The organism is Staphylococcus simiae, from assembly GCF_017357005.1.
Lineage (GTDB): Bacteria > Bacillota > Bacilli > Staphylococcales > Staphylococcaceae > Staphylococcus > Staphylococcus simiae_A.
The window spans coordinates 57,672-173,014 of sequence record NZ_CP071589.1; the positions used below are offsets into that span (position 1 = coordinate 57,672).

The following is a 115,343-nucleotide window of genomic DNA, read 5'->3' on the forward strand; positions in this document are numbered from 1 at the left end:
TGATGGCATTCAAAAAGGTGATTTTCCAACTGAGGGTGTAGTTACACATCAATTGCCATTAGAATCATTTGAAGAAGGCTTTGAACTGATGAAAAAAGGTGACAAATCATTAAAAGTAGTTCTTGTACCTTAAATGTTAAACCATCACTATTCCAAATATAAAGGAGCATAAGCACATGAAAAAGATGATTAATAATCCAGATGATGTCATCGATGAATTAGTCGATGGTTATGTGAGCGCATATCCTGACTATATTAGACGTACAGATTTACATCATCGTGCACTTATTGGTAAGAAACGTAATCCTAATCGTAAGGTCAGTATATTGATAGGTGGCGGTTCAGGTCACGAACCAGGATTCCTAGGATATGTTGGTTCAGGCATGGCAGATGGGGTTGCTGTAGGGAATATATTTGCCTCACCTTCGCCTATTCCGATACAGGCAGTGACTAAAGAGATTCATGATGGACATGGCGTGTTATATATTTATGGTAATTATGCAGGCGATTTAATGAATTTTGAAATGGCTAGTGAAATGACTGAAGTTGAAGATGATATTGAAACTGCAGTCGTCATTGGTAACGATGATGTCGCGTCATCTAAAGAGCTTGATGATCGTAGAGGAATTGCAGGAGAACTATTGTTATATAAAGTCGCAGGTGCTGCTGCAGATTTCGGCTATGATTTAGAAGAAGTGAGACGTATTACACAATTTGCCAGTGATCACACGCGTTCTATGGGTATTGGTTTAAGTCCGTGTTATTTGCCACAAACAGGTAAACCAAGTTTCGACCTAGCAGATAATGAAATGGAAATCGGTTTAGGACATCATGGTGAACCTGGTATTGAAAAGACAACCATAAGAACGGCAAAAGAAACAGTCAATGTGATTATGACAAACATTTTAAAAGAAGGTCTATACCAACAAGATGACGAAGTGGTAGTACTGATTAATGGTTTAGGTGCTACATCTCAAATGGAATTATATATTATCAATAAAGAAGTCGCAGCTATCTTAAATGATCGAGGTATTAAAACATATAAAAGTTATATTGGTAATTTTATTACATCTATGGAGATGGGTGGTTTTTCAGTTACATTAATGAAAGTAGATGACATGTTAAAACGTTGCATATCACACCCAGTTGACTGTCCAAATTTTAAAGAAGTATAAGGAGGGATAACAGTGGAAGTTTCAGGACAACAATTTAAACAATATATTATCAATTTAACTGAACTATTTGAACGTGAAAAAGACGCATTATGCGAGCTTGATAGAAAAATTGGAGACGGAGACCATGGCGTAACGATGAATATTGGCTATCAAGCAGTTAAACAAGAAATCATGAACGAACTGCAAGAGCAAAATGATATTGCCAAGATTAGTGTTGCTGTGGGCAAGACATTCTTAGATGCTGTGGGCTCATCAGTTGGACCACTTTATGCTTCTGGTTATTTAAAAGGCGCAGTAGCTGTGAAAAATAAAGAGTCATTGAACGATGATGACTTATATGATTTTTGGATAGCCTTTAGTAAAGGTATTAAAGCTAGAGGAAAAGCTGAAGTTGGCGATAAAACGATGATTGATACGTTGGAACCATTTTTTGACGTGTTAGAACATGCTAAAAGTAATGGCGAATCCTTTGACAGTGGCTTCAATCAAGCGTTGGAAGCTGCTAAAAAAGGTATGGAAAGTACGAAAGATATTATTTCCAATAAAGGTCGATCTAAGCGTTTAGGTCAACGTTCACAAGGACATGTAGATCCAGGTGCCATGTCGGCATACCTGATGTTAGAAACATTTAAGCCATTTGTTGACTAGAAGATATTCAAGGAGGAAGACATAATGAAAATAGCAATCGGAGCTGACCATAACGGTTATGATTTAAAAGAAGTAATCAAAGCACATGTTGAACAATTAGGACATGAAGTAGAAGACTTTGGTTGTCACAATTGTGCAGAAGTAGATTATCCAGATGTTGCTGTAGAAGTGGGTAAGAGTATTCAACAAGGTAATAATGAACGCGGTATTTTAATATGTGGAACAGGCATTGGCGTGGCAATTACGGCAAATAAATTAAACGGTATACGTGCAGCCATGGCACATGATTATTATTCTGCCGAACGTGCGCAACTAAGTAATAATGCACAAATTTTAACAATGGGTGCTCAAATTATAGGTCCAGAAGTTGCTAAGAAAAATGTAGAGGCGTATTTGAGTGTAGCATGGGAAGGCGGCTCACAACGTAAAGTCGATAAGATTGATGCCATTGATAATAGTGAAAAAAACAAGTAAACAAGAGGATTTATAAGAAGTCAGGCAGATTCATCGGAAAATGAAAATCGATGTTTATAGGAACAAAGGTAATAAGGGATTTTGTTTTTCTGCTTGCTTCGGTGTTATAATACCCTTAACGACGATAAATATGTAATTATTTATCGCGCTTACTAAGCCAATAAGTAAAATGCGCGATGGCACAGCCACTGATAACTGGTGTTATGATGTGAAGAAGATAGCAGATGAGTTTTGCATTCTTACCTACGATGGTGTTATAATTTAATTAACAAAGAGAGTTCCATAGGTACACCAATCCCCTCACTATTACGAGTAGTGAGGGGATTTTTGGTGGTGCGATATCGTCGCTTATTTAATTATTTGTCGCGTTTACTAAACCAATAAGTAAATAGCACGTTCATTATTTATTTTGAAAGTTCTTTTTTAATTTGTTTTGTTGCTATAACTTCTTTTTGATGTTCCATATATTTGTTAATTTCATTGGCAGAAGCATTAGGATGTTGCTTTTTATATTCAACCATTAAATGTTGCATTGTTTTTGCATTATTTTGCTGAGTATCTGACTTTTTATGTTTTTCTTGTAACCGTTGCAGTTTTTTACTTTGCTCAGCATTTAAAACAACCCATGTGTCTTTAGGAATGGTTAATGTTGTTGTAGACTTGATCAACTCTTGATTATTTTGTCCAAAACCCAACAATGCTTTATAAAAATTTGATTTCCAAACCCATATTTCTTTCTTCGTTTGAATTGTAGCTTTATTAGTATGTTTTAGCTGGTATACTGTTTGATGCTTTACAGAGTCAGCTATTTTATCTTTATCCATTTGCGGCTTAAAATGTACTTGAGCTTTTGAATCAGTCTTATGATTTCTATAAACCATTATATAATTATTTGTTTTTTTACCAATTTCATTAGCAATTAGTATATTAGTAGGGCTACTCTCGGGACCAGCACTGAAGATTTCTTTTTTGTCAGAGGTCACTAATTGTTTCTTCATACCCCAATGATGTGTCATGTTTGCAGTAACACCAATAACCATTAGTAATAGTGCCAAGATAGATAGACAACCCAAAATATAACGTGTTATTTTATGTGGAATTAGTAACCAACTAGCAAATACGCAAAAGGTTAAAATAATAGTTGTTATCATATTATTTGTCCTCACTTTCTAATGAAGTCATTTTCAAAAATGGTACGATGAGCACACCAACTAGTGCAAAGACAATACCTACTATAAATGCTGTATTAAAGCCATCAATTGATGCTTGTTGAGCTAGTTTTGCATACTCTAAAGGATTAACATTTTTTAAATTAGAAGATGGCATATTGTTATTGATAATATTTTGTGTAACTGAAGTTAATAATGCTACTGCTATAGATGAAGCAACTTGTCTAGCTGTATTATTGACAGCAGTACCATGTGTCCCTTGTTCAACCGATAATGCATCCATTGCGTTTGTAGTCAAAGGCATCATCAATATCGCTACACCAAACATACGAATAGCATAAAAAACAAGTATTAGTGTAGGAGATGTGTTATCAGTTAAGAATCCAAAAGGAATTGATGATAGAGTTAAAATAGAAAATCCTACAAATGCTAATCTTTTAATTCCTACTTTGTTATATAATGCACCTGAGATTGGTGAAATTAAACCTAACATTAAAGCACCAGCAAGAAGTGTTAGACCCGATTTGAATGGTGAAAACCCGTGAATATTTTGTAAATAAGTAGGTAACATCATTTCAACACCGTACATCGCCATAGTTACAACAATTAACCCTATGGTTGCTATAGTAAAACCTTTAGATTTGAAAACGCCTAAATCTAAAAATGGATCTTTAGATTTAAACTGTCTTAATACAAATAGTGATAAAACAATAACACTAATGATGATTGGTAAAATAACGTAATTTAAACTATCCCATCCTTCACTTGAAACATTAGAAAAGCCCCATAAAAAAAGTCCAAATCCGATACAAGAAAGTATCAATGAATAAACATCTAATTTTATTTTACGATTAGGTATAATATCTTTCATAAAAAAGAAGCTTAATACAAAGGCTATAGCTACGATAATAATAGGTAATACAAAAATATTACGCCATGAATCAGAAATGGTAATACCTAGCAAGGTATGATTTTTATCTAATATCCAACCTGCAAATGTAGGACCCATTGCAGGTGCTAATCCAACAGCTAAGCCACTTAACCCCATTGCAGTGCCTCGTTTATTAGACGGATACATATTTATTATAATGATTTGCATTAAAGGCATCATTAATCCAACTGCAATTGCTGTCACAATACGACCTATTAAGAAAATAATCCAAGCATCATGATGTGAGGGAGCAATAGCTGTAAGAACTAATCCTAGGAGTAGTACGCCATATGAGCAAACATGTAGCCACTTAGTAGATACTTTTGTTGCAAGAAATGCTGATAAGGGAACCATAATTCCATTAGCCAATAAAAACCAAGTCGTTGCTTGTTGAGCTGTACTAAAATCTATATTAAAGTCGCTCATTAAAGTTGGTAAGGCTGTTCCTAACGATGTTTGCATAAGTGCACCCGCAAATGTTGCTAAAAGAATGATACTCATAATCATTGTTGGTTTATATTGTTGCCCGTGTATGTCTATATTTAAATTTTTGCTGGTCATAGATATGCCTCCTAAAGTTTTGTTATTAAATACTTTGAAAATATAACACCCTAAATTAATTTTCTAAAGAACAAAATATGACAATATGTATGAAATGATACAAAGTGTTTTATTTTGTGCTATATTTAAACTGGGAGTGATTATATGGGATATCAAAGGAAAACTGCGTTAACAAAAAAGAACATAAAAAACAGTTTGATTACACTACTAGAAACAAATAAATTTGATTTAATAACGGTGAATCAAATTATAGAAGAAGCTGAAATCACGAGAAGTACATTTTATAGATATTATGAAGATAAATATAATTTACTTTCAGAAATAGAAGAGGAAATTTTACAACACATACACGAAGAACGAAATAAAATTGATGAAGTGTTTGAAAAAGAAGATATATTTAATGTTGAAATGTTTTTATTAATATTTAAAGGGTTAGAAAAATACTCTAAAACGATAGGAATTTTATTAGGGAACAATGGAGCTCCAAGCTTTGAAATGAAAATAAAAAATGAAATTAGCAAAAGATTTATGGATTTAAGTAATCTTTCTAATATTTCAACAGTACGTCAAGATTTAGTGAAAGAGTATATGCATGCTATTTTAATTAAAACTTTTCAATATTGGTCAGTTAATAAAGATAGTATTGATATTAAAGAAGTGGCATTGACCATGCGAGATATTCAATTAAAAGGTTTCAGGGATACGATAGGACTTTAAATGATTGAAAACCAAAATAAAATATTGAACGACAATAATCATGTAGAAATAATTAATTTTAATAAAGATATGTTTTTATTAATTTAGGTGTGACTATATGATTTATGACTGGTCTTGTTAAAATGAGTATTTATTATACAGATAATTTCTTTTTTGCAGCATGTTAGAGACTTAATAATAGCATGAAATTAACTGATGCTATTTTATCTTTAGATGGTTAAGATGCATGTAGGAACTATACACGGTAAACATGCTAAAACAGCATCAAATTATTCATAGAAGTATCATTATTAAAATCGGTTGGGAGTGGGACAGAAATAAATTTCATATAAAATTTATTTCGTAATCCCACCCCGGCAAGACTGACTAGGTTTTCAAAATGTTGATTTATCAACTTTTTGAAAATCAGACAGTTACTGCCAAGTACTTAATTTTAAGTGCAAAATACATTTTGTCCCAGGCTTAACCGATTTTTGCGTTTAATGCTGGATTCGTGGTTGACGCCATTTTAATTGAAGCGGCTCTTGCTCTCGATAAAAGTGTACATCCTTAAACAATCAAAAATGTACAATAGCATTACTATGGTTAGTGACTAGTGGCGTCTTTGAGTAGTTAAAATTTGAAAATATATATTTTTTGAATTGAGATACATTTTTAAATTTTTAATTAAAAATGAAAGCCTTAAAGACTGAATTCATAAACCAAATGATATTTGAAGATTTAAATCAATTAGAGACAGAGTTATTCGATTACGTACATTGGTACAATCATTTTAGACCGCATTCTTCACTACAATATTTAACACCAGTGACTTTTAAAAAACATCACATCAAAAATGTCTGAATTACTGTTGACATACCAACTGGTGTTATGATGTGAACGAAGATAGCAGATGAGTTTTGCATTCCTGTCTGCTTTGATGTTATAATGTACTTAACAAAGATATCTGCATTTGATGCACCAAACCCCTCACTACTCGCAATAGTGAGGGGTTTTTTAGTGTGGTTATGTCGCCGATTTATTTATCGTGACGCTTACGTAACCAATGCGTAAATAGCGCAACGATACAACCACTGATGACTGTGGTCGTGATGTGAACAAAGATATCTGTCACTTTTAGCACCTCCTCTCTGCGTCTGAATTGACGTCTGAGAGCTAGGCGACGATAATATTATACCATCAGTAATATATAGGTTACAGATAACTTCTGATTAGATTTCTTACGTTAATATTCTACCTAAAAATAAATAATAAAATGAGGTTGATGATATTATCTACTTTGATAAATATATTGATTTAAGACCTTTTTTGAAATATTTTTTAAAATAACGTTGTCTATGAATACCTCGTTTTGAACATTCGAATTCAAATTTTGACATGGGGTGTTCTAAACTTTGATTTAAAATATTTTTTCCTTCTAAACTATTAGGGACCATATCTTTAACTTTCAATGTATGTTTAATCCCTTCTTTAAGACCGACATACCAGTAAATGTGAACTTCTTGAGGAATCATACCCTGTTCTTTCATGTAATTCAAAAAATGAGGATACCATAAAGATGGCGAAATAAAAATATATTTTCCAAAGCAATTCGGCTTCTTATACAAGGCATACATTGAAACTAGGGCACCATAAGAGGCTCCTGATATACCTAAATCTTGATTATCTAAAGATATTCTATACTTTTGTCTTAAAGTAGGTATTAATTGTTGTGTAAGCCAATTTAAATATTGATCTGCCTGTCCCTTAATTTGTTGATGACCAATCGTTGCTTCCCATGGTGTAAAGTCATGTGCTCGTTGTTGAGATGCTACACCAATAAAAATAATGTTTTTCTCTATTTTTTTAAATAAATCATCGCCATCATGAACAATGAGCGCTGGATAGAGTTTATCCAACTTTTTAAAATAGTCTTTAGGTAACTTGATCGTAATATCGTAATGATTTATCTTGAACTTTTCTACGAACTGTCTCATTTTTACCTCCCATTTTTATCCAATAAATAGTTTAATATTTCAAAAAATAAATATATATCTTTTTATAATTATGTTATAATTGATAACGATTATCAATATCAAATAAAGAGGATTTTGAATGATGAAAAAATTAATCGTTTTGATATTTTGTTTACTTTTATTTTTAGCTGCCTGTAGCAATGGCAGTCAGAATAATGATTCTAAGAATAATAAAGATCAATCGGACAATTCAAAAAAAGAGACGACATTTACAACTGATGATGGTCAAAAAGTTAAAGTACCTCAGCATCCAAAAAGAATTGTCGTGCTACATCCTTCTTATGTTGGTGCACTCGTTAAATTTGGTCATAAGCCTGTTGCTGTTCCTAAATTTATTGAACAAAATAAAGTACTTAAAGATGCAACTCAAGATATTAAGAAAATAGATAATACCAGTGTTGAACAAGTTGTTAAAGAAAAACCGGACTTAATCATTACAACTTCTGAAGATAAAAATTTTAATAAATTAAAAAAAATAGCTCCTACAGTTACATTTAATGCAAATAAATCAAGTTATAAAGATACAACTCGAAAGTTGGCACAACTCGTTAATGAAAAAAGTAAAGCAAACGCATGGTTAAAAAAATGGGAGCAACAATTAGCTAGCGATAAAAAAGAACTACAGCCGTTAATTAAAGGAAAAACAGCTTCTGTTCTTCAACAAACACCAAAAGGTATTATGGCATTTAGTGATCATATGGGAAGAGGGACAGAAATTATCTATGATGGTTATGGCATGAAACAACCTAGTCCATTAGAAAAAGCAACTCAAACTAAATTTGCGACACGAATTAATGAAGAACAGTTTCAAGATTATATAGGTGATTTTGCAATTATTGCACAACAAGGAGATAAACAACCTCCATTTGAACAAACAAATTATTGGAAAAATTTAACTACAGTGAAGAAAAATCATGTTATTACATTTGATGTTTCAGAAACACAATATAATGACCCTATTTCGTTAGAAAAACAAAGAGAAATATTTTATAAAGCACTTAAAGATATGAAATAACAACATATTTGAAAAGAAATAAGACAATCTATAAAAATAATTATGATCGTACCTTGAGACATTTGAAAACTTTACCTAATAAACAAACTAAGATGAGCTGCGAAGGAAAGCTCTATAATAAATCGGACTGATAGGAAATAACTTAAAATTTTATACATCAGTTCAATTTGAAAGGAAATTTAAAAATAGACGACATTATCCATACCAATAAAAATCCCTTAACTACAGAAAATAGTGAGGGATTTTTTGTATAAGTAATACTTATTTTCGTTAGTCATAATATAACAGTGTGATAGCCGAGAATACACAACGTTATAGTGTGAATGATACATACTTTACTAATATAAATGAGAAAGTAATAAAATCATATGTACAACAATTAAATCATGAAATAGAAGACTTTAGTTGTCATAATGGTGTCGAAATGGATTATCTAGATGTTGCATTAGAGAATGGGTAATAGTGCTCAACTTTTTGTTCGATTTTTTGAGATATTTTTATAACTTTAAGTATATTAAGCGCTTACATAGCAGTGCTATAATAAGTTTAACAACATTGATAGAGGTGATAGAGTTGAATTTTTTTGATATACATAAAATACCTAATAAGGGTATTCCATTATCTGTACAACGTAAGTTATGGCTTAGAAACTTTATGAAAGCCTTTTTCGTTGTGTTCTTTGTTTATATGGCAATGTATTTGATTCGAAATAACTTCAAAGCAGCGCAACCATTATTAAAAGAAGATATTGGCTTATCTACACTAGAGTTAGGTTATATTGGTTTAGCGTTTAGTATTACTTACGGTTTAGGTAAGACATTGTTGGGCTACTTTGTTGATGGTCGTAACACGAAGCGGATTATTTCATTTTTACTAATTTTATCTGCAATCACAATATTAATTATGGGATTTGTCTTAAGTTACTTTGGTTCTGTGATGGGAATACTCATTGTCCTTTGGGGACTTAATGGTTTGTTTCAATCCGTGGGAGGTCCAGCGAGTTATTCCACGATTTCAAGATGGGCACCTCGAACGAAGCGAGGCCGATACTTAGGTTTTTGGAATACTTCTCATAATATTGGTGGTGCTATTGCAGGCGGTGTTGCACTTTGGGGTGCCAATGTCTTCTTCCATGGCAATGTCGTTGGTATGTTTATTTTTCCATCAATAGTAGCTTTACTTATTGGGGTAGTAACATTATTTATCGGTAAAGATGATCCTGAAGAACTTGGATGGAATCGAGCTGAGGATATATGGGAAGAACCCGTAGATAAAGAGAACATTGATTCACAGGGCATGACAAAATGGGAGATCTTTAAGAAATATATTCTGAGAAATCCTGTTATATGGATTTTATGTATTTCTAATGTCTTTGTCTATATTGTACGTATCGGTATTGATAACTGGGCCCCATTGTATGTGTCCGAACATTTACATTTTAATAAAGGTGACGCAGTCAATACTATTTTTTACTTTGAAATAGGAGCCTTAGTTGCAAGTTTATTATGGGGATACATATCGGATGTACTAAAAGGACGTCGAGCTATTGTCGCTATTGGTTGTATGTTTATGATTACATTCGTCGTCTTGTTTTATACGAATGCGACCAGTGTAATGATGGTTAATATTTCCTTGTTTGCTTTAGGTGCGTTAATCTTTGGTCCACAGCTATTAATTGGTGTATCACTGACAGGTTTTGTTCCCAAAAATGCGATTAGTGTTGCTAATGGAATGACAGGATCCTTTGCATATTTATTTGGTGACTCAATGGCCAAAGTAGGCTTGGCAGCCATTGCAGATCCTACAAGTAAAGGTTTAAATATCTTTGGATATACATTAAGTGGTTGGACTGATGTGTTTATCGTTTTCTATGTAGCTTTATTCTTAGGTATTATTTTATTGGGTATTGTTGCCTATTATGAAGAAAAGAAAATTAGAAGTCTAAAAATTTAATATTATAGATTTTATAGATGCTTATCACCTAAAATCAATTAGTGAAAAGACATCAATGAACAACAAAAATAATATCTATTGCTAATTAAGAAATTTCAATTATACACTTTTGACATTTTGTTATCGTTGTAATCTACCATTCAAAAATAAAAAGACCAATATTTTTGAATGGTGAATTTTAATATTATGTGCATCATTAATTTCATTTTATAAATGGTCTCCTGAAATTTTAGACTTTAATCTATTGGGCTACTTCGATACTATATATTTCAGAAAATGAGCAACCTAGAATATCGTGTTTTGATTAAAATCTCGCTTTAAGGGTTCAGTATCATTTGTTACTGTGGTATTAAAAGAGATGAAATTATCATCAGAAGAAAGTAAATTTATCTCGTATTGATTATCTTCATAATGGTTGTCCGAGTATTTCTACCGCTATTAATAAATATGCCTGCAATGATAAGAAGATATCTAAAATTAGCATTAGTATTTTTAATACCTATGTACTTCTTAGCACCTAGTAAAAAAGATTATAAGAACAATGGTAAAAATAGTTAAACCCATCAGATAAATCAATATGTATAGCAACAACACTAAAAAGCTACAAACCTAATTTATAGGCATGTAGCTTTTCTAACTTCTATAATTAAACTATAAACTCCAACATTTTCAACTTTACTCGTCTTTGCTTACACCATCGTCACCGACAGTCATTATGATGTCGTCGTCAGTCATTTTTCCTTCGAAGTCATCTAGTAATTGACGTGCTTCTGCGATCGATTGTGTACTCATTAATTGGTGACGTAGCTCACTTGCACCTCTAATGCCTCGTACATAAATTTTAAAGAATCTACGTAAGCTTTTGAATTGTCGTGATTCATCTTTACCATATTTTTCAAATAATGATAAATGTAATCTCAACAATCCTAATAATTCTTTGCTTGAATGTTCACGCGGTTCTTTTTCAAAAGCAAATGGATTATGGAAGATACCTCTACCAATCATGACCCCATCAATACCAAATTGATTAGCAAGTTCCATACCTGTTTGTCTATCAGGGATATCACCGTTAATCGTCAATAAAGTGTTCGGTGCCACTTCATCACGCAACTGTTTAATGGCTTCAATCAGTTCCCAATGGGCATCAACTTTACTCATCTCTTTGCGTGTACGAAGGTGGATCGATAAATTGGCAATATCTTGTTCGAAGACATGTCTTAACCAATCTTTCCATTCATCAATCTCATAATACCCAAGACGTGTTTTAACACTGACCGGTAGACCTCCCGCTTTAGCTGCTTGAATAATTTCAGCCGCTCTTTCAGGTCGTAGTATTAAACCTGAACCTTTACCTTTCTTAGCAACATTAGCTACAGGACATCCCATATTTAAATCAATGCCTTTAAAGCCCATCTCTGCTAATCCAACGCTCATTTCACGGAAGTGCTCTGGTTTATCTCCCCAAATATGCGCTACCATAGGTTGTTCGTCTTCACTAAAAGTTAAACGTCCACGAACGCTTTGAATGCCATCAGGGTGACAGAAACTTTCAGTATTAGTAAATTCAGTGAAAAAGACATCAGGTCTAGCTGCTTCACTGACAACGTGACGGAAGACGATATCTGTGACATCTTCCATTGGTGCCAAAATAAAAAATGGACGTGGTAATTCACTCCAAAAATTTTCTTTCATAGTATATTTAAACCTCTTTTTTAGTAGTATCTCGAATTTTTATGCATGATGATATTACCACACAACGCGAACTTATACAAAAGGAAGTTGCAGTGAGATTGGGATATCTCCTCAACAATTCCATTTATAAAATGATTCATTGATTTTTTAGATAGGTATTTTCTAAAGAAATCTTGTTGAAAGATTATTTCTTTGTCATATTCTTTTTCATAGAAAGTATTAAGGAAATAGAACATTAATCATCAATATTTGATATATTTAACTTAACTAATTGTTAGATGATGACGATTATAAAAGGAGATGCCATATGGATGATAGAAAGAAACAAAATTTATCTTTATTAATGATTATTTTAGCCAGTGTATTTTTCATTGCAGGATTACTATCATACGTTTTTAATATTACTAGTCCATTTGCTGATTTAACTAAAAATATAGGTATATTATTTTTCGGGTTATACTTCCTCATTAGGAAATGGAAATTCGCATATATTGTCATAGGATTTGCGATTATTGCAATTATTTTAAGTATAGTTAATATCATCATGAAATAGTGATTAGGTTATCCAATTGGTCATTTGAGATAGCTATTGATGTTTTGATGAACACGACAACATTGTAGGAAATCAATTGTAATGATGTTTTGTAAATGTTAGGCATATGAAGATTTACCCAGTTGTTAATATCATTTAAAATATATTAAAAAAATAATAGTATGCTGATATAATATATTATGAGCAAGTTGGATAGATGGTGGCTAATCTCTTAATAAAGGGGTGATGCCTATGATGATAGAAGTTACTCCTGGAAAGGAGCAGCATGACTGATTACGAAATGCTGATGGTTGTAATGACAATCATCGGTTTAGTACTGATTAGTAAAAATGATCATAAAAAATAACCATCTCTAACTTTGGAAGGTAATGAAATGGTTATAAACTAATTGTTTTAACTACAAGCCACCGTCTTTTTAACGGGCTCAAGGGCAACGTGTTACAGCACGTTGCCTTATTTATATGATAGCATGAGCACAAAAACTTGTCTATGAACTACGTTAACAAAACTGTTGTTACTCCTGGAAAGGGGCAGCATGACTGATTACGAAATGCTGATGGTTGTAATGACAATCATCGGTTTAGTACTTATCAGTAAAGAAAGTCATAAAAAATAATCATCTCTAAAACTTTGGAAAATTAGATGGTTATTTTAGAAAATAACATTTAAGCTACCGTCTTTTTAACGGGCTCAAGGACAATGTGTTGTAGCACGTTGCCTTATTTATATTTTATTATAAGTAAAATATCTGCGTATTTCAATAATATAAAAACTATGTCATAAAATAACAGTGTTTTCATATATAGTGTTTGTGGTAATTAATAATTAATTTTGAATATACAGATAGATATTGAATGTATTTTGAGAAATGGATGAATTTAGTAGCATGATTGTTAGTAAACTAAGTCATATATCTGATTAAGATATTCAAAAGGAGTGTATATTGTGGACAAAAAGAAAGTATATACGGTTCCCAGATTCTGTCTTATCATTTTAAGTTTTGTTTTCTTTATGACTATTTTGTCTTTTTCTTCTACGATAGGATTTAAAAATAATCTCTTAATTTCATTACCATTTCTATCTCTAATTTTTATCTATACTCTTAATTTTATTAACTATAGGAAAAATAATAAGTAGGCATTGATACTATTTCAATCGTAATAGCAATATACAAGAAGCATAGAACATTAACAATGTTGTTCTGTGCTTCTTTGAAATTTAGTAACATAGCCTCGTATGCATTTATATCTTGAATGACTATTTAATCTTTTTATCAAACCTATTTAAATTATCATAAACTAAAACAGCACCATCTGGTTCTACCTTAAATGTTAATCCACCACCAGCACCACCTTTATTGCTAGCTAAAATTTCCCAATTACCAGTAGTTGAATTAAAGACAGGTTCTTTATACTTGTACATATCTTTTTCATAACCATTATGGTCCATTGCTGCAAATAGATAATCGAATACATTATTACGATTTACTTCTACTTGAGTGGATTTATTATTAGTTGACGCTTCATTAGAGTCAATTGAAGTTTGTTCATTATTATTTTCATTTTGAGAACTAGAACTTTGATCATCAGAATTAGAATTGTTTTTACCAATATCTTCTTGTGTCTGCTGAGCTACTGCTTTTGTGTTGTCATTATTCTTAGTTATCATATCGTAGGCGATAAATGCACCTAAAACAATCATAGTAATTAATAAAGTGGTAATTATAATAGCAAAGATTATTCCTAATATTTTTTTCATTTCTATCAATTCCCAATCCCTTATGTTTTAAAATTAGTGTATACCTTCGGCAGGAACGCCACCTTGTCCTACATCACCTGCAGGTAAACCATTAATAGTTTCTGTCTTGCCATCTCCGTTTTCGTCTGTAAACTCTGTGACTTGAATTTCAGGCATTTTATTTTTGTTAGTTGTAGGTTGTGTAGTGGTTTTAGGTGACGGTGTCACAGGTTGTTGTGTATTAGCAGGATGTATATTATTTTGTTGTTGCTGATTGTAATCTTCTGTTACATTTTGTTCTTGTTGTGATGAATCTTCTTCATCTTTCTTTGTGTCATCATGTGTTTGCTTTTTTGAAGTTTGATTACTTTTCTTATGCTGGCTCGTATCATTTGAAGCGACATGTTGATATTTATTCCAAGCAATGAAGCCACCTAAAATGATGCTGACAACGAGTAATGTAGTAATAATTATCGACACAGCAATTGTGATTAATTTTTTCATAAATTTATATCTCCTTATTTATAGCGTTCCTCTGTTGCTCCACCACCAGATTGAGACATTACGTCATCTACATATTGTTGCAAACTTGTTCCTGCTGGCAGGTTATTAATATCAGTGTTTGCCATCAATTCTTCTCTAATTTGACCTTTTGTTTTACCAACGTCTTCATTATGAAGTGGGTTGCCTTTGATGACTTCATTATCATCTGGTCTAGGTTCAGGTGTCACTTCATTCGTTGTATTATTTTGATTACTTGTAACGTTATCTCCTGCATTTGTTGTATCCATATTTTGAGTGGATGTATTTGTTTGAGTAGGTTTCTCATCTTTGTCATTATTCGATGTCTTTTTATTTTCAGATGAATGTTTGTCAGAAGATGAAGTAACTTTGTCATTGTGTAATTCTTGATAAATTTTCCATTCATATATGATAAAAAGAGATAATAAGGAAATAATTAAAATTCCGCCAATACTTAAAAAAATTTTCTTCATTAACACAACCCTTTCTGTTTATTATTTATATTAATATTTTAATTGATTTTACTAGTCTTTTCTATGTTTATTTCAATTAATTAAAATACTTTTTATAAATCAACTAAAAATAGTTATGTATTAGTTAAATTAATGTTAGAAGTTGTTATTAATCATATTCATTGTTTGTCTTGAATCAAAGTTCGCTCACTTTAGCAATATCAATCTTTCATCATATTTATGCGTATTCAAAAGGCACGTAGCATAACAATATTTACCATTCCTGTCATGCAATGACACAGTATAGCTTCATTGTTCTTCTTAAGTCGCACAATAACGCGCATATCAAAATTGTACATCCTTAAACAATCAACCATCTCCATGACTAAATGGTCATTCCTCAATTACTTGCTTAATAGTCTTCTACTTTCTTAAAACATTCTTCCATCACTTGCTCCATAGTTCGATACTTCCTTAAACCATTCCGTTATCACTTATCAAATATTTTTCCACCACGCTAATAGGCCTTCACCTCTCTGCTCCTCTAATTCTCCAATCCTTTCCTTTTCTTTAATCATTTCTATTTTTTTACTTCACAAATCCTTCCCTGTACTCAAAACTTTTGCTAATTTAGCTAATACAAAATTCTTTGTCACTAGCAATATTTATTCTGTGTTTATTTCATTATTTTTTGATATAATAATTTTAATAAACATCACACTATTAAATTTATTAAATATTAAATATTTATACAAAACGATATGGAGTCACGTAGTACAGTAGATAAATAGAGAAAACTTTTCCTTCATGAACTTCACATCGAGTAGTCAATAGGGGGAGAAGATAAAGTTATGATTTATGCTGGTATATTAGCAGGTGGTATTGGCTCTAGAATGGGCAATGTCCCACTACCTAAACAGTTTTTAGATTTAGATGGTAAGCCCATACTGATACATACAATTGAAAAATTTATGTTAGTGAATGATTTCGATAAAATTTTCATCGCCACACCACAAAAATGGGTATCACATACGAAAGATATATTACGCAAACATTACATTAATGATGACAGAATCGAAGTGATACAAGGAGGCACTGACCGTAATGAAACCATTATGAACATCATTCATGAAATTGAACATAGACAACCAATTACTGATGATGATGTGATTATCACGCATGATGCTGTTAGACCATTTTTAACGCATAGAATCATTAAAGAAAATATCGACAATGTTTTGAAATATGGTGCAGTGGATACCGTCATATCTGCGACGGATACTATCGTGACATCAACTGATGGTGAATACGTACATACTATACCGGTTCGAAATGAGATGTACCAAGGGCAAACACCACAGTCATTTAATATTAAGTTATTAAGAAATAGCTATAAAGCATTGTCTGCAGAACAGAAGGACATATTGACTGATGCGTGTAAGATTCTTATAGTGGCTAATCAACAAGTGAGATTAGTACGTGGGGAATTATATAACATTAAAATAACAACACCCTATGACCTAAAGGTGGCTAATTCCATCTTAAAAGGCGGGATGTTAAATGATTAATCAAGTCTATCAGCTTGTTGCACCAAGACAATTCGAAGTCACTTACAATAATGAAACGATTAATAGTAACAAAGTGGTTGTTAGACCTCTTTATTTATCTATATGTGCAGCAGATCAACGATACTATACAGGTCAACGACATGAAGATGTCTTACGTCAAAAATTGCCAATGTCTTTAATTCATGAAGCAGTTGGAGAAGTCGTTTACGATAGTGCCAATGTCTATAAAACAGGAACTAAAGTGATGATGGTACCTAACACACCAGTCGAGACGCATCCTATGATTGCTGAAAATTACTTGCCTAGTAGTCACTTTAGATCTAGTGGGTTTGATGGCTTTATGCAGGATTATGTTTTTATAGCACATGATCGGGTGGTCGAAGTTGACCCTAGTATCACAGATTTAAGTACGATGTCATACACTGAATTGGTCACTGTTAGTTGGCATGCCATTCAACGTTTTGAGCGTAAAGCACATACGAATAGAATGCGTCTTGCAATATGGGGAGATGGCAATTTAGGTTATATTACGGCAGTGTTACTGAAGAAACGTTATCCGAATGCGTCTATCGCCATCTTTGGTAAGACGGATTATAAGTTGAGTCACTTTTCATTCGTTGATGATATTTATCATATCCATGACATACCACAAGGAGTGACGTTTGATCATGCTTTCGAATGTGTAGGAGGTAAAGGTAGCCAGTCAGCACTAAAACAAATCATTGATTTCATAACACCTGAGGGTACCGTGAGTCTACTCGGTGTTAGTGAATATCCAATTGAAGTGAACACTAGATTAGTCTTAGAAAAAGGATTAACGCTATTTGGTAGTAGTAGAAGTGGTGCTCAAGATTTTAAAGAAGTGATGGCTTTTTACGCTAAGTATCCAGATGTTGTGGAAAAGTTAGCTTTATTAAAAGGTAACGAATGTGATATTAGAACAATTAGTGATGCTATCAATGCATTTGAAACAGATTTATCAATGTCATGGGGGAAAACAGTATTAAAATGGACAATGTAGTACTTAACAATGTAAATAGTAGTGAAGCAAATGTATTTATAGATAATATTTATTGGGAACGCGTCCAAATGTATATTACTGGGCATTTAGGATTCAATATGAGTATTCAAGGTACTTTTCAACTTCAAAATGTCAATAGTGAAGAAGTGATACCGATTAAACATGTTCGCATGGAGGGAAATAAATTTACATGTCGCTTTAATGTTTCGGCAGTGGATGGTAGCTATTTATTGTCAGGCACATATCAGCTGGTATATACAACTAAAGAAGGGCAGCATCATGCGACAATAAGTCAAAAGTTATTAAAAGTAAATCAACAATTATTAACTTTATTCCAACAAAATGACTTAAATCAATTTAATCATGATGATAATTATGTATTGCAACTGTTGACTAAAGTATTTAGAAAAAATGGTAATTCAACAAAGCATTGTTACACTGTAACACCAGAAATTGACCCATATAACAATGATATGATGCTTAAAGTGAAGTATATCAATTACAAATCTAAAGGGCGTTCTAAAAAAAGAAAGTTCTCGTTAAACAAAACGCGACGTAGATGGTGGTTGAAAACGCGAGAAGGTATATTTAACGCTATTTTCAATACGTCTAAATTCATTCATAACAAGAAGACGAATACCGTATTATTTTCTTCGGAATCACGTGCTAACTTATCGGGAAATTTCAAATTTATCTATGATGAAATGATAAGACAACATATCGATGAGAAATATAAAATTCATCAAATTTATAAAGCTAATATTACTGATAGATATAAATTGACTGATAAATTCAAATTACCATACTTATATGGGAAAGCAGATATCATTTTCGTTGATGATTTCCATCCTACATTAAATAAAGTTAAATTCAGACCGTCACAAGACATTATTCAAGTATGGCATGCTGTAGGTGCATTTAAGACTGTAGGCTACAGTCGTGCTGGTAAACAGGGTGGTCTTTTCTTCGGTTCAAAAGCACATCGAAATTATACGAAAGTGTATGTTTCTTCAAAATCTGTAATACCAATGTATGCTGAAGCATTTGGCATGGATGAAAGCCAAGTGATTCCTACAGGTGTACCACGTACAGATATCTTATTTGATGACTCTTATGCACAACAAATTAGAGATAAGATGTCACAAGAATTACCAATCATCAAGGGTAAAAAGGTCGTACTATTTGCTCCAACCTTTAGGGGTAATGGTCATAAGTCAGCACATTATCCATTTGACAATATTGATTTTGATCGTTTAGCAACATATTGTCGCAATCATAATGCTGTCGTGTTGTTTAAAATGCATCCTTTTGTCAAAGAACGCGTACCTATTCCAACTGAATACCAAGCTTACTTCCAAGATATTGCCGATTATAGGGAAGTTAATGATTTATTATTTATTACTGATATTTTAATTACTGACTATTCATCTTTAATATATGAATTTGCTTGTTTTAAACGTCCAATGTTATTTTATGCCTTTGATTTGGAAGATTATATTGCCACACGTGATTTTTATGAACCGTATGTATCGTTTGTCCCAGGTAAAATTGTACGTCAGTTTGATGAAGTTATGCAGTCGTTGGAACATAACGATTTTGATATAGAAAAAGTTAAAACATTTTTAGATAAAAATTTTGATCATCAAGATGGTCTAGCAAGTCAACGTTTAGTCAATGATGTCTTTAACTCACAAACGACATAATTGATTTGTGCATCATTATCATAAATTCAATAAACACATAAGCTAAAATAACTGAATTTTCAAACAAATAAAATGTTTAATAATATCAATCACTAAAATAATTGTTGTGGTGATGTATTAAACGTCAACTATAACTGTTTCAAGATGATTGGAACATACGACGTGTTCTTGTTGTGAAGGAATTAGAAAGGTAATGGGAAATATGAGGAATAGAAAACTGTGGATATTTAATGCCACAAATGAATTTGCTGGTAATCCTAAATGGTTGTTTATTTACATCAATAAATTTCGCAAAGATATCGAAGCATATTGGATGTGTAATGATATTAATATCGTTAACAAAGTTAGAAAGTTAGGGTTCAAAGCTGAAACGTATCATTCTAACAAAGCTGAAAAGTTAAAAAGCGAAGCGGGTGTATTTGTCGTACATCAAGTTAAAGAACATATACCAGTTAAATTTAAGAATGAAGTGGTTATTCTGAATTTATGGCATGGTGTGGGTATTAAACCCATTGAACGCTTTGTTGACTCTCCAGGTATTAGACAACGTATTTACAAGAAATATATCAAATATAATGAAATTTATCGCAATAATCAATTATGTTTAGTAACGTCTCCGTTAATGGAACGTCACTTCTGTAAGATGTTCAATTTGAGCGAGGATCAAGTTGTGCGTTCAGGTTATCCAGCCAATATGTTTGATAAACAGATGTTCAGTTCATTCGATCATGACATTCGACAGCAAAAGGGATTGAATACGGATACTAAAATTGCGTTATATGCACCTACATTTAGAGACTATGACATGACTAACTTTTTCGGCCAAGCCATACCAAATATGCCAGAATTACTGACAACATTAAAGAACAACAACATATTATTAATTATTAAAATGCATTACTTAGTCAAAAAGGATATTAATTATCTTGCTTATAAAAAATTGTATGGCAACCATCCTAATATTCTGTTCTGGGATAATGATAAAGATATTTATGAAATTTTTGATCAAATAAATATCGGAATTGTAGATTATTCTTCTATTTATTACGATTTGTTAGCTTCAGGTGTACAACATTTTATTCGTTATATTTATGATTACGATAAATATACTGCCAATCGAACATTAGTACATGATTATCAAGAGATGACTTCCGGAACCATAGCATCAAACTTTGATGACTTGCTGGCAATGTTAAGTCATATAGAGTCATTGCCATTTGATGAACAGAAGAATGAGACGATTTTACAGCAGTTTTGGCAATATGATTTAGATACTGACAATGGTTTTGAAAAGATTATTGAAGCAACATTAAACTATCAGATTAAGACATTACAGTTACCTAAATTATACAGTTTTGATATTTTCGATACGATTATTCAACGTAAGACCTTAAAGCCTGAAGGGATTTTCCTCTATGTTAAAGATAAATTAATCACATTGAAGGCAGATTTACCAGCCTATGTCATTCATAACTATCCGCGCGTAAGAAGCCAAGCTGAAAGTTATATGAGAGATTATTATAAGAAATCTGAATTTGTGCGTGATGATAAGCGACTAGAAATAAAGTTTCAAGATATTATCGCTAGGATTCAGTCGGTATATGATTTAACGAGTGAGCAAGCACAACTACTATATGATTTGGAAATCGAAGCAGAATTGAATAACGTCGAAGCTAAAGAAGATAAATTGGCACTCCTATATGATTTATTAGATCACAATCAAGATGTCATTTTAATCAGTGATATGTACTTACCTAAAGACGTCATCATTCAAATGTTAACTAAAGTAGATCCCAAGTTGGCAGAATTACCTCTTTATGTATCTAGTGACAAGGGTAATCAGAAATCAACGAGTTTACTATACTTAGATGTCTTTGAGGATTTGAACTACGATTATGCAGAATGGATTCACTACGGTGATAATAAACATGCTGATTTTACAGTTCCTAAAAAGTTAAATATCAAACCGAAACATCATAAATTAACAAAATTCAATGCCTATGAGAATGCGATTCTAAAGCGTAACAAACAATACGATACATTTTTACTTACAACGCAACTAGCGAGATTTCGTCAAAAGGATTATGACAACTTAAACTATTATGTCTATGGCTATATTAGTAGTTATTTTGTACCATATGTAAGTTGGTCCATTAAAAAGGCACTCAAAGAAAATATTCAAACGTTATACTTTATTTCAAGAGATGGCGAACTACTTAAAAAAATTGCTGATGCGATTATTGCTGTCAAAGGTTATGACATTCAAACTAAATATATTTATGGATCGCGTAAAGCATGGCGTATTCCATCATTTATAGATCATATAGATCAAGAATTCTTTTCAGTATTTGGAAATTTAGCAGGCTTAACTAACTTTGATAGTGCTATCAAAGCATTACATATTAGTGAACAAGAGTTTGAGCAAGTATTTCCACAATTACAACATCTTAACAAGGTTAGTAAATTAACTAACAATGATAGAGAACTCATTAGAATAACAGCACAATATAATAAAGCGTATCACAAATTGTTGCTTGATAAAGCGCGTCAAGAAAGAGATATTGTTAATGATTATTTACGCCAAGAAATTGATTTCAATGAGAAGTTTGCTTTCGTAGAATATTGGGGTCGAGGCTATACACAAGATTGTCTGGATCGGCTGTTAAATAACATTAGTGAACAACCTATCGATACCATTTTCTTCTATGCGAGAAGTATTTATCCAACAATTGGTACAGCAGTTAGATATAATTACACAAGTAAGATGACATCACTTATTTTTATCGAGTCTATCTTTGCGAATATACCATACCAAAGTGTTCCAGGATATCGTCGAAATAATGATATGGTGGAACCTATCATTCAACCGAAAAATTATGACAAAGATTTATATCAAGCTATGGATAATATCTTACCAGAGTTTATTACATCATTTTATAGTAAACATTATATCAATGAAGATGAACTAAAACGAAACTTTTATGACTTTGGGGTGGATTATTTTAGAACGCAACCTGAAGATGATCGTATCGTGAAATACTTTGCACCTTTGAAAGACTCAGTAGTCTTATTTGAACCTGAGGTAGAGTATGCACCAGCAATCAGTTATAAGATGGCATCGCAGAAGTTATTAGGTAAAAAAGTCCAACTTAAAACTAAAAACAAACGTATGTCATTAAAACGTTCACCACAAGGTATTCAATTAGCGTATAAATTATATATGAAATATGTTAAAAAACGACAAGGCAAAGTAGTTAAACGACTACGTAAGCATAAAGTGATTAAAAAGGTCAAAAAATTAATAAAATATGTTAAATAGCAAATAATAACAAATGCGATTAGAGAATTTGATGGTCTCTAATCGCATTTTTGAGTTGTTTACATTACTAGCATTGTGTTGAAATAGCATGGTTAATTATGGAGAGATCCCTTAATTTAAATGATAAACGATTAGTGGCGCTAATCCCCTTTAGATAACTTTTCCGGTGGCAAATCATATTGATTAAATATTTCTAACATACGCTCTAGGAAACTATCGACATATGTTTGTGGTGCCAGAATTTGTGCACGTGGTGCTTTTTGGTAAGCGATATAGTATGCATCTAGTTTAGTACAGGCAATATAAAATATTAACCAGTCATCTTTATTATCTACATGTCTAGCTTCGTCATCATTTAATTGTCGATCATCTAACACAGCATATAATTGCTTCAATTCATTTGCTATATCTTTATGCACTCTCACAGTGACAATCTCATTGGCTTCTGATTTCGTTTTAGAGAAGTTTTCATTCATTTCAACATCAATGATGTCACGTACTTTAACATCAAAAAATTTATCACCAGTTTCATAGGTTAACCAATAATCGTAATTCATATACATTAAAGAATGTGGTGTCGCAAAAACATATTTCCCAGTACGTTTATGTTTAAAGCCAACCATTACGCCCTTTGCTAGCGCTGTTTGCAGTGTCATTAATTCATGTCCCGGGAAATTACAATCGTTTGGGTTCTTCCTAACAGAGAAGTGATTTAATACACTATTCAATGTATTTTTATCTTCAGGTTTACTATCATCAATAAGCGCTTTAAATAAAGCATGGACATTTTGATGAAGCTTAGGTGTTAAACTTTTAATACTAATCAACAAGCCTAATATGGCATAACTATCTTTACTAAATGAACTATTGATTAACTTATAAGTAGCATTATCATTTTTTCCTACTAATTGAATTTTGGTACTACTATTGCGCCATGGCGATTCTGGATCTTTAAAAAATTGATTAATCACATCAACATCTCGTCGTAACGTACGTGTCGTCACATCAGAGCGTTTTATTAATTCTGAACGGTTTATTTCTTTCCCACTAATCATTGAAAAGAAAAAATATAACAGTCTTTTCTCTTTCTCCATAACATTCACCTCAATGTATACATTACATTTTAAAACGGACATATTTTGTCTCTTAAAAATCTTATATTAAAAATGTGCAAATCACAGTTACTGTTAAATTAAGTGTAAACAACAAGTAAGACTGTATTTGTCCGTATTATAAAAAGTGATAGGAGAGAATATAATGACTGGAAAATTATGGAGTAAGTTTAAAAAATTTTGGGATGAAGAAAGAGATTTTAATTTGGTCTGAATAAAAGTACATAAATTATATAATATATAAGAGCACAATCATTCTATATTCATTAGGTGATTGTGCTTTTACATTAGGAATAAATGAATGTAGAGTTTATTTTTTAATCACATAAAGGTATTCATATTTGAAATTTGAAGTGATAACAAATCTCTTACTAAAAAATCTATTAGTGAGTCTACAAAATGAATGTCATTAGATAAATTGAATAAAATTGAAAAATAGTTAAAATACAAAATATTATAATTTTTAAATTAGTAAATTTTAAAATTTCATTAGTAGAATTAAAATAATACGCTAAGAAAAATCTAGAAGGAATCCCAAAAATATATAAGGAGAATTTTTGAATGAATTATCACTATTAGGTTTATAACTATAAGACTATACATGTTATAAAATAAGAGTATTTAGTAACCAAATATTTTTATTAAAGAAAACAAATCTAAATTTATATGTTGCAAAAGAACAAATTTCATTGACAATAATGTTTATATATAACATAATGTAATAGAAATGTTTGTTTGTAACAAAAAGGAGTTTATTTATGAAACAAAATAGCAGACATCAAATTATTTTAAATAATTTGAAAAATTATAACAAAGTTGAAGTTGAAGAACTTTCTAAAGAATTGGAAGTATCTGAAATGACAGTAAGAAGAGATCTTGAGAAATTAGAATCAGAAGGGAGTTTGGTGAGAGTATTTGGTGGTGCTATTCCTATACAAACAAACATTAGTGAAACACCATATTATGATAAAAAAGTTGAAAATATGGTAGCTAAAAAGGAAATAGCTAAAGAAGCAATAAAAATTATTCGAGATAATCAAACAATCATCTTAGATTCGGGAACTACTACTTATGAAATTGCTAATCAACTTATTCAATTAGACTTTAATTTAACTGTCATAACTAATGATATAACGATTTGTAATGTTTTAATGAATACAGATATTGATGTCATTGTATTAGGGGGATACATGCAAAATAGGACTGGTTCAATATTAGGAAGTTTAACATTTGACTTAGTAACTAAACTAAATGCAGATTTATTTTTCTTAGGCGCCCATGCTGTAGATAAAGAATATGGAGTAACTGCTCCTAGTATTGATAAAGCGAAATTGAAAACAGCCATGATGAATGCATCTAAGGAAACGATATTGGTTGCTGATCAAAGTAAATTTGAAAAGAGAAAATTATATAAAGTTACAGAGTTAGAACGCATCTCAAAAATAATTTCTTATTAACAACATTAGGGGTGGTATTTAATTATGAAGATTGGTGTTATTGCTGATGATTTAACAGGTGGAAACGGAACTGGAGTTAAATTAAATAATTTGGGATTTAATGTTGCTACGATGATTAACTATGATTCTATACCATCTAATGAGATTATTAACGCAACAGTAGTTAATACGGACTCAAGGTATAGTAGTGAAAGAGTTGCAAAAAATAGAATTAAAACAGCAGTTCATAATTTAAAAGAATGGAACACAGATATTTTTTGTAAAAGAATTGACAGTACTGTCAGAGGAAACATTGGAATTGAAATTGATGAAATGTTAAATCAATTAGATGAAGAAGCCATTGTCATTTTAGTTCCTACATATCCAGAATCAAATAGAACGATGGTAGGTGGTTATTTATTACTTCATAATGTTCCAATTGAATTATCTGATGTCAGTATGGATCCAGTTAAACCAATAACTAGTTCTTATGTGCCGGAATTAATAGGACAACAAACAGAAAATAAAGTATCTCATATTCCATTGTCTCAAGTATTAAAAGGCGAAAAAAACTTAAAACAACAAATGAATCATCATATTGATAACGGAAGTAAAATTATTGTTGTAGATGCAATTACATCTGAAAATATTGAAGTGATTGGTAAAGCAATGGTATTGATTGATCATAAACTATTGGTACCAGCAGATCCAGGGCCACTTACAGAAACATATGTAAAATCATATTCGATTAAGAACTTGAAGCAAAAGAAAATACTACTAACTGTTGGTAGCGTTACCCAAAATAGTCATAATCAATTGAAATATCTTCAAGAAAAAAGAGAAATAGGGAAGGTTTATGTAGATTCAAAGCAATTAGCAACAGATGATGAAAATAAGTGGGAGAAAACAATTAGAGAGTGTGTAGAACATGGAAAAGATATGTTACATGAAAATAATATTCTATTGATGACTACAGACCACCCTAATAATGAAATTATTAACTTAGATTATTTAGCAAAGCAAAATGGTAAATCACAGGATTTTTATGCAAAGAGGATTTCGGATGGATTAGCAAAAATAACCAGATTGATTATAGAAGAATCAGAGTATCATATAGGCGGTTGCTTCTCAAGTGGGGGTGATGTTACTGCTTCATTATGTGCTATTGGTAAAACTGAAGGTATTGAGTTAAAAGATGAAGTGCTACCTTTAATATCATATGGTGTATTTTTGGGAGGGTATTTTGAAGGTTTACCGATTATTACCAAAGGCGGTACAGCAGGAGAAGTTGATGCTGTTTATACTGCAGTTAAATATTTAGAAAATAAATTTTAAAGGAGTTTTTTAAATGAATAACAGACAAATTATTGCAATTCCAATGGGAGACGCAGCAGGTATAGGTCCAGAGATTTCTATTAAGTCACTAGTCAATAAAGAAATTTATGATGTATGTAAACCGTTAATGGTAGGTGATATGGAAGTACTACAGAAAGCAGCAAAAATAGTTAATGCTAATGTTAAGTTTAATAAGGTGAATAGTCCGGAAGATGGCATTTATGAATACGGTACAATAGATGTCATTGACTTAGATAATATAGATGCGGAAAATTTAGAATATGGTAAAGTTTCTGCAGAATGTGGCCAAGCAGCGTTCGAATATATTAAAAAATCTGTAGAGTTAGCAATGGACAAAAAGGTTAGCGCAATTGCAACGACTCCAATTAATAAAGAATCATTAAAGGCGGCTAAAGTACCTTATATTGGTCATACAGAAATGTTAGAGGAACTTTCAAATTCTAAAGATCCTTTAACTATGTTCCAAGTTAGAGGTATGAGAATATTCTTCCTTACACGCCATTTATCATTAAAAGATGCTATAGACCAAATGACAAAAGAAAGAGTGCACGACTACTTAATACGTTGTGACAAGGCTTTAGAAAGACTAGGTGTAAAGGAACGTAAATTTGCTGTTGCAGGTTTAAATCCTCATAGCGGCGAAGGTGGTTTATTTGGAATGGAAGAAGTAGATGAAATTAAACCTGGTATTGAGTTAGCAACTAATGATGGTATTAACGCAGTTGGACCAGTTCCAGCAGACTCTGTATTTTTCCAAGCTTTGAATGGAAAATATGATGCAGTATTATCCTTATATCATGATCAAGGACACATAGCAGCAAAAATGACAGATTTTCATATGACTGTATCGATTACAAATGGATTACCTTTCTTAAGAACATCAGTTGACCATGGTACTGCATTTGATATAGCTGGAAAAAATATTGCAGAAAGTATAAGTATGGAAGAATGTATTAAAGTAGCAGCTGAGTATGCCGAAAGCTTTGTAAACAGTCAATAAAACTAAAAGTGAAGAGCCTGGGACATTAAGTTCTTGGTGAAAGTAAAAAAGACAATTTCTATTGAAAATTGATAGAAATTGTCTTTTTCATTATTAATTTTGAAATAAACAGCTCCTTGAGCTGCTAGCTTCCTTATGTTAACTGCCATTAATACAAATCCAAGTTCACGTTTAACCTTATCGAGTCCTCGAACTGACATTCGAGTGAACCCCAAAATAGCCTTCGTGAATCCAAAAACAGGTTCTACGTCAATTTTTCTTTGACTATAGATTTTTTTCGTTTCTGGCTCAGAAAGCTTTTGATTTACTTGAGATTTAAAATACTCCCAATTATAATTCTTCATTATTTTTTTATTTGTTTTTGACTTTGATTTCATACATTGATGTTTGAGTGGACAATCTGTACAATCATCACATTCATATAATTTAAAATCTCTTTTGAATCCATATTTATCATTACGATAAGCATATCGTTTAAATCCTAATCGTTTTTGATTTGGACAAATAAATTCATCGTTGATTTCATCATAATCCCAGTTCTGAGTATTAAAAATGTCACTTTTAAATTTTTTAGTTTTATCTTTAATAAACATTCCATATGTAATCAATGGTGTTCTATTAAAATCATCGATAATAGCCATGTAATTTTGTTCACTACCATAACCAGCATCAGCGACAATATACTCAGGTAAATAACCGTAGGTTTCTTTAATTAAAGTTAAAAATGGTATTAAAGTTCTAGTATCTGTTGGATTTTGGTAGACATTATATGATAAAACAAATTGCGAATTTGTCGCTATTTGTAAATTGTATCCTGGTTTAAGTTGTCCATTTTTCATATGATCTTCTTTCATTCTCATAAAAGTAGCGTCATGGTCTGTTTTAGAATAACTATTACGGTCTTGAAGAATTGCTTTTTGTTCTTCGTACTTCGACTTTCGGTCAGAATAATCATCAAATTTCTTTTTAACTTTTTTTATTTTAGTTCTTTTTTGACGAGTTTGCTTTCTTAGTTCTGGTTGTGTTTCATTATCAATTTGTTGATTTAAATCTTCGATTTCTTTATCCAAGTGACTACCGATTAAATCAATATCTTCTTTTGATAAATCAGTATCTTTATCTTCTATAATCTCTGGTATAATTTTATCCTTTACTAATTCTTGATAGATTGTTTTTGAATTTTCGTTTATATCTGTTTCATAATTTAAAATACTTTTCTTCCATACGAACGTATATCTATTGGCATCAGCTTCGACTTTGGTTCCATCGATAAAAATAGCTTGGTCATCAATAAGATTTTGCTTTAGACACTGACTATGAAATTGGATAAATAAAGATTCAATTAAGGCATCTGTTTTAGGATTGACTCTGAATCGATTAATTGTTTTATATGAAGGTGTTTGATTTTGAGACAACCACATCATACGAAGACTATCATTGAGTAATCTTTCTATTTTTCTTCCAGAATATACAGATTGTGTGTAGGCATATAGAATAATTTTTAACATCATTTTTGGATGATATGAAGTCGCACCACGATAATGTTTGAATTCGTCGAATTCTCTATCTGGTATGCTTTCAACTATGTCATTAACGTATCTTGAAATATCATTTTGAGGAATTTTTACTGAAGTTTCCATTGGTAGTGTAAGTTGAGTCATGTTATAATCTTTATACATAAGACACCTCGTTAATTTGGTTTATTGGTATTTATTAAATTATACGAAAGTGTCTTATTTTTTTGAAGTATTTACATGTAAAATTACATAAAAAACGAAGTATTGTAGTGAAGACTCCTGAGGGAGCAGTGCTAGTCGAAGACTACAGGCTGAGACAGCACCCTAGGAACGCGAAACTACAATACGGAGTATTGAACATAAAGAAGCACAAAGACGATTTAACAATAAAATCATCTTTGTGCTATTATTTTTGGGATTTATGTCCCAGCCTCTTTTAAAGGCGTTACATTGAAGCGCTTACACAAAAAGAAGATGGGGATGGTTTTATGCCGCTTTTAATTATTTCAATAGGGATTATAATTTTAATCTTATTAATTATGTTACTGAAATTAAATACTTTTGTCTCACTTATTATTTCGTCTGTAATTGTCGCTATTTTATTGGGTATGCCTTTAGATAAAATCATAGAATCAGTTGAAACTGGTTTGGGAGGTACATTGGGTCATATTGCTTTAATTTTTGGAATGGGAGGAATGCTAGGAAAATTAATTGCCGATGCTGGTGGAGCTCATCAAATAGCGCATACATTAATTGATAAGTTTGGAAAAAAACGCATACAATGGGCAATATTAATTGCTTCATTTATTGTTGGTATTGCATTATTTCTTGAAGTAGCAATAGTTTTATTAATACCAATAATTATTTCAATTGCTAAAGAATTAAAAATATCTATAGTAAAGTTAGGCTTACCAATGGTAACAGCAGCTTTAGCTACACATGCATTTCTACCACCGCATCCAGGTCCTATAGCTGTAGCAGCAGAATATGGAGCAAATATAGGTTTAGTTCTTGTATATGGAATTATTGTAGCTATACCTACCGTAATTATTTCAGGGATTTTTTATCCAAAATTAGCTCAACAGATAGTTCCAAGTGCATTTAGTGAAGAGCAATTAAACAGATCTTCATTTGCAAATATGAAAGAAGCTAATATTAATAACATGCCTTCATTTGGGGTAAGTTTATTTACTGCATTATTTCCAGTTATTTTGATGTCTATAGGAGCGATAGTAGACATTTTGCAAAAACAATTAGGATTCTCAAATAGTATAGGTATATCTGTAATTAAACTACTAACAAATTCATCAACTGCTATGTTGTTATCACTACTATTAGCCATATATACAATGGGTATACGACAAAATATAGGCGTTAAAAAAATTGGAGAATCTTGTACAGAAGCTATTAATTCTTTAGGTATGTTGCTTCTAGTCATTGGTGGGGGTGGAGCCCTTAAGCAGGTCATTATAGATGGTGGAGTTGGTAAATATATTGGAGAGTTATTCCAAAACTCTAATTTATCACCTATACTATTTGCTTGGCTCGTTGCCGCAATTCTTCGATTAGCATTGGGATCAGGAACAGTTGCAACATTAACAGCGGCAGGATTGGTATTACCAGCATTGAGTGGTACACCAGGAGTTAACTTAGAATTAGTAACGTTAGCTACAGGTGCAGGAAGTGCGATAGGTTCTCATGTTAATGATGCAGGATTTTGGATGGTTAAAGAATCATTAGGTATGACGTTGAAAGAAGCATTTGGTACATATACAGTTTTATCTACTCTTGTAGCAGTATGTGGACTTATTTTCACTTTAATATTTAGTATTTTTGTTTAAAAGGAGAATGGATATGCAAGTTGGAATTATCGGTTTAGGAAAAATGGGCTTTAATTTGGCTCTGAATATGCAAAGTAATGATATAGATGTAAGGGCATTTGATATTAACTCAAATTTAAGAAAAGAAGCTCATGAACATAACATATCAACATATACTAGCTTAGAAAAACTAATTGAATCATTAGAAAAGCCACGTAAAGTTTGGTTAATGGTACCTGCGGGGAAGATCACTCAAAATGTTATTGAGTCATTAATAAGTTTATTAGATAAAGACGATATCATTTTAGATGGTGGTAATGCACATTATAAAGATTCAATTGATAGATATGAAATTTTAAAGGAAAGAAGTATTGAATTTTTAGATGTAGGTACTAGTGGAGGGATGGAAGGAGCAAAAAATGGTGTTTGTACCATGGTAGGAGGAGAACCTGAAGTATTCTCTAAAGTAGAAAATTTGTTTGAAAAAATTTCTGTTGAAAATGGATTTTTATATACTGGTAAGCCGGGAAGTGGTCACTTTCTAAAAATGGTACATAATGGAATTGAATATGGAATGATGCAAGCCATAGGAGAAGGATATGAAATTTTGAATAAAAGTAGATTTGAGTATGATTATGAAAAAGTATCTAAGGTATGGAATAATGGTTCAGTCATTCGTTCGTGGTTAATTGAATTAATGCAAGACGCATTTTCTAAAGATAGTCAACTTGATAATATACAAGGGGTAATGCATTCTTCAGGAGAAGGTCAATGGACTGCAGAAACAGCACTAGAGTTGAAAGTGGCAGCACCGATTATTACTATGTCTCAAATGATGAGAGATCGCTCTTTAGAAAATGATACATTCTCAGGAAAAATTGTAGCAGCACTTAGAAATGAGTTTGGTGGACATGAACCTGAATACAAATAAAATTCATCTTAAGTTTAATGATGTTATTTGTAGATAAAGAACTAACGTTATTAGTTATTATCAAGCCATCTGCTATATTGTTTAGTAGGTGGCATTTTTGACTGAATACTTATAGAAATGATTTAAATAATGGAGAAACACCATCTACTAGCACATTAGTAGGTGGTATTTTGTGTTTTTGAAAAGTTAAATTCGTTAAGTTATACAACCATTTTTAAAAACAATAAGAATATTGCATATATATTTTTAATTTATATAGAAAGTTGATTGAAAATAAATTAAAATTGTTTTGTAAGATAAAATTGAATATGAGGAGAACAACTGAATGGATTGTTTAAATTGTGGGGGACATGTAGATAGTACAGATAAATTTTGTCAACATTGTGGTCATAATTTAATAAATGACAAAAATAATGGGGATAACATCACAACTGAGAAGATTGAGGAACATCATTGTCCCAATTGTCAGGTGGTCGTTGCATCAAATGATAAATTTTGTAATAACTGTGGATATCATTTACCAGGTACTTTTAATGATAAAAACTTTAATCATAGTGATGAACAAGTTGAAAGTCATATAGCAGATAATACAAATTTGGCTCAAGAAGCTAAAAATTTATTCCATCACACTACGAAATCAATTGGTAAACTTGCTGGGAATGAAGAAGCGTTAAAGCTTAATTTGGGAGATATGTTTTCAGAAGTGTTTAAAAGACATACCAAAGATGAAGCAGATGACATTTTTATAGCTGGAACAAGGAGTACCACGCCACATATTAATAACGTGTCTAAAGAATGGGGTAAACCTTGGGTATTTTCACGTGTCTTTGTTGCCTTAGCTATCACTTTTATTGGTTTATGGGTGTTATTTAATACGTTTGGTAATGATAATGCACTACCTGGCATGATATTTATAGGGGCGTTAGTTGTACCAATATCAGCATTGATATTCTTTTTTGAATCTAATGCCTTTCGAAATATTAGTTTCTTTGAAGTATTAAAAATGTTCTTTATAGGTGGTGTTTTATCACTACTAACTACTATTATTTTGTATGACTTTGCACCATTTAGTTTACAAAATCAATTACTAGGTATTATGACGGTGGCAGATGCCTTTCTTGTTGGTTTAGTAGAGGAACTTGGAAAAGCCATTATTGTTATTCTTTTTATTAACTATTTACATACGAATAAAATTTTGAATGGTTTACTTATCGGTGCTGCAATTGGAGCTGGATTTGACGCGTTTGAAACAGCTGGTTATATATTTAGGGATGGTATACAAAGTATCCAATTAATGAATGAAACGATTATTTTAAGAGCTTGGTCAGCCTTAGGTGGTCATATTGTCTGGGCAGCTATGGTTGGTGCAGCAGCTGTGATTGCCAAAGGAACATATCAATTCAAATGGGAAAACATTATAGATAAACGCTTTTTATTCTTCTTTTTCTTTGCCGTAGTGTTACACGGTATATGGGACACAGATTTTACTGTACTAGGAAGCATGAATTTAAAAATAATTATTTTAATAGTTATCGCGTGGGTTATTATTTTTATTTTAATGAGAGCAGGACTGACTCAAGTAAATAAATTACAGCAACAATATATAGAAGAGAGAGAGGAGCTATAAATATGAAGTATTGTCCTAATTGTGGTCATGAAATAGAAGGTCAACAAACATTTTGTAATAACTGTGGTCATAAATTGACTGCTAGTGAACAGAATCAAACTCAAAGTAATACCAATGCGAGTCGTCAAAGTAGACCGGCACCGGTTCAAAGACCGAATCCACAAAGATATCAAAGTCCATATTATCCTCCACAAAAAGATGGTATGTCGACATTTTTAAAAGTAATACTAATTATCATTTCACTCGTTGTCTTAGCTTTACTGTTATTTGGCGCATATTATGCATATAAGACATTTATCGCTAATAATAACGAACCAACTTCTACGCAAAGTCATAATAATGGATCAACCCATAGTCATCCTACTGGGGGATCTTCATCACATCATACCAATACAGCAAGAGGTCCTGAAATTAGTATATACAGTGATTCATTTGATAAAGAGTTTATGAAATCTTCATCTAAGGATGGATACGATGGTGTATATGAAGGTATGACTAGAGCCGAAGTTGAAAATAGATATGGTCGACCAAGTGGCGATGTTTATGTATCTGGAGATAGATATGATAAGTATGGAGACTTAGGCGTATTATATAGAGATGGTCAAGTTAGGGACGTTGTTGTGGCACCAACTAATGTTTCAGAAACCGACTACGTAGATCATTATGGTGAACCAGACGATAGACGTCATAACTTATTAATTTATGATGCTTATAAACATAATGACTTTAGTGTAGTAGTAAATATTGATGATGATGGTATGGTTACATCTATAGAAAATATTGACCAGCTACCAGAAGACTAGAACAATCCTAATATGACACCCTGTTATCATTTTCGATTGCAAGGTGTCGTTATTTCTATAACAATCATAAGATTAGTAACACGTAGTCAGAACAAAATTTTTCGTTTTAAATTATGCATTTGACACTAGCTAGCTTAATCATACAAAATAAGGTAAAATTTAACACTTCATATTCATGCGTGTAAAATATTTTAAGTAATTGAAGGAGATTTCAATGAAAAAGTTTAAAACAAGTAATTTAAGTGAGTAATTTTCCAATTTACTATTATTAGCAGTTAATATTTGTATCGGTGCGATAGCCGCTATTCTAGTTATATTTTTATTTACTGAAGTCTTTGGTTTCTTTGAAAATTTATTCCTCAAAGCGAGTGACTTAAAATATAACCAAATTATTGAAGATTTACTTGTATCATTTATGTATATCGAATTTATCTTATTGATTGTCCAGTATTTTAAACACAATTATCATTTCTCATTACAATATTTTATATATTTAGGTATCACTGCGATTGTTAGAATTATTATTGTCGAACATAGTGATGCTGTAAACACATTATTATTAGTAGTAGGTATCTTTATTTTAACGATTTCGTTATATTGTTTAAAAAAATTCACTATAGACTAGAAGCGCTGGATAGATGCATACCGATTCAAGAGGTAAGATTAACAATTATAATAAGAGTATGAATGTCAAAATTGTATTATTTTGAATCATATTTATAGATAAGATATTTTACTGTGGATATTAATTAAATATTTTAAAGTAATCATAATAAGATATGAGTGAGGTAATGGGTTAATGAATAAAATAAAAATACTTACCCTAACAAGTTTCATAATGTATATGATACTTATTATATATACACTTGTGCTTTATAAACGTTTACCACAACATGTTCCTATACATTATGATGTTACAGGTAGTGCTGATAATTATAGTCATAAATGGATATTGTTGATAATTACAGTATTAATGCTTATCATATGGCTTATTTTATATCTAAGTACACGATTTTATGAAAATATGGTTGAATTTATGCAATACGATTATTCAAAGAATGAAATATATAGAACTAAATTAGTGTTAAGTATTTTAAATTTAGAAATTAGTATTTATATTATGGTGCAAGGTGTTAATCAACTTACAGAAATTGTCTATCATTATTACATTAACCCATTCATTATAAATATTTTAAGTATAGTCGTTGTTGTTATGACATTAATAATCGTTTGTATTAAAGAATTTATGAATCGAAAAAAATGATAGTAATTACTTAAATAATAATATTGCTATAGTGTATGCCCCAAGCCTAATAGTAGAAAGTTATTTTCTGTTATTAGAATTGGGGTATTAATTAGTTTGTTTGTCGTAGACAGTTGTCATGTACAATTGCCATTGTTAGCTTACTTATGCTTACTAGCATGTTAAATATAATTACAATAAATGATGGTCTTTTAATAATGTTTCAACGTATGTGCCTTTAATTTTCTTTAGGAATCCTGAAAGGGCAAGTTTTTGTATTGGGTTATGTTCAGTTATAGCATGTAAGTCTTTACGATCATTAAGTTGGTACACGGCATCCATTAAGACACGAATATCAAACGGAGTGCCTACCACTTCTGGAACGCCACGATCAATATCTAGTAATTGATAGACAGCTTCCATGGCCGTACGTACAGAGTATTCAGTAGTAAAGACTGTATCGCGTTCAGTTTCCGCAAAATTACCTATAAATGCTAAATTACAAGATTGATGAGGGACAACTAATGGGCGATCACCTTGTGCACGTGGCATAAAATAAGCAGTAATATAAGGCATGTATACAGGTATGGTATTGGATTGATATTGAGCTAAATCTTCAATTTCTTCAACAGGAACACCCATATGATATAGCCATTCTTGACAAATTTCCTGTCCACTACACTCAGTAATGGGTTTGTTGATATAGTCGCCATTAACATCTGAATACAAAGCATAAATCCATGATGTTACTTCATCTTTAGGTTGACCTTTAAATTGCTGTTGACGATTGACTGTGAAACTCATTTGCCAAGATGAATCATTAACAGTGATAATACCACCAGTCACCGTTTTGCCAGCAAGTGGATCTCGTTTACATAGACGCTCAATCGTATCGATAATCGTTTTATTATTTGTTGTTGACGTTGCAGAGACAAACCAGCTTTTTTGTGGAATAGCTTTAAAAAATTTCTCTGGGTTACCAAATTCAGGACTTTGATGTGCTAAGTTTTGCCATAGTTGCCAACTACCACCGGGTTCATGTGTTGGAGGTGCTGGTGTATCATTATCACCATATGTCGAACTTTCAGTAATACTACCATTTGTGACGAAGACTAAATCATTAGGTGTTAATGTAATAATGTCATTGTGTCCTTGACGTTTAATTATCATTTCTCGGGCAATTTTTTGTGATGTAGTAACATCAACTTTGATATTTTCGACTTTGACACCGTATTCAAATTGTACGCCGTGGAACTGTAAATAATCCACTAAAGGTAAGACGAGGGACTCATATTGATTATATTTTGTAAATTTTAAAGCACTAAAATCTGCCAAACCACCTATGTGATGAACGAAACGCATTAAATATCTGCGCATTTCCATTGCAGAGTGCCAAGGTTCAAAGGCAAACATGGTTTTCCAATAAATCCAGAAATTTGAGTTGAAAAAGTCATCACTAAAGACATCAGTAATTGTGACATCATTTAAGTCATCTTCATTCATTAAACATAAATCTAGTATTTCTTTAATTGCTTGTTTAGTTAACGTGAAATCACCATCAGTACTTAACTCTTGTCCACAATGTTCAATAACACGGCAACGTGAATAGTTAGGGTCTTCTTTATTGAGCCAATAGAATTCATCTAAGACTGACGCATTGTCAATTTCTAGCGAAGGTATTGATCTGAAGAGATCCCACAAACATTCAAAGTGATTCTCCATTTCGCGACCACCACGTACGACGTAGCCTTTCATTGGAATGTCGGCACCATCAAGACTACCGCCAGGCTTAGGTAACTCTTCTAAAATGTGGATATTAGAACCTTTCATTTGTCCATCACGAATTAAAAAGCTAGCAGCTGCAAGTGAAGCTAAACCTGACCCCACTAAATATGCAGATTTGTAGTCAACATCTTTTGGTTTTTTCGGGCGTGCAAAAGCTTCATAATTTCCATTACTGTAATACATCACCATCAAGTCCTTTCCGTTAAGAGTATATTTACAACATACCCAAGAAAATGTAAAACAAACAGTTGTAAAAAGCTTCTAAATGATACATAAATATATATATGTGTATAAAAGTTAATATGATAAGATCACTCATGTTTAAGTTTTATTTTAGCTTTTGACATCTAACTTATCGGTGGTTGTTTAGTGAAAATACACTTGAATAGCACGTCGTTATTGACTTTGACATCATATATAAGTTAGTAGGTTCAACAAGAAATTATTAATTTAATGCATCATTTATTAAAATAAAATGATATTATATTTGATGTGGTCTTAAGATATGTATTTTATGTGACATTTTTCACAAAATTGAATTGACGTATGATTGTAGGCGTGTTACATTTATTTTGTGAAATAAATCACAATCAAATCATGTTTATTATTTAATTTAATATATTTTACTAAAGAGAGAAGGAGTCATTTATGTTATTACTTAGCGTCAACCCATTTGACAATATTGGGTTATCAGCACTTGTTGCAGCAGTGCCGATTATTTTGTTCTTATTATGTTTAACTATTTTTAAAATGAAAGGTATCTATGCAGCGTTAACAACATTAGTTGTAACATTACTTGTTGCTTTACCAGTATTTAAATTGCCTATACCAGTATCAGCTGGAGCAATTACTGAAGGTGTTGTAGCAGGTATATTCCCTATAGGTTACATCGTCTTGATGGCGGTTTGGTTATATAAAGTTTCTATTAAGACTGGTCAATTTAATATCATTCAAGATAGTATTGCCAGCATTTCACAAGACCAACGTATGCAATTACTATTGATAGGTTTTTGTTTTAACGCATTTTTAGAAGGTGCAGCAGGATTTGGTGTACCAATTGCTATTTGTGCAGTATTGCTTATTCAATTAGGTTTTGAACCATTAAAGGCTGCGATGTTATGTTTAATTGCTAATGGTGCAGCAGGTGCGTTCGGTGCGATTGGTTTACCAGTTAGTATTATTGATACGTTCAACTTGGGTGGCGGTGTCAATGCATTGAGTGTGTCAACATTCTCAGCATTAACATTACCAATTTTAAATTTCATCATTCCATTCGTCTTGGTATATATTATAGATGGTTTTAAAGGTATTAAAGAAATCTTACCAATTATTTTAACAGTAAGTACAACTTATGCAGGTTTACAATTATTGTTAACTGTATTCCAAGGGCCAGAATTAGCAGATATTATTCCTCCATTAGCTACAATGGTTGTTTTAGCGGTTGTATGTCGTAAATATAAACCGAAACATATTTTCAGATTACAAGATAATCAAAAAGAAATTCAAAAACGTACAATTAAAGAAATTATTTATGCGTGGAGTCCATTCGTTATTTTAACAGTTATCGTATTATTCTGGAGTGCACCATTTTTCAAAAAATTATTTATGCCTGGTGGTGCTCTAGAAAAATTAGTATTAACTATACCATTGCCACAAACTGTTAGTGCTTTGTCACCAAAAGGTATTGTCTTACGACTTGATATTATCGGTGCCACAGGTACGGCAATTTTACTAACTGTAATCTTAACGATGATTATTACGAAGATTAATCTTAAAGCAGCAGGTGCATTATTTGTAGAAGCATTTAAAGAGTTATGGATTCCAATCATTACTATTTCTGTTATTTTAGCGATTGCCAAAGTTATGACATATGGTGGTATGACTGTCGCAATGGGACAAGGTATTGCTAAAGCTGGGTCCATATTCCCATTATTCTCACCAGTACTTGGTTGGATTGGTGTATTTATGACAGGATCAGTAACAAACAACAATACATTGTTTGCACCAATTCAAACAACAGTAGCACAACAAATTTCAACAAGTGCACCATTATTAGTTGCAGCAAATACTGCCGGTGGTGTAGCAGCGAAATTAATTTCACCACAATCTATTGCGATTGCAACAGCAGCAGTTAAAAAAGTTGGTGAAGAATCAGCACTACTTAAAATGACACTTAAATACAGTATCGGCTTTGCAATATTCATCTGTATTTGGACATACATCCTAACATTGATATTCTAAAATATAATGTTTAGACAAGTTAAGTGGTGAACACTATATAATAGAAGAAGTATGTTTGAAGTGAAACGTATAAATGTACAAATTAAAGAGACATCCCTTGTTCCGTGAATCAAAATGGTACAAGGGATGTTTTTTGATATATAAGTAAAGGGTAATTAAGAAAGTAAGTGATGTGACAGTTTTGATTGCTTTTCATCTTAGAGTGAATCACTATATAAGCTTAAATGTAAAACGATTGTTTATATTTTAAAAATAAAAAAGCGAATTCCAGTTGCATGATGTATCAACATGACAGTCATCATTATGGAATTCGCTTTTATTATGCAATTGTTGTTATCTTTTAGTAACCTGAACCAATTTCATCGCCATGTTCGTCAAATTTCGTAACATAGCCATCATCGGCATCGACAAAGTATGAACCAGCTAAGTCGCCGTCTTTATCTAAAAATGAGAATCCCCATCTACCATTATGTTTTTCAGGTTCTTTGAATGTATATTTATCTGTATCTAATTTGTGACCTTCATAAGATTCAACTTTATCAATGACATTTGAACGTGTCACTTCATCAGATGAACTTGAACTGTCACTATCACTGTCTTTATCAGAATCTGAGTCTGATGAAGACTTAGATTTCTTACTATCTTTAGCATCAACATATTTATCAATAGCATCAGAATCAAATTTTAATGTGACATCAGAGACTTCGCCATCTTCTTTGTTTGTCGTATCGACATCAACAGAATCTGATTTGAAGATTTGATTATCTATTTTACCTTCTGCATGAACGGTTACTTCTTCATCAGGTGAATATGGACCAAATGTTTTAGAAGTGTCAGTACCTTCATTTTTGCCATTAACATAAATAGTGATGTCATTTAATTCTGAGCCATTTTCAGTCGTGACGTTAAATTTCTTTTGTTTAAAGGACTCTGTCGCCATTGTTGTATCATTACTCATATTTATTAATACGGCGCCATCAAAGTCTTTATTATTAATTTTTTTAGTTGCTTTAAGACGATAATCACCAGTAGGGAATGTACCTAATGTTGTTGTATCATCTCTTTTAACATTCACGTCATGCTTTTGACCATTAAACGTATAGGTTAACTTACCATCATTATCAGGTGATAGGCTTACCTTATAACTAGGAATATCAAATCTATATTTATCGAATAAGAAGAATTTCTTACCATCCTTTGTGATTGACATAACTGTACTGTCGTTAGCATAGATGGTCGCTTGTTTAGCTTTACCATCTTTAATATCACTGGTTTTGGATTGAATACTATCAGCAACTTTTGTTAAATTCCCCTTTGTTTTAACATAAGCTAAAAATGCCTTTGCTTCATCTTCATTCAATTTTTTACCATCAGAAGTGACTTGATTTGCTAATCCTTTCGCATCATTTTTGTCGATAGCATGTGCAATATTAGCAGCGTCATTCTTCGGTGACAGCTGTTTATTTAAAATTAAGAATGCTGCAACGAGTAAGATCACTAATACAGCAATGATGATAATAAAAATAAGTGGTTTCTTACTTTTTTCTTGTGCTGTGGGGGTGGCCCATAAGCACGTTTAGGTTGCTGATTATGAGGTTGTCTTGGTTGTTGTGCAGCCGTACTACGATTTGTATGCTGAGATGCTTGTTGTGTTGTTTGATTATTAGCATGGTTTGTTGTTTGTGATGAAGCAGAGCTATGTGTCTGCTGTGATGAATCACTCGCAGCAGTTTGTTGTGAAACATGATGTTGTGATGATTCACTATGATTGCCATTGTTAACAACTTGATCGTTATGCGTTGGTTGCGAAGATGTCGGTTGCGATGTTTGTTTAGCCTTATCGTTATGATCGGCTTGTTGTGGTTTAACACTTTGAACGGGTGTACCACAATTTGTACAAACTTTGACACCTTCTTTTAACGGCTGTCCACAATTTTTACAAAATTTCATATTACAAACCACTATCCTCACCTAAATTATTTAACATATCACTTAAATCTTCAAGACTTTCGCTATTACTATCCCAACTACTACTGCCCGAACCAGGAAACACATCTTTAGCACTGTCAGAGATACTATGGATCATAGTAGTTACTAATGATTCACCGAGAACACGCACAAAGACAAAGATAATAATTAAATAAATGACTATAGCATAAAAACTTGAGAATTTGACTTGATCACGTCCACTATACTTAGCAACTAAATACATACCTGAAATGATGAAAAGTAAAATAGTGATTAGCATAATAGCAGAAGCAAACGTATACGTACCGATAATAAAAGCAAATACACCAATAATAAATATTGCAATTGTAATGCTATTAATTAGTACATAGTCTGATAATACTTGTTGGAAAGTTAATCTGCCTCTCACCATTAACTTACTTATAACATATGTTGCGCCAATATTAACCGCAATGAATGCAAAAGCAATTAATAAGATACGCATAATGAGAGTGCCACTGATAAAGCCACTGAGAAGACCACTGAGAATGGTACGTGAAAATATAGCTAAAGCTATGGCCATAACGATAAATCCAATGACAATTAATGACGCTAATAATTTATAGCTAAATACTTTGCGGTTGTTAATAAGGTGGTCAGGTGATATGAATGCACCACTAAAGAAGCCTTTACTTTCTTGTGCTACATCTTTGACTTGATTAACCAATTGACTTGGCTGTTGCTGCTGTCCGTTAGGTTGCTGTTGATATTGATTATATTGCTGTGATTGTTGACCATATGGAGCTTGTTGTTGTCCATACTGTTGACCGTTAGGTTGTTGATTAAATGTGTGATCATTTGATTGAGTGTACTGTTGATTTGTTGATTGATGATGTGATGCGTTTGTTGATGTTGAGTTGTCTTCAGATGTTGCTGTCTGTTGAGGTGTTTGTGTGTGTTGCTCTGTTGAATGATGGTGTTGTGACTGTTCGCTAGTGGATGATGTTGCAGATGTTTGTGGTGTTAATTTTGTACCACATTCCCCGCAGAATGCATCATCTGGGCTTACAGGTTGACCACAATTGGGACATTTCATAGGTAAATCCTCCTAAAACAATATTTATTAATTTTAAAATTATAACTTTAAGTTTATATTGTTCAATTCAAAATATCAAGAAGCTTTTAAAGTTATTATCAATTATTACAATTATAATTTATAAAGGTCTATATTAATAAAAAGTATAATAAGTAGATTTTCTTAAAATGTATGAATGATTTATAGAGACAATGTATCTCAAATGATAGTAATTTTTTGAATTTATCACATCATAAAACATAATATTAATATATAAAGATTTATATAAATTTAAATATAATTATATAAAAATCATTGATTAGGGTATAGAATAGAAGAAACGTATAACAATAACATTGGAGGTTTACATATGGATAGAAAAGCTGAAAAAATTCTGACGTGGATAGGTGTTGGCTTTCAAGCATTGGCATCAATTGTAGGTGCATTGTTGTTAGTACTTGTTATCATAGGATTAACTGAGGATATTGCCTTATCAAGTGACGAAACATTAGGTCTAGTCATTCTGTTTATCATTGGCATAGGTTCATGGGTGATGCTAGTTGCAGGAATTATTGCAGGTATTAAAATTAATAACAGTCCTAAAGGTGCGGGAATTACCTTAGTTGTCATTGGTGCACTAAGTTTCTTCTTTAATTTTATTAGTGGTGTACTATGGCTTATTGCGGGTATTTTACTATTAACAAGAACTCCTAATCCTGAAGTCGGTCAATACAATGCTAATCAAACAACAGATACAACTAACGAGCAATCTGTATATCATGATTATTCAAATCAAGAAACTCAGCAACGTCATCACGTTGATGACTTAACATCTGAGCATCAAAATAAAGATCAAGATCCATATAAATATTAAAAGTCTTTAAAGTGACTATGTCATCAAGAGTTTGAGACAACAACATTTCACGCTTAAATTCAATTATTTGGCAGTAACTGTCTGGTTTATAAAATGTTGAAAAAGCAAAGTTTTACAAACCTAGTCAGTCTTACCGGGGGAGGATTAAGAAATAAATTTTAGATAAAATTTATTTCTGTCCTACACCCTTTTTAATTGAGTAGACGTAGCAGAAAAATGCATTCAAGTTTTTAAAATGATTGATGTGTTATTATTCATGAAATGGTCATAAGTCATACGGTTACATTTAGAATAAAATTTATATTTTGGGGTAAAATTATTGTGTGAACATATTTTATCTAGGGAGTGTTTTTTATGACAAACAATAAAGTTGCAGTAGTTACAGGTGGCGCACAAGGTATTGGATTCAAAATATCCGAGCGCTTATTCAATGATGGCTTTAATGTTGCGATAGTTGACTATAATGAACAAGGTGCACAACAAGCAGCTCAACAATTATCTAGCGATGGTTCAAGAGCTATTGCTATTAAAGCAGACGTAGCTAATCGTGATGATGTGTTTAATGCAGTTAGACAAACTGTGGAACATTTTGGGGATTTCCATGTCATTGTTAACAATGCAGGCCTTGGACCAATGACGCCAATTGATTCAATCACACCAGAACAATTTGATAAAGTATACGGCGTCAATGTTGCTGGTGTATTATGGGGAATTCAAGCAGCACATGAACAATTCAAACAATTGAACCATGGTGGTAAAATTATTAATGCGACATCTCAAGCAGGTGTAGAAGGTAATGCAGGATTATCATTATATAGTAGTACTAAATTTGCAGTACGTGGTTTAACACAAGTTGCAGCAAGAGACTTAGCACTTGAAGGTATTACCGTTAATGCTTTTGCGCCGGGTATTGTTAATACACCAATGATGGAAAGTATTGCTAAATCTACTGCTGAGGAAGCAGGTCAACCTGAAGAGTGGGGTTGGCAACAATTCTCTAGTCAAATTGCTTTAGGTAGATTATCTGAACCGGAAGATGTCTCTAATGTAGTAGGATTCTTAGCAGGTAAAGATTCTGATTACATTACAGGTCAAACAATCATCGTCGATGGTGGTATGAGATTCCATTAATTTAAGTGAACAGTAAACAGCTGATACTACATAATGTAGGTCAGTTGTTTTTTGTTATTCGTTGCGGGTTGATATTTTAACAAGAAAAATTCGAATATCTACAAAAATAGAAATGAGTGAAAATGTATGGTGACACTTTATACAATCGGGCATGTTAATTATGATTTAACAACGTTTGCGAAGATGCTAAAATTTGCCGATATTACAATGATTGAAGATGTTAGAGCATTCCCTAAAAGTCCTAAACATCCCCAATACAATCAACAAGAAATGGAACAATGGTTACTGCAACATGGCATTAACTATCGACATAATGACTTATTAGGTGGAAGAAGACCAATATCACAGCATGTTGGACAAAATTTGAATGCAGGATGGTCAAATCAATCATTTCATAATTATGCTGATTACACGTTAACAGCAGAGTTTAAAGAAGGTATCGAACAATTATTGGTAGATGCACAAACTTACAATGTAGCAATGTTATGTGCTGAAAGGCATCCTTCAAGATGTCATCGTTTGATTATTAGCAATTGGTTAGTAGCACAAGGTTATAACGTTGTGCATATCGTGTTAAATCATCATAATCAAATTGAATTGATACCACATCAATTAGGTCAATGGGGTGCTATGCCCATTATTGAAGACGATAATGAGGTTGTTTATCCACAAGATATATCGAAATAAACGCGTGAGTTCTAAGCACACTATGTGTCTAGGACTCACGCGTTTAGTTTAGAAAATGAATGACACTATAACAATATTTGATGATTTTAGGGAGCAGGTCATATTGGCAACAAGGCACTGTGACGTTTGTCTGAAGTCACTATCCTAACCGTCTAAGTATCAAGGTATAGGAAGTACTTTGATTTTTAACTCATACAATTTCTTATGTAGTTGTTACGTCAGTAAGTGACTGTATTCCTCTACTGCCAATGCTTCAGATAACATATAACTCTATGAATACTCAAGCTGTCCCAAATAACAAATAGTTAAAAGATTATACATAAGAACTTAAATATTTCATTGCTATCATAAAAGTAATATAGTAAAATTCAAAACGTAATTATTACGATTTATAAAAATATTAAGGAGAATAGTAATGGAAAAAAGTTATGATATTTGGTGGCAAAAAGGTCAAGAAACAGATGATGATATGGCAAAAGATCATCAACAATCATGGGAACGTACGATTAGTTTGTTAAATAAACAAGATATTGAAGATAAAGTTATTTTAGATTTTGGGTGTAATCAAGGAGGTTTCCTAAGAGCGCTATATCATAAATTTCATTTTCAAGAAGGTGTGGGTATTGATCTCGCTAAAAAGTCATTACAAAAAGCAGAGTCGTTAAAGGGAGATTTACCTTTATCTTATGTGTTATCAGATAAACCAGAACAAACCGGGAAACATTTTGATACAGCAATTAGTACGTCAGTGCTTTATTTAATTGAGGATATTGAACAACATGCTAAAGATTTAAAGGCTGTCTTAAAGCCGCAAGGTGTCTACTATGCGACATTTGCAGATCATTCGAGTAATCCAAGTCGTGATTACATAGCGCAAGTAATAAACGAATATGGCGCAACACCATCGCAAAATCATACATTGAAATATATTGTTGATAGTTTTGTAAATCAAGGATATGACGTTGCTGTAATTAAAGAACCAGTACCTGAAATAATTGATTTAACGCATTATAGTGATTTTTATTTGTCTCCTAATGACTATTTACGTACATTATTTGACGAATCATTCTTAATTAAAGCTACATTGAAAGAAGGTAGTGCGTATGAATAAGAGGTTAATCTTAACTATCTTAGTTATGGCATCGTGTATGATAACAGGATGTTCTAGTCAACAACAGGATAAAAAACAGGTGACAGTATCCTTACCATCAGAAGCGAAAGCAGATAAACTTGATGCGCAGAGTTATGATGCGGCAATGCCAGTGTATAGTGCAGTTTATGAGCCATTAGTAGAATATGATAAAAAACACGGGATTAAAGCTGGATTAGCAGATGAATGGAAGATAGAAGACGGAGGTCGTCGTTATCAATTTCATTTAAAAAATGATGTGAAATTTTCTGATGGTTCAAAGTTCGATGCACAAGCAGTGAAATTTTCTTTGGAACGAGCAAAAACTATCAACAAAGAATCTACAGTAGAGACGTTGAAACAACTAGATAAAGTGGTTATTTAAGACAAACAAACAGTCGAAATTCGACTTAAACAGCCATCTAATCAAGTGCTTAATGAATTAACTCAAGTTAGACCGTTACGTATTATGAGTCCTCATTCAGTTGAAGGTGAGAAAGCTAATGGTAAATTTAAACAAGCTATTGGCACAGGTGCCTTTGTCGTTGAACATAGTGGCAAAGAAAAGACGACATTAAAACCTAATAAATATTTCAATCATGAACATCCGCTTAACTATGATTTAATATTTCAAAATATTGAGGATGGAGATGCAAGAAATTCAGCCATTCAAAGTGGTTCTATCGATATTACTGGTGGCTCTCTAGGTATGTTATCAAATCAGCAAATTAACTATGATAAGAAGCAACAACAATTAACTGTAGAGGATAAACCAAGTACAGTCAGTCACTTTATGGCCTTTAATCCTAATAAAGCTTTATTTAAAACACAACAGATGCGTGAAGCAATCAGTAAAAGTATAGATACTAATGCACTATCGTCCAAAGACATGCAAAGTATCTTCCAAAAAGACGTTCAATTCGTTAATTCTCAAAACCAACCACAACATGAATATAATGTTAAAGCTGCTGAAAAATTAATCAAGCAACAAGGATATGAAAAGAATAATAAAGGTATCTTTGAAAAAGATGGACAACCATTAACATTTAATCTAGTTATTCAGACTGCAGAATTTCCAAATTGGAAAGATCAAGCACAACAAGTTCAACAACAACTTAAAAAAGCAGGTATTAAAGTCAACATCAAAATGTTAGATAGTCAGACTTATTATGATACTTTATGGACTAAAAAAAATTATGATCTTATCTTTTATAGAACTTATTCAGATGCCTTAATGCCGTATAATTTTATGAATTCTGTTTTCAAAAATAATGATGGTAAAGCAGGTGTCTTAGCCAATGATGAGACACTATCTAAACAGTTAGATGCTTTCCCAAGTAAAATAGCACCACGAGAACAACACCAAGCATTCAATGATATATTCCAGCATTTCAATCGCTCATATTATGCAGTACCAATTGCTTATCCGAATGAAACATTCGTTACATCTGATAAGATTAAATCCTTTAAATTCTCAGGATTAACAGATGCACCTATAGATTATAAGCAGTTGAAAGTTAACGATTAACATGTGGAAAGTAACGCTTAAATTTGTTCTATATATGCTTGTTAGTTCATTTATTATTTTTATTTTAGTGGAACAAACGTCAGGAAATCCTGCAATTTTATACTTACAACGACATGGATATACTACAATTACGCAGCAACATATTGATCAAGCACAACATCATCTTGGTTTAAGTCGTAATATCTTCTTACGCTATATTGATTGGGTCTATCATGCTTTGACTTTAGATTTAGGATACAGTTTTATCACACATGAACGTGTGATGTTATTAATCAGTCATGCTATCAGCGCAACATTAAAGCTAATAATATGGTCAACAGTGATCTTGTTACCTTTAGGCTATAGCATAGGTTATTTGACAGGCATATATGCACATCGTCGTTGGGCATATTTTGTTAAAGGTATTAGTCAATTTATTACTTCTATGCCTGAATATTGGTTAGCTATATTAGCTATCTATTATTTCGGTGTTAAATGGCATGTTTTACCCTTTGTTGGTAGTAATTCTTGGCAGCACTTTATATTACCAGTCATAGTGATTGTGCTTGTCGATGGTTGTCATATTATATTATTGGTGGCGCACTTAGTCAGCAAAACAGTCGATAGTGATGCTTATCAGTTAGCGTGTTTACGCAATTATCACTTGCGAGATCGATTATATACACAATTTAAAGAAATATTTGCACCAATTATGACTATATCTGTAAATACTATTATTCAATTATTTGGGAAAATTGTCATTTTAGAAGTGATTTTTAGTATGTCGGGTGTAGGTAAATTATTAATTAATGCTATTAATCAACGAGACTATCCATTAATTCAAGGTATTTTAGTTATCATCATTGTAACAATTATGCTTATTAACTATCTTGGAGACTTAGCTATTTTGAAAAATGATCCTAAATTAAGTTGTCAACAACGTCATATGTAAAGGAAGCGGGTGGAGAAATGATAACAATAAAAAGTATATTACTATATGTCATTTCAATCGCATTATTAGCTATTTTATGGCTTTATACATACTATCATCCAGTAATGATTAACACATCAGCACAATTGCAACCACCTAGTTTAACGCATCATTTGCTAGGTACTGATCAATTAGGACGTGATTTATTATCACGATTAATTATTGGAAGTGCGGTCACACTCTTGTTAACTGCTATAGTTATTATTTTAAGTGTAGTTACAGGTTTATTATTAGGCTTAATTTCTGGAATAGTAGGGCGTTTCATCGATGTTATGATGATGTTTATTGCTGATATGTTACTTGTAATACCATCCTTCATCATTGCATTAATTGTGCTGACTTTTGTTAATGACTCCATAGTAGGTTTAATGGTTGCTTTGACAATAGGTTGGCTAGGTCGATACTTACGTTATTTTAGAAATCTGACGCGTGATATTATTACAAAACCATTTATTATTTATGCACCTTTAAGTGGATATTCTAAAATACAAACAACGTTCTTTCACATTATTCCTAATTTAACCAGTAATGTGTTGGCATTGGTATCAGCTGATTTCGGTAAAATTATGCTGAGTATTTCAGGTTTGGCATTTTTAGGGTTAGGTATTAAACCTCCAACTCCAGAACTTGGAACAATCTTATTTGATGGTAAAAGCTTTTTTAATAGTGCACCATGGCTATTTTTCTTTCCAGGGCTATTGTTAGGAGGTTATGCGTACTTATGTCAAATGATTCACAACAACATCAATCAATAAACAATGCAGTAGAAGTTGAACAATTAACCATTTATAACAATAATCAAGCCTTATTAAAATCATTGTCAATGACAGTTAAATTTGGTGAATTCCATGCTATTGTTGGTGAGAGTGGTAGTGGCAAGTCATTATTAGTACGTACAATTTTAAATATGCGACATTCCCAATTAGAATATCAAGGACATGTCAGTATCAATTTGAATGAAACGGATGCAGTATTTCAAGATGCTAATAGCAATATGTTTAGTAATGTAACGATACAAAAACATTTCAATGCAGTGTATCGGACAATACAGTCATCAGTATCAAAGGTGCAGCAACAACAACAAATAGAATCGTTGTTGCTACAATTAGGTTTTTCAAATCCTAAGACAGTGCTTAACAGTTACCCATTTCAATTAAGCGGTGGTATGGCGCAACGTGTTGCGTTTGTATTAGCAATGGTTCGACACCCTAAAATATTAATATTAGATGAACCAACAAGTGCACTGGATATAAAAAATAGTAACGTTTTTATGCATTATCTAATGGATATTGTCAAACAACAACAAATGACAGTTATTTTTATTACTCATGATTTTAATCTCGTTCGTCAGTATGCAACTGAAGTCAGTATTATGAAAAGTGGTGAAATAATTGAAAGTGGCAGTGTGAAGGATGTCTTAAGTGCACCCAAAGAAGACTATACACAACAACTCATTGATATAGCTAACAGGAGGGCTTACTACTATGCTGACAATTAACAATCTAACCAAGGTTTGGGGACAAGACAAAAATATCATCGAGCAGTTGAATGTGACGATGACAGCACAACATATATTAATTTGTGGTCAAAGTGGTAGTGGCAAGTCTACGTTAGCTAAGATTATTGCTGGTATTGATATGGATTATAGTGGGCAATTGCTTTATAACGGCATTGAAAGAAATGAGTATACTACGAAACAGTGGATGAAACATATTCAATATGTTCCCCAGTATCAACGTGACACCTTGAATGGTAGACAGACAGTAAGGCAGGTTTTGCTTACACCTTTAAAAAACTTTGGCTTTAAACGACAAGGTTTTCAACAGAGAATTAATAACGTAATGAAACAATGTCAGTTATCAAAATCACTATTACAACAACGCGTTGATACACTGAGTGGTGGACAATTTCAGCGGCTATGGATTGCCAAAGCATTAATATGTGAGCCGGATATTTTAATTTTAGATGAAGCGACTACTAATTTAGATGTTATAAATGAAGAAAAAGTGATTGAAATGTTACAACAGCAAAGTAATATTCAAATGATTATTATTAGTCATGATGCCTATGTATTACAGTCATTTATCGGGCAACGTCTTGATTTAACAGTACGTGAGATGAAATGATAAACCGAGTATACTACTTATATATACAATCAGTTGTTTCATACAGCATAAGATGTGACGATTAATGATGAGCTATCTCGACGGAGATAGCTATTTTTGTATTAAAAAATAGTTTAGTAAATTATGATTCTTTAACTTTTAGAACCGATTAATTAAATGCAAATTAAAATCATAAAAATATAAAAGAATTTGATGCCGATATTCCTGAGATAGGGATGCAACACAGGATAAATGAATAAATAATTTTTATAAACTCAAAAGTTGGGCATTGAGTCCTCGGCAAAGAAAAATCTGATAATAAATTCACACTATAATGTATAAGCTGGGATAAGAGATAATTAAGATTTTTAGTCTGATTTGTTTGAGGACCTAAATTACAATGTACAACAAAGAAAAGTGTTTTTTATTGTCATCTTGAAAATAAAGGAACAAATATGTCACTCAAAGTCAGTCACAGCAGTACTTCCTAGCGTAAAACTATAATTTAAAAACTTTAATTGTTCAAATAATAGTCGAATTTTAAAATTTTTTTATCAAAATCTCTTTATATCTAAAAAAACATATACTATAATGTTTGTGAAATAATTCACAAAGTTAAAGGAGAGGTTGATATGGGAACTGTATCAGAAAAAGAACGACGAGGGACTGAAGAACAAGTAGCAAATATGATTAATGCTTTGGCTGCCAAAGGTCAAGCAGCTTTAAAAGCATTATCTAAAAAATCACAACAAGAAATTGACCATATTGTACATCAAATGAGTCTAGCAGCTGTAGATCAACACATGACATTAGCAAAAATGGCGTATGAAGAAACTGGGCGTGGCGTATATGAAGATAAAGCAATTAAAAATTTATATGCTTCAGAATATATTTGGAATTCTATTAAAAATAATAAAACGGTCGGTGTTATAGGAGAAGATGAGCAGAAAGGTTTAACTTATGTTGCCGAGCCAGTTGGTGTTATCTGTGGTGTTACACCAACTACTAACCCAACATCAACAACGATATTTAAAGCGATGATAGCCATTAAAACAGCTAATCCAATCATTTTTGCTTTTCACCCAAGTGCACAACAATCATCTAAACGAGCTGCTCAGGTTATTTTAGACGCAGCAATTGCAGCAGGTGCTCCACAAGATTGCATTCAATGGATTGACGAACCTTCTATCGAAGCAACAAAGCAACTGATGAATCATAAAGATATTGCATTAGTATTAGCAACTGGTGGTTCTGGCATGGTGAAATCAGCATATTCAACAGGGAAACCTGCTTTAGGTGTTGGACCAGGAAATGTACCGACTTATATTGAAAAAACAGCATATATTAAACGTGCGGTTAATGATATTATTGGCTCTAAAACATTTGATAACGGTATGATATGTGCGTCTGAACAAGTTATGGTTGTTGATAAAGAAGTTTACACCGACGTAGTGAATGAATTTACATCACATGGTACATACTTTGTTAAACAAGAAGAATTGAAACAACTTGAAGATGTTGTAATGAATGATCATAAAACAGCTGTTAAACCTGATATTGTTGGTAAATCAGCAGTAGCCATTGCGGAGCTTGCAGGCATTAAAGTGCCAACGGATACTAAGTTATTAATTGTAGAACTTGAAGGTGTTGGAGCAGATTATCCGTTATCTCGTGAGAAATTATCTCCAGTATTGGCGATGGTTAAAGCACAATCACACGATGATGCTTTTCAAATATGTAAACAAACATTACAATTTGGAGGTTTAGGACATACTGCTGTCATACACACAGAAAATAGTGATTTACAACAAGCCTTTGGGTTAACAATGAAAGCATGTCGTGTACTAGTTAATACGCCATCAGCTGTTGGAGGTATTGGAGATATGTATAATGAATTAATTCCATCATTAACATTAGGTTGTGGTTCTTATGGTCATAATTCAGTGTCACATAATGTGAGTGCAGTAGATTTATTAAATATTAAAACAATTGCTAAACGTCGCAATAATATGCAATGGTTTAAATTACCTCCAAAAGTATATTTTGAAGAACATGCCATTATGTATTTAACAGAGATGGATCATATCGACAAAGTTATGATTGTAACTGACCCAGGCATGGTTAAATTTGGTTATGTGGATACTGTCGAAAGTGTCTTAAGACGTCGAGTGCCACAACCGAAAATTAAAGTATTTAGTGATGTTGAACCAAATCCATCAACAAATACAGTTTACAAAGGATTAGACATGTTTATTGATTTCCAACCAGATGTTGTCATTGCACTTGGTGGAGGCTCAGCAATGGATGCTGCTAAAGCAATGTGGATGTTCTTTGAGCATCCAGAAACATCATTCTTTGGAGCGAAACAAAAATTCTTAGATATTCGTAAACGAACATATAAAATTGGCAAACCAGAACATGCTAAACTTATTTGTATACCAACTACTTCAGGAACAGGTTCTGAAGTAACACCATTTGCTGTTATCACTGATAGTGAGACACATGTGAAATATCCATTAGCAGATTATGCGTTAACACCAGATATCGCTATTGTTGATCCACAATTTGTAATGAGTGTACCTAAAAGTGTAACAGCAGATACTGGTATGGATGTATTAACACATGCTATTGAATCATATGTATCTGTTTTGGCATCTGATTATACAAGAGGATTAAGCTTACAAGCGATTAAGTTAACATTTGACTACTTGAAATCGTCAGTGGATCAAGGTGATAAAGTGTCACGTGAAAAAATGCATAATGCATCAACAATGGCCGGAATGGCATTTGCTAATGCGTTTTTAGGTATTTCACACTCCATAGCGCATAAAATTGGCGGCGAGTATGGTATACCACATGGTAGAACCAATGCAATCTTATTACCTCATGTGATTCGTTATAATGCTAAAGACCCGCAAAAACACGCTTTATTCCCTAAATATGATTTCTTTAGAGCGGATAAAGATTATGCTGATATTGCTAGATTTTTAGGTTTAGAAGGACAAACAACTGAAGAATTAGTCGAAGCATTGGCAACAGCAGTGTATAACTTAGGTTGCTCAGTAGGTATTGATATGAATTTAAAAGCACAAGGTGTCACAGAAGAAGTGCTAGCATCAACAATTGATCGCATGGCAGAATTAGCATTTGAAGATCAATGTACGACTGCTAATCCAAAAGAACCGTTAATCAGTGAGTTAAAAGGTATTATCCAAACAGCATATGATTATGAACAATAATGACTTATTGCTAATAGCTAGACTGAATTATTACACGATATAGTATAGTTTGAAATTATCTCGAGATGATCATAAATAATGATGGTCTCGAGATTTTTTGTAATATAAGGATTCTAAGACAGAACGTATGCTGTAAGTAATATGATGTGATTGTTAGTAATTGTCTGTATGATGAACTATTAAGAAATCACTGCTTTATCATCCCTGCGAGCCTTGTCAGGGTGGCTTTACGACATAAATTTTTTGACAATGATTACTGTCCTATCATCCTGGTGGGGTCTTGTTAGTGTGCATGGGCGATATAAATTTTTGAAAAATGATTGCTGTGCTACTCCGCGCTGTATGATCTATTTGAAATGGACTCAACCTCACATAAAAGTAAAGTTAAGTCAGATTGTTGAAGTTGAATACAAAATCAATCATACGAAGGTGTTTTACTATTTGAATTGTTAAAAGTTGTAAACGATATTCAAGGATAGACACTGGTATTAATCCTTTGTCTTATTTGTCTGAGGAAGTGTTTTGACAAAAGTAAATAAAGCGATAGTTTGTATCACTACAAGAATCATCAAGCCAATACGAACTGGCCAAATAGGAACTACTAGTATAGAAAAGCCGATAACAATATAGAGACTTAACAAAATTTTGAATTTCTGAGGTAGTGTATATCCTCGGTGTAAGTAGAAATTTTCAACATATTCTTTATATATTTTTTGTCGAACCAACCAGTTATAAAAACGCTCTGAACTTCTAGCAAAGCAGAAAACGGCTACAAGTAGAAATGGGGTTGTCGGTAGTAATGGTAAAACGGCACCAGCGATACCTAATCCAGTGAAGATGATACCGATAATTAATAGAATAATTCGCACAAGTGAAACCTCCAAACTGTTAATACAATGCTTAAGTTAATTATCACTAACTTATTCTATCATCTTAATGATAATAATTCTCAAATGCATTTTACTATATTATGTATTTTAACAATAAGTTTAGCAATACTTTTTATAAATTAAATATTTAACAGTAGAGATGATGACAGCAGGAATATCAATGACGAAAAATGACTGAGCTAATGATTTTCATTTGTGTAAACGCTTACTATATAATGACTATTGTAACATCATTACTTTAAGTCATACGTTTACTACATACAAAGGAGAGATAAAAATGACAGTGAACATTCAAGATTATATTGCCCAGGATTACGGTTTGTTTATCAACGGAGAATTTGTTAAAGGTAGTAGTAATGATACAATCGCAGTGACGAATCCAGCTACTGGAGAAACACTTTCACATATTACAAAGGCGACAAATGAAGATGTCGATACAGCAGTTAAAGCAGCACAAAATGCCTTTGAATCATGGAGCTTAACTTCTAAAACGGAACGTGCACAATTATTACGTCAAATTGGTGATCAATTAATGGCACACAAAGACCATTTGGCAATGGTTGAAACATTAAATAACGGTAAACCAATTCGTGAAACAACATCAATTGATATTCCTTTTGCAGCAAGACATTTCCACTATTTTGCTAGTGTTATTGAAACTGAAGAAGGTACTGTGAATGATATTGATAAAGATACGATGAGTATTGTACGTTATGAACCTATCGGTGTCGTAGGTGCAGTTGTGGCATGGAATTTCCCTATGTTGTTAGCAGCATGGAAGATTGCGCCTGCCATCGCCGCTGGTAATACCATTGTCATTCAACCTTCATCATCAACACCATTAAGTCTCTTAGAAGCAGCTAAAATTTTCCAAGATATATTACCTAAAGGGGTTATTAATATCTTAACAGGTAAAGGGTCAGAATCAGGTAATGCTATTTTCAACCATGAAGGTGTAGATAAATTATCTTTCACAGGCTCAACAGATGTAGGTTATCAAGTTGCTGAAGCGGCTGCTAAACACCTTGTCCCAGCGACGCTTGAACTTGGTGGTAAGAGTGCAAATATTATCTTAGATGATGCTAATCTAGATTTAGCTGTTGAAGGCATTCAATTAGGTATTTTGTTCAATCAAGGTGAGGTATGTAGTGCGGGATCACGCTTACTTGTGCACGACAAAATTTATGATCAATTAATACCTCGATTAGAAGAAGCCTTTTCAAAAATAAAAGTGGGCGATCCATTAGATGAATCAACGCAAATGGGTAGTCAAACTGGCCAAGATCAACTAGAAAAAATACAATCTTATGTTGATTATGCGAAACAATCTGGCGCCAATATTCTTACTGGGGGTCATCGTGTAACAACTAATGGTTTAGATAAAGGTTATTTCTTTGAACCGACGCTAATTGCAGTAGAGAGTAACGAACATAAATTAGCACAAGAAGAAATTTTTGGCCCAGTATTAACAGTAATTAAAGTGACTGATGATCAACAAGCCATAGATATTGCCAATGATTCAGAGTATGGTTTAGCAGGTGGCGTCTTCTCACAAGATATTACGCGTGCATTAAACATTGCGAAAGCTGTGAGAACAGGACGTATATGGATTAATACGTATAATCAAGTCCCAGAAGGTGCACCATTTGGCGGTTACAAGAAATCTGGTATTGGTCGCGAGACATATAAAGCAGCATTAAGTAATTATCAACAAGTTAAAAATATCTATATTGATACAAGTAATGCATTAAAAGGGTTGTATTAAGTCGATTAATCATACGTTTGAATTTTAATGACGAAGAGCCTGGGACATTAAGTTCTTGGTGAAAGTAAAAAAGACAATTTCTATTGAAAATTGATAGAAATTGTCTTTTTCATTATTAATTTTGAAATAAACAGCTCCTTGAGCTGCTAGCTTCCTTATGTTAACTGCCATTAATACAAATCCAAGTTCACGTTTAACCTTATCGAGTCCTCGAACTGACATTCGAGTGAACCCCAAAATAGCCTTCGTGAATCCAAAAACAGGTTCTACGTCAATTTTTCTTTGACTATAGATTTTTTTCGTTTCTGGCTCAGAAAGCTTTTGATTTACTTGAGATTTAAAATACTCCCAATTATAATTCTTCATTATTTTTTTATTTGTTTTTGACTTTGATTTCATACATTGATGTTTGAGTGGACAATCTGTACAATCATCACATTCATATAATTTAAAATCTCTTTTGAATCCATATTTATCATTACGATAAGCATATCGTTTAAATCCTAATCGTTTTTGATTTGGACAAATAAATTCATCGTTGATTTCATCATAATCCCAGTTCTGAGTATTAAAAATGTCACTTTTAAATTTTTTAGTTTTATCTTTAATAAACATTCCATATGTAATCAATGGTGTTCTATTAAAATCATCGATAATAGCCATGTAATTTTGTTCACTACCATAACCAGCATCAGCGACAATATACTCAGGTAAATAACCGTAGGTTTCTTTAATTAAAGTTAAAAATGATATTAAAGTTCTAGTATCTGTTGGATTTTGGTAGACATTATATGATAAAACAAATTGCGAATTTGTCGCTATTTGTAAATTGTATCCTGGTTTAAGTTGTCCATTTTTCATATGATCTTCTTTCATTCTCATAAAAGTAGCGTCATGGTCTGTTTTAGAATAACTATTACGGTCTTGAAGAATTGCTTTTTGTTCTTCGTACTTCGACTTTCGGTCAGAATAATCATCAAATTTCTTTTTAACTTTTTTTATTTTAGTTCTTTTTTGACGAGTTTGCTTTCTTAGTTCTGGTTGTGTTTCATTATCAATTTGTTGATTTAAATCTTCGATTTCTTTATCCAAGTGACTACCGATTAAATCAATATCTTCTTTTGATAAATCAGTATCTTTATCTTCTATAATCTCTGGTATAATTTTATCCTTTACTAATTCTTGATAGATTGTTTTTGAATTTTCGTTTATATCTGTTTCATAATTTAAAATACTTTTCTTCCATACGAACGTATATCTATTGGCATCAGCTTCGACTTTGGTTCCATCGATAAAAATAGCTTGGTCATCAATAAGATTTTGCTTTAGACACTGACTATGAAATTGGATAAATAAAGATTCAATTAAGGCATCTGTTTTAGGATTGACTCTGAATCGATTAATTGTTTTATATGAAGGTGTTTGATTTTGAGACAACCACATCATACGAAGACTATCATTGAGTAATCTTTCTATTTTTCTTCCAGAATATACAGATTGTGTGTAGGCATATAGAATAATTTTTAACATCATTTTTGGATGATATGAAGTCGCACCACGATAATGTTTGAATTCGTCGAATTCTCTATCTGGTATGCTTTCAACTATGTCATTAACGTATCTTGAAATATCATTTTGAGGAATTTTTACTGAAGTTTCCATTGGTAGTGTAAGTTGAGTCATGTTATAATCTTTATACATAAGACACCTCGTTAATTTGGTTTATTGGTATTTATTAAATTATACGAAAGTGTCTTATTTTTTTGAAGTATTTACATGTAAAATTACATAAAAAACGAAGTATTGTAGTGAAGACTCCTGAGGGAGCAGTGCTAGTCGAAGACTACAGGCTGAGACAGCACCCTAGGAACGCGAAACTACAATACGGAGTATTGAACATAAAGAAGCACAAAGACGATTTAACAATAAAATCATCTTTGTGCTATTATTTTTGGGATTTATGTCCCAGCCTCTTTATTGGTTCCCTATTTTTCAGAACTGATAAATAAAAAGTGAATAGTTTAAAATATAAATTATATATCAGTCCAATTTGGGAGAGAACCTTTTTATTATGATGCTTTATGTAGGATCATTTAAATCATTTTCATCAATTTCTTTAATACTATCGATTAGGACAGTCACTTCTTGTGGCTTTAAAATATGGAGATGTTGCTCATCATTATCTCTAGCAACTTCTTCAATTTTATATTTTTTACCAGCCATTGTTTCAATTGCTATTTTACCGTTTCTGTCTAAACTATTTATAACATCTTGTTTATCCATATAATCCCTCCAATTTATATACTTGTTATCTTAATACCCTATTTATCAATTTCTATGCTTTGCCATTTTAAAATAAAATTTAACAGAATATATTCTCAGAATTTATCAGAAAATTATAAATTCTCGTTTTATATCCTTGTATTATGATAGGAATTATAGTAATATTTTTTCAAACATTCATTTAGGAGGTCTTTTTAATGACATTATTTTTATTAGAAGCGAATCACCTTAACTTTGCTACAACGAAACAGGAGCTTGAACAAAAGGTCGCATCATTAGTTACTGATTCAATTCCTACTTTAATTGAAGTTCAGGCTACTGAAAATTTATCACACGGTTATTTCATTGTAGAGGCGAATAGTGAAGAAGAAGCTACACAATTTTTAACTGATGCTGATATTAGTATTAATTTAGTGAAACAAGTACGTCTGGTAGGTAAAGAATTAGATGAAGTTAAAAATGGCGATGCACATATTGATTATCTTGTTACTTGGAACATTCCTGAAGGAATTACAATGGATCAATATTTAGCACGTAAAAAGAAAAATTCTGTTCATTATGAAGAAGTGCCTGAAGTTGAATTTAAACGTACTTATGTTTGTGAAGATATGTCTAAATGTATTTGTTTATATAATGCACCTGATGAAGAAGCAGTACGTCGTGCACGTAAAGCAGTTGATACACCTATTGATGGTATTGAAAAGATTTAATCAGAACCATCTAATAAAGGTCACTGAGTTACGATTATAGAGCTATGTTTTGGCATAGCTCTACTATATTACATCAATTCTTAGTAAAACGATAATAATAATAGGAGTGGTGCAATGATTAATATTCATCAACTTCAACATTGCTTCGGTGCCCATCGAGTTATAGATGATTTTAATCTAACAATTAATGAAGGTGAAATCGTCACATTTATTGGTAAAAGTGGTTGTGGTAAGTCCACATTACTGAACATTATTGGTGGTTTTATGACGCCGACAACTGGTGAGGTAATGATAGATAATAAGTTGAAACAAAGTCCATCACCTGATTGTTTAATGATCTTTCAGCAACATAACCTATTACCGTGGAAAAATATTATTGATAATGTACGACTTGGTTTAACAAGTAAGGTTAGTGATGACTGCATTGATGAGCACTTAGCTTCGGTTGAATTGCATGGGAAAGGACATCAATTTCCTGAGCAATTATCTGGTGGCATGAAGCAGCGTGTTGCAATATGTCGAGCGCAAGTTCATCAACCGAAAGTGATTTTAATGGATGAACCCTTAGGAGCACTTGATGTCTTTACACGTTATAAGTTACAGGATCAGTTACTACAGTTGAAAAGACAAACCACTGCCACGATGATTTTAGTGACACATGATATTGATGAAGCATTATATTTATCAGATCGTATTGTTTTATTAGGAGAAGGTTGTCGCATTATTAATCAATATACCATTAGTGAAACACAACCTAGAAATCGTAACGACAGTCATTTATTAAAGATAAGAAATGATATTATGGAAGAATTTGCCTTAGTTCATCATGCTGTTGAACCAGAATACTACTTATAGGGAGGCTTCATTATGAAGAAATTAATAATGATTTCACTGATATGTCTCCTGCTATTAACAAGTTGTAATCGAGTACAGCAGTTGACCGCCTTTACTAAACATAATAAAGATCATGTTCAAACAATTAAAATTGGTTATTTGCCTATTACGCACGCTGCTAATTTAATGATGACGAAACAAATTGAACAACAAACGCCAAACAGTAAGTATCATTTAGAATTAGTAAAATTCAATAACTGGCCAGATTTAATGGACGCCTTGAATAGCGGTCGTATTGATGGAGCCTCTACATTAATAGAATTGGCAATGAAATCTAAACAAAAAGGCGCGAATATTAAAGCAGTTGCATTAGGACATCATGAAGGTAACGTTATTATGGGACAAAAGCATAAGGGTGTGAGTGATTTTCATAATAATACCTCCTATTCTTTTGCCATTCCACATCGTTATTCAACTCACTATTTACTATTAGAAGAAATGCGCAAGCAGTTGAAACTAAAAAAGCATACATTTGATTATCATGAAATGTCTCCTGCAGAAATGCCAGCAGCTTTAAGTGAACAAAGAATATCTGGTTATTCGGTAGCTGAACCGTTTGGCGCAATAGGCGCTGCTTTAGAAAAAGGACAAGTATTGAAACATGGTGATGAAGTGATGCCTGATGCTTATTGTTGCGTCTTAGTGTTAAGAGGAGAAGTATTGCAACAACGTCATTTAGCACAAGCATTCGTTAAAGATTACAAACAAGCAGGCTTTAAAATGAATGATAAGCAACAAAGTGTTGATATCATGACAAAATATTTTAAACAACAACCTAAAGTATTAAAGCAATCAGCAGCATGGACATCATATGGTGATTTATCCATCAGAGCATCTGGCTATAACAAAATTGCAAAGTTAGTCAATGAACATCACTTATTTAATACCCCTGATTATGATGACTTTGTAGCACCGTCATTTTATAAGGAGGCACAAAAGTAATGATCCATAATAAAGTTGTACGTCTATCCTTACCTATTGTCACTATGATTATATTTTTGTTGTTATGGCAAATTGTTATTTGGATTGGCCACTATGAGGCGATTTTACTTCCTAGTCCAGCATTGGTTGGACAAAGTATTTGGCATTTTATAACGAGTGGTATTATTTTTAAACATTTAGCTATTAGTTTATGGCGGTTTGTCGTTGGCTTTGGTGTGGCAATTATTGTCGCAGTACCTGTAGGATTTTTAATCGGACGTAGCGCTGTTTTATATCAAGCCATAGAGCCGTTATTACAATTGATACGCCCAATATCACCAATCGCTTGGTCACCATTTGTTGTTTTATGGTTTGGTATAGGGAGTTTACCTGCTATGGCGATTATATTTATCGCTGCATTCTTTCCGATTGTCTTTAATACGATTAAAGGTATTAAAGAAGTAGAACCACAATATTTGAAAATAGCATCTAATTTAAGTCTACAAGGGTGGTCATTGTATCGACATATTTTATTTCCTGGGTCATTTAAACAAATGATGGCTGGTATACATATGGCTGTTGGTACGAGTTGGATATTTTTAGTTTCAGGAGAAATGATTGGTGCACAGTCTGGACTCGGATTTTTAATTGTTGATTCACGCAATATGTTGAATTTAGAAGATGTCTTATCAGCAATATTTTTTATTAGCTTGTTTGGCTTTTTAGTTGATCGTCTGATTAGTTATTTAGAACAAACAATACTTGCTAGATTTGGAGAATAAAGGAGCGATTATAATGACTTTAAATACATTGATTACAGAACACCTTACACCCCACGTTATTGATATTGATGAGGGAACATATTATGCTCAACCATTTATACAACAATTATTTGCACAAGGTTATTTTAAAGAACAAGATATAGTGGGTAATGCTGAAGTCATAGAACAAGTATCTGAAACGTGTTTAACGACAGGGTTTTGCTTATGGTGTCAGCTAGCATTTTCCACTTATTTACAATATGCACCACAAACAGCATTATTTAATAGCTTACAACAACAGTTATTATCCGGAGAAATTTTAGGTGCAACGGGTTTATCAAATCCTATGAAATCATTTAATGATTTAGAACAATTCAACTTAGAACATCATTATGACAATGGCCAACTTGTCGTTAGTGGTGTCATGCCAGCAGTGAGCAATATTCAACAAGAGCATTATTTTGGTGCGATATCAAAAGCTAAAGATGGAGATGAGCTAGTGATGTTTATTGTACGTGCGAATCAAGAACATATCACATTAGTTGAAAAATCTAACTTCTTAGGTGTTAATGGTTCAGCTACCTATCAAATTAAATTAGATAATGTCACTATCCCAGAGGATCAAATTGTAACGAAAGACGCTAAAGCATTTGCTGGTGTTATTCGTCCACAGTTTATTGCATTGCAAATACCGATAGCATTAGGTTCAATTCGTAGCTCTCTTGATTTGATACATCAATTCGCGCATGCTCAGAATGGTATTAATCAATACTTAGAATATGATATTGATTTTTATGAAGAAAAATATCGACAACTTAAGGATTCATTTTATACAGTGATTAACAATGGGCGATTAGATGAACAGTTCAGTGAGTTAATTCATTTAAAGAAAGAAGCGGGTTACTTATTATTAGACGTTAATCAAGCTTCTATGGTTAATGGGGGAGCAAGAGCTTATTCACCACGCGCACCTCAAGCACGCAAATTAAAAGAAGGTTTCTTCTTTGCAGCATTGACGCCGACTTTAAGACATTTAGGAAAATTACAACAAGAAATTGCTACAAGTAGTACATAATTAATGTTTGAAAGGTTCTAGGACATATATTGTTTTAGAACCTTTTATTTTGTAATTTAAATTTAAAAATAAAAAGTGTTTTATTTGAAAACAAATAAACTAAGAGTATAATAAAAATGTGAATAATTAATGAACTTCTTAAGACTTTGAAGAAGGTGAATACTATAGAAAAGCATTCTAAAGAACAACAATTCTCGAATCTTGTACGTACTTACCGCAAGCAATTTATTGGTAAAGGACCTAATAGTATTAAAGTATCTTTTAAAGATAATTGGGCAATTGCTCATATGACAGGCGTCTTAAGTAAGGTAGAAACATTCTATTTAAACGACGAGAGAAATGAGTCGATGTTACATTATACTCGCACTGAAAAGATAAAACAGATGTATAAAGAAATAGATGTTCATGACATAGAACAACTTGTAGGTGCCAAATTTGTAAAATTATTTACAGATATTGATTTAGCTGATGATGAGGTTATTTCAGTATTTGTTTTCGATAAATCAATAGAATAATTAAATCAGTATATAAGTGATGCTGGTGTAAAGTACTCGGTGCTGTTTGCTATCTTCGCTTTGAATTTGTTCATAATTCAAGGGGGTGGTATGTCAAACTGTGCCGAGTTTTTTGTTTGTGTTTTAACCTTGCAGTCGCACGTATCAAATACTAAAGGTAGTATTAAATTAAATTACTAGGAGAGATGTATATGAAAATCGTAGCGTTATTTCCAGAAGCAGTAGAAGGACAAGACAATCAATTACTAAATACTAAAAAAGCATTAGGTTTGAAACCATTTTTAGAACAATTAGGACACGAATTAATTATATTAACTGACAATGAGTCAGATTTAGATAAACATTTAGCAGATATGGACATTGTAATTAGTGCGCCATTTTATCCTGCTTATATGACAAGAGAACGAATTGAAAAAGCACCAAACCTTAAATTAGCGATTACAGCTGGTGTAGGTTCTGACCATGTTGATTTACAAGCAGCAAGTGAACACAACGTCGGTGTCGTAGAAGTAACAGGTAGTAATACAGTTAGTGTAGCTGAACATGCAGTTATGGACTTACTCATTTTATTAAGAAATTATGAAGAAGGTCATCGTCAATCTGTGGAAGGTGAATGGAATTTATCAAAAGTTGGTAACAATGCACATGAATTACAACATAAAACAATTGGTATATTCGGCTTTGGTCGTATCGGACAATTAGTTGCTGAAAGATTAAAACCATTTAATGTGACATTACAACATTATGATCCAATCAATCAAAAAGATCACGAACTGTCAAAATTTGTATCATTCGATGAATTGATTTCAACAAGTGATGCTATTACCATTCATGCACCATTAACACCAGAAACGGACAATTTATTCAATAAAGACGTATTAAGTCGTATGAAAAATCGTAGTTATCTCGTTAACACTGCACGTGGTAAAATTGTCAATCGCGAAGCGTTAGTTGAAGCCTTAGAATCTAACCACTTACAAGGTTATGCAGGCGACGTGTGGTATCCACAACCAGCACCAGCTGATCATCCTTGGAGAACAATGCCAAGAAATGGTATGACAGTACACTATTCAGGAATGACATTAGAAGCACAACAACGTATCGAAGATGGTGTCAAAGATATTCTAAGTCGTTTCTTTAATCATGAAGCATTCCAAGAAAAAGATATTATCGTTGGTAGCGGTAGAATTACAAGTAAAAGTTATACAGCTAAATAAAACATGTAGAGCATTTAATTAAAACTGAGACGGCCGTCTCAGTTTTTTTGTTACCTAGAGAGTTATTGCCAATTGTATCATATTATACATAGTATGCTTTTTGACTATGACATTATTGTTGATAGCAATCAATACAAATAAAAAATGAAAAACATTTATCTACTTGTAAGACCAAACACAACTTAACATTTTGCAACAATGAATTTTTCTAAAGATGTTTAGTGAATGGATGGCAAGGTTAGAGAAATGTATCGAATGTGCAATTTTAAATTAAATTGATAATACACATGAATTTTTAAAAGTATTCTTTAATTGGAATTAGAGACAAAACATATTGATAATTAAAATATTTGATAAAATCACCAATTAAAATTTTAAAAATAGATAAATAATTGCAATTAAGACAAATAAATTCAAAACTTATAACAATTTTAAATTCTGAAATATATGGTTTTGCTATATTTGTAAAAGTATAATTAATTATGTATTATATGTATATACAATTTTAAAATTTTGCAAAATATATGGGGTGATTCATGAATGAAGAATAAACAAGGATTTTTACCGAATAGATTAAATAAATACGCGATAAGAAAATTTACTGTAGGTACTGCATCATTATTAATAGGTGCTACATTAGTATTTGGCGTTGAAAACGTAGCCAAAGCAGATGAATTAGATAACAGTTCTGCTCAAAATAAGGATAGTAACAAAGATAAGAGCGAGCCAGTAGATATAACTGAGCTAACTGATAGTTCAATTACAAATAACAATGATAAAGCAACAACAACTTCAACAGAAGCTACTACAACTGTAGAATCAAACTCAGCAAGTACTTCAAATGAAATGACTACGACAAATACTGATGATAAAGAAAGTACCGGATCAGCTGAACAAGATACAACTTCTTCGGATAAAACTTCCAAACAACAATCCTCAAGTATAAATCAAGGCACAATTGATAACACAACAGATAATAATACCACTCAAGATACAACACCAACTCACAAGACAACACAAAATGATAAAGATTCAGCAACGAATAAGACTACAACAACGAATGATAAACAAGCATCCCAAGATACAACTAAAGTAAATGCGCAACATAAAGCTTCAAAAGCGAAAGATAAGGAAACTACTGAAGTTGATGAAAACGCTAACAAATCAGATGTGACTGCAGATAAAAATGCTTCAACCAAAGATAAAAAAGTAGTTAAGTCTAAGCAAAATAGCAATACAGCTAAAGCTAAATCTGATAAAAAAGTAGCACAAACTACAAAAACTAAGGTGGATAATAAAGCTACTAAACAACAAAGTAATAAAACTACTAAAAAAGTTGCATCAAAACATGATACAACATTAACAAACAATACAGAACTAGCTAAAAAATTAGCGAAATCTAAAGATAAAGCAACAGCTGTCAATGCATTTTTAAAAGAGCATGTTTCTGAATCAGAAGCCAAAGACATTTTAAACAATACAGATGTTGATTTTAATAAAGCCTCTGATGAAGAAATTAACCAAGCAGTATTACAAGCAGCGTTAATTGAATTAGCAAATAAACAACAAAGTACGGAGACATTAGCTACAGCACCAAGAGTAAGAACGTTTATGCGAGCTATGACAATGCCAGTAATGTATGCTGCAGCAGAAGATAGCTCAGAAGATAGCTCAGAAAATGTTCAAAAATCATTAGGCTATTCAGATAACTATACCTTTGCTTCACTTGTTTTTGCACCGGGAACTTTAGATAGTGATGCAGCAAAAGCTAAGAACTATATTCCATTTGACATACATGCTTATATGTCAGGTTCAAATTCTGGCCAAAGATATAAAATTGATTTGAAGTTAGATGAGAAAATAGCTAAGCATGTGACGAAAATTACTGTCAATCCACCAGCACGCAGTACGCCAGTTGAATTTGTAAGATTAACAGATGATAGTGGCAATCCATCTAATATTTGGGAAGTTAACTACATTCGTGCGAGTGGTGGTTTATTTGGTGGCGCTGAAATTTTAAAAACATATTCAGCAACGAATGGTCGTATTGAATTAGATGATACAGTAGGTAATATTTTAAATGAAGCTGGTAATTTATCTAACAATAAATTGAATTATCAAGTATATGTTAGAGATTCAAATAATAATACTATTATCCGTACATCAGAAAGTGGTGGCTATTTCCTTACAACTACAGACAGTGACTTAGCAGCTTTAAATAATAATAAATCAACAGCAAATTCAGATGCATTCAGAGCGAGTAGTGGTACCGCTGTACTAGATACTACAGTTGGGACAAATGGTGCTATTATTGTTGACCAACAAATTGTTAAAAGTGGTACATTTGGCTATGGTGGTGGACAAAATAAACAATGGAGTTACAATTATCAAATTGATAAAGATTTAATTCCATTTATTGAAAGCGTTGAATTAGATAGATATGACTATAATGGTTTATCTGGATTTGATAAAACGTATAACGCATCTAATAAAGTTGCTGATTTAAAAATTGATGCTAACGGTAAAGGCACGATTACAGCAAGCGACTTAAATAATTTAATCGAATTTAATAACGGTTTACCTGAACCAATCGGTATTCGAGTTGTTATTAAATTAAATCAAAGCGCTAACAATATTTTAACTAAAGATGCACAATATGATAGTAATGGTAATTTAATCACTTCAACTACTGACCGTCTTGAAGATTTTACATTTGCAGGCTATTTAACTGATAACGCAGGTAAATTAATTAATAATACATTAGGAACAACGTCATTAGGATTACAAGATTATGACCAAGATGGTTTGTTAGATAGTTATGAAAGAGAAGTATCATTAACTGATCCTAACAATAAGGATACAGATAGCGATGGTAAAAATGATGGAGACGAAGTTAAAAAATATTTAACGTCACCATTAGTAGGTACGCCACAAGTTGCTGATATCACGATTAATGATACTAAAGTAAGTGGTTCAGTACCATTGCAACCGAATGCTGGTAGTCAAACAGCTAAAGTGATTAATCCAGCAGGTCAAGTGATAGGTACATCTGCTGTTAATAGTGATGGTACATTTACAGTGACTATTCCTAAATCAGCAGCAGGTCAATATACTATAGCGATTGATGATGCTAACTATCAAAATGATGAAACGAGCACATTTAATATCATCGATAATACTATTGTTCCTGCACCAATAATCGACCCAGTCGATGATAATGACACAACCATTGGTGTACGTGGTACAGCGGGATCAACAATTACAGTTAAAGATAGTAATAATAATGTTATAGGTACAGTGACGCTAGGTGCTAATAGTACTACTGGAACATTGACATTAACTAAGCCATTAACAGCAGGTACGCAATTAACATCAACTGCTACTAAAAATGGTAAAACAAGTGCTGTTTCACCAACAGTAACAGTTACTGACGCAACGGCCCCTGATGCACCTGTAATTAACAGAGTAACAAGTGAAGATACAACAGTTAAAGGTACTGCTGAGCCAAATTCAACAGTGGCTGTGACATTCCCAGATGGCACGACACAAGTGACTGCTGCTGACAGTTCAGGTAACTATACAGTTAATATTCCAAGTTCACTTGATTTAACTGGTGGTGAAGTGATTAAAGCTACGGCAACAGATGCAGCTGGCAATAAATCTGTAGAATCTAATACAACAGTTGTTGACACCACTGCTCCAAGCCAACCGACAGTGAATAGAGTGACGAGTGAAGATACAACAATTACGGGTAAAGCTGAACCAAATTCAACAGTAACAGTGACATTCCCAAATGGCACAACGGTTCAAGCTATTACAACAACTGATGGCAGTTATAGAGTGGCTGTGCCAACTAATATTGATTTAAAAGGCGGAGAAAATCTTACTGTAACAGCGACAGATAAAGCAGGTAACACTTCTACAAGTGCGAATACAACAGTTGTAGATGTAACACCACCAGCAGAACCAACAATCAATACTGTAACAAGTGAAGATAAGACGATTACCGGAAAAGCCGAACCTAACTCAACTGTGACAATAACATTCCCAGACGGTACTACTGCGACTGGTACTACTGATCAGAACGGAAACTATACAGTAAGCATCCCTAATACAATAGATTTAAAAGGTGATGAAGAGTTAAGTGCTATAGCAACAGATGCGGCAGGTAATAAATCTGTTGATGCTGGTACGACAGTATTAGATAAAACAGCACCAGATGCTCCGACTGTAAACCCAGTGACGAGTGAAGATACAACGATTACTGGTAAATCGGAACCATTTGCTACTATAACTGTGACGTTCCCAGATGGCACAACAGCGACAGGAACAGCAGATGAAGATGGAAACTATGTCGTAGATATCCCAATAAATGTTGATTTAAAAGGTGGGGAGACATTACCAGTAACATCAACAGATGAAGCAGGTAATGAATCATCTCCAGCAAATACAGTGGTGACAGATACGACAGCACCAACTGCACCAACGGTAAATCCGGTAACCAGTGAAGATAAGACAATTACCGGAAAAGCCGAGCCAAACTCAACAGTAATTGTGACGTTCCCAGATGGCACAACAGCGACAGGAACAACGGATGAAGATGGTAACTATGTCGTAGATATCCCAACAAATGTTGATTTAAAAGGTGGGGAGACATTACCAGTAACATCAACAGATGAAGCAGGCAATGAATCATCTCCAGCGAATACAGTGGTGACAGATACGACTGCACCAACAGCACCAACAGTGAACCCGGTGACAAGTGAAGATAAGACAATTACGGGTAAAGCAGAACCAAATTCAACAGTAACCGTGACGTTCCCAGATGGCACAACAGCAACGGGTACAGCAGATGAAGATGGCAATTATGTTATCGATATTCCAACAAATGTTGACTTAAAAGGTGGGGAAACATTACCAGTAACGTCAACAGATGAAGCAGGCAATGAATCATCTCCAGCGAATACAGTCGTGACAGATACGACAGCACCAACAGCACCAACGGTGAATCCGGTAACCAGTGAAGATAAGACAATTACGGGTAAAGCCGAACCAAATTCAACAGTAACCGTGACGTTCCCAGATGGCACAACAGCGACAGGAACAACGGATGAAGATGGTAACTATGTCGTAGATATTCCAACAAATGTTGACTTAAAAGGTGGCGAGACATTACCAGTAACATCAACAGATGAAGCAGGCAATGAATCACAACCAGCGAATACAGTGGTAACAGATACGACAGCACCAACAGCACCAACGGTAAATCCGGTAACCAGTGAAGATAAGACAATTACGGGTAAAGCCGAACCAAATTCAACAGTAACCGTGACGTTCCCAGATGGCACAACAGCAACGGGTACAGCAGATGAAGATGGCAATTATGTTATCGATATCCCAACAAATGTTGACTTAAAAGGTGGGGAAACATTACCAGTAACATCAACAGATGAAGCAGGTAATGTATCGGATCCAGCAAGCACAGTAGTTACAGATACAACAGCGCCGACTGTACCAACGGTGAATCCGGTGACAAGTGAAGATAAGACAATTACGGGTAAAGCTGAACCAAATTCAACAGTAACCGTGACGTTCCCAGATGGCACAACAGCAACGGGTACAGCAGATGAAGATGGCAATTATGTTATCGATATCCCAACAAATGTTGATTTAAAAGGTGGCGAGACATTACCAGTAACGTCAACAGATGAAGCAGGCAATGAATCATCTCCAGCGAATACAGTCGTGACAGATACGACTGCACCAATAGTTAAGGGAATCGATGATCAAACAAAAGAGGTTAACACACCAATAGATGAAATTAAAATCGAGGCAGATGATGGTGTTGGACATACTCTAACGAACAGTGTAAGTGGCTTACCAACAGGTGTAACGTTTGATGAAGCGACGAACACAATTAGTGGCAGTCCAACGACTGTAGGTACGTACCCAGTAACCGTGACAACAACAGATGCCGAAGGTAATTCAACAACGACGCAATTCACAATCACAGTGGTGGACACAACAGCACCAACAGTGAAAGCGATTGATGATCAAACGAAAGAAGTTAATACACCAATTGACTCAATAACAATTGATGGTCAAGACAATAGTGGTCAGCCTGTTAAAAACAGCGTCAGTGGTTTACCAGCAGGTGTAACGTTTGATGAAACAACGAACACAATCAGTGGCAGCCCAACAACAGTAGGCACATACCCAGTAACGGTAACGACAACAGATGCTGAAGGAAACACAACAACAACGAAATTCACAATTACAGTGGTAGATACGACAGCACCGACGGTGAAAGACATTGATGACCAAACGAAAGAGGTTAATACACCAATTGATAATATCGTTATTGATGGAAGCGACAATAGTGGTCAAGCAGTTAAAAATAGTGTCAGTGGTTTACCAGCAGGTGTAACATTTGATGAAAATACAAATACAATCAGTGGTAGCCCAACGACTGTGGGCACTTATCCAGTAACTGTGACAACAACAGATGCCGAAGGTAACACAACAACGACGAAATTCACGATTACCGTGGTAGATACAACAGCACCAACGGTGAAAGCTATTGATGATCAAACAAAAGAAGTGAACACACCAATCGATAACATCGTCATTGATGGTCAAGATAATAGTGGTCAACCAGTCAAAAATAGTGTGAGTGGTTTACCAGCAGGCGTAACGTTTAATCCTGAGACAAACACAATCAGTGGTAGCCCGACGACAGTAGGTACTTACCCAGTAACGGTGACAACAACAGACGCTGAAGGTAACTCAACAACAACACAATTCACGATTACCGTGGTAGATACGACAGCACCAACAGTGAAAGATATTGACGATCAAACGAAAGAGGTCAACACACCGATTGATTCAATAACAATTGATGGTCAAGACAATAGTGGTCAGCCTGTTAAAAACAGCGTCAGTGGTTTACCAGCAGGTGTAACATTTGATGAAAATACAAATACAATCAGTGGTAGCCCAACGACTGTAGGTACGTACCCAGTAACGGTAACGACAACAGACGCTGAAGGTAACTCAACAACAACGCAATTTACCATTACAGTGGTGGATACAACAGCACCAACAGTAAAAGACATCGATGATCAAACAAAAGAGGTTAATACACCGATTGATTCAATAACAATCGATAGCCAAGATAACAGTGGTCAACCAGTGACAAATAGCGTAAGTGGCTTGCCTAACGGTGTAACGTTTGATCCTGAGACAAACACAATTAGTGGCAGTCCAACAACAGTGGGTACGTATCCAGTAACCGTGACGACAACGGATAACGAAGGAAATACAACAACAACGCAATTCACGATTACAGTGGTAGATACAACGGCACCAACAGTAAAAGCGATTGATGATCAAACGAAAGAAGTGAACACACCAATCGATAACATCGTTATTGATAGTAGTGATAACAGTGGTCAGCCAGTTAAAAACAGTGTAAGTGGCTTACCGGCAGGAGTAACATTTAATCCTGAGACAAACACAATTAGTGGCAGCCCAACAACAGTGGGTACTTACCCAGTAACCGTGACGACAACAGACGCCGAAGGAAACTCAACAACAACGCAATTCACGATTACAGTGGTAGATACAACAGCACCGACGGTAAAAGATATTAACGATCAAACAAAAGAAGTGAACACACCGATTGATAACATCGTTATTGATGGTAGTGACAACAGTGGTCAAGCAGTCAAAAACAGTGTAAGTGGCTTACCGGAAGGTGTAACATTTAATCCTGAGACAAATACAATTAGTGGAAGTCCAACGACTGTAGGCACATACCCAGTAACCGTGACGACAACAGACGCTGAAGGAAATACGACAACGACGCAATTCACGATTACAGTGGTAGATACAACAGCACCGACGGTCAAAGCTATTGATGATCAAACAAAAGAGGTTAATACACCGATTGATTCAATAACAATCGATAGCCAAGATAACAGTAATCAACCAGTGACAAATAGTGTGAGTGGTTTACCAGCAGGCGTAACGTTTGATGAAAATACAAATACAATCAGTGGTAGCCCAACGACTGTAGGTACGTATCCAGTGACCGTAACGACAACAGACGCTGAAGGCAACACAACAACGACGCAATTCACGATTACAGTCGTGGATACAACAGCACCGACGGTGAAAGACATCGATGATCAAACAAAAGAAGTGAATACGCCAATCGATAACATCGTTATTGACGGTCAAGACAACAGTGGTCAACCAGTCAAAAATAGTGTAAGTGGCTTGCCTAACGGTGTAACGTTTGATCCAGATACAAATACAATCAGTGGAAGTCCAACGACTGTCGGTACTTACCCAGTGACAGTAACGACAACAGATGCCGAAGGAAACTCAACAACAACACAATTCACGATTACAGTAGTAGATACAACAGCACCAACGGTGAAAGATATTGATGATCAAACAAAAGAAGTGAACACACCAATTGACTCAATAACAATCGATGGTCAAGACAATAGTGGCCAACCGGTAACGAATAGTGTAAGTGGTTTACCAGCAGGTGTAACATTTGATGAAAATACAAATACAATCAGTGGTAGCCCAACGACTGTGGGCACTTATCCAGTAACTGTGACAACAACAGATGCCGAAGGAAATACAACAACGACGAAATTCACGATTACCGTGGTAGATACAACAGCACCAACGGTGAAAGACATTGATGACCAAACAAAAGAAGTGAACACACCAATTGATAACATCGTCATTGACGGTAGTGATAACAGTGGTCAACCAGTCAAAAATAGTGTGAGTGGTTTACCAGCAGGCGTAACGTTCGATGAAGCGACAAACACAATTAGTGGTAGTCCAACAACAGTAGGCACTTATCCAGTAACGGTAACGACAACAGATGCGGAAGGTAACACAACAACAACGCAATTCACGATTACTGTGGTAGATACAACAGCACCAACGGTCAAAGCTATTGATGACCAAACGAAAGAAGTTAATACATCAATCGATAACATCATTATTGATGGTAGTGACAATAGTGGTCAGCCTGTTAAAAACAGTGTGAGTGGTTTACCAACAGGCGTAACGTTTGATCCTGAGACAAACACAATCAGTGGCAGCCCAACGACTGTAGGAACTTACCCAGTAACCGTGACAACAACAGATGCCGAAGGAAATACGACAACGACGAAATTCACGATTACAGTAGTAGATACAACAGCACCAACGGTGAAAGATATTGATGATCAAACAAAAGAAGTGAATACGCCGATTGACAACATCGTCATTGATGGTCAAGACAATAGTGGCCAACCGGTAACGAATAGTGTGAGTGGTTTACCAGCAGGCGTAACGTTTGATCCTGAGACAAACACAATCAGTGGTAGTCCAACAACAGTAGGTACTTACCCAGTAACGGTGACAACAACAGACGCCGAAGGAAACTCAACAACAACGCAATTCACCATCACAGTGGTGGATACAACAGCACCAACGGTAAAAGCGATTGATGATCAAACGAAAGAGGTTAATACACCAATCGATAACATCGTTATTGATAGTAGTGATAACAGTGGTCAACCGGTCAAAAACAGTGTAAGTGGCTTACCAGCAGGTGTAACGTTTAATCCTGAGACAAACACAATTAGTGGAAGTCCAACGGCAGTAGGCAAATATCCAGTGACGGTAACGACAACAGATGCCGAAGGAAATACAACAACGACGAAATTCACGATTACAGTGGTGGATACAACAGCACCAACGGTAAAAGCGATTGATGATCAAACGAAAGAGGTTAATACACCAATCGATAACATCGTTATTGATAGTAGTGATAACAGTGGTCAACCGGTCAAAAACAGTGTAAGTGGCTTACCAGCAGGTGTAACGTTTAATCCTGAGACAAACACAATTAGTGGAAGTCCAACGACAGTAGGCAAATATCCAGTGACGGTAACGACAACAGATGCCGAAGGAAACTCAACAACGACACAATTCACGATTACAGTCGTGGATACGACAGCACCAACGGTGAAAGCTATTGATGATCAAACAAAAGAAGTGAACACACCGATTGACAACATTATTATTGATGGTCAAGACAACAGTGGTCAACCAGTAACAAATAGTGTAAGTGGCTTACCAGCAGGTGTAACGTTTGATCCTGAGACAAATACAATCAGTGGTAGCCCAACAACAGTAGGCACATACCCAGTAACCGTGACAACAATAGACGCTGAAGGAAATACAACAACGACGAAATTCACGATTACAGTGGTGGATACAACAGCACCAGATGCACCGACTATTAATCCGGTTCATAAAGGTGATACAACAATAACTGGTAAAGCTGAACCAAATTCAACAGTGACAATAACATTCCCAGATGGCACAACAGCGACTGGTACTACAGATGCTGATGGCAATTACACAATTGATGTTCCTTCTAACGTACATTTAAATGGAGGAGATCATATTGATGCAATTGCAACTGATAAGTCAGGTAACGATTCTCCAGCAGCTGATACAATAGTGATTGATGATAGTAAACCGGTTGATCCGGATCACCCAACAGATCCAACAGACCCAACGGATCCAGTGAAACCAACAGATCCTAGTCATCCAACCAAACCAAATCAACCGACTCAGCCATCACAACCAGGAACAGTTGTACCACCAAGTACGCCGAAAAATGATAAACCAAGTAATGACAATCACATCAACCCAGAACCATCACAACAACAGAACACAAGTGATAGTAATATAACTCCAACTCAGAATAACCATAAATATAGTAGACAAGAACGTATTTACAATGAGTCAGTGAAGACAGATCATAAAAAAGAAAACAGTAAAGCAAATAAACAACAAAGTGAATTACCTGAAACAGGAGATTCTGGAGTTAATAATGGAACTTTATTTGGTTCATTATTAGCAGGTTTAGGTGCATTGTTCTTATTCTTTAAACGTCGTAAAGAAGATGAAGAAGAAGAAGAGCAACAATAATAGTGATTGAAAAGAGAATATATTAAATAAAACAAGTTTTATTTAGACCAAAATGGTAACTTCTATTGACATAACATAGAAGTTACCATTTTTTACTAATTTATTTACTTTTTACATACTTATAATTATTATATAAATACAAATAGGGGTTGAGATAGTTTTTTATTAAAGGGGTTGGTTAATGTGAAGCAACTTAGTGTTACACTGAAAGTTCGTTTAATTAGTGATTTTTTTCAAACGATTATAGCTATAGCGTTTTTACCTTATATTGCTTTGTACCTAACTGATATGGTTAATCAAACTTTTTCGGGTATATTTTTAACTATTTTAATTGCTATAAACTTACCCATGTCATTAATATCAGGATACATAATGAATTTGAGTTCTAAAAAGAAGCTAGTCTTAATTTATCAATTTGTGTTATCTGTATCCTTAGTCATAATGTCACTTTGTTCAGGTAATGGTACATGACACATTATCATTTTTTGTATGGCATATGCCTTGTTTAGTATCGTGTGGGGTCTGCAATTTCCAACGATGGATGCTTTAATTATGGATGCAATAACACCAGACGTTGAACATTATATTTATAAAATTGAGTATTGGTTAAGTAATGTTGCTACAGCGATAGGTGCTTTAATCGGAGGGATAGCTTATGGTTATCATCGTGGACTGTTATTTTTAATCGCAGCGATTGTCTTTTTAGCAGTCTTTCTAGCATTGTTTCGCTGGTTACCTAATGAACAACAAACATATCGTAATGACAAGGAAGTTCAACCAAATCAATCATCTGCTTTTCAATTAAAAGATATATTTGCTACATATCATGTTGTCTTAAAAGATAGGTTATATATGTTATTAATTATAGGGTGTAGTATATTTATTATGGCTGAATTTTCAACATCATCATACATTGCGATACGCTTAAAACAAGAATTTACTACTGTAACATTAGGGGCAATTGATATTACTGGTATCAAAATGTATGCGCTAATTATGCTAACGAATACTGTTGTAGTGATTCTTATGACTTATACTGTTTCAAAAGTTGTTATGTCATTAAATTTAAAACAAATTTTTGCTATTGGTATCGCCTTTTATACTATTGGTTATGTTAGTATTACCTTTTTAAATCAATTTACGTTATTAATTATTTTTGTTGTAATAGCCACAATAGGAGAAATTATTTATTCGCCTATTGTTGAGGAACAACGGTTTAAAATGATTCCAGAAAAACAAAGAGGACCATATGTTGCAATGAGTACGTTAAGTATTAATTTAGCAGAGTTGTTAGCAAGATTAGGTATTCTTTTAGGTGTATTACTGACATCGATTCAAATGGGTGTTTATATGTTTATTATGCTCGGTATAGGTGGCATAATGATGTACCAAAGTATACGCTTGAAACTTAAAAATTAAACATCATTCATTTTGATAGTGGATTTAAAGTGCTTTCATTATTAATTTGGTAGGAATTAAAATAGCGAGTGATTTATTAAAATTATATTAATTTTTAGCAATTGTAATGGTTTTATACTAGTTATTTGTTAAAATGTAATTACTTTAAAAGTTTACTAATAAAAACCAGCAATAAATATGTAATTTAGGCATTTTGAATACTTACCTTTCATATTTATTAAAATAGTATATGAAGGTTTTTATTATAACTAAACTAAAGTTAAGTTATTTATTAAAAAGACGTGACTAATCATTTTATTAGACTACGTACTCTAAGAGCCTGGGATAAAGCCTTATCTATACTTAATATGATGTGAATGCCCGTAACTGTTTGGATTATTAAATATTGATGAATGAAAGTTTGATAATTCTATTGAGTATTGTCGGGTGGGTGGGTTCCGTCATCAAAAAATTTAAAAGGATTACAGTTGCTATGAAAAAGGTCTACAGTTTATTACTTCATAATAAACTGCATAAGATTTTCTAGCTATCAAGATAGCAGAAACTCTAACAACTGCATTGGGACCCAACACAAAGGGAGTGGGACAGAAATAAATTTTATATAAAATTTATTTCGTAGTCCCACCCCGGCAAGACTGACTAGGTTTTCAAAATGGTGATTTATCAACGCTTTGAAAACCAGACAGTTACTGCCAAATGCTTAAATTTAAGTGTAAAATACATTTTGTCCCAGGCTCAACAAGCAATGCAAGTTGGGCAAGGGCCCCAACATAGAAAAATGCTATAAATAGAATTTTTACTATAACGTGCAAGTTGGGGTGCGAGGCTTAAAATATAATTATATATCAGTCCAATTTTGGAGAGAACCAAAGTTATTTCGGTTCCATTCCCATGACTTTTGTAATAAATATTAATTAATAAAGTAAGTAGGAGACGTCATGACCGTATTTGTAATGAAACTACAACATAAATTTAAAAATATTGAATCCATGTTAAGCCGAAGTATTTGGTCATTAAAAAAGCCAATAATAAATCATTACCAATGCGCACATGATCAGTGGTTGCATAAACTAGGTGATATCTTATTACAATATGGTATCGAATATGATACTGGATTATTACCACATGAATGGGAGTATCAAATTTCCAAGCAAGGTAAAATTAGTATTATTCAAAAACATGTGAATCAACCGATGATTCATGTCAATTTATCATATAGCTTTCCGTATATTGCATGTGTTGTTGATTCGCAACCTGTAGGTATTGATATCGAACGTATATCAAATAAGCTAGATTGGAAGACATTAGTAACATGTTTATCTGACAATGAAGCTGGTATAATTCACAATAATCAAGACTTTTATAATATTTGGACTATGAAAGAAAGTTTAAATAAATTATTCGGTAAAGCGAAGATGTATAGCTTAGAGGAACATGATGTAACAAAACAGTGTTATTACCGTCAGCAAGAAGTAGCATTTCAACACTTTATCATCAATGATTTTATCGTCCAAATTGCATTTACCAACAAGAGTAATTTTAATTTAAAAAGAGTGTCAACTTTCGACTTACTAAGTCTGTAATATCATGATAATTAGCGCAACCTGATAATGACATAAAAACACCTCTATATTTGAGAAGATGAATTATCTCAAGTATAGAGGTGTTTGACTTTATATTATTTTATAACGATAGACAAAATGTTGACGAACTAATTCTATAGTCATCATCCAAACAATGTGACCAAAGAGTTCAGATAGATGTTCTTGGAAAGGTTGATCCCATATAGCAGGTACTGTATGTGCAATCGGCATAATAATGAGGTGGAATAATACCCACATTGCAATACCAAATACCGCACCTTGACCCATCGCCATGTATGAATATTTACGAACTAAAAAACAATAAATAATCGCAATGACAATAGAAAAACTGAAATGTATGATAAAACTCACCCATGGTAGTTGCATTGTAGAAAAAGTATAAGTTTGATGTGTGAAGTCACTACTGAATCCTAATTGCTGCAATAATTCTTGTGGTGGGTTTGTAGCATTTCGTTCAGGTGTACGTGGTGGAAACATCACTTCCCATCCTAATTTGACAATGCCAGATAATAAGCCACCTATAAGACCAGCATAGATTAATAACCCTATTTGTTTTCTTGACAATATAATGACCTCCATTTCTTTATGTAGTGTCATTATAAAACAATGTGATTTTATTCACAATATCAAATTATAAAAAAACAAAAGTACCGCATAATATCATTAAATGAATAGTTATTTAGTGTATGAACAAAGACAATCTATGATGTTAAAGCTAAACGATGTTATCGTAAAATAAGCCCCTGCTATACAAATTCATTGAAGTGAACCCCAAAAGTTAGATTTTAGGTCTAACTTTTGGGGTGCGATTCATCATTCCTTGTTAGCAGGGGTATATTTGATTACTGTTCAAGTTAACTGATGACTGTACCCATAAAATCATTATGATAAATGTTACTAATAATATGCTCTGTTGCCCCACATGCAATGACAACACTACTACAACCAAGTGATATTGCTTTTTGAGCCTCGCGAACTTTAGGAATCATCCCACCATAAATATCACCGCTAGCGATACAACTATCGATGTCTGATGTTTTTAACATAGATAAAATTTTATCATTTACGATTACACCGTAAGTATTACTTAACACGTATATAGGTGCTTTTAAGGAAGCTGCCATGTAATAAGCAAGTGTATCTGCATTGATATTATAAAATTGATTGCAATCATAGTTATATCCAATGGAACTAATGATAGGTATAAACATTGAACATAGGTGTGTTAAGGTTTCGGTATTAAGTTGACTAGGTTCAGCAACGTAACCATATTTAAAATTCAAAGGTGTGATATTAAATAATTGTCCATCTAAGCCATTTAAACCAATAGCGTGACAATTGTATTGGTTAAAACGTGCAACGATAGCAGTATTGACATCAGCAAGTAATGTTTGACGTGTGATGTCGAGTGTTTGTTCATCAGTAACACGTAAACCATCAATAAATTGAGGGGCAATATTATGACTTTGCAACGCGTTATTAATGAATGGTCCACCCCCATGTACAATAATTGGATGAATATCTAGTTCACGCAATGCTTTAATATCGGTAATGATTGTCTCGTGCATATTTGTTAAAGTACTTCCACCAATTTTAATAATAATATGTTTAGTCATGATTTCACCTCTAGTATTTATGTGCGATATGAAGCATTAATTCGGACATAATCGTAAGATAAATCGCAACCGTAAGCAGTTGCCTCATTATTGCCAACACCTAAATCAACATCAATCGTAATATCATTATGCTTTAATGTTTGCGACATCTCATCTTCATTAAAAGATACCGCCATACCATGTTTTACTACAGCTATACCATTCAACTTAATCGATGTTTGATTAGGTTGAATGTCACAATTTGTGTAACCAATTGCTGTAATAATGCGACCAAAATTAGCATCTTGACCAAAAATCGCAGCTTTCACTAGATTAGAACCGACAATGCTTTTGGCAACAACTTTAGCGTCAGATACTGAGCTAGCACCATTAACATTAGCGGTAATAAGCTTTGTAGCACCTTCACCATCACGGGCAATAGCTTGTGCTAAGTAGTTACACACATAATTAAATGCTGTTACAAATGTCATCCATTGAGGATGTTGTGGAGTTAAAGGCGTTTGATGTGCACAACCATTAGCCATGACTAAGGCCATATCATTCGTGCTAGTATCACCATCTACTGTAATCATATTAAAAGTGTGGTTTGTAGTAGATTTTAAAAGTGTTGTTAAATCATCATTAGCAATATTAGCATCAGTAGTAATAAAGACTAACATGGTTGCCATATTAGGATGGATCATACCAGAACCTTTGGCTGAGCCACCTATAGTAATCGTGTGGCCATCAATTGTTAGTGTGACGGCAGTGTGCTTCGTACACGTATCAGTAGTTAAAATAGCCTCGTTAAAAGCGTTAGGTACTGAGTACTGAGTGTCTAGGATATGTTTCGTACCATATTTAATTTTATCCATTGGTAAGTATTCGCCAATGACACCGGTTGATGTCACTGCAACATGTTTAGGGTCAATATGTAATTGTTGCGCTGCCCAAGCTTGAGTTTGCTTCGCATCATTAATGCCTTGTTGACCTGTACAAGAATTTGCATTTGCTGAATTAACTACTAAAGCTTGCAATTTTCCAGATGATTGCTTCAAAGTCTCTTCTGTGACAATTAATGGTGCGGCTTTAAATTGATTAAGCGTGTAGACTGCTGCTGCACTGGCTAATTTTGTTGAATATAACCAAGCAAAATCCTTTTTATTAGCTCGTAAGCCAATATGCATGCCACCAGCAATAAATCCTTGAGGTGTACTAATATCACCTTGATTTATTATTGTAAATTGTTGTGTAGTTTCATGTTGTATCATAGGAACACCTCTTATGGATAGACTGGCGATTGCTCAAGTCCTGTTGTAATATCTAAATCGTATAGTAAGTTTAGGTTCTGTATAGCTTGACCACTAGCACCTTTAACAAGGTTGTCAATCACTGATACTAAAATAGCCTGTTGTGATTGTTCATCAACGTAAATACCAATGTCACAATAATTACTACCTAAGACTTCTTTTGTAGTAGGAAATTGTCCTAACGCTCTAATTCTAACAAATGGATGTTGCTCATAATATGAAGTCATTAAGTGATGTAACGACGTTGCTGTTTGTGGTGTAGTTAATTTAACGTATATCGTTGATAAAATGCCGCGTGTCATTGGGACTAGGTGTGGAGTGAAGATTACAGAGACTGTTTCGTTAGCAACTGCTGATAAATATTGTTCAATTTCAGGTTTGTGTTTATGTTGACCTATGGCATAAGCACTTAAATTCTCATTCATTTCTGAAAAGTGAACACGTTGTGACAGTGAACGACCTGCACCAGATACACCTGTTTTAGCATCAATAATAATTGTTGATACATCGATAATACGTTCATTTATTAGAGGATGCAGTGCTAGTAATGTTGCAGTTGGAAAACATCCAGGATTAGCAATTAGTTGACCCTGTGACAATGGTGCGTCACTATTAATCTCCGAATGATTATTACGATGACTAACTGAAGTACTACTTAATATGTTAGGCCATTCAGCAATACGATATGATGCACGAGTTAAATCTTCAATAGCTGCTGCTTCCTCTTGATAATATTGTTCATAGACATCTCGATTTGTCAGACGAAAAGCACCAGATAAATCAATGATATGGATACCAGTATTAAGAAAAGGAGGAATGCATACTTTACTCACATGTGCAGGTGTCGCAAAAAAGATAACATCACAATCATTATGATCAACAGTTAATGCTTCAAACTGATGTATCAAATGTTGTAAATGTGGAAAAGTATGATGCAATGGTTCATCAACTTTTGAATGTGAATAAATATGTGTAATCGTAACGAAGGGGTGTGTTTGCAATAAACGAATTAATTCAATTGCTCCGTAACCACTACCACCAACAATACCTACTTTAATCATGAGAAATCCCTCCTATTTATGAATCTATGGCGCTTTATAAGTTAACAAAGCCTCACACTATAGTTGTTATATGCCTAATTTCGTTGTGTTAGTAAAGACATCTTGGCAAGCACTAACGATACACTGAATATCAGCTTCGCTAATAACTAAGGGTGGAGATAAACGAATAATTGTACCATGTGTATCTTTGCAAAGAATGCCGTGTTGAATGAGTTGTTGAACGTAAGGTGCAGCATTACAATGTAATTCAATACCAATAAATAAACCGCGACCACGGATGTCTTTAATCACCTTGCTATCAAGCTGTTGTAATTGTTTGAGTAACATCTTGCCTAATTGTTCAGAGCGTTGAATGAGTTGTTCTTCAATCAGTACATCAATTGCAGCAGTTGATGTCGCGATAGCTAATGGGTTGCCACCAAAAGTTGAACCATGTGTACCAGGTGTTAACACTTTCATTACATCATTATTCGCTAATACAGCCGATACGGGGTATAGACCACCACCTAGTGCTTTGCCTAAAATATACATATCAGGTACAACATTTTCCCAATCCATAGCGAATAATTTTCCTGTTCGACCTAAGCCGACTTGAATTTCGTCTGCAATTAACAAAATATTATGCTCATCACATAACTTGCGAACGGCTTGTATATAACCAGCAGGAGGAATAATAACACCGCCTTCACCTTGAATAGGTTCTAAGATAATGGCTGCAGTATGATCTGTGACTGCTTGTTCTAATTGTTTAATGTTACCGAAATCAACAGTAGTCATACCTTCAAGAAGCGGATGGAATCCTTGTTTATAAGCGCTATGATTAGATAATGATAGCGATCCTAACGTCCGTCCATGAAAATTATTATTCATGGCAATAATTTGAACGTTTCCGTCAGCAATACCTTTAATGTCAGTTCCCCATTTTCTAGCAATTTTTAAAGCAGCTTCAACAGCTTCAGTACCAGTATTTACAGTTAACACTTTGTCCTTTTGAGCAAGTTGACAAAGTTTTTGTTGCCATAGACCTAGGTTGTCACTATAAAGAACACGAGAAATAATCGATAATTTAGATGCCTGAGCTGTCATGGCTTCAATAATCTTAGGATGACAATGCCCTTGGTTAGCTACGGAAAACCCAGCAATACAATCAATATAAACATTACCGTCAATATCCCAAACTCTAGCACCTTGTCCTTTGGTAATAACAAGGTTTAATGGTGCATAATTATTAGAACTATGGCGCTCTGTAAGTTCAATCAAAGATGTCAATATAATCCCCACCCTTATATTTATACATTTTAAAGAAATAATATTAATATATTACAGTTGTTCGCTATAAGTGTCAAATAAAAATTTAATATTAAAATGATAAGAATAATAATTTAATTATGAATAAGAAGATAAATTCTTTGAATATTTCAGAAAATTCAGTATATTATAATTAAAGATAAAGAAATATAAAATATAGAAAATGAGTGAAACGAAAGGAGAAGACAATTTACGTTTATTTTGTTAGCACTCAGTTTATTTATTGGATTTTTACCATTTGTTTATGGGACTACTGATTAAACTGATTAAGCAGAAGGTGGTAGTTGAAACTATGGCCCAATATGTATGGTCTTATTATTATCATGGTTATAAAGGACATAGTTCCACAGCAATAGGGCGTTATAAATCAAATAGTAGATATACAAAACCAGGCAAATAAGCTAGGACATCTGCTGAAAAAAGATGGTGGTTTGCTAATAAAGCATTCTACAATGTTTATTAATAAATGTATGAAGAACATTCGAGGTGTTGCATGAAAGTTTTTAAAGTAGTATTGGATTTTATTGTGGTGTTATTAGTTGCCCTTTTATTATTTATCTTTAGTTACAAAGAAAGTGAAAGTTATATTCCTAATGCTAAATATATAGTGAATATTAACAAATGGAACTATGAACACAGTAAAACAGATATATTTAAATCAATTGAACAATTTGCTAAGCAACAAGATATCTCTATTTATAAAGTGAGTCCGAGTATCAGTAAAGGGAATGTAGATAAGGATATTTATATATTTAATCCACTTAATAACATCAAAATACAGCCCTTCAATTCACAACTTGTCAATCACTATTTAACAGATAAAGCATTACAACAACGTGATGTGCTAGGCGATTATTATATAATGTCGAGTCATTTTAATGAACAAGCGCTCAAAGACATGTTTCAAGATAAAGGGCTCAAGGCTCATATTACTAAAGTAAATACAGGACAAATAGCTTTAGAAGTTCTATTTGATACACAGTTAATTATACCTATTATAGCGATTGCTATGATTTATGTCTTATATTATTTATATGATAAAAATAGAAACTTCAAACAGTATGCGATTCAAGCTTTACATGGTTATCAACTTCACCAGCTCATTGCTCAAGGCTTTATACGTAAAAGTGGCTATTGGTTAATCATGATTATGAGCCAATTATTAGTAACCATCGTGACATTAATACTAACGACATTTAATGGCAATCTTTTAGTGTTTCTTCAAAGGTTGATTGTCTTAGATATGATATTGATACTATTTGTCATCGTCGCTTATATTTGGTCAGCAATATTATTACTTAATTTGAATATTGCGAGTATGATCAAAGGGAAACAACATTTTAAGACGATGCGCACGATTAATACTGTAGCGAAATGTATCGTATTAGTCTTATTGGCATTTGTTATTACTCAAAATTTAAATATCCTGTCAGATTTACAGAAAGTTAAATCAACAGAGAAATATTGGCATGTGGTAGATGATTATTATGCTGTTGAGTTGGCTCCTATTTTAGAAGATGAAGCAGCAATGAAATCTTCAATGGCTAACATACATAAGTTGATTCAAGATAATGAACGACATGGAAATGCACTATTAATTAAAACAAAAAGTTTTTTAGCATCATCTCCTCAAAATTTTTCACCCTTTGATGGTAATGTCACCTTTGTTAATCCACAGTTTTGGAAATTATACAATCAAAAATATCCACTAAATATTCCGTTAAATGATCAACCACAGCGCGTTGAAGCAATGATTCCGGCAAACCACAAAGTTGATTGGCACACAATTAACGCTGAGTATCAAGGTTGGTATCAAGATTTAAAAGCTAAAAATATGAGCAAGGGTTCAATCCGAGTAACGAAAGTTAAACAGCCAACCGATCTCTTTTCATTTGAGTATCGTACTGTAGATTATTTTAAAAAGGTCAAATCGTCAGCGATTATCAATGTCACTGCAGATGATTTATGGGATGATTTCTACTATGCCACACTATCACAAGGTGGCTATCTATTTAAAGATTATGATGCTGTTAATGACAGTATAAAAAAATATAACTTGCAAAATAAGATCAGCGGTGTCACTAAAGTCAAAGATATTATTGAACGTGATTACAGAGAAAATCAGCTTCAACTCATTGTGTTATCGTCATCAATGGTTTTCTTAATGATTGTGATAATTACTGTCGTACTATTTGATGTCAAAATATATTTTGAGCAGCATAATAAAGTGATTGTGATGAAAAAGCTCTTTGGTTATAAACTTGTGCGTATACATTATCGCTATTTATTACTAAGTAACCTGTTATTAATAATCGTATGGGGCATCTCCCACAATCTCATTAATAGTCCATATTTAAGTTGGTTATTTCTTACAACCTTAGTTATACAGCTATTCTTACAATGTTTCTATATGCGTTATTTAGAAAAACATTTCAATACAGTGATAAGGGAGTTGTAAAGTTAATGAAAACAGTATTTGCTGGCATATTAGCCATTATCGTAGTGATTTTTATTATCATGTATATTAACGTACCGTATATTGATCGCTTTAACCCATTTATAAAAATGGAAACACACTATGCAAAAGTACCAACCAAGACGCAAGATTATGAAGATATTACTATCTATGATAAAGATGGTGACAAGTTAGGATATACCTTAACATTTAATGGATTTGATCCAAGTCATGCATACGTTAAAGTAACGCATAAAGGACGCTATGTTAAATCAATCACTTACATTGACAAATCACAGTTTCCTGAACAAGCGAGGTGATATATATGATTGAATTACAAGATATCACACTTAATAAAGATGATAAGACCATTTTCAATCATTTAAATATAAAGTTCGACAAGGGTAAATCATATGCACTTATTGGTAAGAGTGGTTCAGGTAAATCGACATTACTTAATCTAATCGCAGGTCTTGAAAAGAATAAGAAGCATCAAATTATGATAGATGGCAAGCTTCAAAAGTTTAATCATCAATTTTATAAAAATGATTTAGGCTATCTGTTTCAAAATTATGGCTTGATCGATAATCTGTCAATTGATGCCAATTTGGATCTTGGTTTGGCTTTTAAAAAGATATCAAGACAACAGAAAAAAGCATTGAAATTAAAGTATCTAAAGGAATTTGGTCTAACTGCAGACAGTAAGCGTAAAGTACATACATTAAGTGGTGGGGAACAACAACGTGTAGCACTTATTCGCTTAATCCTAAAAGATCCTGCTATTATATTGGCGGACGAACCAACTGGCTCATTAGATCAGCAAACGGGTTTGCAAATTATGGATGCTTTATTCAGTATGCTAACTAAAGATAAAGTGTTAATCATGGCAACACATGATATGACTTTAGCTGAACGTTGTGATGAAATAATTGACATTGAAAAATATAAAAAAATATAACGCATGCATCAGTTTTAAAAGGTACTATTCCCTATTGAATTAGTACATAATTATGTTATTCATTAGTCCCAAAAATAGATAACCTTTTAAAATGAATGAAAATAAACCGAGATGGTCAACATTTATTGTGACTATCTCGGTTTTTATATGTGTCATTGTATTAAAAGGGTTCGCTTCCAAATTGGACTGATACATAATTATTCACTTTTTATTGATCAGTCCTAAAAAACAGATAACCATTAAAGGTTAGTGTATCGTTGTACTAATTTAATTATGTTGTTGGTGTTTGACGATTTTTTACTTTATAGACAATAAAGCCGATAATAAAACCAATAATACTTGGAACTACCCAGCCCATGCCAATCGTTGATAATGGCAAATAGTGTTGACCAAAGCCAATCATTGATTTAGCAAATGCTGTTTGTGAAATAAATGTCGGACTTGCTTTCAAGCCATCTATGAAAGCTGCGAGTAAAGTAAAGAAAATAGTCCATTGGTAAACAATTTTAGCATGCTGAAATTTACTACTGAATAATGTTAAGACGATTAAGACAATTGCTAAAGGATACAAGAACATTAGTACGGGAATTGAGTACATAATAATCTTAGTTAAACCAACATTAGCAAATAAAAATGACACGAAACTGACAACAGTAGCAATCGCTAAATAATTTAATTTAGGAAATAGATGTTCAAATGTTTCTGAAAATGCCGTAATTAAACCTATTGCCGTTTTCAAACAAGCGACCATAACGATGAGTGAAAGGAGTACGATTCCATAATTTCCTAGGTAATATTGAGTGATTTGAGCTAAGGCAATACCACCATTGTCACTTATTTTAAAGTGTCCCATACTCAATGTTCCCATCATAGCTAATAGTGTATAAATCACACCCATCATAATGATACTGATTGTACCAGATTTAATTGTTTCTTTAGCAATGTCGGTAGGATTTTCAATGCCTAACTTTTTAATAGTTGCGACAATAATAATACCAAATGCTAATGAGGCAAGTGCGTCGAGCGTATTGTAACCATCTAAGAAACCATTGAATAAGGCGTTAGATTGATATTGTTTACTGACAGGTGCATCGCTAATATTGCCAAGTGGATGAATAAAGACAAATAATAATATGATACCTAATAGTATTAAGAAAATTGGGTTCAAAAATTTGCCGATATATTCTAAAATGCGTGATGGTTTACTTGCAAAGAACCATGCCACGATGAAAAATAGTAAACTAAAAATAAATAGATATAATGTCATTTGTTTAGCATCTAAGAATGGTGAAAATGCAATCTCAAACGATGTTGTTGCTAGTCTGGGTAAAGCGAAAAAGGGTCCGATGACAAGATACAGTGCAATCGTAAAAATATATGCATAAGTCTTATTTACACGTGAAGCAATGTCAAATAAACCAGATGTTTTCGAAATACCTATAGCTATGATGCCTAAAAATGGTAATCCAATTGCGGTGATTAAAAAACCTAAGTTAGCAATGAGTACGTTAGAACCAGCAGCTTGGCCCATATGTATTGGAAAAATAAGATTACCAGCTCCAAAAAATAGTCCGAATAGCATTGATCCAATAAAAATATTTTCTTTTAATGTTAGTTTCTTCTTCATGAATGTCGTTGTTCTCCTTTGTAGGACTTTTATAAGTATGCTTATAAAGATAATATCAAAGATTAAATAGCAATTGATATAATTTTTTTAAATTGGGCATAAAATATACAAACACATAAAGATACATCAGTAACTAAAATAGGATAATATAAACAGTTTTAATATTTCAAGGGTTGTAAGTTAAAAGCGTACGCTAACAAACGAGAGATAACATTTTAACTATTTGGGCGACTATATTGTATATGATTAAGAAAATCATGTTGTCATACTTTTTCAGAGATATTTCATAGATAGACAATTATTGAAAAAGGGAAGGCGCAATGATGTTGTTAAAAATTGGTAATAAAAAACTACACTTACCATAGTCATCATGGTAAGTGCAGTTATTAAAATGATGAATGACGCTACTTAAATAGCTGCTAAGTAGAACAAGCCACTATCTAAGATATCTCCAAACGAGCGATAAAGTCATCAGTTGTTAGCGTTTGTCCCATAATAGGGAAAATATAATTAATAGGGAAGTTGTGTGTCGTGTCATTTTGCGCAGACATCATATCAGTGATGAAATATTGATTGTAATTCAATTGAAAAGCATCACGTGCAGTTGAGTCAACACCAGCATGTGTTGCTACACCACCAAGGACGATGGTATCAATACCACGACGACGTAATTGTAAATCTAAATCAGTACCGAAGAAAGAACTGAAATTACGTTTAGTTACGACATAGTCATCATCTCTTTTATCTAGTTGAGGATGAAATTGCGCGAAATCTGTTCCTTGCTTTGGTGGCAGAGGAATCATGGCATTCGGTTTTAATTCATCTTGACCATCATAAAAGTCAACATGTACAAAGGCAATGAAACCATTCTGTTGTCTAAATATATTAATTAAACGATTGGCATTATTAATAATAGTGTCAACTGAATGTGGTGCATAATCGAGTTTGGTAATACCTTGTTGTAAATCAACAAGCACTAACGCAGTTTTATTAAAATTGATCGTCACAGGTCAGCGTCCTTTCTTTGTATAACTATTTTTAGTGTGTCAGTGGAACAGAACTAATATTGTCATTCCAATCTTGCAAGGCTAACTTTAGGTGCAAAATGTTGTTTTATTATCATTATACAAGACAGTAGCTACCCCATAGTGTATAAACTTTTGGTCTCAAGGTCAGCCGTAATGTATATCCATTTTCCACACGGTCAATCATTATAAACACATAGCTCTCAGAAAGCATTTGATGAGCTTGCTATCATGATAGTTCTTATTAGCCATTAGGTTTAATATTATTTGTTTTGTTCTGAAAATGCTTTGGCGATGTCGATGAGTTTTTGTGGGGCATCTTCTACTGCCATTGTCACTTCAACAAAATGCATGACATCTGGGTGAGCATTAATACGATTAAATGTGTCTTGTAAGTCTTTGCTAGAAGACACATCGTGAACTTGGACATCTTTTCCTCCGAAGGCAGCAGGCAAGGCTTTATAATCCCACATGTGAATATCATTATAAGACTCATACATACCATGAATAAGACGTTCCACTGTGTAACCATCATTGTTAATGACAAAAATGACTGGGTTAATATGTTGCTTAATCATTGTTGATAGTGATTGTACGGTTAATTGTAGTGAACCATCACCGATTAGTAATATATTACGACGCTGTTGGTCAGCAAGTTGACTACCTAACGTTGCAGGTAACGTATAGCCGATAGATCCCCATAAAGGCTGTCCAATGAAAATATTGTGTTGAGACAATGCTAAATCATAGGCACCAAAGAATGATGTGCCTTGTTCAGCAATGATAATATCATGTGGTTTCAAGAATGTTTGCATCATATCAAAATAACGTTGTTGCGTTAATGGCTCTGAATCTACATTATGGTGTTGTATTTCAGGACGTCGGTAACTAGGGAATGATGATGAGTTGTGATATGTTAAAGAACTTAATTGTCGAAGTAATGATGGCAATGGAATATCTTCTACTGTAACATCATCTATTTTAATGTATTTATGATTTAACATGATGACATCATTAATATCAAATTGATATGAGAAACCAGCAGTTGCTGAATCGGTTAATTTGGCTCCAATATTTAAAATGAGGTCACTATTGTCGACATATTGGCGAACGTTGTCGTCAGCGATTTTACCATCATAAATTCCAAGATAATGTGCATTTTCTTCATTAAATGCACCTTTACCTAATGACAATTGCGCGACTGGTATATTGGTAGCATCAACGAAAGCTTCTAGTTCTTTATGCAAATGAAAGCTATTAATTTCATGTCCGGCGATAATGACGGGTTGTGAAGCGGATGCTAATTTAGTTGCTAATTGTTGAATATAACGAGAGGCATCCACATCTTCTTGAGGTTGAAGGCTATAAGGTTCAATAATGTCAATTTCAGTTAAAGCAACATCAATCGGTAAATGAATGTGAACAGGACGACGTTCATTGATTGCAGCATCAATTAATCTAGGTATTTCTGTTGTTGCATTATCAGGCGTAATATAGCCTTGTGCTGTTGTAATATGAGCAAACATTTGACGATAAGCATCAAATTTACCTTCACCTAAAGAATGGTGAACATATTTACCAGCTTGTTCTACTTGACGTGTAGGGGCACCAGTAATGGCAATCACCGGAACACGTTCAGCATAGGCACCAGCAATACCATTGACAGCACTTAATTCTCCGACACCAAATGTAGTAACTAGGGCAGCAAGTCCATTAATGCGAGCATAGCCATCTGCTGCATAGCTGGCGTTTAACTCATTTGTATTACCCACCCAGTCCACGTGTGGGTTAGCGATAATATCATCTAGAAAAGCAAGATTGAAATCTCCAGGAACACCAAAAATTTTGTCGACACCAGCTCGATAAATAGTGTCTATTAAATAAGCTCCAATGCGTTGTTTAGTCATAACAAAACCACCTTTTCTTAATATTTACATTTATCATGATAGTCTCACTCATTATGTAAGGTCAAGTATATTGACTTTATTGTGTAAACGTTAACAACAGCGTATAATTAATTTTTTATAGGGGAAATATGGCATGCAAATGGTTTAGCATTATACTGAATTTAAAGTGAAAAGGCGTTAACCTAAATCGCTTAGGTTAACGCCTATATTGTTATATATTATATTTATTTTGCTTCGAACAATTGATCGCCAAATGAAATGGAACCACTTTCGCCTTGTGTGAAATCAAGCTCAGTAATATTGCCTTGTGTAACAATAATAGGGGTAATATCACTTGTAGCATTGTTACGAATATAGTCTAAATCGAAAGTCATTAGTACATCGCCTTGTTTTACTTCTTGTCCTTCTTCAACTTTTAAAGTGAAGCCTTCGCCATTTAATTTAACAGTATCTAGTCCTACATGAATTAATAATTCTAAACCGCTATCAGAAATTAAACCAATCGCATGTTTAGTTGGGAAAATCATTTGGATTTTACCATTAAATGGTGCGTGAACTTCGCCAATTGTTGGTTTAATGGCAATACCATCACCCATCATTTTTTCACTGAACACTTGATCAGGAACATCGGCTAAAGGAATGATGTCACCAGATAATGGTGAATAAACGATATGACTTAAGCTACCAGCCGCATTAGCATCTTCATCAACGACAATAGCATCATCTTTATCATCTGCTAAAGTAGTTGGATTTTTAACCACTTGACCATTAATAATTTGCTGCATTTCATGTTTAATTTGATCTGATTTCGGACCAAAGATAGCTTGCATATTATTACCGACTTCAAGGACACCAGAAGCACCTAAGTCTTTTAGACCTGGAACATCAACTTTAGCTTTATCATTCACTTCCACGCGTAAACGAGTGATACAAGCATCTAAATGTTTAATATTAGCCTTACCACCCATAGCTTCAAGTACAGCATAAGGCAACTCTGTGGCAGAAGTTTGTGAGCTTTGTGATTGTTTATCTTCACGACCAGGTGTCTTGTATTTTAATTTGATAATACAGAATTTGAAAACGAAGTAATAAATCACTGCATAAACTAAGCCTACAGGAATGACTAGCCACCATGCGGTCTTATTAGGTAAGACGCCTAGTAAGACGTAATCGATGAATCCACCTGAGAAAGTATAGCCTAAATGAACATCTAATAAATATAATGTTAAGAATGATAAACCATCAAGTACAGCATGGATAAAGAATAATAGTGGTGCTACGAATAAGAATGAAAATTCTAATGGTTCAGTAATACCAGTTAAGAATGATGTTAAAGCAGCAGAACCCATTAAACCAGCAACAACTTTTTTATTTTCTGGTTTGGCAGTTTGATAAATCGCTAATGCTGCTGCAGGTAAACCGAACATCATAACAGGGAATTCACCTTGCATAAATTTACCAGCTGTTAAATGCGCACCTTCACGAATTTGTTCGATGAAAATACGTTGGTCACCATGAATGATTTCTCCGGCTGCATTTTTCCAAGAGCCAAATTCGAACCAGAATGGTGCATGGAAGATATGGTGCAGACCAAATGGAATTAATAAACGTTTAATGAAACCAAATAAGAATACAGCCAAACCAGTGTTAGAATCTAATAAACCAGTACTGAATTCGTTTAAACCTGTTTGGATATATGGCCAAATATATGCCATAGGGAACGCTAAGATAAATGATGTTGTTGCCATCATAATAGGTACAAAACGTTTACCGGCAAAGAAACCTAGATATGACGGTAAGTTAATGTTATAGAATTTGTTATAACACCAGGCGGCTAAAGCCCCGATGATAATACCACCGAAGACACCTGTTTGCAGCGTTGGGATACCTAAAATGCTAGCATATCCATTAGATGGGTCTCCGATACTTTTAGGTGTAACTTGTAAAAAATCACCCATCGTTTTATTTAAAACAATGTAACCTACAAATGCTGCGATGGCTGCAACACCATCACCGCCAGCTAAACCAATAGCGACACCGAGGGCAAAAATCATCGGTAAGTTATCAAAGATAATGCCACCAGCTCCGGTCATTAATTTTGCGACCATTTGAACGTCACCGTGTTGAATGAAAGGTAAGTAATGTTGTAATGATTCACCTTGCATGGCAGTACCGATAGCTAATAGTAATCCGGCTGCAGGTAAAATGGCAACAGGTAACATTAATGCTTTACCAATACGTTGCAATTGACCAAACAATTTCTTTCTCACTTGTCTAACCTCCAAATAATATTGTCTTGGCATTCGAATAAGTAAGACTGAACATCACATTGACAATACGATATGTATGAAAAATTATATTAGACGTTTCAGCCAGCGTTATTTGAAGCCTAATTGATAAGATTCAATAAAAAAGCATGAGTAAATAAGCCGTATCCATAAATAATATACGTACACAGTACTTATTAACTCATGCCTAATCTCACTTAGTAACACGTTAGTATATGAAATTAATATAAAACATTAAACAATGTTAGTGTAATGACTAGAATCTTATGTCCTTATATCTTAATTTTATCATGGAGAAGTATGCGTTTTCAATATTGTTTGTTAATTTAATTCAAATGTTGTTAATTTGTCATAAATTTATATGTAAAATTAATAAGATGCAGTGGTGTGATTTTGTTATTTAGAAGTGGTTAGTGGGCTAGAGAGACTACTTATAAAGAAATAAGACAATTGATTACGCAGAAAAGAGAATGGAGAGAAGTAGTGCAGTAGTGCAGAAATTTAAAAATTGAGAAAAGTAGAGATAAATATAAAAGTCATAAAAGTTAAGAGACTTAAATATTTAAAAATAATTTAATTGAAATTCTATATTATTTTTAAACGTGTATAATTATTTTATAAAACTTGGTGGCCAATTTACCAATGTATATCACTAACCAGCCATATTTTAGTTATGAAGGCGAGGTGGTACCTATGGCTATCAATATTGAAATACATATAACGTTGTTTATACAAGTTATTGTGACAATATATCTAGTCGCATTGTTATGTAGAAAGAAATAACCTCCCATACTAAGTAGAATGAGAGGCATAAAAATGGTCTAGTTATGATACATATTGACATATAAAAAGTGTAATATGCGCCATGTTTTACTCCTAATCGCCCTCTAAAAGTGGTTAGGAGTTTTTATATTTATATAATAACATTATTTAATAAAAAAATAAAGGGATGTTGGGACATTAGGTTCTTGGTAAAAATAAAAAAGATAATTTCTATTGAGGATTGATAGAAGCTGTCTTTTTCATCATTAATTTCGAAAAAGGATCGTTAAGCGACAATTTTTAAAATGTTTACTACTATTAACACAAATCCAAGTTTACGTTTAACCCTATTGAGCCCTGAACCGACATTCGAGTGAATCCAAAAATAGCCTTTATGAATCTAAAAATAGGTTCTACTTCAATTTTTTTGACTATAGACTTTTTTGTCTCTGAAGATCTCCTATTCACTTATTTAAAGTATAATGAGAAAAATCATGTCTCTTCTTGTAGCGTTTAGTGTACCTAATATACAGAAAATGAATATAACGATTTTTCCAACAAAAGTACTGCATAAACTTAAGCGTATAAAAAACAGGAATGTTTTATTGAAATTTAATATAATACAATTGTAAATAATTAAAATTAAATAATAAAGTATATCGCTAATAACTCCAACTATTGGGAAATGGGGATAAAATAGATGATAGAAAGACAAGTTAAACTAATTGAATTATTAAGGAATAATCATAAAGAATATTTAACTTCTGATGACATAGCTTCGTATTTAAACATATCTAATAAGACAGCTAGAAATGATATTAAAGTAATTAATTCTGAATTTATGAAAGATGTTATCACGAGTATCAAGTCTAGAGGATATTTTTTGAATACTTCATGTTATTCGCTTGACCAAATTGATGACAAATTAACTGATTATTTAAATCGAGATAGTAAAATGATAATAAGAATAGCATATGAATTACTTATGCATAGTACATCCATGTCATTAAATCAGTTAACAAGAGACTATCATATAACTAAAAAAGAAGTTATAGATTATGTCAATAGAGTACAAATGTGGTGTGAAAAATTTGATGTCAGTATTCAGGTTTTAAAGAAAAGTGGAATAACAGTTAATGGTCGAGAAAACGATATTAATAATGCTATTTTACATTTAAACCAATTATCAAAACAGACAGATAGAGTTGAGGATTTAATTTTAAATGAATTACCTAAGGCTCATATTAATAGTATTAAACAAATTATAGAAGATAGGTTAGAGAAGCATCATATCTTCACTTCGCAAATTCAAATTGAGCAACTTATTATTCATCTTATTTTAATTGTCAAAAGGCATCCTATTATCGAAAAATCTTGGTATATTGATAATGAATCAATGGTAATTGCTAATCAAATTGTTGATGATATTAATCAGAAACTTGGTTATCGAATAAGTAAACAAACTGCTCAATTATTTTCTTTTTTTATTAGCTATCATTTTAATAAATTTGATTTAGGATTCGAAAGAATCTTCATTGAAAGTTATATCCAAAAAATGATTATTAAAATGGAGAGAAAATTGAAAGTTAAGTTTTCCTCTGATGTTGTATTAAAAGAAAATTTACTTTCTCATTTTAGTCGAACTTATTTAAGAATTATAAAAGAAGTTTATTTAAACAATCCATTAACAAGTGAAATAAAAATCTTATATCCATATGTATTTAATGTACTTTATGACATTATTAATGAGCTCGCTAATGATTCTGATATTCATTTAAGTGAAGATGAAATTGCTTTTTTAACTATACATTTCCAAGCGTCTATTGATCGTAATGAAGTTACAGAAATCAATGTAGTTATATGTTGTTACTATGGATTAGGCATTGCACAGTTATTAGAAACTAAAATTTCCAATATTAATAATAGTATAAATGTTATAGATATTTTGAAATTAGAGGATATTGATAGTTATAAATTTCATAATATAGATGTAATTATAACAACACATGATATTAATTTAGCTATCAAAGAAAATATTGAAGTCATTAAAGTAAGCCCATTATTTTCTGAAGAAGATAAATTAAAATTGAATCAAGTTGTTAAAGACAAAATGAATCCACTTAATAAACAAAATGACTTAAATGAAATATCTTTTACTACCGTAGTTGATGAATTCAAGCAAACAATTCCAAACGTTTTTGAAGTGGCTAATCAAATTTTATTAAAAAGCAAATCTATATCAGATAAATATATTGAAACAGCACTAAATAGAGAAAAAATGTCTTCAACTTATATTGGTAATTCCATGACAATGCCACATGGAAATCCAGATGAGGTTCTAAAATCACAAGTCATTATTTTTAAAAGTACTGAAGGATTTTATTGGAAAGAACATCATGTCAAACTTGTCTTCTTTTTAGCTATAAAAAAACAAGATGTTCATTTAATGAAACAAATGATGCAAAAACTAGCAATTTTTACAGAAGAAGATATCCAGCTGTTAGCTAACTTAGAGAAAAAAGACTTTCAAAATACGATAATGAATTTATTACAAAAATAATTACCACTAGTAACGGTAATTATTTTTTTTGTACTTAAATAATAACGCTTACAATTAAATTAAAAGGAGCGTGAAAGTGATGAAAATATTAGCAATTACATCATGTCCCAATGGTATTGCACATACATATATGGCACAAGAAAAATTAGAACAAGCTGCCAAAGAGATGGGTGTAGATATCAAAGTAGAGACTCAAGGAGGTGTAGGTGCAGAAAATGTATTAACTGCGAAAGAGATTAGAGAGGCTGATGGTATTATTATCGCAGCTGATAGACAAGTCGATTTATCAAGATTTAATGGTAAACGTTTAATTAATGAAAATGTTAGAGAAGGTATACATCATCCAGAGAAGTTAATACAAAGAATTATTGATCAAGATGCGAAAATTTATCACGATAAAAATGATTCAAATCAAAATGACTATTCTGAAGATGAAGAAAGCAATAAAAAAGGGATTCAAATGGTTTATCAACATTTAATGAACGGTGTGTCATTTATGGTTCCTTTCATCGTTGTCGGTGGATTATTGATAGCTATAGCATTAACTTTAGGTGGTCATCCTACATCTGAAGGTCTTAAAATACCAGATGGTTCATTTTGGCAATCTATAGAAAGTATCGGTAAATTATCATTCAGTTTCATGGTACCTATATTGGCTGGATATATAGCTTATAGTATTGCTGATAAACCTGGATTGGTTCCGGGTATGATTGGTGGAGCAATAGCAGCTGATGGTAGTTTATATGGAAGTGAAGCCGGAGCAGGATTTTTAGGTGGTATTGTAGCAGGATTTATAGCTGGTTACGTAGCAAAATGGATTAAAAATATTAAAGTACCAAAAGCAATGGCGCCGATTATGCCAATTATCATTATTCCAATACTTGCTTCATTAGTAGTAGGTTTAATCTTTATATTCGTTATTGGGGCACCTATTTCAGGTTTATTCACTGCTTTAACTAGTTGGTTAAAAGGAATGCAAGGTGCGAATATCATAGTTCTAGCTTTAATTATAGGTGCAATGATTGCATTTGATATGGGTGGACCTGTAAATAAAGTAGCCTTTTTATTTGGCTCTGCCTTAATAGCTGAAGGGAACTATGCAGTTATGGGTATGGTAGCTGTAGCTGTATGTACGCCACCAATTGGATTAGGATTAGCAACATTTGTACAAAAAAATAAATTTAATAATTCCGAACAAGAAATGGGTAAGGCCTCATTTACCATGGGCCTATTTGGTATTACTGAGGGTGCAATTCCATTTGCAGCTCAAGATCCGTTACGTATTATTCCTTCAAATATGATAGGTGCTATGGTTGCATCAGTGATTGCTGCATTAGGTGGCGTAGGAGATAGAGTTGCTCATGGTGGACCTATCGTTGCAGTACTTGGAGGCATAAATCATATTATATGGTTCTTTATTGCTGTAATCATCGGTAGTTTAGTCACAATGGTTACTATTCTAATTTTAAAAAGAAATACACCTATAACTGATATTGAAGAACCAGAACTAGAGGGTCAGTCGGAAACAAGTAATACTGATAATTTAGAAATGAACAAAGAAACTAGCAATAGTGATCAAAATGTATTTCAAAAGAATGTCATTGATATCAATAGTGATATTAATACAAGAGGTGAGGCCATAGATTATATGGTCAACAAACTTCAAAAGTATAGATATATTAATAATGCTGACATTGTAAAACAAGCTATTTTAGATAGAGAGATGGAATCTACAACTGCAATTGGTATGAACGTAGCGATACCACATGCAAAATCTGATGCTGTTAACAAACCAACTGTCGCTGTTTTGCAAAATAAAAATGGCATTGATTGGATAAGTTTAGATGAATCTCAGCCTAAGATAGTGTTTATGATTGTTGTTCCTAATAATAGTGATAATACTCATTTAAAACTTTTACAAAGACTTTCTAGATCTTTAATGGACGATGAAACACGAAATTCTTTAATACATGCACAAAGTATAGATTCTATTTATGAAATTTTAAAAGAGATATAAGGAGGATGGAGCATGGTACTATTTTTGAAACCAATTTTTAAAGAAAGATTATGGGGAGGAAATGGGTTAGAGTCATTCAATTATCATTTGCCTAATAATACCATTGGTGAATGTTGGGCTATTTCAGCACATCCTCATGGTGCTAATATTATTGAAAATGGAAAGCATAAAGGTCAAACTTTAGATCAAGTATGGTCATCTGATAAGGAATTGTTTGGAAATGATGAAAGAGATAAATTTCCATTATTAACAAAAATTTTAGATGCTAATGATAAATTATCTGTTCAAGTGCATCCAGATGATGCGTTTGCATTGGAACATGAGGGTGAATATGGCAAAACCGAATGCTGGTATATTTTAAGCGCCGCAGAAGATGCCGAAATTATATATGGAGTTAATGTCGAAAATAAAGAAGATTTAAATAATTATATTGATAACAAAAAATTTGATCAATTGTTTAGAAAAATAAAAGTGAAACCAGGAGATTTCTACTATGTTCCTGCAGGTACAGTTCATGCAATAGGTTCAGGAATAATGATTTTAGAGACACAACAATCTTCAGATACAACATATCGTATATATGATTATGATCGTAAAGATAAACAAGGGAAATTAAGAGAGCTGCATTTAGAACAAAGTAAAAAGGTTATAAATATTAATCAGAATAATCCTAACGTCACACCTAAAGAATATAACTATCAAGGACAAAAGTTTACTGAGTTTGTATCAAATGAATTTTTTACAGTAGATAAGTTAAAAATAGATGGGGAATTTGATTATACAAAACCTAATGTATATTGTTTAGTTTCTATTATTGATGGTCATGGTTCAGTTACTATTGATAGTGAAAAATATAATATAGAAAAAGGTCGCCATTTCATACTAACTAATGATGACAAAACAATTACATTTAAAGGTGATGTTGAATTGATTATCAGTTATGCATAAATAAGAAGTTTATTATAGAAAGTCATGGCGAAATTACTTAAACTTTATCCAGATGGGAAAAATGAAGTCATATTATAAAAAATGTTTGTATTGAATAAGTGAAAGTTATATGAGGGAAGTTACTATTTCTTGTTCTGTAGCTTCAGTAGAAAATTTTGTGACAATGCTCCTATCAATCACACATCAACGACCAAAAACATTACTTTTAAATATGTAAAGAGCATTGAATGAACGTGTTCAAACAATATAAAGGAGTGGTGTTTAACCTGGCATATACAAAGACTGTTGTTACTGAAAGAGTAAAAATTATCTGTGATGTAGAGGGGAAGGATTGGTATTATTAACTATAGTTGGTTTTGGTGGTGATGCAGATACGTATGCTGATTTAGCTAGCATTTTATCTAATCAATACACTGTCGTTCGTTATGATAGAAGATGTAATTCTAGAAGTACAGGTGACTATCATGCAGATCTTGATGTAGCACAACAGGCTAGAGATGCAGTGCAATTATTAATGATATGAATTTAGATAAAGTATTATTATTTGCAAATAGTGGTGGTGCGGCGATTGGCTTAAAATTAATTGAAGACTATCCTGAGCTGATTGAAGGTGCAGTGTTACACGAACCGGCTATTATGAAAGTATTACCAGATGCTGATGAATGGGATAAATTTATCAATTTTGTTGATCATACTTATAAAGAACAAGGTCCTTTTGCAGCTATGAAAGAATTTAGTCGCTCATTAGTTGGCTTTAACCCGGGAGAAGACCGACAAGGTGTTGTTGGTAAGGAAGACGGCATGATTGTGGAATTACTTGAATTTTTCTTTGCTCATGAATATTCCAATATTTCTAATGAAACACCTGATATCGAAAAGTTAAAAGCAGATAACATACCTATGGTTTTTATAGCAGGTGCAGATAGTAAAGATGCATATTATGGTAGAACTGCCCGAGTACTTGCTGAGAAATTAGATCAACCATATGGCACAGTTCCAGGCAATCATGTATCGTTTAGATCTGAGAAAAAACATGAGATGGTTGAAGCATTAAGGGATGTATTAAATAATCATTTTAATTAGTATCGCCCCTATTGCTTGGAGAAATTATTTATAGATAATAAAGTAATTGCATATCAATCACTAAAAAAGCCCTCTCACTACATAAAAGAGTAAGGGGGCTTTGCTAGTATTTTCAGTTATAAAATGACTATCACCATAAAGTGCTACATTATTTTTTGTTAAACAATGTGAACGGAGTGAATCTAAATATAACTTTACCGTTATAGTTACGTTTATCTGTTAGGACATTGACCACTGTTTGTGCACCTTGATCCACTGTACGCATGTAAAAACCTTTCATATGATTGTTTAAATCAGTAGTGATTCCACCAGGCATTAGTCCAAATATATTAATAGGAATATGTTTTTTCTTATAATATTGACCAAACATTCTAATCATTGAATTTAAAGATGATTTGCTGGCAGTATAACTAAATGGATGGAAGAAATGACTGGACTTGGAAGGAATCGTTCCTTTATTAACAGCTAAAATAGGTGTGAATGTCTTAATCATTTCAAAGTTACCAATAATATTAACGTCAATGACTGATTTTAATTCATCGGCTGTGACTTCTAAAGGTGTAGCATCCATTTTGCCTGGGATACCTGCGTTATTAATTAATACATTCAAATCTGTATGATGTTCCGTAACATATTGCGCTGCAGCGTGAATCGTCGCTAAATCATTTAAGTCGATATGAATCCACTCCGCAGTAATGCCTTCTTGTTCAAGTTTTTCTACAGCTGCTGTACCACGTTGCTCGTTTCTAGCACCTAGTAAAATGTGCCAACCTAACTTGCCTAATTTTCGTGCGCTTTCAAATCCAATACCTTTATTACCACCTGTAATTAATACTTTCTGTACCATACGTTAAGCTCCTTTGTCTATCTCGCTTTTTAAAATTAAAGATACTATAGCATTTAAAGTGCAAACTAACAAAGATATCGTCTGTTGTTTAAAATATCGATCTTAAGACATCTTATCATAATACGAATTCATATATAACTAAGCCTTAACATTAAAAAATGAGCATTGTTTATCAGGACATGTACCAACATAAATACAAAATATATCAATGTAACTCAATATTATTATCATCATTTTTAACAGCAATTATCTTGGAATGACAGGTATCTCTGAAATTAATTGTTGTGCATAAGCAGATTGAGGGTACTTAATGATGGCTTCAGTTGTATTGAGTTCAACAACCTGACCATCTTTCATCACTGCAACACGATCACAAATTTCATTAATAACGCCCATATCGTGAGTGATAAAGAGGTATGTGATACAGAATTCTAGTTGCAGTTGTTTTAATAATTGAATAATATCTTTTTGAATAGAAACATCTAGTGCTGATACAGCTTCATCGCAGACAATGACTTTGGGTTCAACAGCTAGCGCTCTTGCTATACTTACTCTTTGGCGTTGTCCACCAGATAACTCATGAGGATAACGATACAAATAGCTACGATCTAATCCTACTTTTTCTAATAATTCAATAACCTTTGTTGTGATATCTTCCTTACCATTTACTTTGTGGTGAACAATTAAAGGTCTACTAATGACATCGATTATTTTGAATCGTGGATTGATTGATGAAAATGGGTCCTGAAATATCATTTGTATATCTTGTCTTAGTGGTTTCATTTCTTTGTTACTAAATAAATTGAGTGGTACGTTATTGTACCAAACGATGCCTTGTGACACGTCCTTTAGACCGACGACCGTCTTAGCAAGTGTTGATTTACCTGATCCTGACTCGCCAACAATACCTAATGTTTCGCCTTTTAATATGGATAGATTAATATCATTAACAGCTCTAAATGGTTTGCCATCATCGTCTATATAATCGGCACTGACGTGTTCAAATTTTATTAGTGGATCATTTGCCAATGTACGTGGAGGACGAGTTTGATTGATATCTGGAATGGCATCAATTAATCGTTGTGTATAGGGATTTTGAGGGTTTGTGAATATATCGTCGACACTACCACGTTCAACGACACTACCTTCTTTCATAACAATCACATCATCACAAAATTGATAAACCACACCTAAATTATGTGTAATAAAAATAATTGACGTTTCAGTATATTCGTATAATTCTTGCATCAATTTTAATAATTCATTTTGTGTACTGACATCAAGTGCAGTCGTTGGTTCATCAGCAATTAAAATTTGTGGTTTAAGTATTAGAGCAATAGCAATCATGACACGTTGACGCATACCACCTGAAAATTCATGAGGATACGCATTGAATTTTTTTGCAGCATCTTTAATGCCAACTTTTTCTAAAATATCAATGGCTGCTTCTTTAGCATCATGTTTTGAAATTTGTTTGTGTTGGAATAAAACTTCGGTAATTTGCTTGCCAATTGTTGTACGTGGATTAAGTGATGATAAAGGATCTTGGAAAATCATCGAAATATCATTGCCACGAATTTGACGTAAAGATGACGGAGACAAATCTGTTAATGTTTGACCATCAAAAATTATATCTCCTGTTAATGTATGCTCTGGAAAATCTGGCAACAATCCCAAAATTGATTTCGCAGTAATACTTTTACCTGAACCGGATTCACCAACAATTGCTAAAATGTGCTTTTTACGTAAATCGAATGATACATCTTTAACGACATGCTTTGATGTGTCGTCATAATTAAATGTGACATTTAAGTCTTTAACTGATAATAAATTTGTCATGATATTGAACCTCCCTATTCACAAAAGTGAAAAGTTATTCTATACTTTGTATAACATAGTAATCCACTCAACATTATTTTACAAGGAGTGATTGTCATAAATATTTATTACGAAGTATTTCAATCGTTATATTCTAAAGTGTTTTATCGCATCATCATGATACTGTTAAGCTTACCAGTTTGGCTTTACACGGTTGTTAAATATTTATTCATTGGGAGACAGCATCGTGTGCAACTAAATAATTCTGAAATTTCTGAAATTGAATATGCGTTGCAACAAAAGTATCAATACTTAAATAAACAACAGTCGCGAGCGATGATTCGTAAAGAAGCGCAAAAAATCTTTGAACAACAACATCGACAACAGATGAAAGATGAAGATAATGCAACTAATTTTGCCGCTTATTACCAATACACGTTGTTTCATCATGCAATCATCATTAAATGTATTTTAGCGTTACCATTATTTATTGTGCTGACATTTTATATCAATCCGATTGTACGTTACATTTTCGAACGTATCATGATGGCTATCATCGTCATTATTGGTGTCATTATTAGCGTTTTTACTATTCTGTATTTTTCACCATTAGATGCTGCATACAGTGTCTTAGGTCAAAATGCTACGGCAGAACAGATTAAGCAGTTTAATACATTACATCATTTGAATGAACCTTATATTGTTCAACTGTGGGATGCCATTAAAGGTGTCTTTACATTCGATTTGGGCACGACATATAAAGGTAACGAAGTGGTGACACAAGCAGTAGGCGACAGAATTCCTATTACGATTATCATGACACTTATTGCCTTATTTATCGCTTTGATTATTGCTATTCCAATAGGTATTGTTAGTGCGATTAAACGCAATAGTTGGTTAGATATTGTATTAATGACAATCGCTTTAATTGGTTTGTCTATTCCTAGTTTCTGGCAAGGTCTATTATTTATCTTAGCTTTTTCACTTAAGTTAGATATTTTCCCGCCATCTTATATTCCGGAAAACCCACTATCATTAATTTTACCTGTGTTAGTTATTGGTACGAGTGTTGCAGCATCCATAACACGTATGACTAGATCGTCTGTGTTAGAAGTGATGCGTAGTGATTATATTATGACCGCATACGCTAAAGGTTTATCAACTTCTCAAGTTGTCTTAAAGCATATTTTAAAAAATGCCATTATTCCAATTATCACGTTGATTGGTTTGCTTGTAGCAGAGTTACTTGGTGGTTCAGCAGTAACAGAACAAGTGTTTAATATTAATGGTATTGGTCGTTACATTGTTCAAAAACAACTTGTTCCTGACATACCAGCAGTGATGGGTGGGGTCGTTTATATCTCAATCGTCATTTCACTTGCCAACTTAGTGATAGATATTTTTTACACGTTAGTAGATCCAAAACTTCGCAGCGAACTTAGAGAAAGGAAGTGATCAGTATGTCAAATGTAATAAAAAAACGTACTTCCTTAACATTATTTGGAGGATATGGCATAGCAACATACCTTGTTGTGTTTGCGCTAAGTTTGCTTAATTTGTTTAAAGGCTATGTCGTCGATACATTTTATAGTTTTGAAATATTGTTACTTGTCTTAGCTATCGCTATTGTCACTATTGTTATGACACAATCTGCATGGCAACAGCATGTAGTATGGCGCTCACTTGTCATTGTGTTATTGCTATTGATGACGGTGACTGGAAACTTATTTGCTTTATTAATGTTAATTAGTGTCGTTCGTCATAAACAAACTTCAACATTACATATTTATAATGGCTGGGAAGCATTTATTAATAAAGTAGTCACACATCGTATTGCGATGATAGGTTTATTTGTCTTAGTTGTTATGCTGACTTTATCGATAGTAGCGCCTTTTACCTTTGATACAGAATTAGCTACTAAAAATCAATTCGATGTTTTACTACATGCACCTAGTTTAGAATATCCATTTGGTACTGATGACTTTGGCAGAGATCTATTTACACGCATTGTTATAGGTACAAAACTAACGTTTGCGATTTCTATTATTTCAGTATTTATCGCCGTTATATTTGGCGTTATTTTAGGAATGATTGCAGGTTACTTTGACCGTATTGATAATTTTGTCATGCGTATACTAGATGTTGTTTTTGCAATTCCAGCATTATTGTTAGCAGTTGCCATTATCGCGTCTTTCGGTGCTAGTACGACAAATTTAATTATTGCATTAAGTATCGGTAATATTCCTTCTTTTGCTAGAACAATGCGTGCAAGTGTTTTAGAAATCAAACGTTTAGAATATGTAGATGCAGCACGTATTACCGGGGAAAACACATGGAACATTTTAAGACGTTATATTTTACCTAATGCGATTGCACCTATGATTGTACGTTTTTCATTAAATATTGGTGTCGTTGTTTTAACAACAAGTAGTTTAAGTTTCCTAGGTTTAGGTGTGGCGCCAGATGTTGCAGAATGGGGCAACATTTTACGTACAGGTAGTAACTACTTGGAAACACATAGTAATTTAGCTATTGTGCCTGGTATTTGTATTATGCTTGTTGTTTTAGCATTTAACTTTATTGGTGATGCAGTGCGCGATGCACTAGATCCAAAAATACATTAGAAAGTAGGGAATCATGTGAAGAAAATCATTAGTATCGCAATTATCGTTTTAGCATTGGTATTAAGTGGTTGTGGTGTTCCTACTAAATCTCAAGTGGAGCAAAAAGCTGATAAAGTTGATGTTAAAGGTGAGCGTCCAACGATTCGTTTCTTAGGACAAGCAAGTTATGAAAATGATATGAACATCGTTAAAGAACAATTAGAAAATGCTGGTTTTAACGTTAAGATGAATATTCAACCAGACTATGGTAGTTATCGAACGCAACGTGAAGCGGGGAACTATGATATTCAAATTGATGACTGGACAACAGTTTTTGGAGATCCAAATTATTCAATGTCGGCACTGTTTAGTTCAAACGGTTCAAACAGCCTATTGAAAGATAAAAAAGTAGACCGCATGATTGATCAGGCGTCAACTGAAAATGATAAAGATGCCAAACAAACTTATAAGCAATTAGAACATGAAGTGATTTTTGATCAAGCGTATATGGCACCATTATATGGAGCGAAAAAGAATCTAATTTATGATAACCATGTTATAGCCAAAAGTAGTGTAGGTTTGCCAAACTCTCGTGCATTAATCTGGCAACAATTTGACTATAAAGATAAAAAATTGCGAGATACGAGACCGTTGATTATGACACAACAAGATAGTGAAATACCTACTCTTGATCCTATTCGTTCTATTGCACCATCTGTTTATCCAATTAATATGAATATGTATACAAGATTATTGCTCTTAGATGATAACGATAAAATAACGACTAAAGGATCATTGAGTCGTGACTATGCTGTTAATAAAGACGATAACGAATTTTATTTTTTATTAAGGGATGATAGTTATTTTGCTAAAGTAGCGCAAGGTGAAGCACAAAATACCGGAGAACGTGTATCTGCAGAAGATGTGAAGTTTTCACTAGATCGTGTACGTGATAAATCATCGGTCCCTAACAATATTACGTATAATATGCATAAAAATATTAAAGATGTCAGTGTCTTAAACAATCAAGATATTGATAAATTACGCGATACCAAAACTAAAGGCAATAGTACAATTTATGACCGACTAATTAAAGGACACGGAGTTAAATCGTTAACAACTGAAGGTAACAATGTAGATAATCAAAAAGGAACATATCAAATTGTTAAAATTACCACCAAACAAGCTATGCCTAAAGAAGTAAACTATTTAACACATTCATCAGCAGGGATTTTATCCAAAAAATATGTGTCACAAGTAGATAAAGAAAATAGTAAAGGCTATGGTGATAGCAGTACAGTACCATCTTCTAAAGAGGGGAATAATGAACTTTATGCGAGTGGACCTTATATTATGACGACTAAAAATAGTTATCAAGCAACATTCCAACGTAATCCAGGATTTAATGAAGATGAAAAAGATAGTTATGGACCAGCTAAAATTAAAAATATTACCTTAAAATTTAATGGCGATCCTAATAACGCATTGTCAGAATTACGTAATCACTCCATAGATATGCTTGCGGACGTAGATCAAAAAAACTTTGATTTAATAAAATCCGACAATGATTTATCTATTGTACGTAAAAATGGACGTAAGTCAGTATTTTTAATGATGAATGTTAAAAAAGGAATTTTTAAAGAGCATCCAAACTTAAGGCAAGCAGTAGTTCATGCGATTGATCAAGATCAATTTATTAAATTTTATCGTGGTGATAAATTTAATATTGCCTCACCAGTGACACCACTTGTCGATACAGGCAATAAACAACGTCAAAATTTAAAAAAGGTAGAACACGCAATTAATGACAAACGTTAAATAACATAAAGTAGGAGGATATGATGCGCATGAGTTTGAGTGGAAATAAAGAAAATACGTCACAGGAAGGTATGATTTCAGTATCGCATCCTTTAGCTGCTAAAGTAGGAAAAGAAGTGCTTGATAAAGGTGGCAATGCCATGGATGCCATCATTGCCATTCAGTTGTCATTAAATGTTGTTGAACCGTATACGTCGGGGCTTGGTGGTGGCGGTTATTTATTATATTATGATCAGGCAACTCAACAAATGACAGCCTTTGACGCCAGAGAGACGGCACCATCAAAAATAGATCCGACATTTTATTTAGATAATCAAGGTAATTACAAATCGTTTTTTGATTTAACTACACATGGTAAGACTGTAGCTGTACCTGCTATACCTAAGTTGTTTGATTATTTATACCATCATTATTGTCGTTTATCGTTAGATGATTTAATTAATCCTGCTATTCAACAGGCCAGTGAAGGACACCGTACTAATTGGGCAACTGAAAAATACTCACGCCAACAATTGGCTAGGTTACTAAAATATCCTGAAACTGCTGAAGCATTTACGATTGACGGTGATTATTGGCATGAAGGTGATTGGATTGTTCAACCACAGTTGGCTAAGGCTTTAACACTGTTAAGAGATCAAGGATTTGATGCATTTTATCGAGGTGATATCGCACAACAGCTAGTTGATGTTGTGCAGCGTTACGGTGGTTCAATCACATTGGAAGATTTGCAGCAGTATCAAATACAATTGAAAGCGCCAATTAGTGCAACATACAAAGATGTCGAAATTCATTCAATTGGGCCATCAAGTTCAGGTGGAATAACGATTATTCAAATTTTGAAACTACTAGAACATATTGATATTAAAAAGATGGGGCCGAGATCAGTTGACTATTTACATCATTTAATTCAAGCAATGCATATTGCATATAGTGACCGAGCACAGTTTATTGCTGATGAAGACTTTAGCAATATTCCTGTTAAAGCATTGATTGATGACGATTATTTGAAAGAACGCAGTGCTTTAATAAATGAGGACTATGCTAATATTGCTATTACTCATGGTCATTTACAAAATAATGTGAGTCATACAGCGATTGATGAACAACATACAGAGACAACGCATTTTAGTGTGATAGATAAGGATGGCAATATTGCATCATTTACAACATCTGTGGGTATGATTTATGGTTCAGGTATAACGATACCGGGTTACGGTTTACTATTAAACACAACGATTGATGGTTTCGATATCGTTCCAGCTGGCATTAATGAAATTGAACCACGTAAACGACCACTTAGTAATATGGCACCTACAATAATCACTAAAGATGGTCAACCTATTTTGACAGTTGGCTCACCCGGTGCAATTAGTATTATTACAAGTATAGTTCAAACGATAATTAATGTTTTAGAATTTGATATGACGATTGATCAAGCAATTGATGAACCTAGAATTTATAGCAGTCATCCAAATAGAATTGAATGGGAGCCCCAATTTTCACAGCGAACAATATTAGCGTTGATTGCTAAAGGACATGCTATGGAAAAGCAACCAGATACGTATATTGGAGATGTACATGGCTTACAAATCGATCCAAAAACGTCAGCAGTGATAGGTGGCACTGATGACACAAGGGAAGGGACAATTATAGGAGGAGATGTCTATATTGTTAGAGATAAACCGCAAGAGTATAAGCAATATAATGACAATAAAGACTATCAAGTTTATTTAAATGATATCCAATTGCCGTTGTATCAACAGCAAATCATTTTTGATGATGATACGTTCTGGTTAGACTCAAAAGTGGTTAATGTTACTTTTCAAGTTGAGGATTACCGATTAGATGAAGTTAGGTCGGATGTTATCAATCAGCGTGAGTATATTGATATTGTAGATTTAGCGGCTCAAAAAGGTTATGAAGTCATTATAGAAGATAACGCAGTATATTTGAGAGATACTTACTATCCAACGAGACAACGCGAAGATAATATGTATTATCGATATGATAGAGAAAGTATTACAAGATAATCCTCAATTTGGTTGATATAATATAGTAGAATCGCTATTGAAAATCGCTTATAAGCATGATGATAGAATTAAATATAAAAAATAATAAATAGCTTGAAATATACTTACTTTATGCTATAATGATTGTAATGAGATTCATCATATAACTACACAAACCCCCTCACTATTCTCGGTAGTGAGGGGGTTTTAACGTGTTGGCTAATATTATCGCCTTTTATCACTGCGGCTGCTTAGCCAATGCTTAAAGGCTGCAATGACACAGCCACTAATTATAGAGGCTAATGTGGTTATGATGAGATTCATCATAGTATCTACACCTCCTTCTTAGCCATATTGACTATAGAAGTCAAGGCGATAGCAATATTATATCATTTAATTATAAAATTGCTCATAACTAAAAATCGTTTTATACTAAAATACAAATGAAAATGTTTTCTATATTGAATAATTAAAATCTGGTAGTGGTTAATTAAACAAGCAATATAAATAAAGATGTGTAAAGGCAAAGTTTAAGTACTATTAAGGAGTTTGACTTAAAAATAAGTTTAATTAATATGAAGAAAAAATGTTTGAACGTAGTGCCGAAGCAGCTCAAGAATCACACGAAGCCATTGAAATGTATTAGGAGATAATAGTCCTCAAAGCTTAATCAATGTCTTTAGTGGTTTAGACCGTAATGCATAATTAACGCTAACCAAAGCTAGTATATTAGAAAGAGTGAACGATATGACACTCAATCGATATACTAGCTTTATTTTAATTTATAGAGATGTAAATATTGCTCGAGCCCGTGATAAAAAATATTTTACCATCGCACTCAAGCTAAGATGTGAGGCGAATGAAATAATTATTTCCATAAGTTAAAGTGTTTTGATGATTAAGTTACATACTATGAGTGATACTGAATTGTGGCAATCAGCGATAATTTGTTATTCGTTTGATTAATATATTGATGTGCAACATCGCTTTTAAAATGAATAGCTTGTTCTTTAGTTACAATATACTGATTATCCTCTATTTCAAGTGTTAACGTACCATCTGTGACTATAATATATTCATCTGAACCTTGATGGTGACCTTCTGAAGTCATAGCTCCAAATGCCTCAATTTCCATTTTGAACATTTCAAAGTCTTTTTCAGGTGAATAAGGAAAATAAGGAAAAATAGTTACACTATGATCTTCGTTATAAATGGGAATTAAATCCTCATAGGCAACTGGATTAACTTCAGATGATATTTGAGTAATTAATTCGGATAAGGAAAGGCGTAGACCATTAGCAATTTTTGATAATGTCATAATACTAGGATTAGCTTGACCTTTTTCAATTTGATTTAGCATATTTTTACTTACCCCTGTGATATCAGCCATTTTATCTAAACTTAAATTAAAGTCTTGTCTGTAACGATACAGATTATAACCAATAATTTCATTAACATTTGCCAAAAATAACGACTCCTTTATTTACAATATAACGCACATATTGTACCATATATTATTGTTGTGTACGAAATAATATAAATAGGGAGGACAATATGGAAAAAGATTTACAGTCAAATAATAAAATTAATTGGCTTCTTTTTATAGGTATTTTATTAATAGGAGCTAATTTACGTGCGCCAATCACATCAGTGGGTGTCGCCTTACCAAGTATTAAAGATGCTTTACATCTTAATAATATAGCTGTCAGTATTATAACGATTATTCCATTAATTGCTTTTGCGATTATCTCACTCTTTGCAGCAAAAACAAGTAATACATTTGGTATCGAAAGAACGTTATTTGGGGCATTGGTTATCATCTTGTTAGGTGTGATCATCCGTTCATTACCAAATGTAAGTGGCTTATATATTGGTACAATATTCATTGGTATTGGTATTGCTTTTGGTAATGTCTTAACACCAGCAATGATTAAAGCTAAGTTTCCTTTACGTATAGGTATTATGACCGGATATTATACAGTTGTCATGAATATTTTTGGTAGTTTATCATCATATTCTACAGGTCCATTAGTCAAAGCGTTTAATTATCAAATTGCGCTTGGAATAATTGGTATTATTACGTTGATTGCAACTTTGATTTGGGTTTTTCAATTGAATCATAAAAATGAATCTACCACATCAAATCAGGTGGCTAAAGTTAATATTTGGAAATCATCTATTGCATGGCGTATTACATTGTTGATGGGAGGACAGTCATTAATTTTCTATTCAATTATCAACTGGATGCCAGCTTATTTAGCAGATTATGGTGTGTCGATTAATGAAGCGGGCTTGTATTTATCAATATTACAACTGGCGATCATTCCTTTAACATTTATAACACCAATTTGGGCAACTAAAATGACGTCACAAGTTCCTCTTGTGTTATTAACAGGTTTAATGTTTATTGCTGGAACTTTAGCTATGCTTTTCTTACCACAAATAGCATTAATATCAATTTTACTTTTAGGTATTGCTAATGGTTTATCATTTGGTCTTGTTAATACATTCTTTAGCTTGAAGACAGAAGAAAGTAGTACAGCTGCCAAATTATCAGGTATGTCACAATCCATTGGTTATTTATTTGCAGCAATAGGACCATTTTTATTTGGTAGTTTACATGATGCGACGCATAATTGGATAGCATCAATTATGATATTAGTCATAACATCATTAGCAATTCTTATTTTCAGTACATCAGTAGGACGTAATGTCACTATAGAACAACATCAATTAAATAAATGATTGGATTTTAAATAATTAAAAAGTATGGCTTTACAACTATTTGTTTTATATAATAAATTTTGTGATTTAATTATATAAAAATAATAAAAGAGGTAAAGTGAATGAGAGCTAAATTTATAGTATTTTTAATTTTAGTTTTATCTATTGTTTTGGGTGGTTGTAATTTTGATAATGATAAAAAAGAGTCAGACAATAAGCCTAAAAAAGAGCAACATGCTAAGAAAAAAAGTAAAAATGAAGATAACGAGAAAAAAGAATCAGAAAATATAGAACAGAATCAACAGAATGATGAAGAAGTTGCTACAAATAATAATGATAATAACTACAATAATCAACAAGTTCAGACCAATCAAAATGAACAGATAAATCAAAATGTTAATAATACAAAAGATGTACAAATGCAGAAAATAGAAGAATATGAGGCATATTTAAGAAGTAAACCAGACATGACATAATCTGAAGCCGAACACTATAATGAATTAGTTGGCGATAGACAGTTACCAGGCGATGTTGCTGCTAGAACAGGTCACAATGGTGTTGTAGCAGATCAATAAGCACATCCAAGTCAACAATATCCACTAAAAAACCACTGTGTGAATTAAATCTTTCGCACAGTGGTTTCTCTATAAGTATAAACTAGAATGTTTTTCCTAGTTCTTTAGCTTCATTAATACCAGCGATTTTAATCTCTTCAGCTTTATGTGGTTCAGCATTGTGACCTTCGATGGCTAATGTTGTATATGAAGAT

General features: G+C 33.0%; 89 protein-coding genes and 5 pseudogenes (2 of these 94 cut by a window edge). 62 read left to right on the forward strand and 32 right to left on the reverse strand.

The window, feature by feature from the left end:
- The 4 genes in view from J3R86_RS00225 to rpiB are tightly spaced (at most 43 nt apart) and all read left to right on the forward strand, a layout consistent with a single transcriptional unit that may run on beyond the window.
- Window positions 1-133, forward strand: the end of a protein-coding gene (locus J3R86_RS00225) for an MDR/zinc-dependent alcohol dehydrogenase-like family protein (protein WP_207517552.1). The gene continues 950 nt to the left of window position 1, outside the view; only the last 133 of its 1,083 coding nucleotides appear in the window; the start codon falls outside the window, past its left edge; it ends in the stop codon at window positions 131-133.
- Between the two features lie 43 nt (window positions 134-176).
- On the forward strand, window positions 177-1,175 hold the full coding sequence (locus tag J3R86_RS00230; RefSeq protein ID WP_207517553.1) for a dihydroxyacetone kinase subunit DhaK: 999 nt from the start codon (window positions 177-179) through the stop codon (window positions 1,173-1,175).
- A 12-nt stretch (window positions 1,176-1,187) separates the two neighbouring features.
- Window positions 1,188-1,823: a dihydroxyacetone kinase subunit DhaL gene (gene dhaL / locus J3R86_RS00235; RefSeq protein WP_207517554.1), complete on the forward strand. Its 636-nt coding sequence runs from the start codon at window positions 1,188-1,190 to the stop codon at window positions 1,821-1,823.
- 24 nt (window positions 1,824-1,847) lie between these two features.
- Window positions 1,848-2,297 carry a ribose 5-phosphate isomerase B gene (rpiB, locus tag J3R86_RS00240; RefSeq protein WP_207517555.1) on the forward strand — a complete coding sequence of 150 codons (450 nt, stop codon included), beginning with the start codon at window positions 1,848-1,850 and terminating at the stop codon, window positions 2,295-2,297.
- A 136-nt stretch (window positions 2,298-2,433) separates the two neighbouring features.
- Here the strand turns inward: rpiB and J3R86_RS12255 are convergent, their stop codons facing one another.
- The 3 genes from J3R86_RS12255 to J3R86_RS00255 all read right to left on the reverse strand — a co-directional run bounded on the left by J3R86_RS12255 (window position 2,434) and on the right by J3R86_RS00255 (window position 4,958).
- The gene (locus tag J3R86_RS12255; protein WP_207518480.1) at window positions 2,434-2,547 is read right to left on the reverse strand and encodes a type I toxin-antitoxin system Fst family toxin; all 114 of its coding nucleotides are present in this window, start codon (window positions 2,545-2,547) and stop codon (window positions 2,434-2,436) included.
- Between the two features lie 154 nt (window positions 2,548-2,701).
- Window positions 2,702-3,448, reverse strand: a complete 747-nt coding sequence (locus J3R86_RS00250; protein WP_207517556.1) for a DUF4811 domain-containing protein — start codon at window positions 3,446-3,448, stop codon at window positions 2,702-2,704.
- Between the two features lies 1 nt (window position 3,449).
- The gene (locus J3R86_RS00255; protein WP_207517557.1) at window positions 3,450-4,958 is read right to left on the reverse strand and encodes an MDR family MFS transporter; all 1,509 of its coding nucleotides are present in this window, start codon (window positions 4,956-4,958) and stop codon (window positions 3,450-3,452) included.
- Window positions 4,959-5,102: 144 nt separating this feature from the next.
- Between J3R86_RS00255 and J3R86_RS00260 the strand changes: the two genes are divergently transcribed.
- Together J3R86_RS00260 and J3R86_RS00265 are read left to right on the forward strand one after the other, a co-directional pair.
- Window positions 5,103-5,675, forward strand: a complete 573-nt coding sequence (locus tag J3R86_RS00260; RefSeq protein ID WP_207517558.1) for a TetR/AcrR family transcriptional regulator — start codon at window positions 5,103-5,105, stop codon at window positions 5,673-5,675.
- A 672-nt stretch (window positions 5,676-6,347) separates the two neighbouring features.
- A complete protein-coding gene (locus J3R86_RS00265) occupies window positions 6,348-6,518 on the forward strand; it encodes an IS3 family transposase (protein ID WP_207517559.1) in 171 nt (56 codons plus the stop codon).
- A 175-nt stretch (window positions 6,519-6,693) separates the two neighbouring features.
- On the opposite strand, the gene J3R86_RS00270 is transcribed toward J3R86_RS00265, so the two are convergent.
- Window positions 6,694-6,789 (reverse strand): type I toxin-antitoxin system Fst family toxin, encoded by a 96-nt coding sequence (locus tag J3R86_RS00270; protein WP_207517560.1) that lies wholly within the window; start codon window positions 6,787-6,789, stop codon window positions 6,694-6,696.
- A gap of 160 nt (window positions 6,790-6,949) precedes the next feature.
- The gene (locus tag J3R86_RS00275) at window positions 6,950-7,651 is read right to left on the reverse strand and encodes an alpha/beta hydrolase (protein ID WP_207517561.1); all 702 of its coding nucleotides are present in this window, start codon (window positions 7,649-7,651) and stop codon (window positions 6,950-6,952) included.
- A gap of 121 nt (window positions 7,652-7,772) precedes the next feature.
- On the opposite strand from J3R86_RS00275, the gene J3R86_RS00280 reads away from it, so the two are divergent.
- The 3 genes from J3R86_RS00280 to uhpT all read left to right on the forward strand — a co-directional run bounded on the left by J3R86_RS00280 (window position 7,773) and on the right by uhpT (window position 10,658).
- On the forward strand, window positions 7,773-8,705 hold the full coding sequence (locus J3R86_RS00280) for an ABC transporter substrate-binding protein (protein WP_207518481.1): 933 nt from the start codon (window positions 7,773-7,775) through the stop codon (window positions 8,703-8,705).
- A 289-nt stretch (window positions 8,706-8,994) separates the two neighbouring features.
- A complete protein-coding gene (locus J3R86_RS00285) occupies window positions 8,995-9,165 on the forward strand; it encodes a hypothetical protein (RefSeq protein WP_207517562.1) in 171 nt (56 codons plus the stop codon).
- 113 nt (window positions 9,166-9,278) lie between these two features.
- Window positions 9,279-10,658: a hexose-6-phosphate:phosphate antiporter UhpT gene (gene uhpT, locus J3R86_RS00290; protein ID WP_207517563.1), complete on the forward strand. Its 1,380-nt coding sequence runs from the start codon at window positions 9,279-9,281 to the stop codon at window positions 10,656-10,658.
- A 675-nt stretch (window positions 10,659-11,333) separates the two neighbouring features.
- Here uhpT and J3R86_RS00295 read toward each other — a convergent pair.
- Window positions 11,334-12,350: a tRNA dihydrouridine synthase gene (locus J3R86_RS00295; protein WP_207517564.1), complete on the reverse strand. Its 1,017-nt coding sequence runs from the start codon at window positions 12,348-12,350 to the stop codon at window positions 11,334-11,336.
- A 307-nt stretch (window positions 12,351-12,657) separates the two neighbouring features.
- On the opposite strand from J3R86_RS00295, the gene J3R86_RS00300 reads away from it, so the two are divergent.
- Both J3R86_RS00300 and J3R86_RS00305 read left to right on the forward strand, forming a co-directional pair.
- A complete protein-coding gene (locus J3R86_RS00300; protein ID WP_207517565.1) occupies window positions 12,658-12,903 on the forward strand; it encodes a hypothetical protein in 246 nt (81 codons plus the stop codon).
- Between the two features lie 265 nt (window positions 12,904-13,168).
- Complete coding sequence (locus J3R86_RS00305) at window positions 13,169-13,249, forward strand: hypothetical protein (RefSeq protein WP_207518482.1); 81 nt, start codon at window positions 13,169-13,171, stop codon at window positions 13,247-13,249.
- Between the two features lie 911 nt (window positions 13,250-14,160).
- On the opposite strand, the gene J3R86_RS00315 is transcribed toward J3R86_RS00305, so the two are convergent.
- From J3R86_RS00315 to J3R86_RS00325, 3 genes are read right to left on the reverse strand one after another with little or no spacing between them, the layout of a single operon-like run.
- On the reverse strand, window positions 14,161-14,661 hold the full coding sequence (locus J3R86_RS00315) for a DUF4834 family protein (protein WP_207517567.1): 501 nt from the start codon (window positions 14,659-14,661) through the stop codon (window positions 14,161-14,163).
- A 33-nt stretch (window positions 14,662-14,694) separates the two neighbouring features.
- A complete protein-coding gene (locus J3R86_RS00320) occupies window positions 14,695-15,144 on the reverse strand; it encodes a hypothetical protein (RefSeq protein WP_207517568.1) in 450 nt (149 codons plus the stop codon).
- Window positions 15,145-15,158: 14 nt separating this feature from the next.
- On the reverse strand, window positions 15,159-15,635 hold the full coding sequence (locus J3R86_RS00325; protein ID WP_207517569.1) for a hypothetical protein: 477 nt from the start codon (window positions 15,633-15,635) through the stop codon (window positions 15,159-15,161).
- Window positions 15,636-16,465: 830 nt separating this feature from the next.
- Here J3R86_RS00325 and J3R86_RS00330 point away from each other — a divergent pair.
- The 4 genes from J3R86_RS00330 (at window position 16,466) to J3R86_RS00345 (ending at window position 23,225) form a co-directional block, all read left to right on the forward strand.
- Window positions 16,466-17,182, forward strand: coding sequence for a D-ribitol-5-phosphate cytidylyltransferase (locus J3R86_RS00330; protein WP_207517570.1), 717 nt, complete (start codon window positions 16,466-16,468; stop codon window positions 17,180-17,182).
- Window positions 17,175-18,203 (forward strand): zinc-binding dehydrogenase, encoded by a 1,029-nt coding sequence (locus J3R86_RS00335; protein ID WP_207517571.1) that lies wholly within the window; start codon window positions 17,175-17,177, stop codon window positions 18,201-18,203. The genes J3R86_RS00330 and J3R86_RS00335 overlap by 8 nt, the downstream gene beginning before the upstream one ends.
- On the forward strand, window positions 18,191-19,906 hold the full coding sequence (locus J3R86_RS00340; RefSeq protein WP_207517572.1) for a CDP-glycerol glycerophosphotransferase family protein: 1,716 nt from the start codon (window positions 18,191-18,193) through the stop codon (window positions 19,904-19,906). The genes J3R86_RS00335 and J3R86_RS00340 overlap by 13 nt, the downstream gene beginning before the upstream one ends.
- 202 nt (window positions 19,907-20,108) lie before the next feature.
- A complete protein-coding gene (locus J3R86_RS00345) occupies window positions 20,109-23,225 on the forward strand; it encodes a CDP-glycerol glycerophosphotransferase family protein (protein WP_207518483.1) in 3,117 nt (1,038 codons plus the stop codon).
- A gap of 140 nt (window positions 23,226-23,365) precedes the next feature.
- On the opposite strand, the gene J3R86_RS00350 is transcribed toward J3R86_RS00345, so the two are convergent.
- Entirely contained in the window at window positions 23,366-24,319 is a 954-nt protein-coding gene (locus J3R86_RS00350; protein ID WP_242685731.1) for a hypothetical protein, read from the reverse strand.
- 776 nt (window positions 24,320-25,095) lie between these two features.
- Here J3R86_RS00350 and J3R86_RS00355 point away from each other — a divergent pair.
- The 3 genes from J3R86_RS00355 to pdxA are packed head-to-tail and all read left to right on the forward strand — an operon-like array spanning window position 25,096 to window position 28,129.
- Window positions 25,096-25,794, forward strand: a complete 699-nt coding sequence (locus J3R86_RS00355; protein WP_207517573.1) for a DeoR/GlpR family DNA-binding transcription regulator — start codon at window positions 25,096-25,098, stop codon at window positions 25,792-25,794.
- A 24-nt stretch (window positions 25,795-25,818) separates the two neighbouring features.
- On the forward strand, window positions 25,819-27,108 hold the full coding sequence (locus J3R86_RS00360; protein WP_207517574.1) for a four-carbon acid sugar kinase family protein: 1,290 nt from the start codon (window positions 25,819-25,821) through the stop codon (window positions 27,106-27,108).
- Window positions 27,109-27,121: 13 nt separating this feature from the next.
- On the forward strand, window positions 27,122-28,129 hold the full coding sequence (pdxA, locus tag J3R86_RS00365) for a 4-hydroxythreonine-4-phosphate dehydrogenase PdxA (RefSeq protein ID WP_207517575.1): 1,008 nt from the start codon (window positions 27,122-27,124) through the stop codon (window positions 28,127-28,129).
- Between the two features lie 2 nt (window positions 28,130-28,131).
- On the opposite strand, the gene J3R86_RS00370 is transcribed toward pdxA, so the two are convergent.
- Entirely contained in the window at window positions 28,132-29,808 is a 1,677-nt protein-coding gene (locus J3R86_RS00370; RefSeq protein ID WP_207517576.1) for an IS1182 family transposase, read from the reverse strand.
- 326 nt (window positions 29,809-30,134) lie between these two features.
- Here J3R86_RS00370 and J3R86_RS00375 point away from each other — a divergent pair, with 326 nt between their 5' ends.
- From J3R86_RS00375 to J3R86_RS00400, 6 genes are all read left to right on the forward strand, one after another.
- Entirely contained in the window at window positions 30,135-31,487 is a 1,353-nt protein-coding gene (locus J3R86_RS00375) for a gluconate:H+ symporter (RefSeq protein ID WP_207517577.1), read from the forward strand.
- Window positions 31,488-31,500: 13 nt separating this feature from the next.
- Window positions 31,501-32,397 carry a phosphogluconate dehydrogenase (NAD(+)-dependent, decarboxylating) gene (gnd, locus tag J3R86_RS00380; protein ID WP_207517578.1) on the forward strand — a complete coding sequence of 299 codons (897 nt, stop codon included), beginning with the start codon at window positions 31,501-31,503 and terminating at the stop codon, window positions 32,395-32,397.
- Between the two features lie 325 nt (window positions 32,398-32,722).
- Window positions 32,723-34,024: a PrsW family glutamic-type intramembrane protease gene (locus J3R86_RS00385; RefSeq protein WP_207517579.1), complete on the forward strand. Its 1,302-nt coding sequence runs from the start codon at window positions 32,723-32,725 to the stop codon at window positions 34,022-34,024.
- A 2-nt stretch (window positions 34,025-34,026) separates the two neighbouring features.
- Entirely contained in the window at window positions 34,027-34,827 is an 801-nt protein-coding gene (locus J3R86_RS00390; protein ID WP_207517580.1) for a zinc ribbon domain-containing protein, read from the forward strand.
- Window positions 34,828-35,107: 280 nt separating this feature from the next.
- The gene (locus tag J3R86_RS00395; RefSeq protein WP_347563481.1) at window positions 35,108-35,452 is read left to right on the forward strand and encodes a phosphate-starvation-inducible PsiE family protein; all 345 of its coding nucleotides are present in this window, start codon (window positions 35,108-35,110) and stop codon (window positions 35,450-35,452) included.
- Between the two features lie 219 nt (window positions 35,453-35,671).
- On the forward strand, window positions 35,672-36,091 hold the full coding sequence (locus J3R86_RS00400; protein WP_207517581.1) for a DUF1648 domain-containing protein: 420 nt from the start codon (window positions 35,672-35,674) through the stop codon (window positions 36,089-36,091).
- Window positions 36,092-36,262: 171 nt separating this feature from the next.
- Here the strand turns inward: J3R86_RS00400 and J3R86_RS00405 are convergent, their stop codons facing one another.
- On the reverse strand, window positions 36,263-38,038 hold the full coding sequence (locus tag J3R86_RS00405) for an oleate hydratase (RefSeq protein ID WP_207517582.1): 1,776 nt from the start codon (window positions 38,036-38,038) through the stop codon (window positions 36,263-36,265).
- 465 nt (window positions 38,039-38,503) lie between these two features.
- On the opposite strand from J3R86_RS00405, the gene J3R86_RS00410 reads away from it, so the two are divergent.
- Entirely contained in the window at window positions 38,504-40,096 is a 1,593-nt protein-coding gene (locus J3R86_RS00410; RefSeq protein WP_207517583.1) for an L-lactate permease, read from the forward strand.
- A 340-nt stretch (window positions 40,097-40,436) separates the two neighbouring features.
- Here the strand turns inward: J3R86_RS00410 and J3R86_RS00415 are convergent.
- Window positions 40,437-42,046, reverse strand: a pseudogene (locus J3R86_RS00415) (TcaA second domain-containing protein).
- A gap of 1 nt (window position 42,047) precedes the next feature.
- Complete coding sequence (locus J3R86_RS00425; RefSeq protein WP_207517585.1) at window positions 42,048-43,139, reverse strand: zinc ribbon domain-containing protein; 1,092 nt, start codon at window positions 43,137-43,139, stop codon at window positions 42,048-42,050.
- 349 nt (window positions 43,140-43,488) lie between these two features.
- Between J3R86_RS00425 and J3R86_RS00430 the strand changes: the two genes are divergently transcribed.
- The 10 genes and pseudogenes from J3R86_RS00430 (at window position 43,489) to adhE (ending at window position 54,781) form a co-directional block, all read left to right on the forward strand.
- Window positions 43,489-43,992: a DUF4064 domain-containing protein gene (locus J3R86_RS00430; protein ID WP_207517586.1), complete on the forward strand. Its 504-nt coding sequence runs from the start codon at window positions 43,489-43,491 to the stop codon at window positions 43,990-43,992.
- 354 nt (window positions 43,993-44,346) lie between these two features.
- On the forward strand, window positions 44,347-45,123 hold the full coding sequence (locus J3R86_RS00435) for a (S)-acetoin forming diacetyl reductase (RefSeq protein WP_207517587.1): 777 nt from the start codon (window positions 44,347-44,349) through the stop codon (window positions 45,121-45,123).
- Window positions 45,124-45,249: 126 nt separating this feature from the next.
- Window positions 45,250-45,810: a DUF488 domain-containing protein gene (locus tag J3R86_RS00440; protein ID WP_207517588.1), complete on the forward strand. Its 561-nt coding sequence runs from the start codon at window positions 45,250-45,252 to the stop codon at window positions 45,808-45,810.
- A 415-nt stretch (window positions 45,811-46,225) separates the two neighbouring features.
- Complete coding sequence (locus tag J3R86_RS00445) at window positions 46,226-46,921, forward strand: class I SAM-dependent methyltransferase (RefSeq protein WP_207517589.1); 696 nt, start codon at window positions 46,226-46,228, stop codon at window positions 46,919-46,921.
- A pseudogene (locus J3R86_RS00450) lies at window positions 46,914-48,467 on the forward strand (ABC transporter substrate-binding protein). The gene J3R86_RS00445 and the pseudogene J3R86_RS00450 overlap by 8 nt, the downstream one beginning before the upstream one ends.
- A 1-nt stretch (window position 48,468) precedes the next feature.
- Window positions 48,469-49,398, forward strand: coding sequence for an ABC transporter permease (locus J3R86_RS00455; RefSeq protein ID WP_207517590.1), 930 nt, complete (start codon window positions 48,469-48,471; stop codon window positions 49,396-49,398).
- Between the two features lie 26 nt (window positions 49,399-49,424).
- A complete protein-coding gene (locus J3R86_RS00460) occupies window positions 49,425-50,192 on the forward strand; it encodes an ABC transporter permease (protein WP_431607775.1) in 768 nt (255 codons plus the stop codon).
- Complete coding sequence (locus J3R86_RS00465) at window positions 50,159-50,935, forward strand: ATP-binding cassette domain-containing protein (protein ID WP_207517591.1); 777 nt, start codon at window positions 50,159-50,161, stop codon at window positions 50,933-50,935. Before J3R86_RS00460 ends, J3R86_RS00465 begins: the two co-directional genes overlap by 34 nt.
- On the forward strand, window positions 50,922-51,563 hold the full coding sequence (locus J3R86_RS00470; protein ID WP_207517592.1) for an ATP-binding cassette domain-containing protein: 642 nt from the start codon (window positions 50,922-50,924) through the stop codon (window positions 51,561-51,563). Before J3R86_RS00465 ends, J3R86_RS00470 begins: the two co-directional genes overlap by 14 nt.
- 611 nt (window positions 51,564-52,174) lie before the next feature.
- Window positions 52,175-54,781: a bifunctional acetaldehyde-CoA/alcohol dehydrogenase gene (adhE, locus tag J3R86_RS00475; RefSeq protein WP_207517593.1), complete on the forward strand. Its 2,607-nt coding sequence runs from the start codon at window positions 52,175-52,177 to the stop codon at window positions 54,779-54,781.
- Window positions 54,782-55,269: 488 nt separating this feature from the next.
- Here the strand turns inward: adhE and J3R86_RS00480 are convergent, their stop codons facing one another.
- Entirely contained in the window at window positions 55,270-55,650 is a 381-nt protein-coding gene (locus tag J3R86_RS00480; protein WP_207517594.1) for a YbaN family protein, read from the reverse strand.
- Between the two features lie 298 nt (window positions 55,651-55,948).
- Here J3R86_RS00480 and J3R86_RS00485 point away from each other — a divergent pair, with 298 nt between their 5' ends.
- Complete coding sequence (locus J3R86_RS00485) at window positions 55,949-57,436, forward strand: aldehyde dehydrogenase family protein (RefSeq protein ID WP_207517595.1); 1,488 nt, start codon at window positions 55,949-55,951, stop codon at window positions 57,434-57,436.
- 24 nt (window positions 57,437-57,460) lie between these two features.
- On the opposite strand, the gene J3R86_RS00490 is transcribed toward J3R86_RS00485, so the two are convergent.
- A complete protein-coding gene (locus J3R86_RS00490; protein ID WP_207517596.1) occupies window positions 57,461-59,137 on the reverse strand; it encodes an IS1182 family transposase in 1,677 nt (558 codons plus the stop codon).
- 378 nt (window positions 59,138-59,515) lie between these two features.
- Window positions 59,516-59,719 (reverse strand): hypothetical protein, encoded by a 204-nt coding sequence (locus J3R86_RS00495; protein ID WP_207517597.1) that lies wholly within the window; start codon window positions 59,717-59,719, stop codon window positions 59,516-59,518.
- Window positions 59,720-59,916: 197 nt separating this feature from the next.
- Here J3R86_RS00495 and J3R86_RS00500 point away from each other — a divergent pair, with 197 nt between their 5' ends.
- The 10 genes and pseudogenes from J3R86_RS00500 (at window position 59,917) to ausB (ending at window position 79,830) form a co-directional block, all read left to right on the forward strand.
- Entirely contained in the window at window positions 59,917-60,429 is a 513-nt protein-coding gene (locus J3R86_RS00500; protein WP_207517598.1) for a DUF4242 domain-containing protein, read from the forward strand.
- A gap of 114 nt (window positions 60,430-60,543) precedes the next feature.
- A complete protein-coding gene (locus J3R86_RS00505; RefSeq protein WP_207517599.1) occupies window positions 60,544-61,284 on the forward strand; it encodes an ABC transporter ATP-binding protein in 741 nt (246 codons plus the stop codon).
- Window positions 61,285-61,296: 12 nt separating this feature from the next.
- Window positions 61,297-62,265: an ABC transporter substrate-binding protein gene (locus tag J3R86_RS00510; protein WP_207517600.1), complete on the forward strand. Its 969-nt coding sequence runs from the start codon at window positions 61,297-61,299 to the stop codon at window positions 62,263-62,265.
- Window positions 62,265-63,026, forward strand: coding sequence for an ABC transporter permease (locus J3R86_RS00515; protein ID WP_207517601.1), 762 nt, complete (start codon window positions 62,265-62,267; stop codon window positions 63,024-63,026). The genes J3R86_RS00510 and J3R86_RS00515 overlap by 1 nt, the downstream gene beginning before the upstream one ends.
- A gap of 10 nt (window positions 63,027-63,036) precedes the next feature.
- A complete protein-coding gene (locus J3R86_RS00520; RefSeq protein WP_242685754.1) occupies window positions 63,037-64,080 on the forward strand; it encodes an acyl-CoA dehydrogenase family protein in 1,044 nt (347 codons plus the stop codon).
- Window positions 64,081-64,235: 155 nt separating this feature from the next.
- Window positions 64,236-64,595, forward strand: coding sequence for a Na-translocating system protein MpsC family protein (locus J3R86_RS00525; protein WP_207518486.1), 360 nt, complete (start codon window positions 64,236-64,238; stop codon window positions 64,593-64,595).
- A 191-nt stretch (window positions 64,596-64,786) separates the two neighbouring features.
- Window positions 64,787-65,812 (forward strand): NAD-dependent formate dehydrogenase, encoded by a 1,026-nt coding sequence (locus J3R86_RS00530; RefSeq protein WP_207517603.1) that lies wholly within the window; start codon window positions 64,787-64,789, stop codon window positions 65,810-65,812.
- Window positions 65,813-66,352: 540 nt separating this feature from the next.
- A complete protein-coding gene (locus tag J3R86_RS00535; RefSeq protein WP_207517604.1) occupies window positions 66,353-76,828 on the forward strand; it encodes a putative Ig domain-containing protein in 10,476 nt (3,491 codons plus the stop codon).
- A gap of 183 nt (window positions 76,829-77,011) precedes the next feature.
- Window positions 77,012-78,247 (forward strand): annotated as a pseudogene (locus J3R86_RS00540) (MFS transporter).
- A gap of 938 nt (window positions 78,248-79,185) precedes the next feature.
- The gene (gene ausB, locus J3R86_RS00545) at window positions 79,186-79,830 is read left to right on the forward strand and encodes an aureusimine biosynthesis 4'-phosphopantetheinyl transferase AusB (RefSeq protein WP_207517605.1); all 645 of its coding nucleotides are present in this window, start codon (window positions 79,186-79,188) and stop codon (window positions 79,828-79,830) included.
- A 90-nt stretch (window positions 79,831-79,920) separates the two neighbouring features.
- On the opposite strand, the gene J3R86_RS00550 is transcribed toward ausB, so the two are convergent.
- From J3R86_RS00550 to rocD, 5 genes are all read right to left on the reverse strand, one after another.
- Window positions 79,921-80,400, reverse strand: a complete 480-nt coding sequence (locus J3R86_RS00550; protein WP_207518487.1) for a YagU family protein — start codon at window positions 80,398-80,400, stop codon at window positions 79,921-79,923.
- A 305-nt stretch (window positions 80,401-80,705) separates the two neighbouring features.
- Window positions 80,706-81,467 (reverse strand): acetylglutamate kinase, encoded by a 762-nt coding sequence (gene argB, locus J3R86_RS00555; RefSeq protein WP_207517606.1) that lies wholly within the window; start codon window positions 81,465-81,467, stop codon window positions 80,706-80,708.
- Window positions 81,468-81,484: 17 nt separating this feature from the next.
- Entirely contained in the window at window positions 81,485-82,717 is a 1,233-nt protein-coding gene (gene argJ, locus J3R86_RS00560) for a bifunctional glutamate N-acetyltransferase/amino-acid acetyltransferase ArgJ (RefSeq protein WP_207517607.1), read from the reverse strand.
- A gap of 11 nt (window positions 82,718-82,728) precedes the next feature.
- On the reverse strand, window positions 82,729-83,817 hold the full coding sequence (gene argC, locus J3R86_RS00565) for an N-acetyl-gamma-glutamyl-phosphate reductase (protein WP_207517608.1): 1,089 nt from the start codon (window positions 83,815-83,817) through the stop codon (window positions 82,729-82,731).
- Between the two features lie 66 nt (window positions 83,818-83,883).
- Entirely contained in the window at window positions 83,884-85,086 is a 1,203-nt protein-coding gene (gene rocD, locus J3R86_RS00570) for an ornithine--oxo-acid transaminase (protein WP_207517609.1), read from the reverse strand.
- A gap of 331 nt (window positions 85,087-85,417) precedes the next feature.
- Between rocD and J3R86_RS00575 the strand changes: the two genes are divergently transcribed.
- The 4 genes from J3R86_RS00575 (at window position 85,418) to J3R86_RS00590 (ending at window position 88,538) form a co-directional block, all read left to right on the forward strand.
- Window positions 85,418-85,525, forward strand: coding sequence for a lactococcin 972 family bacteriocin (locus J3R86_RS00575; RefSeq protein ID WP_207517610.1), 108 nt, complete (start codon window positions 85,418-85,420; stop codon window positions 85,523-85,525).
- A gap of 93 nt (window positions 85,526-85,618) precedes the next feature.
- Window positions 85,619-87,583 (forward strand): DUF1430 domain-containing protein, encoded by a 1,965-nt coding sequence (locus J3R86_RS00580; RefSeq protein ID WP_207517611.1) that lies wholly within the window; start codon window positions 85,619-85,621, stop codon window positions 87,581-87,583.
- A 5-nt stretch (window positions 87,584-87,588) separates the two neighbouring features.
- The gene (locus J3R86_RS00585) at window positions 87,589-87,900 is read left to right on the forward strand and encodes a YxeA family protein (protein WP_207517612.1); all 312 of its coding nucleotides are present in this window, start codon (window positions 87,589-87,591) and stop codon (window positions 87,898-87,900) included.
- A gap of 5 nt (window positions 87,901-87,905) precedes the next feature.
- The gene (locus J3R86_RS00590) at window positions 87,906-88,538 is read left to right on the forward strand and encodes an ATP-binding cassette domain-containing protein (RefSeq protein WP_207517613.1); all 633 of its coding nucleotides are present in this window, start codon (window positions 87,906-87,908) and stop codon (window positions 88,536-88,538) included.
- A 271-nt stretch (window positions 88,539-88,809) separates the two neighbouring features.
- On the opposite strand, the gene brnQ1 is transcribed toward J3R86_RS00590, so the two are convergent.
- From brnQ1 to ptsG, 4 genes are all read right to left on the reverse strand, one after another.
- The gene (gene brnQ1, locus J3R86_RS00595; protein ID WP_207517614.1) at window positions 88,810-90,165 is read right to left on the reverse strand and encodes a branched-chain amino acid transport system II carrier protein BrnQ1; all 1,356 of its coding nucleotides are present in this window, start codon (window positions 90,163-90,165) and stop codon (window positions 88,810-88,812) included.
- 440 nt (window positions 90,166-90,605) lie between these two features.
- Complete coding sequence (locus J3R86_RS00600) at window positions 90,606-91,172, reverse strand: isochorismatase family protein (RefSeq protein ID WP_207517615.1); 567 nt, start codon at window positions 91,170-91,172, stop codon at window positions 90,606-90,608.
- Between the two features lie 281 nt (window positions 91,173-91,453).
- Entirely contained in the window at window positions 91,454-93,097 is a 1,644-nt protein-coding gene (locus J3R86_RS00605) for an alpha-keto acid decarboxylase family protein (protein WP_207517616.1), read from the reverse strand.
- 224 nt (window positions 93,098-93,321) lie between these two features.
- Window positions 93,322-95,367 carry a glucose-specific PTS transporter subunit IIBC gene (gene ptsG, locus J3R86_RS00610; protein WP_207517617.1) on the reverse strand — a complete coding sequence of 682 codons (2,046 nt, stop codon included), beginning with the start codon at window positions 95,365-95,367 and terminating at the stop codon, window positions 93,322-93,324.
- A gap of 645 nt (window positions 95,368-96,012) precedes the next feature.
- Between ptsG and J3R86_RS00615 the strand changes: the two genes are divergently transcribed.
- Entirely contained in the window at window positions 96,013-96,168 is a 156-nt protein-coding gene (locus J3R86_RS00615) for a hypothetical protein (RefSeq protein ID WP_207517618.1), read from the forward strand.
- Window positions 96,169-96,311: 143 nt separating this feature from the next.
- Here the strand turns inward: J3R86_RS00615 and J3R86_RS12290 are convergent.
- Window positions 96,312-96,592 (reverse strand): annotated as a pseudogene (locus J3R86_RS12290) (transposase); the annotation flags it as partial.
- A gap of 255 nt (window positions 96,593-96,847) precedes the next feature.
- Between J3R86_RS12290 and J3R86_RS00620 the strand changes: the two are divergent.
- From J3R86_RS00620 to J3R86_RS00635, 5 genes are all read left to right on the forward strand, one after another.
- Window positions 96,848-98,707 carry a BglG family transcription antiterminator gene (locus tag J3R86_RS00620; RefSeq protein WP_207517619.1) on the forward strand — a complete coding sequence of 620 codons (1,860 nt, stop codon included), beginning with the start codon at window positions 96,848-96,850 and terminating at the stop codon, window positions 98,705-98,707.
- A gap of 79 nt (window positions 98,708-98,786) precedes the next feature.
- Entirely contained in the window at window positions 98,787-100,724 is a 1,938-nt protein-coding gene (locus J3R86_RS00625) for a fructose-specific PTS transporter subunit EIIC (RefSeq protein WP_207517620.1), read from the forward strand.
- Window positions 100,725-100,736: 12 nt separating this feature from the next.
- Complete coding sequence (manA, locus tag J3R86_RS00630; RefSeq protein WP_207517621.1) at window positions 100,737-101,672, forward strand: mannose-6-phosphate isomerase, class I; 936 nt, start codon at window positions 100,737-100,739, stop codon at window positions 101,670-101,672.
- 331 nt (window positions 101,673-102,003) lie between these two features.
- Window positions 102,004-102,195 (forward strand): alpha/beta fold hydrolase, encoded by a 192-nt coding sequence (locus J3R86_RS12130; protein WP_242685733.1) that lies wholly within the window; start codon window positions 102,004-102,006, stop codon window positions 102,193-102,195.
- Entirely contained in the window at window positions 102,192-102,755 is a 564-nt protein-coding gene (locus J3R86_RS00635; protein ID WP_242685734.1) for an alpha/beta hydrolase, read from the forward strand. Before J3R86_RS12130 ends, J3R86_RS00635 begins: the two co-directional genes overlap by 4 nt.
- Window positions 102,756-102,903: 148 nt before the next feature.
- Here the strand turns inward: J3R86_RS00635 and J3R86_RS00640 are convergent, their stop codons facing one another.
- Both J3R86_RS00640 and J3R86_RS00645 read right to left on the reverse strand, forming a co-directional pair.
- Window positions 102,904-103,602 carry an SDR family NAD(P)-dependent oxidoreductase gene (locus tag J3R86_RS00640; protein ID WP_207517622.1) on the reverse strand — a complete coding sequence of 233 codons (699 nt, stop codon included), beginning with the start codon at window positions 103,600-103,602 and terminating at the stop codon, window positions 102,904-102,906.
- Window positions 103,603-103,848: 246 nt separating this feature from the next.
- On the reverse strand, window positions 103,849-105,441 hold the full coding sequence (locus tag J3R86_RS00645) for an ABC transporter ATP-binding protein (protein WP_207517623.1): 1,593 nt from the start codon (window positions 105,439-105,441) through the stop codon (window positions 103,849-103,851).
- Here J3R86_RS00645 and J3R86_RS00650 point away from each other — a divergent pair.
- From J3R86_RS00650 to ggt, 4 genes and pseudogenes are all read left to right on the forward strand, one after another.
- Window positions 105,440-106,875: pseudogene (locus J3R86_RS00650) on the forward strand (ABC transporter permease). The gene J3R86_RS00645 and the pseudogene J3R86_RS00650 sit on opposite strands and share 2 nt — an antisense overlap.
- Window positions 106,876-106,880: 5 nt before the next feature.
- Window positions 106,881-108,044: an ABC transporter permease gene (locus J3R86_RS00655; protein ID WP_207517625.1), complete on the forward strand. Its 1,164-nt coding sequence runs from the start codon at window positions 106,881-106,883 to the stop codon at window positions 108,042-108,044.
- A gap of 15 nt (window positions 108,045-108,059) precedes the next feature.
- Window positions 108,060-109,841 (forward strand): ABC transporter substrate-binding protein, encoded by a 1,782-nt coding sequence (locus J3R86_RS00660; protein ID WP_207517626.1) that lies wholly within the window; start codon window positions 108,060-108,062, stop codon window positions 109,839-109,841.
- Window positions 109,842-109,864: 23 nt separating this feature from the next.
- The gene (gene ggt / locus J3R86_RS00665) at window positions 109,865-111,871 is read left to right on the forward strand and encodes a gamma-glutamyltransferase (protein ID WP_207517627.1); all 2,007 of its coding nucleotides are present in this window, start codon (window positions 109,865-109,867) and stop codon (window positions 111,869-111,871) included.
- Window positions 111,872-112,075: 204 nt separating this feature from the next.
- On the opposite strand, the gene J3R86_RS00670 is transcribed toward ggt, so the two are convergent.
- Both J3R86_RS00670 and J3R86_RS00675 read right to left on the reverse strand, forming a co-directional pair.
- Entirely contained in the window at window positions 112,076-112,177 is a 102-nt protein-coding gene (locus J3R86_RS00670) for a type I toxin-antitoxin system Fst family toxin (RefSeq protein WP_207517628.1), read from the reverse strand.
- A 583-nt stretch (window positions 112,178-112,760) separates the two neighbouring features.
- The gene (locus tag J3R86_RS00675) at window positions 112,761-113,315 is read right to left on the reverse strand and encodes a helix-turn-helix domain-containing protein (protein WP_207517629.1); all 555 of its coding nucleotides are present in this window, start codon (window positions 113,313-113,315) and stop codon (window positions 112,761-112,763) included.
- An 89-nt stretch (window positions 113,316-113,404) separates the two neighbouring features.
- Here J3R86_RS00675 and J3R86_RS00680 point away from each other — a divergent pair, with 89 nt between their 5' ends.
- Both J3R86_RS00680 and J3R86_RS00685 read left to right on the forward strand, forming a co-directional pair.
- A complete protein-coding gene (locus tag J3R86_RS00680; protein ID WP_207517630.1) occupies window positions 113,405-114,595 on the forward strand; it encodes a CynX/NimT family MFS transporter in 1,191 nt (396 codons plus the stop codon).
- A gap of 101 nt (window positions 114,596-114,696) precedes the next feature.
- Window positions 114,697-115,050, forward strand: coding sequence for a hypothetical protein (locus J3R86_RS00685; RefSeq protein WP_207517631.1), 354 nt, complete (start codon window positions 114,697-114,699; stop codon window positions 115,048-115,050).
- A 181-nt stretch (window positions 115,051-115,231) separates the two neighbouring features.
- On the opposite strand, the gene J3R86_RS00690 is transcribed toward J3R86_RS00685, so the two are convergent.
- A protein-coding gene (locus J3R86_RS00690) for an FMN-dependent NADH-azoreductase (protein ID WP_207517632.1) crosses the window boundary here: on the reverse strand, window positions 115,232-115,343 show its final stretch. It continues 515 nt past the right edge of the window; only the last 112 of its 627 coding nucleotides appear in the window; the start codon falls outside the window, past its right edge; the stop codon is at window positions 115,232-115,234.

What these genes read in the sequence shown, in the direction of transcription:
- J3R86_RS00625 (WP_207517620.1), top strand. Translation starts at nt 98,787, where the DNA reads ATGAAAATATTAGCAATTACATCATGTCCCAATGGTATTGCACATACA.
- J3R86_RS00230 (WP_207517553.1), top strand. Translation starts at nt 177, where the DNA reads ATGAAAAAGATGATTAATAATCCAGATGATGTCATCGATGAATTAGTC.
- adhE (WP_207517593.1), top strand. Translation starts at nt 52,175, where the DNA reads ATGGGAACTGTATCAGAAAAAGAACGACGAGGGACTGAAGAACAAGTA.
- J3R86_RS00275 (WP_207517561.1), bottom strand. Translation starts at nt 7,651, where the DNA reads ATGAGACAGTTCGTAGAAAAGTTCAAGATAAATCATTACGATATTACG.
- J3R86_RS00255 (WP_207517557.1), bottom strand. Translation starts at nt 4,958, where the DNA reads ATGACCAGCAAAAATTTAAATATAGACATACACGGGCAACAATATAAA.
- argB (WP_207517606.1), bottom strand. Translation starts at nt 81,467, where the DNA reads ATGACTAAACATATTATTATTAAAATTGGTGGAAGTACTTTAACAAAT.
- J3R86_RS00350 (WP_242685731.1), bottom strand. Translation starts at nt 24,319, where the DNA reads ATGGAGAAAGAGAAAAGACTGTTATATTTTTTCTTTTCAATGATTAGT.
- J3R86_RS00340 (WP_207517572.1), top strand. Translation starts at nt 18,191, where the DNA reads ATGGACAATGTAGTACTTAACAATGTAAATAGTAGTGAAGCAAATGTA.
- J3R86_RS00295 (WP_207517564.1), bottom strand. Translation starts at nt 12,350, where the DNA reads ATGAAAGAAAATTTTTGGAGTGAATTACCACGTCCATTTTTTATTTTG.
- J3R86_RS00390 (WP_207517580.1), top strand. Translation starts at nt 34,027, where the DNA reads ATGAAGTATTGTCCTAATTGTGGTCATGAAATAGAAGGTCAACAAACA.
- J3R86_RS00635 (WP_242685734.1), top strand. Translation starts at nt 102,192, where the DNA reads ATGAATTTAGATAAAGTATTATTATTTGCAAATAGTGGTGGTGCGGCG.
- J3R86_RS00505 (WP_207517599.1), top strand. Translation starts at nt 60,544, where the DNA reads ATGATTAATATTCATCAACTTCAACATTGCTTCGGTGCCCATCGAGTT.
- J3R86_RS00530 (WP_207517603.1), top strand. Translation starts at nt 64,787, where the DNA reads ATGAAAATCGTAGCGTTATTTCCAGAAGCAGTAGAAGGACAAGACAAT.
- J3R86_RS00260 (WP_207517558.1), top strand. Translation starts at nt 5,103, where the DNA reads ATGGGATATCAAAGGAAAACTGCGTTAACAAAAAAGAACATAAAAAAC.
- J3R86_RS00495 (WP_207517597.1), bottom strand. Translation starts at nt 59,719, where the DNA reads ATGGATAAACAAGATGTTATAAATAGTTTAGACAGAAACGGTAAAATA.
- J3R86_RS00485 (WP_207517595.1), top strand. Translation starts at nt 55,949, where the DNA reads ATGACAGTGAACATTCAAGATTATATTGCCCAGGATTACGGTTTGTTT.
- J3R86_RS00645 (WP_207517623.1), bottom strand. Translation starts at nt 105,441, where the DNA reads ATGACAAATTTATTATCAGTTAAAGACTTAAATGTCACATTTAATTAT.
- J3R86_RS00360 (WP_207517574.1), top strand. Translation starts at nt 25,819, where the DNA reads ATGAAGATTGGTGTTATTGCTGATGATTTAACAGGTGGAAACGGAACT.
- J3R86_RS00375 (WP_207517577.1), top strand. Translation starts at nt 30,135, where the DNA reads ATGCCGCTTTTAATTATTTCAATAGGGATTATAATTTTAATCTTATTA.
- J3R86_RS00305 (WP_207518482.1), top strand. Translation starts at nt 13,169, where the DNA reads ATGACTGATTACGAAATGCTGATGGTTGTAATGACAATCATCGGTTTA.
- J3R86_RS00320 (WP_207517568.1), bottom strand. Translation starts at nt 15,144, where the DNA reads ATGAAAAAATTAATCACAATTGCTGTGTCGATAATTATTACTACATTA.
- J3R86_RS00405 (WP_207517582.1), bottom strand. Translation starts at nt 38,038, where the DNA reads ATGTATTACAGTAATGGAAATTATGAAGCTTTTGCACGCCCGAAAAAA.
- J3R86_RS00430 (WP_207517586.1), top strand. Translation starts at nt 43,489, where the DNA reads ATGGATAGAAAAGCTGAAAAAATTCTGACGTGGATAGGTGTTGGCTTT.
- J3R86_RS00410 (WP_207517583.1), top strand. Translation starts at nt 38,504, where the DNA reads ATGTTATTACTTAGCGTCAACCCATTTGACAATATTGGGTTATCAGCA.
- J3R86_RS00500 (WP_207517598.1), top strand. Translation starts at nt 59,917, where the DNA reads ATGACATTATTTTTATTAGAAGCGAATCACCTTAACTTTGCTACAACG.
- J3R86_RS00535 (WP_207517604.1), top strand. Translation starts at nt 66,353, where the DNA reads ATGAAGAATAAACAAGGATTTTTACCGAATAGATTAAATAAATACGCG.
- rpiB (WP_207517555.1), top strand. Translation starts at nt 1,848, where the DNA reads ATGAAAATAGCAATCGGAGCTGACCATAACGGTTATGATTTAAAAGAA.
- J3R86_RS00440 (WP_207517588.1), top strand. Translation starts at nt 45,250, where the DNA reads ATGGTGACACTTTATACAATCGGGCATGTTAATTATGATTTAACAACG.
- J3R86_RS00280 (WP_207518481.1), top strand. Translation starts at nt 7,773, where the DNA reads ATGAAAAAATTAATCGTTTTGATATTTTGTTTACTTTTATTTTTAGCT.
- J3R86_RS00470 (WP_207517592.1), top strand. Translation starts at nt 50,922, where the DNA reads ATGCTGACAATTAACAATCTAACCAAGGTTTGGGGACAAGACAAAAAT.
- argJ (WP_207517607.1), bottom strand. Translation starts at nt 82,717, where the DNA reads ATGATACAACATGAAACTACACAACAATTTACAATAATAAATCAAGGT.
- J3R86_RS00605 (WP_207517616.1), bottom strand. Translation starts at nt 93,097, where the DNA reads ATGACTAAACAACGCATTGGAGCTTATTTAATAGACACTATTTATCGA.
- J3R86_RS00455 (WP_207517590.1), top strand. Translation starts at nt 48,469, where the DNA reads ATGTGGAAAGTAACGCTTAAATTTGTTCTATATATGCTTGTTAGTTCA.
- gnd (WP_207517578.1), top strand. Translation starts at nt 31,501, where the DNA reads ATGCAAGTTGGAATTATCGGTTTAGGAAAAATGGGCTTTAATTTGGCT.
- J3R86_RS00425 (WP_207517585.1), bottom strand. Translation starts at nt 43,139, where the DNA reads ATGAAATGTCCCAATTGTGGTCAACCTGTAAGCCCAGATGATGCATTC.
- J3R86_RS00445 (WP_207517589.1), top strand. Translation starts at nt 46,226, where the DNA reads ATGGAAAAAAGTTATGATATTTGGTGGCAAAAAGGTCAAGAAACAGAT.
- J3R86_RS00670 (WP_207517628.1), bottom strand. Translation starts at nt 112,177, where the DNA reads ATGATGAATCTCATCATAACCACATTAGCCTCTATAATTAGTGGCTGT.
- J3R86_RS00345 (WP_207518483.1), top strand. Translation starts at nt 20,109, where the DNA reads ATGAGGAATAGAAAACTGTGGATATTTAATGCCACAAATGAATTTGCT.
- brnQ1 (WP_207517614.1), bottom strand. Translation starts at nt 90,165, where the DNA reads ATGAAGAAGAAACTAACATTAAAAGAAAATATTTTTATTGGATCAATG.
- J3R86_RS00300 (WP_207517565.1), top strand. Translation starts at nt 12,658, where the DNA reads ATGGATGATAGAAAGAAACAAAATTTATCTTTATTAATGATTATTTTA.
- J3R86_RS00590 (WP_207517613.1), top strand. Translation starts at nt 87,906, where the DNA reads ATGATTGAATTACAAGATATCACACTTAATAAAGATGATAAGACCATT.
- J3R86_RS00465 (WP_207517591.1), top strand. Translation starts at nt 50,159, where the DNA reads ATGTCAAATGATTCACAACAACATCAATCAATAAACAATGCAGTAGAA.
- J3R86_RS00330 (WP_207517570.1), top strand. Translation starts at nt 16,466, where the DNA reads ATGATTTATGCTGGTATATTAGCAGGTGGTATTGGCTCTAGAATGGGC.
- J3R86_RS00435 (WP_207517587.1), top strand. Translation starts at nt 44,347, where the DNA reads ATGACAAACAATAAAGTTGCAGTAGTTACAGGTGGCGCACAAGGTATT.
- J3R86_RS00680 (WP_207517630.1), top strand. Translation starts at nt 113,405, where the DNA reads ATGGAAAAAGATTTACAGTCAAATAATAAAATTAATTGGCTTCTTTTT.
- J3R86_RS00335 (WP_207517571.1), top strand. Translation starts at nt 17,175, where the DNA reads ATGATTAATCAAGTCTATCAGCTTGTTGCACCAAGACAATTCGAAGTC.
- J3R86_RS00490 (WP_207517596.1), bottom strand. Translation starts at nt 59,137, where the DNA reads ATGTATAAAGATTATAACATGACTCAACTTACACTACCAATGGAAACT.
- ausB (WP_207517605.1), top strand. Translation starts at nt 79,186, where the DNA reads ATGACCGTATTTGTAATGAAACTACAACATAAATTTAAAAATATTGAA.
- J3R86_RS00515 (WP_207517601.1), top strand. Translation starts at nt 62,265, where the DNA reads ATGATCCATAATAAAGTTGTACGTCTATCCTTACCTATTGTCACTATG.
- J3R86_RS00400 (WP_207517581.1), top strand. Translation starts at nt 35,672, where the DNA reads ATGATACTTATTATATATACACTTGTGCTTTATAAACGTTTACCACAA.
- J3R86_RS00510 (WP_207517600.1), top strand. Translation starts at nt 61,297, where the DNA reads ATGAAGAAATTAATAATGATTTCACTGATATGTCTCCTGCTATTAACA.
- manA (WP_207517621.1), top strand. Translation starts at nt 100,737, where the DNA reads ATGGTACTATTTTTGAAACCAATTTTTAAAGAAAGATTATGGGGAGGA.
- J3R86_RS00585 (WP_207517612.1), top strand. Translation starts at nt 87,589, where the DNA reads ATGAAAACAGTATTTGCTGGCATATTAGCCATTATCGTAGTGATTTTT.
- J3R86_RS00620 (WP_207517619.1), top strand. Translation starts at nt 96,848, where the DNA reads ATGATAGAAAGACAAGTTAAACTAATTGAATTATTAAGGAATAATCAT.
- J3R86_RS00370 (WP_207517576.1), bottom strand. Translation starts at nt 29,808, where the DNA reads ATGTATAAAGATTATAACATGACTCAACTTACACTACCAATGGAAACT.
- argC (WP_207517608.1), bottom strand. Translation starts at nt 83,817, where the DNA reads ATGATTAAAGTAGGTATTGTTGGTGGTAGTGGTTACGGAGCAATTGAA.
- J3R86_RS00265 (WP_207517559.1), top strand. Translation starts at nt 6,348, where the DNA reads ATGAAAGCCTTAAAGACTGAATTCATAAACCAAATGATATTTGAAGAT.
- J3R86_RS00655 (WP_207517625.1), top strand. Translation starts at nt 106,881, where the DNA reads ATGTCAAATGTAATAAAAAAACGTACTTCCTTAACATTATTTGGAGGA.
- J3R86_RS00250 (WP_207517556.1), bottom strand. Translation starts at nt 3,448, where the DNA reads ATGATAACAACTATTATTTTAACCTTTTGCGTATTTGCTAGTTGGTTA.
- pdxA (WP_207517575.1), top strand. Translation starts at nt 27,122, where the DNA reads ATGAATAACAGACAAATTATTGCAATTCCAATGGGAGACGCAGCAGGT.
- ggt (WP_207517627.1), top strand. Translation starts at nt 109,865, where the DNA reads ATGCGCATGAGTTTGAGTGGAAATAAAGAAAATACGTCACAGGAAGGT.
- J3R86_RS00315 (WP_207517567.1), bottom strand. Translation starts at nt 14,661, where the DNA reads ATGAAAAAAATATTAGGAATAATCTTTGCTATTATAATTACCACTTTA.
- J3R86_RS00575 (WP_207517610.1), top strand. Translation starts at nt 85,418, where the DNA reads ATGGCCCAATATGTATGGTCTTATTATTATCATGGTTATAAAGGACAT.
- J3R86_RS00385 (WP_207517579.1), top strand. Translation starts at nt 32,723, where the DNA reads ATGGATTGTTTAAATTGTGGGGGACATGTAGATAGTACAGATAAATTT.
- J3R86_RS00640 (WP_207517622.1), bottom strand. Translation starts at nt 103,602, where the DNA reads ATGGTACAGAAAGTATTAATTACAGGTGGTAATAAAGGTATTGGATTT.
- J3R86_RS00685 (WP_207517631.1), top strand. Translation starts at nt 114,697, where the DNA reads ATGAGAGCTAAATTTATAGTATTTTTAATTTTAGTTTTATCTATTGTT.
- J3R86_RS00355 (WP_207517573.1), top strand. Translation starts at nt 25,096, where the DNA reads ATGAAACAAAATAGCAGACATCAAATTATTTTAAATAATTTGAAAAAT.
- J3R86_RS00580 (WP_207517611.1), top strand. Translation starts at nt 85,619, where the DNA reads ATGAAAGTTTTTAAAGTAGTATTGGATTTTATTGTGGTGTTATTAGTT.
- J3R86_RS00325 (WP_207517569.1), bottom strand. Translation starts at nt 15,635, where the DNA reads ATGAAGAAAATTTTTTTAAGTATTGGCGGAATTTTAATTATTTCCTTA.